Source organism: Mesorhizobium sp. SP-1A, from assembly GCF_032460275.1.
GTDB lineage: Bacteria > Pseudomonadota > Alphaproteobacteria > Rhizobiales > Rhizobiaceae > Mesorhizobium.
Map to the genome: position 1 here is coordinate 1 of NZ_JAVXZD010000006.1, position 113,912 is coordinate 113,912.

Sequence of the window (113,912 nt, forward strand, 5' to 3'; positions counted from 1 at the left end):
CGTGTCCGTAAGGCAGAAGATGCTCGTTCGGAATCCCGATCTTCGAACCGATCTCCTGGATCGGACGCTTCTTCGCTGCGCGCGCTATCTCAATGTCGCTCTTAACGTCGGCCATCAGGGGGTCCTCCCTTAAATGTGTTCGAGTTCCCAAAGGAACGAAGGTGGTTGAAGATCAGAAACGCGGCGGCGTCTTGCCGGCCGCGCGATAGGCGGAAGTTACGGTGTTGGCCATCAGCAGCGCGATCGTCATCGGTCCCACGCCGCCGGGCACGGGGGTGATGGCGCCGGCCTGCTCGGCAGCACCGGCATAATCGACGTCGCCGACCAGCTTCGACTTGCCGTTGGCGCCGCCGTCGAGGCGGTTGATGCCGACATCGATGACCGTCGCGCCGGGCTTGACCCAGTCGCCCTTGATCATTTCCGGCCGGCCGACGGCCGCAACCAGGATGTCCGCGGTGCGGCAGAGCGCCGGCAGGTCCTTGGTGCGGCTGTGAGCGACGGTGACGGTGGCGTTGGCGTTGAGCAGAAGGTTGAACATCGGCTTGCCGACGATGTTGGAGCGGCCGACCACCACGGCGTTGAGGCCCGACAGGTCACGGCCGCGCACGCGTTCGATCAGCAGCATCGAGCCGGCCGGCGTGCACGGCACGAAGGCGGTCTCCAGCTCGCCAGTGCCGAGCTTGCCGACATTGGTGAAGTGGAAGCCGTCCACGTCCTTGTCGGCGGATATGGTCTGGATGATGCGGCCCGCGTCGATATGGTCGGGCAGCGGCAGCTGCACCAGGATGCCGTGAATGGCCGGATCGGCGTTGAGCCTCTCGATCATTCCCACCAGGTCGCCCTCGGTGGTCTCGGCCGGCAGCGCATGCTCGACCGAATGAAAGCCGCATTCCTTGGCCTTCTTGCCTTTGGACGCGACATAGACCTGGCTTGCCGGATCCTTGCCGACGATGACCACCGCGATGCCGGGAACCACGCCCGTCTCGGCGGTCAGCTTCTCGGCCGCGGCGCGGACCTTCTCCACCACATCGGCCGCGACTGCCTTGCCATCGATTACCGTCGTCATGCTGTGCAATTCCTCCCAGGACGAGACCAGCCATTCCCGCGGGCTTATACCGCAGGTCAGCAGATGCGGAAGAGATTTCCGACCGGCCTTTCACTGATTTTTCCGACTGAATCTATAGCAGCCAATAGGCCCAAGAGTCAACCTTAATGCAAGAATCTTTCATGAAAAGAAATATCGGCAAAAACTTCTTTTCGCAGCAAATCCAAGTCTTTGCAGGAAAAAATGGGGGAGGCCGGCACGCGCCGGCCTCCTCGGTATGCGTCTGCGTCAGATCTGGAAGAACCAGTTGGCGAGCAGCACCACCGCCACGCCGGCAATGAGCGTCAGATACGGCAGTATGCCCGCCTTACGGACCTTCAGGTCCTCCTGGGTGATGCCCAGATCGTCCAGCATATGGGCGGGGAAACGTCCGCCGTCCTGCACATAGTGGCGGAAGCAGAATACCGGGATGATGAGGGCGGCGGCGATGAAGCCGGCCCACAGCGCCCACGGGTTCCACACCTTCGCGCCCGCCCCCATGAAGGTGGCGTTGACGTAGGACAGGATGCCGCCCGCGGCGATCAGGATGGTCGGCGCCTTCCAGGGCCGGTGGATGTGGCCGTTGTCGATGCGATGGATCCAGCCCGAATTCAGGTTCAGGAAGTTGAAGATGATGTAGCCGCAGTTCGACACCGACAGCACGAAGAAGAAGCTGGACGCGTCGGCAGCGGCAATGGCCAGCAGGAACACGTTGAAGATCAGGTCCGTCCACATGGCGCGGGTCGGCGCGCCATGCTCGTTGACATGGCTGAGGTAGCGCGGCAGCCAGCCGTCCACCGAACCCTGATAGAGGGTGCGCGAGGAACCGGCCATCGCCGTCATGATCGACAGCATCAGCGCCATGATCATCAGCATGACCATGATCGAGGTGACGAAGCCTGCGCCGCCGACCATGCGGGCCATGGCTTCTGCCACGCCCGAACCGTCGACGATCGGGGTGGCCAGCATGCCGTTGAGGCCCAGCACGCCCTGGAAGGTGAAGGGCACGATGGTGTAGAGCGCCAGACACAGCAGGCCGGAATAGAAGATGGCCCGCACCGTGTCGCGGCCGGGATTCTTGAACTCCGACGTGTAGCAGATGGCGGTCTCGAAGGCGTAGGCCGACCAGGCCGCGATGAACATGCCGCCCAGCACCAGCGTCCAGCCGGCGACGTTCCACGAGCCCGGCGCGGGTTCATAGGCGGTCGCCAGCGGCACCAGCGGCGAGTAATTGTCCCAGTGGATCTGGCCGGTGAGGATCGGCACGATGCCGACGATCAGCATCGGGATGATGACGACCAGGCCGATGAACTTCTGCACGCTGGCGGTGCCCAGGATGCCGCGGTGCTGGATGGCGAAGGTGACCAGCATCAGGATCACGCCGATGAAGAACACCGAATTGAGCGAGAAGCTGACCGGCCCGAGCGTGCCGTGGAACAGCGTCCAGTTGCGGATGGCCGGGGTGGCGGCGGCCGTTACGGCGGTGACGGCGTCAGCCGCGCTCGTGCCCGCATTGGCCGCCATGTAGGCCAGCACCTCCGGCGAGGATTCCGTGAAGCCGGGGATCGGCGCCAGCGCGTTCAGGATGTAGGCGGCCGCAATCGAGCAGCCGAGCGACAGCACCGGCGTCCAGGCCAGCCAGTTGCACCACACCGACAGCGGCGCGATGAACTTCGAGTAGCGCAGCCATGCCGTGGCGCCGTAGACCGAGGCGCCGCCCGACTTCGACGGGAACAGCCCGGCGATCTCGGCATAGGTGAAGGACTGGATCAGGCCGAGGATGATCGAGCAGGTCCAGATCAGGAAGGCGGGGGTGCCGGTGGTGCCGGCAATACCGCCGATCGAGAACAGGACGAGCGCGGGCACGCCGCTGGCCACCCAGAAGGCGCCGCGCCAGTCGATTGTCCGGTGAAGCCCGTCGCCGGCTTCGCTGGCCGTTATTGTCGTTGCTGTCATTTCAGTTCCCCTTCTAGTCCCCAACTTATGAGAAAGGTCCCGCGCCTTTTGGGCGCGGGACTGTTGGTTTGTCCGGTTCGGCGCGTCAGAGGACGAAGAACCAGTTGGATATCAGCACCACGGCCAATCCCGCGACCAGCACGAGGTAGGGCAGGATGCCCGCCTTCCTGCGAACCAGGTCGGCTTCCTGCATGCCGAGATCGTCGAGCATGTGTTCCGGGAACTTGCCGCCGTCCTGCACGTAGTGGCGGAAGCAGAACACCGGGATGATCAGGGCCACGGTGAACAGGCCGGCCCACAGCGCCACCGGGTTCCACACCTTGGCGCCGGCGCCCATGAATACGGCGTTGACGAAGGCGAAGATGGTGCCAAGCGACAGCAGCCAGGTCGGCGCCTTCCACGGGCGCTCGATGTGGCCGTTGTCCATGCGATGGATCCAGCCGGCGTTCAGGTTCAGGAAGTTGAAGATGATGTAGCCGCAATTGGCGACGGACATGATGAAGAAGAAGCTGGTCGCATCGGTTGAGGCGATGGCGAGCAGGCACAGGTTGAAGATCAGGTCCGTCCACATGGCGCGGGTGGGCGCGCCATGCTCGTTGACATGGCTGAGGTAGCGCGGCAGCCAGCCGTCGACCGAACCCTGGTAGAGGGTGCGCGAGGAACCGGCCATCGCCGTCATGATGGCGAGGATCAGCGCCAGCAGCATCAGCATGACCAGCAGCGTCTTGATGATCGCGCCGCCGCCGACCATCGTCGCCAGGGCGGCGGCGACGCCCGAACCGTCGACGATCGGGGTGGCCAGCATGCCGTTGAGCCCGAGCACGCCCTGGAAGGTGAAGGGCACGAGCGTATAGAGCACGATGCACAGCAGGCCCGAATAGAAGATCGCCTTGAAGGTATCGGTGGCGGGGTTCTTGAATTCGCGGGTGTAGCAGACCGCCGTCTCGAAGCCGTAGGTCGACCAGGCGGCGATGAACATGCCGCCCAGCGCAAGCGTCCAGCCGGAGATGTTCCACATGCCCGGAGCCGGCTCGTAGGCGACGGCCAGCGGCACCAGCGGCGAATAATTGTCCCAGTGGATCTGGCCGGTGAGGATCGGGACGATGCCGACGATCAGCAGCGGGATGATGACCAGCATGCCGACGACCTTCTGCACGACCGCCGTGCCGAGAATGCCGCGATGCTGGATGGAAAAGGTGACCAGCATCAGGATCACGCCTATGAAGAAGGTGGCGTTGAACGAGAAACCGACCGGGCCCAGCGTATGGCTGTAAAGCGTCCAGCTGCGGATGGCCGGCGTTGCGGCCGCGGTGACCGCGGCGACGGCGTCGGCCGGAGCGGTTCCGGCGTGCGCGGCGATATAGGCCAGCACTTCCGGCGAGGTCTCGCTGAAGGACGGGATCGGCGCCAGCGCGTTCAGGATATAGGCCGCGGCGATGGTGCAGCCGAGCGACAGCACCGGCGTCCAGGCGAACCAGTTGCACCACACCGACAGCGGCGCGATGAACTTCGAGTAGCGCAGCCACGCGGTGGCGCCATAGACCGAGGCGCCGCCCGACTTGTTGGGGAACAGGCCGGCGATCTCGGCATAGGTGAAGGACTGGATGAAGCCCATGAGGATGGACAGCGTCCAGATCAGGAAGGCGATGTTTCCGACCGTGCCGGCGATGCCGCCGATGGAAAACAGCACGAGCGGCGGCACGCCGCTGGCAACCCAGAAGGCACCTCGCCAGTCGATGGTTCGATGCAGCTGGCCGGCGGTATCCGCCCCGGCCGTGTTGACGTCCGATATAGCGCTCATTGGCTTTAGTTCCCCATTGGCTACAGCACTGCCGTCCGCCCACTCCGATCTTCACGGGCATGGGACGCAGGCAATTTTCCGCTTAGGCGTCTTTTTTTCCTCAAGGTGAAGCTTGTCCGAATCGAAAGCGCAGTCAAGTCACTTTGTCGCATCGTTTCAGGAAACATTGCTTCATTAGCGATTTGACTGGATGATCGGCCAGTCCGCTCATGCCTAGGCGGCCAATCCCTCCCTACCCGTTCGGGTAGTGGAGCGGATTTTCGGCCCTTTCGACAGATTCGGGAACATTCGGCGACTAATTTGACGCATCCACTGGAATGAAAAATTAATTCATGATATGAATTCATGTCAGGCTGCATCTTGAGGAGGAGCGGCCAGGCTGAGGAACATTCGACAAGAGGTTGGCACGAATTTCAGGCGGAGGAGCATGAACGCCGAATGGAAAGGCCCCCGCCAAGGCATCGGGATTGAGGCGACGCCCATGGCAGGAAACAGAAAGTTCAGGGTCCTGATCGCCGAGCGCAATCCGCTGGTGGTCGCCGCGCTTGGCGACATGATCGGTCGTGCCAGCGATTTCGAGCTCGTCGATAGCCTGCAGAGCGGCAAGGCCTTCCTGGAAGCCGCCGCACGCGCCGAACCCGGCTTCGACCTCGCCGTGCTGGGCTGGAAGCTTTCCGACATGGACGGCGGCGAGGTGCTGTCCGAAATGCAGCGCCGCGGGCTGCATGCCCGTGTGGTCATCTTCTCCAACGACCACGACATCGCCATTCTCAAGCAGTGCGTGAGGCTGGGCGTGCAGGGTTTCTGCTACCAGTTCGACGACCCGTCGATCCTGTTCGACACGCTGGTGGCGGTCGCCAACGGGCGCATCTGCATTCCCTATATCGACGTGTCGAAGATCAACGACACGCCGCTTTCGCGCCTGACCACGCGCGAGCGCGAGCTGCTCGAAGTGCTGGCCGACGGCTGGACCAACCTCCAGATCGCGGCGCGCACCGGCATCTCGGAGAATACGGTCAAATACCACCTGAAAAATCTCTACGACAAGCTGGATGTGCGCAACCGCGCCATGGCCGTCGCGCTCTACGCCGGCGAGAAGAGCCGCGCTCCGCGTCCCAACTCGCAATAGGTTCAGCCGCCCAGGCTTGGCTTGAGCCGGATTCCGTGTTCTAGCAGGTGAAAAGACCGCGCTGGTGCCGGCCCACAAGCGCCTTTTCAACGAATCTGAGCGCTCAATCCGCCGCGGCCCGAACTCGCAAGCCCGCTCGGGTAGACATGGCTAGAATCGCCCTGTTCCGCGTGGAGAAATCTCGACGAAGGTCAATCGGCCATCGACTTCGCTCCCTCGAGGCTGGCCGGTTCAGCCCCTGCCCGCGCTCCGACCGCTGGATGTCGATTTGGCTTCGCGGACATATCATGATGGCCGACCGACTTGGCCTATCGGGTAGGCTTGAACCAACCCTACCAGGCTCTTTTTTTCGTGCCCGACCAAGCGCGTTTGTCGCCTTGACGACCGTCGCAATTGGCGGCGGAGAAGCCTTTCATGCGCGGTGGACACCGAATCGTTTTTTCACTGACATTCAAAAAACAAGGTTCAACGGCCGCCACCGGAGCCGGGCTCCGATGCCACCGGGACGATGCCGACAGATGCATCGCGGGCAAATGCCGCTCCTTCGGGGAGCGGCATCGCAAGGGAAATGGCATGTCGGGCCGGTCAACCGGCCCGACCGGCTGTCACTCCGCCGCGGCGGGAGTCTTTTCGATCTGCAGGTACGATTCCAGCGAGTCGTCCAGCGCGTCCTTCCACGGAGTGTGGTGCAACGGCGCCATCGTGCCGGTGATGACCGACCGGTAGGCGTGGTTGCGGAACTCCATGATGCCCGCCTTCTTGTGCTTCTTCCACTCGAAGAAGGCCTGGTTGGCGCCGTCCACGTCGAAGCTCGGATAGTCCGTCTCCGAGATCAGTTCCTTGACGTAGTCGCCCTGGTACTTGATCGCCTCGTAGTCGTCCTTGCCGGCATCCTCGCGGGCAACGCGGTCCTCGACGTCAGCGACCAGTTCGGCCTTGCTCGCCGGCAGCTTGATGCGGCCAAGAATGACGTCGCGAGCCCACCAGGCCTGCGCGTCGAACATGTTGAAGGTGAACCACTGGTCCTGCATGCCGATGTAGAACATCGCCGGATTGTGGACATAGGCGACGCCCTTGTAGAGGTCGGCGGTGGCCAGGCGGTTCGCGGTCCTCAGGCGCAGGTCGTCCGGCAGGAACGGGAAGTGGTGCTTGTAGCCCGTGCACAGGATGATGGCGTCGATCTTCTTGGTCGAGCCGTCCTTGAAGGTTGCGGTGTTGCCCTCGACCTTCTCCAGCAGCGGCTTCTCTTCCCAATTATCGGGCCATTTGAAGCCCATCGGCTTGGTGCGGTAGCAGTTGGTGATCGACTTGGCGCCGTACTTCCAGCACTGCGAGCCGATGTCCTCGGCCGAATAGCTGGTGCCGATCAGCAGCACGTCCTTGCCGGCGAACTCGCGCGCGTCGCGGAAGTCATGGGCATGCAGGATGCGGCCGTTGAAACCGGCGAAACCGGGATATTCGGGAACGTTCGGGGTCGAGAAGTGGCCCGAGGCGACGATGACGTGGTCGAATTCCTCGGAATAGCAGTGGTCCTTCGGCAGGTCCTGCACGGTAACCGTGAACTTCTTCGTGTCGGGGTTCCAGTCCACCAGACGCACGACGGTCTCGAAGCGGATCCAGTCGCGCACGCCGGCCTTCTTCACGCGGCCTTCGATATAATCAAAGAGGACCGCGCGCGGCGGGTAGGAAGCGATCTGCCGGCCGAAGTGCTCCTCGAAGGGGTAGTCGGCGAATTCCAGACCCTCCTTGGGGCCGTTCGACCAGAGGTAGCGGTACATCGAACCATGGACCGGCTCGCCATACTGGTCGAGGCCCGTGCGCCAGGTGTAGTTCCACAGGCCGCCCCAGTTGGCCTGCTTCTCGAAGCAGACGATTTCCGGGATCTCGGCGCCCTTTTGCGCCGCAGACTGGAATGCTCTCAATTGTGCAAGCCCGGACGGTCCGGCGCCGATGACGGCCACTCGCTTAGCTGACATAGTCTCCTCCTAGGTGGTATAGACCAAAATTTCGGTATTGGTTCCTCTGGTCCAGCGTATGGTGCCCGCCGTTATACCAATCTGTCAACAAGTTTCCTGTAAGGAAGGGAAATTTCATTTCGTCCCCCACCTTCAGGATGAAGCTTTCAGCTTTTGATGGTACTCACGGCCATGCAGAATCCCAGCTTTGCCCATCAACTCGCGGTTTCCAGTGTGCTGCCCCGGCTGTCCGTCGGCATGCCGAACGCAGTGAATGTCGGCTTCCTGGCACCGCTCAGCGGCCAGGCCGAGTCGTGGGGTCTGCCCGGATTGCACGGCTGCCGAATCTGGGAGGACTGGCTGAACAAGACCGGCGGGCTGCTGATCAACGGGCGGCGCTATCCGATCAAAATCGTGGAATATGATTGCGACTATGATGCGGCGGAGGCCGAGCGGGGGGCGCGCCACCTGGTAGAGCAGCATGACGTCAAACTGCTGATGATGCTGGGCGGCGACACGATCTCGCAGATACGGGACTACCTGACAGATCGGAAAGTCCTGACCTCGACCCTGCTGCCCAGCGACCTGTCGCCGGACACGCCCTATCTGATCGCCCCCAGCGAGCTGCATCCGATCTACAACGTGACGGGGGTGGACTGGCTGGCCCGGACCAGGCCGGAGCTCCGCACCGTCGCGATCTGCAGCCAGTCCGATGCGCTCGGCCTGCCCTCGCTCGCCACCTACCGCGCGGCCTTCAAGGCAGCCGATGTCGGGATCGTCAAGGAAATCCGGTACGATCCCCACGCCACCGATGCCGCCGCCATCGTGCAACCCATGCTGGACTCGAACGCCGACATCCTATGCTGGTGCACCAGCTATACGCCGATGGTCCATGCCATGACCGAATATGCCCATGCGCGCGGCTTCAAGGGACAGATCATATCCTGCACGCTGGACTATTACGACCAGCTCGTCGCCCGCACATCCGCCGAATTCATGGAAGGGTTCGTCTTCCAGTTTCCGGACTTCGACGACGAGAAGCTGACGGGCAAGACGTTTTTCTTCAACCAGCCCAAGGGTTTCTTCGACGAATACAACCGCCGCTTTCCCGGCACCTGGACCGCGGTGAGCTGGGAATATGTCGCCATCCTCGACATCTGGCATGCCGCGGTCGAGAAATCCAACAGCGTCAATCCGCTGTCCGTGCTGGCGGCGATGAAGCAGCTTGGCCACGTCACCCATGCGTTTGGCCCGGCGCACTGGTGGGGCGAGAGCATGTTCGGGATCGACAACGCCCTTGTCGGGGACTGGCCGGTGGTGACGCTGAAGAACGGCAAGGCCAGGATCGCCGCGTTCGGCTCCATTCCCCGCTGGCTGAAACGCCACGGCGACCTTCTCAAGCGGGAGATGTCGGATCTGGGGCAGCTTTGGGAACAGCGCCTGCGCACGCGCGAGAACGGGACCGCCCTGCAGGCGCGCACGCCGGAATCAGTTCTGCAGAAATAGCTTCTGCTCCTCGACGAGGTGCAGCTTGATGAACTCGACGGCCCGCTCCACGTCGCGCGAGGCGATCGCGTTGAACAGCGCGTTGTAGCGCTGCTGGTATTCGAGGATGCGCTTCGGCGACAGGTGCCGGCGAAGCAGCGTGGTGCGGAAGCTGACCCGGCAGGCCTCGATCGCCAGATTATAGCAGGACGCCAGCAGGGGATTGTGCGTCCCCTCGGCGATCTTACGATAGATTTCCTCTTCGCATTTCACGAAGGCGGCGACGTCGGTGTGCACGCCCTCGATCTTCGACATGAGCTGTTCCAGGTCCCATATCTCGCGCGGGGTCATGTTGATGACGGCGAGGCGGATCATTTCGGGCTCGAGGATGCCGCGCACGACCAGGTGGTCCAGCGGGCTGGTTTCCAGCGCGACCGAGCTTTCCTCCCGCTCGGGCACCTCATCTTCCGAACGATAGGTGACGAAACTGCCGCTGCCGGGACGCCGCTTGATGACGTTGCGGGCCTCCAGCACATCCAGCGCCTCGCGCACGGTGTTGCGGGCGACCCCCATTTCCGACGCCAATGCCCGTTCGGACGGAAGACGCGCATTCAGCGGATATTCCTCCGACCGGATTTTCGCGAACAGCCGGTCCAGGACGATCTGCACCGTCGCTCCCACCGAATAGGTGGAGATGATCTGGGAGGTCAGGTGGTCGGTGCCAGCCTTCATGTTACGGCCTTGTATTCCCGTTTCGCCCCAGGTTGCTGCGCAGGACGAATCCTGCCGCGGCACGGCCTGGACTTGCAAGATGTGTCGGATTCAATTCGCTAACATGACCGGGCCGGCTGCGGCAATCGGTTGATGGGCAGAACCATTCGACATTCATGCCGACAGCCTGGGAAGCAGGCCCGACCCCGCTTATTTTACAGCCGCGCGTGAAAGGAAGCCTTGCCAGTTTCGCCAAAACGAGTATTCTCTCCAATTAAATATTTTTACACACAGGCAAAATTAGTCGAGGTGGTGATGACGCTTGCAGACTACCCCGCCGTGACTTCGGGCCCTCCCCGGCCCAGTCTGATCCTGCAGCCCGGCCTGCTGCTGCCCGGCCATGAACGCTATCAGGTGCCGGGTGCCGGCGCGATGCTGATAGACATCGAGCCGGGCGACCGCATCACCATCCGCAACCTGGAAGGCGGCCAGCCCTGCGAAGTGCTGGCTTTCGACAAGGAGGGTCGCTGCGATCCCGGCATATTGGGTGCCGGCGCCAATGGCGACGCCTCGGGGCTGAAGGCGCTGCTGGTCGACGGCGACGACAGCCTGCGCGCCCTGCGCCGCGGGCTCGATCGGCGCAAGGTCAATCTCGCCAAGGCCGAAGCCATCCGCTTCTTCGATTCGGCGACACAGGCCGGCGCGGAGGAAAGCTTCACTGTCGCTCGCGCCGGTTCGCTGGTCGTAGCCGCCCCCGGCGCGCCGATGACGGTGGACAGCCAGGACACCTCGACGCCGCTGGTCGTGATGGTCAAGCGCGCCACGCTGCGCCCGGCCGGCAAGTCCGACCTGCCCGAGCCGCTTGCCGATCCGATCCTCGATCTCAGGGTGAAATCGCGCACGGCGGAGGCCTATTTCGTCAAGGCCGGCGACTATCTCCAGATCATAGACGTGGACGGCCGCCAGTGCACCGACTTCCAGTGCTTTTCGGCGCGCAAGCTCGACAAGGGCCGCGACCTCGCTCTGGACGTCACCGCGACGCGCTCGCTGATGGGCCATGCCTATCCCATGCCGGGCCTGCACGCGAAATATTACGACCAGGATTTCGAGCCGCTGGTCGAGGTGATCCAGGACACGTGCGGCCGCCACGATGCCTTCGCGCTGGCCTGCTTCGCCAAATATTACGATGACATCGGCTATCCCGGCCATGCGAACTGCTCGGAGAACTTCAACGGCGCGCTGGCGCCGCATGGGGTGACGCCGCGCGGCGGCTGGATGGCGGCGAACTTCTTCTTCAACACCGGCATCGACGCCCATGGCGTGATGTATTCCGACGAGCCCTGGTCCCGTCCGGGCGACTACGTGCTGCTCAGGGCGCTGACCGACATCGTGTGCGTGTCCTCCGCCTGCCCCGACGACACCACGCCGGCCAATGGCTGGAACCTCACCGACATCCACGTCCGGACCTATTCCGGGCAGAACAAGTTCTCTCGAGCGGTAGCTAGACGAATGACCCCCGACGCCGAACCCCAGATGACCCGCGAGACCGGCTTCCATTCGAGTTTCGCCAAGCACACACGCAATTTCATCGAATACAAGGGCTTCTGGCTGCCCCAGGAATTCGCCAAGGGCGGCGCCATCGACGAATACTGGGCCTGCCGCGAGAAGGCGGTGGTGATGGACCTGTCGGCGCTGCGCAAGTTCGAGGTCACCGGCCCGGATTCCGAAGCGCTGATGCAGTATACGCTCACCCGCGACGTCAAGAAGCTTGGCGTCGGCCAGGTGGTCTATACCGCCATGTGCTACGAGCACGGCGGCATGGTTGACGACGGCACGCTGCTGCGCCTCGGCAAGGACAATTTCCGCTGGATCTGCGGCGACGACTATTCCGGCGTGTGGCTGCGCGAAGTGGCCGAAAAGCTCGGGCTGAAGGTGCTGATCCGCTCCTCCACCGACCAGATGCACAACATCGCCGTGCAGGGGCCGAACAGCCGCGACATCCTCAAGAAGATCGTGTGGACGCCGCCGCACCAGCCGGAACTGGCTGAGCTGGAGTGGTTCCGCTTCACCATCGGCCGCATCGGCGATTCGCAGGGCGTGCCCATCGTCGTTTCCCGTACCGGCTACACCGGCGAACTGGGCTATGAAGTGTGGTGCCATCCGCGCGACGCGGAGAAGGTGTTCGACGCGGTGTGGGAAGCCGGCCAGCCGCTCGGGCTGAAGCCGATGGGCTTCGCCGCGCTCGACATGGTGCGCATCGAGGCGGGCCTGATCTTCGCCGGCTACGAGTTCTCCGACCAGACCGACCCGTTCGAGGCCGGCATCGGCTTCACCGTGCCGCTGAAAACCAAGACCGACGACTTCATCGGCCGCGAGGCGCTCATCCGCCGCAAGGAGAACCCGATCAACAAGCTGGTCGGCCTCGACATCGATTCCGAAGTGGCCGTCGGCCATGGCGATTGCGTCCATATCGGCCGCGCCCAGATCGGCGTCGTCACCTCCTCGATGCGCTCGCCCATCCTGAAGAAGAACATCGCGCTGGCCCGCGTCGATGCCACTCACGCCAATATCGGCACCGAGGTGGAGGTCGGCAAGCTCGATGGTCAGCAGAAGCGCCTGCCGGCCCGCATCGTCGGCTTCGCCCACTACGATCCCAAGAAGGAGCGCCCGCGCTCGTAGGCGGTTGTGTGCGGGAAACCGCGTCGGCCTCGAACCAGAACCCCGCTCCGGCGGGGTTTTTCTTTGGCCGGCACCCGTCGTGCCGTCACATGCGCCGATTGCGACCGGCGCGGCGGTAGCGACACCGCGGATTTCGCCAAGAGCCCGCCTTCTCTACCGGATCGCGCGCATTGCCACGGCCGCCGGCACACCCTACCGCTTCTCCCGGCAGGCGATCGCGCGTAGCGGCTCCTCCGAACGGCTCCCTGCCCTGCCCCTCCTCCTGCGCAACGGAGAATTTCGCCGCCTGAGCAGTCCCGACCGGAAATTGCGACGGCGCCGGCTTCGACGGCAGCGGAAGCGTTCCCCTCGCCCTGGCGGGAAGAGGCGGACGCAAATGAGTCTGCAACGGCCCTCCCTCCTGCGGCTTGCGCCTTGCAGATTTCCATTGCATCCAATTAGTTTGTATACTATCTAATAGGATGCAAATTAAATTGCCGCCCCACTGGACCGAATTCGCACCGCTGCTCAACGCCTCCGCGCGCGGGTGGCGCAAGGCTTTCGACACTGCCATGGCCGACCATCAATTGTCGGATGCGACCGCACTGCCGCTGCTTGCGCTTATCCGGCAGGGCGACGGCATTCCGCAGGGCCTTCTGGCCGAGCGGGTCGGCGTGGAAGGCCCGACCATCGTGCGCATTGTGGACGGGCTGGAACGCGACGGCTTCGTCACCCGCGAGGCCGACGAATCCGACCGCCGCGTCAAGCTGGTCAGGCTGACGGCGGAAGGGCGCAAACGCGCCGAACTGGCCGACTGCATCGCCACGAAGCTGCGGGTCGGGCTGCTGGCGGACTTGCCGCCCGAGCAGGTCGAGGCGGCCATGGCGGTGCTGCACCGGATCGTCGAGCGGACGAAATAGCAGGCAATTCGCAGAGACGGAAATGAGCAGGCCGCAATTCACCAAACCGGGCTTCTGGGACGTCGTCTTCTCGCTGAAGACGTTCGCGGCGGCCATGCTGGCGCTGTTCATCGCCCTGCTCTTCGACCTGCCTAAGCCCTATTGGGCCGTGGGCGCGGTCTATATCGTCGCGCATCCGCTGTCGGGCGCGGTCACCTCCAAGGCGGTCTACCGTCTCGTCGGCACGGCCGCCGGCGGCGTCATGGCCGTGGTGCTGATACCCAACCTGATCGATTCGCCCGAACTTCTCACGCTCGCGATCTCGCTGTGGATGGCCGGCTGCCTGGTCATGAGCCTGCTCGACCGCACGCCGCGCAGCTACGCCTTCATGCTCGCCGGCTACACGGTGGCGATCACCGGCTTCTCCATCACCTCGGCGCCCGAAACCACCTTCGATTTCGCAGTCTCGCGGGTGCTGGAGATCGCCATCGGCATCATCTGCGCAGCGGTGGTCAACCGCCTCGTCTTCCCCCGCCACACCGGCCCGGTGCTGGCTGCTCGCATCGACGGCTGGATGGCGGACGGCGCGCGGCTGGCCAGGGACACGCTCGCCGGACGGCGCGACGAACAGGCGCTGGCGGCAGACCGAAGGCGGCTGGCGGCCGACGCCGTCGAGATGCGCAACATCACCACCCATGTCGCCTACGACACCTCCTCGCACGCCAGCCTGGTCGAACCGTTCCGGCTGCTCCAGCGCAGCATGGTGGCGCTGCTGCCCATCGTTTCCGGCATCGGCGACGTTGTCGCCGCGCTGCGGCGCGAGATTGGGCCGCAGTTGCGGCAGGAGTTGAACGAGCTGATCGAACGAGTCGAGAATTGGCTGGACAGCGGAGAACCCCTTTCGGACGAAGAGCGCATCCGTTTTCTCTCCCGCCTCGAGGCGCTGGAACAACAGGCGAAGCCCGGCGAAAGCTGGGAAACGCTGCTTCTGACCAATTTCGCCGCGCGGCTGCGCGACCTCATCCAGATCTGGGGCGACTGCATCGCACTCAGGCAGGACATCGCCTCCGGTTCGCACCATGCCTTGCGCTGGAAGCGTTTCGGCGCGCTCGGCGGCAGCCTGCCCATCCACCGCGACTACGGCATGGCCCTGCTCTCCGGACTGTCGGTCATGCTGGCCACCTGGGTCGGCGTCGGCCTGTGGATCGCCACCGAATGGCAGGACGGCGGCGGCGCAGCGCAGATGGCCGGCATCGTCGGCTGCATCTTCGCCACCATGGACGACCCCGCCCCGGCGATGAAGAAGTTCCTGGGAATGGCGGTGCTCGTCATCGTGATCGCCTTCGTCGTGCAGTTCGCGGTGATGCCGCTGATCGACGGCTTCGTCGCTCTGGTGCTGTTGCTCGGCCTCTATTTCGTTCCCGTCGGCCTGCTTCTGACCACGCCAGCCACAATGCTCATGGGCATGGTGCTGTGCGTCAACTTCCCCTACATGCTGATGCTCCAGTCGCATTCCAGTCTCGATTTCCAGGCGTTCATAAACGGCAATCTGGCCATGATTGTCGGCATGGCGATCTCCATCGGCACGACCGCCTTGGTGCGCTCGGTCGGCGCCGAATGGAGTGTGCGCCGCATCGTGCGCGCCGGTTGGGCAGATATCATCCTGGCGGCACGCGCCGCGACCGGCTCCGACAACACCAGGCTGCTGCACAGGATGCTGGACCGTTGCGGCCTCGTCGCGCCCCGGCTGGCGGCGATGCCCGCGACCGAGAATGCGGCTGGCATCGACATCCTCAAGGACCTGCGCAACGCGCTGAACACGGCCGATCTCCAGCAATGCCGGAGCGGCCTGGCGCGGCGCAGCCGCACGGCGGTTTCGCGCCTGCTGAACGAGGTCGCGGACCACTACCGGCACAAGATGCAGCATGTGGAACCGGACGGCGCGGCCCTGCTTTCGGCGATCGACAACGCGCTGGCCGCACTTGGCGAGAACAGGCAGGGACCAGCCGCCGGGCGCGCCCGCATGGCCGTCGTTGCCCTGCGCTACAACCTGTTCCCCGATGCATCGCCTTTCACCCCGCATAAAATGAGGTTGGCGGCATGAGACCCGAAATCGACATCTACGGCGTCTTCATCCCCACGCTCGGCGCGCTCGCCGTGCTCTGCTTCATGGTCAACGCCGTCGTCCGCCGGGTACTGGCGCGGGCCGGCTTCTATCGTTTCGTCTGGCACCGGCCGCTTTTCGATGCGGCCATGTATGTCTGCCTGCTCGGAACGAGCGTGTTTGTTCTTGATCGGATATTGCAATGAAAACCCTTATCGCCAATTCCGGCCGCCTGCTGCTCACCGCCGTCATGGTCGTTCTCGCCGTTGCACTCGGCTGGCACATGTGGGGCTACTACATGGATGCGCCGTGGACCCGCGACGGCAAGGTGCGTGCCGACGTCATCCGGCTGGCTCCGGACGTCTCGGGCATCGTCGGCGAGATGCTGGTTACCGACAACCAGGAGGTGAAGAAGGGCGACGTGCTGTTCCGCATAGACCAGGCCCGTTTCCAGCTGGCGCTGCGCGCGGCGGACTCGAACGTCGAAGGCGCCAGGGCGCGGCTCGAAATGGCTCAAAGCGACGCCGCGCGCGTCAAGCGGCTGGACGACGCCACCATCACCCAGCAGAAGCGCGAGCAGACCGCCACCGCGCTGGAAGAGGCGGACGCCGCCTACAGGCAAGCGCAGGTGGACCGCGACGTCGCCAGGCTGAACCTGGAAAGATCGACCGTGAAGGCCCCGGCGGACGGCATCGTCACCAACCTGACGCTGCGCGCCGGTAACTATGTCTCGGCCGGCAGCCCGGTAATGGCGCTCATCGACAGCGGCTCCTTCTACGTCGCCGGCTATTTCGAGGAGAACAAGCTGGAACGTATCCGCATCGGCGCACCGGCCAAGGTGCGGCTGATGGGCAATGGCGTCGAACTGAAAGGCCATGTGGCGAGCTTCGCCGGAGGCATCGAGGATCGCGAGCGCACGGATTCCGGCAGCCTGCTGGCCAATGTCACGCCCACCTTCAACTGGGTCAGGCTGGCGCAGCGCATTCCGGTGCGCATCGCCCTGGAAAACGTGCCGGACAGCGTGCATCTCGTCGCCGGCCGCACCGCAAGCGTCTATATCGGCGACTGACCCGCGGTACGCTGACGCTCGACCGGCACCGCGCTCTGGTATATTGCAGAACGGAATTGTTCCGACAAATTCCAAGGCCGCATTGCCATGGACAAGGAAGTCGAAACGCCGCCGGACCGCAGGAAGCCCGCATGAAAGTCTCCGAACGCCGCACCGTCACGCGCTCCGGCCTGGAGCTTACCGCGCTCGGCCTCGGCAGCGCGCCTTTCGGGGGCCTCTACCAGCCCACCAGTACCGCGGAAGCACTTGCCACACTCGAGGCAGCGTGGCGGGCAGGCATACGCTATTTCGATACCGCCCCCATGTACGGCCTCGGGCGCTCCGAACATCTTCTGGGCCATTTCCTGCGCGATCTGCCGGAGCAGGAATCCAGGCCGGCGATCAGCACCAAGGTCGGACGCCTGATGGCGCGGCCGCGGCCAGGACGCGACCTGCCGCCCGAGGCGCCGAAGAACCCGCTCGATCCAGGCTGGTGCAACGGGCTGAATTTCCGCGAGGTGTTCGACTATTCCTATGACGGCATCATGCGCAGCTTCGACGACAGCCAGCAGCGGCTCGGCCTGCCGGAGATCGACCTGCTCTATGTCCACGACATCGGACGCGTCACCCATGCCGACCGGCATGAACTGCACTGGAAAGCGCTCGTTTCCGGCGGTTTCAAGGCGCTGGCGGAACTGCGCGCGGCCGGGCTGATCAAGGGCTTCGGCCTCGGCGTCAACGAGGCGCAGGCGATCGAGGAGGCGATGCAGGAAGCCGATCTCGACTGCTGCCTGCTGGCGGGACGCTACACGCTGCTCGACCGTTCGGCCGAACGCCTGCTGGAGAAGACCCGCGCCAACAAGGTTTCGATCGTGATCGGCGGGGTGTTCAATTCCGGCATTCTCGCCGCCAACGGCGGCGGTCCGCGCAAGTTCGACTATGTCGACGCGCCCGAAGACATCGTGCGCAAGGTGGGCCGGCTGGCGGAAATCTGCGAACGTCACGACGTGCCGCTGGGCGCGGCGGCCGTACAGTTCCCGCTGCGCAATCCTGCCGTGTCCTCCGTGGTGGTAGGCGCAAAGAGCCCGGACCAGATCGCCGCCAACATCGACTGGTTCGAGCGCGACATTCCCGAAGCCCTGTGGGACGCCATCGAAGCGGCCGGGTAGCCACGTTGCGGCATCACGCCCCGTAGCTGAAATTCTCCAGCGTTTGCGGCTTCATCTCGATGGAGAAGCCGGGCGCGGTCGGCGGCATGTAAGCGGCGTCGCGAATGATGCAGGGATGGAGGAAGTGCTCGTGCAGGTGATCGACATATTCGATCACCCTGCCCTCCTTGGTGCCGGACACCGCGACATAATCAATCATCGACAGATGCTGCACATATTCGCACAGGCCGACGCCGCCGGCATGCGGCCACACCGGCAGCCCGAACTTTGCGGCCATCAGGAGCACCGCGAGCACCTCGTTCAACCCGCCCATGCGACAGGAATCGATCTGCACGACGTCGATGGCCCCGCCGGCGATGAACTGCTTGAACAGGATGCGGTTCTGGCACATCTCGCCGGTCGCCACCTTCATCGGCGTCACAGCCTTGCGGATCTTGGCATGGCCCGCCACGTCGTCCGGGCTGGTCGGCTCCTCGATGAAGAAGGGTTTGGCGAAAGCGAGCCTGCGCAGCCAGTCGATGGCCTGATCGACTTCCCACACCTGGTTGGCGTCGATCATCAGGTGGCGGTCGGGGCCGATGACCTCGCGCGCGATGGTGAGGCGGCGGATGTCGTCGTCGAGGTCGCGGCCGACCTTCATCTTGATATGGTCGAAGCCGGCCTCGATGGCCTCGCGGCACAGGCGGCGCAGCTTGTCGTCGTCATAGCCGAGCCAACCGGCCGAAGTGGTGTAGCAAGCATAGCCCTCGCGCTCGAGCGTAGCGATGCGCCCGGCCTTCCCGACTTCGGCCTTTTTCAGGATCGCCAGCGCCTCGACCGGCGTCAGCACGTCGGTTAGGTAGCGGAAATCGACGATCCTGACGATCTCTTCCGGGCTCATGTCGGCCACCAGCCGCCAGACCGGCTTGCCCGCCTGCCTGGCCCAAAGGTCCCATACGGCGTTGACCACCGCGCCGACGGCGAGATGCATGGCGCCCTTGTCCGGTCCGATCCAGCGCAACTGGCTGTCGCCGGTCAGGTGATGCCAGAAGCGGCCGGGGTCTTCCTTCACCCAGTCCAGTTCGAGGCCCACCACCAGATGCCGCAGCGCCACGATCGCCGCGCAGCAGATCTCGTTGCCGCGGCCGATGGTGAAGGTCAGGCCGTGCCCCTTCAACCCGTCCGTATCGGTGTCGAGTATGACATAGGCGGCGGAATAGTCGGGGTCCGGGTTCATGGCGTCCGAACCGTCGAGCTGTTGCGAGGTCGGGAAGCGCAGGTCGAAGACGCGCAGGCCGGTAATGCGGGTCATGGGCGGGTGTCCGGTTGCTTGGCGGTTTGACGGGCGCGTACACGCCGGGAGACGACTTGCCGGCCATGCAAACGAGCCGGCCGCTTCGCCGCCTGTTCGAACTTGTTGGAAGCGGCGGAAGTCACGCCACGATGCAGCCGTGAAGGCGCCCGGTCGATGCGCGCGAAGAAGCCAGGAGTTGCTGCCGCATGATCCGTTTCCTCCCGAACAGGCAGCCGCATTTCCGAAATTAGATACGAATAATGAGTTCATATGTAAACCGGGACGGCCCCCGCTTCGACATCGCGCTGCGCCCACTCCTGAAAGACATGGCAGCGAAACTGCCGATTTCGAAGAACGCTTTACCGCTCGCCGAAAACGCCGGATCGGGGCTCTTGCGGCGCCGCCTTTGCCTGCGCGTAAAGTCCTGTTGGCTTGTCGCCGCCATGGCGTCATCCTGCCGCACCTACCCCCCTCTTATTGAAGGGCCCGGCTTAGGTTAAACAAGCGGGCGAGATTCGCGTTTATGATAATAAATAACAATAGCTTAGCGGAGCTTTCCTCGCAGCGCGTCAACGGGCTGGGCAGGCTTTCGATACACTACAAGGACGGACGGTCCCGCATCTCGCGCCTCTACCAGGAGGGCGCGGCCAAGATACGCATGCCGCACGCCGCGCACGACCCTTTCGGGGCCGTGCTGATCAACACCTCGGGCGGTCTGACCGGCGGCGATCGGCTGCGCTGGGAAATCGAGACCGAGGCGGAGGCCGCCGCGGTCGTCACCACGCAGGCCTGCGAGCGCATCTACCGCTCGGCCGGCGGGGTGTCGCGGGTGTCGTCGGCGCTGAAGGCGGAAAGCGGCACGCGCCTTGCCTGGCTGCCGCAGGAGACGATCCTGTTCAACGGCGCGGCCCTGTCGCGCTCGATGGAGGTGGACATGGCGGCGGATGCCGAGGTGCTGGTCGCCGAAGCCACGGTTTTCGGCCGGCAGGCGATGGGCGAAGTGGCGAAGACGGCGCTTTTCCACGACCGCTGGCGCGTGCGCGTGGACGGCAGGCTGGCGCATGCCGAGGATTTCCGCCTCGGCCCGCAACTGGCCGCCCAGCTTGGCCGTCGCGCCGTGGCGAACGGGGCCCGCGCGGTCGCGACGGTTCTGTTGATGGCGCGCGACGCCGAAGGACGGCTGGCCGGCGCGCGTGATATTGTCGGCGAGGACGGCGGCGCCAGCGCCTGGCGGGCCGGCGGCTACGCGAAGCTGGTGGCGCGGCTCCATGCGCCCGACGGTTATGCGCTTCGCAAGCGGCTGATGCCCTTGCTGGCGCTGCTCAACGGGCAGGCGGGCCTGCCGAAAGTTTGGTCAATCTAGGTCTGGTTAGGTCGTGACATGAATCTGACGCCGCGGGAAAAGGACAAGCTGCTGATCGCGATGGCCGCCATGGTGGCGCGCCGCCGGCTGGAGCGCGGGGTGAAGCTCAACCATCCCGAAGCCATCGCACTCATTTCCGATTTCGTGGTCGAGGGCGCGCGCGACGGCCGCTCGGTCGCGGACCTGATGGAGGCCGGCGCGCATGTCGTCACTCGCGAGCAGGTGATGGAGGGCATCGCCGAGATGATCCACGACGTGCAGGTCGAGGCCATGTTCCCGGACGGCACCAAGCTGGTGACCGTGCACGAACCGATCCGCTGAGCCGGCCTTCGGCAGGTTCGCGCCTCGGCGAAATTTCCGCTTCGCGTCGAAAACGGCATCGAAGCGCAGGCAACTGACAGAAAGGTCAAGACGATGAGAAAGACGACGATCGTTGCGGCAGTGGGGCTGGCGCTGACGGCAAGCCCGGCCTTCGCCCACCTGAACCCGGCAGAGCACGGTTCCTTCGTCGCCGGCCTCAGTCATCCCATTACCGGCGTCGATCATGTTCTCGCCATGGTGGCGGTCGGCCTGTGGGCGGCGATGCTGGGCGGCCGCGCCCTGTTCGCGGTGCCGGCCGCCTTCGTCGGCGTCATGATCGTCGGCTTCCTCGCCGCGCTGTCCGGCCTGCCGGTGCCCTTCGTCGAGCCGGTCATACTCGCCTCGGTCGTGGCGCTTGGCCTGGTGGTCGCATTGGCGCTGCCGGTGCCGGCCGCGACCGGCGCTCTCGTCGCCGGCTTCTTCGCTTTCTTCCACGGCCATGCCCACGGCAGCGAGATCGGTGCGGCAGGCCTGCTCTCCTACGGCGCGGGCTTCGCGCTGGCCACGGCCCTGCTTCATGCGGCGGGCATCGGCCTCGGGCATGGCATTAGCCGCCTGTGGCAGGGGCGCGCGGGCCGCATCGCCATGCGTGTCGCCGGCGGCGCGACCGCGCTGGGCGGCCTGATGCTGATGGCGGGGTAAGCGGCCATGATCCCCGGAGAAGTCGTCACGCTTGACGGTGACATCGAGCTGAACCAGGGCCAGCCTGTGGTGACGCTCAAGGTCGCCAACACCGGCGACCGCCCCATCCAGGTCGGTAGCCACTACCATTTCCATGAGGTCAACGCGGCGCTGAGTTTCGACCGCGAGGCCGCGCGCGGCATGCGGCTCGACATCGCCGCCGGCACCGCCGTGCGTTTCGAGCCCGGACAGGAGCGCGACGTGAACCTCGTGCCCTTCGGCGGCAAGCGCGAGATCTACGGCTTCCGCCAGATGGTCATGGGCAAGCTCTGATATCGGGGCGGGGCCGCTCGCCCTGCCCTGCGACACGCATCATCCAGCTTCCACGGGAAGCGCCGACGGAGATTTTCATGCCAGCCAGGATCAGCCGCGCGACCTATGCGCAGATGTTCGGCCCCACCACCGGCGACAAGGTGCGGCTCGCCGACACGGAGCTTTTCATCGAGGTGGAGAAGGACCTCACCATCTATGGCGAGGAGGTGAAGTTCGGCGGCGGCAAGGTCATCCGCGACGGCATGGGTCAGAGCCAGCTTTCCCGTGCCGAAGGCGCGGTGGACACCGTCATCACCAATGCGCTCATCCTCGACCACACCGGCATCTACAAGGCCGACGTCGCCCTGCATGACGGGCGCATCGCCGGCATCGGCAAGGCCGGCAATCCCGACACGCAGCCGGGCGTGACCATCATTGTCGGGCCCGGCACCGAGGTCATCGCCGGCGAGGGCAAGATCCTCACCGCCGGCGGCATCGATACGCACATCCACTTCATCTCGCCGCAGCAGGTGGACGAGGCGCTGACCTCCGGCGTCACCTGCATGGTGGGCGGCGGCACCGGGCCGGCGCATGGCACGCTGGCCACCACCTGCACGCCGGGGCCTTGGCACATCGCCCGCACCATCCAGGCCTTTGACGGCCTTCCGATGAATATCGGCGTGTTCGGCAAGGGCAACGCCTCCCTGCCCGGCGCATTGGAGGAGATGGTGCGCGCCGGCGCCTGCGGCCTGAAGATCCACGAGGACTGGGGCTCGACGCCCGCTGCCATAGACAACTGCCTCGCCGTCGCCGACCGCTTCGACGTGCAGGTCGCGATCCACACCGATACGCTCAACGAAGGCGGCTTCGTGGAGGACACGCTGGCTGCCTTCAAGGGCCGCACCATCCATTCCTTCCACACGGAGGGCGCGGGCGGCGGCCACGCGCCCGACATCATCCGCGTGTGCCAGTATCCGAACGTGCTGCCGGCCTCGACCAATCCGACACGGCCCTACACGGTCAATACCATCGCCGAGCATCTCGACATGCTGATGGTGTGCCACCACCTGTCGCCCTCGATCCCCGAGGACATCGCCTTCGCCGAAAGCCGCATCCGCAAGGAGACCATCGCTGCGGAGGACATCCTGCACGACATGGGCGCCTTCTCCATCATTTCCTCAGACAGCCAGGCCATGGGCCGCGTCGGCGAGATGGTGATCCGCTGCTGGCAGACGGCCGACAAGATGAAGCGCCAGCGCGGCGCGTTGCCCGAGGACAGGCCCGGCAACGACAATTTCCGCGCCCGCCGCTACATGGCGAAATACACCATCAACCCCGCCATCGCCCACGGCATGGCGCATGAGATCGGCTCCGTGGAAGTAGGCAAGCGCGCCGATCTGGTGCTGTGGAACCCTGCCTTCTTCGGCGTCAAGCCGGACATGGTCCTGCTTGGCGGCTGGATCGCCACCGCGCCGATGGGCGATCCCAACGGCTCGATCCCGACGCCGCAGCCCATGCATTACCGACCGATGTTCGGCGCCTTCGGCAAGGCGCGCACCAATTCCTCCATCACCTTCGTCTCGCAGGCCGCGCTTGCTGCCGGGCTGCGTGAAAAGATCGGCGTGGACAAGCAGATGGTGGCCGTCGCCAACACGCGCGGCGGCATCGGCAAGCGCTCCATGATGCTGAACGACGCGATGCCGAAGATGGAAGTCGATCCCGAAACCTACGAGGTGCGGGCCGACGGCGAACTGCTCACCTGCGAACCGGCGGACGAACTGCCGATGGCGCAGCGCTATTTCCTGTTCTGAGGAGCGAAACGACCATGCTGCGCGCCACCGCCCTCATCCGCGCCCATGAGGCGCCCGCCGACATACCAACGGGACACGCCGTGCTGGAGCGTGACGAGCGTCACCTGCGCCGCAAGGCGATCACGCTGGAAGGCGGCGAGAAGGTGCTGGCCGATTTCGCCGAGCCGGTGGTGCTGGAACATGGCGACCGGTTGCTGCTGGAAGACGGCCGCCAGGTCGAGATCCGCGCCGCCAGCGAACCGCTCTACGAGATCGCCGGCCGCGACGCCCTGCACATCGCCGAACTCGCCTGGCATATCGGCAACCGGCATCTCGCCGCCCAGATCGACGCGGACCGCATCTTCATCCTGCGCGACCACGTCATCAAGGCAATGCTGGAGGGGCTCGGCGCGACGGTGAAGGAGGTTGAGGCGATCTTCAGCCCGCTGCGCGGCGCCTATTCCGGCGGGCACCATCACCACGGCCACGGCGATCATCACGACCACGCCGGCCATGCGCACAGCCATGACGACCACCATCACCACGGCTGAGGCCGATGGCTCGCTGCTGCGGCTGACGGCATGGCTGTCGCCGGTCTTCCCGGTCGGCTCCTTCAGCTACAGCAACGGGCTGGAGGGCGCCGCGCATGACGGGCTGGTCGGCAGCGCCGGCGATCTTCGCGACTGGCTCGAAGACCTCGTTTCCTGCGGCTCCGGCTGGAACGACGCGGTGCTGTTTGCCGAGAGCTGGCGGCGCGCGCGCGACGGCGGCGACCTGGCCGAACTGGCGGAGCTTGCCGAGGCGCTCGCCGGCAGCGCTGAGCGGCACATGGAAAGCACCTTGCAGGGCGCGGCCTTCCTCGACGCTGCCGGCCCATGGCCTGCCGAGGCGCTTTCGGCCCTGCCGCGCGCCTGTCCCTATTGCGTTGCCGTCGGTGCCGCCTGCGGCGCGCATGGCGTCGCGCTCGCCCCCGCGCTAGCGCTCTTCCTGCAAGCCCTGTGCCTGAACCTGATGCAGGCGGCGATCCGCCTTTCGGTCACCGGCCAGAACGGCGTGACCGCGCTGCTTGCAGCGCTGGAACCGTTGCTTGCGGCCACCGCCGCGCGCGCGGCCGCATCGACCCTTGACGATCTCGGCTCAGCGACCTTCATTGCCGACATCGCAGCCATGAAACACGAAACCCAGCATTCGAGGCTGTTCCGCTCATGACACAGAAAATCGGCCACTCCCCGGTTGTCCGCTCAAGCAACGGGCCCTTGCGCGTCGGAATCGGCGGCCCGGTCGGCTCGGGCAAGACGACGCTCACAGAAAAGCTCTGCAAGGCGCTGCGCGACCGCTATTCGGTCGCGGTCGTCACCAACGACATCTACACCCGCGAGGACGCGCTGATCCTCGCGCGTCATCAGGCGCTTTCGGAAGACCGCATCATCGGCGTGGAGACCGGCGGCTGCCCGCACACCGCCATCCGCGAGGATGCCTCGATCAACCTTCAGGCCATCGCCGAAATGAACCGGCGCTTCCCCGACCTCGACATCGTCTTCATCGAATCCGGCGGCGACAATCTCGCCGCGACCTTCTCGCCGGACCTGGCCGACCTCACCCTTTATGTGATCTCGGTCTGCCAAGGCGAGGAAATTCCACGCAAAGGCGGGCCCGGCATCACCCGCTCGGACTTTCTCGTCATCAACAAGAGCGACCTCGCGCCTTACGTCCATGTCGATCTCGAGGTGATGGAGGCGGACGCGGCGCGCATGCGCGGCAAGCGGCCATACGCCTTCACCGACCTGCATCGCGGCAAGGGATTGCAGGAGGTCATCGACTTCATCGTCGAGAACGGCGGCCTTGAAACCGGCGGGCACTTGGGCAAACTGGCCTCATGACGGCCTATGACGACGACGCCCTGCGCGCGGAAATGGTGGCCACCTGCCGGCGCATGAACGCGCTGGGCATCAATCAGGGTACCTCCGGCAACCTGTCCGTGCGCAATCCGCGCGGTTTCCTCGTCACGCCGACTTCCCTGCCCTATGAGCGCATGGAACCGAAAGACCTCGTGCAGATGTTCTTCGACGGCAGCTATGAGGGCGAGCGGCGGCCTTCGTCCGAGTGGCGCTTCCACCGCGATATCCTCGCCAGCCGGCAGGATGTCGATTGCGTGCTGCATTGCCATTCGGTCTACGCCACCACGCTTGCCGTCCATCACAGGCAGATCCCGGCCTTCCACTACATGATCGCGGTCGCGGGCGGCACCACGATCCGCTGCGCGCCCTACGCTACCTTCGGCACGCAGGCCCTGTCGGACGCGGCCATCGTGGCGCTGGAGGACAGGCTGGCGTGCCTGCTCGGCCAACACGGCCAGATTTCACTCGGCAGGACGTCGGCGGCAGCACTTGCGCTGGCCGTCGAGGTGGAGACGCTGTCGCGGCTTTACGTGCAGGCGCTGGCGCTCGGCGAACCGCCAGTGCTCTCCGACGAGGAGATGGGCCGCGTCATGCAGCAGATGAAGAAGATGAGCTACGGCCAGGCTCCGGACCCGGAGGGCGCCGCGGACGTGCCGCGCCGCAGGGACTAGGCGAGTGCCGACCTTGCGCCCGGAATTGTGTGAAAACAACGAATTATCGTGACTTTTGGAAGCGCTTTCTTCAGGCGTTAACGTTCCGGGAACAGCTTTTTCAGCCCCGGGTTCGAGGCTTCCGCCACGCCGCGCTCGGTGATCAGACCCGTTACCAGCCGTGCCGGGGTGACGTCGAAGGCGGGGTTGCCGGCCGGCGTAGCGTCCGGCGAAACGCGTACCTGCGCAATCTCGCCCGATGCGGTCCTGCCCCACACCAGCGACACCTCGTCGCCCGAGCGTTCCTCGATGGGAATCTCCTTCAGCCCGTCGCTCACCGTCCAGTCGATGGTCGGCGAAGGCAGGGCGACGTAGAACGGCACGCCGTTGTCCTTCGCCGCCAGGGCCTTGAGGTAGGTGCCGATCTTGTTGCAGACGTCGCCATTGGCCGTCGTGCGGTCGGTGCCGACGATCACCATGTCCACCTCGCCGCGCTGCATCAGATGCCCGCCGGCATTGTCCACGATTAGCGTGTGCGGCACGCCGTGCCCGGCCATTTCCCAGGCGGTGAGTTGCGCGCCCTGGTTGCGCGGGCGCGTCTCGTCCACATAGACGTGGACCGGAATACCTGCCTCCATGGCGAGATAGATCGGTGCGGTCGCTGTGCCGTAGTCCACCGTGGCCAGCCAGCCGGCATTGCAATGGGTGAGGATATTGACCGGCTTCCCCGGCTTCTTGCCGGCGGCGATCTCGCGGATGATGGCCAGCCCGTTCTCGCCGATGGCGCGATTGAGTTCCACGTCCTCGTCGGCGATCTCCGCCGCGCGGCTGTAGGCCGCCGACACCCGCCTGTCCTCGGCCAGCGGCTTCAGCAGGCGGCGCATTTCGTCGAGCGCCCAGCGCAGGTTGATGGCGGTCGGCCGCGTTGCGTGCAACTTTTCCCACGTGGCGTCGAGCGAAGCGTCGGAAGGATCGGCGGCCATGGCGATCGCCATGCCGTAGGCGGCAGTGACGCCGATCAGCGGCGCGCCGCGCACCCACATGTCGCGTATGGCCGTCGCGACATCCTCCACCATGCGAAGCGTGACGATGCGGAACTCGTGCGGCAGCCAGCGCTGGTCGATGATGTCGACCGAGCGGCCGTCCTCGTTCAGCCAGATGGTACGGTAATGACGGTCGCCGACATTCATGCGCGCGTCTCCTTTTCGATGAGCAAGGCGAGCCCGTTCACCTCGTCAACGCTATGGATGCGGCATCGGTTCACGACGAGATGGCGGCCGAAGCGCAGAGCCTTCGCCTCGCACCGTGCCCGCAGGGCCTCGTCCGCGATGGTCTCGAAATCGGCATTGTGGGCAAGCCCCAATATGCGGCGGTGGATCTCCACCCCGGCGAAGCCGAGCAGGTCCTGCCACAGCGAATGCAGCACGCCGTCCAGCGCCTGCTCGGCGCCGAGCGCATCGCCACGCTTCTCGAACAGGCTGTCGGCGTAGAGCATGCCTGTGCGTTCCGTGCGCCACAACCACGAGAACTCGGCCCGGAACACCGACCAGAGGTCGGAGACGGTACGCAGCAGATAGCCGCGCATCGACGCGCGCGAGCCCTCCTGCTCGTGGCCGGCCTGCGAGAAGAACGACATCCAGAAATTGGCGAGCAGCATGCCGACGTCGAAGGCCATCGGGCCATAGAAGGCGAATTCGGGGTCGATGACGCGGGTGTCGTCCTCCGTCACCATGATCGAGCCGGTGTGCAGGTCGCCATGCAGCAGCGTCTCGGCATTGGCTGCGAACAGGTGCTTGAGGCGCTGGGCTTCCACCTTCAGGTCGCGGTCGGCGCGCAACTCTGCCACCAGCGGGTCGAGCGCCGGGGTGTGGCGGTTCAGCTCCGCCTCGAAATAGGGATCGGTGAAGACGAGATTCTCGGTGATGTCGCACAGTTCGACATTGCCGGCGAACAGCGCAAGGTCCGCTTTGCGCTCGCGCGCGGTCATGTGCAGGTCGGAGCCGCGAAACAGCGTGCGTGCCGCGAACAGGCCGAGATCGTTGGCGATGCGCGGCAGTTCCCGGCCCTCGATCAGCGCCTTGCGCAGGATGACGTGCGGCGACAGATATTCCATGACGATGAGCGCCTGCGCCTCGTCGAAATGGTAGATCGCCGGCACCGAGCCCTTGCCGGCGCGCGCTTCCTGCCGCACCAGCGCATGATATTCGAAGAAGGAGCGCTTGAGCGGCAGCGGCCAGCTTTCGCCGACGAGACGAACATAGGGCAGCGCCTGCTTGACCACCGCCGCGCCCTTCGGCCCTTCGACGATGAAGACGAGGTTCAGATTGCCGTCGCCGACCTCGCGCACCTTCCATGCGGACCTGTCCGGTCCCAGCCGCTCGACCAGCGCCTCCAGACCGCCCAGACGCAGGGCCAGGGTTTCGGTGGTCAGGGCGTCGAAAGAAGCATGCTTCGCCATACGCGGCCTCTGTGCATCGGTTCCTCGTGCAGAGGTTAGTATGGCCGAAAACGATATGGCAATGTCGGCGCGGAAAAGCCTTTCGGCCGGCGCCGGGAATACGGCTATTTCCGTCGAAGCGGCGCGGATTTTACCGGCGCTTTCATGGAAATCTCAGCGCCAAGAGGCCATGCCGGGCAGGTTTTCCGTCGAGACCTGCGCGCGGCAATGCTCCTCGAAGCTCTCGGTCGCGCATGTCTTGCGCAGGCCCTTGAGCGTGGCGATGCCGAGCATCATCGGGGAATAGCTTCCCTCGAGGCGCACATAGACAAGTTCCTTGCCGTTGAGAGCCACCCGGTTGGCGGGGCGGGCCGTCATCAGCGAATAGCCGAACCCGCTGGCGACGAAGCTGCGCACGGTTTCGGGGTATTCGGACTTGGCGACGATGTTCGGGGCCAGTCCCTGCGTCATGAACAGCGACAGGAAATATTCCTTGCTGAGCGGCATATCGAGGAGGATGAAGGGCTTCTCGGCGAGCGCGGCGAGCGGAAGCGATCTGGCCGAAGCCAGCGGGTCACTGGCCGCGAGCACGATATGGGTCGGCAACTCGGCCAGCGGCTCGAAGGCGATGTCGTCGGTGAGATGGACGGAATAGGTCAACGCCAGATTGATCTCGGCCCGGCGCAGGCGGGCGATCAACGTCGCCTCGTCGTCTTCATAGACTTGCAGCCTGACCGCCGGGTGCAGTTCCAGGAACGTCTTGCAGAGCTCCGGGATGAGCATCGGCGCCAGGGTGCGGAAGAAACCGACATTCAGCGGGCCCGAGACGGACCGGGCCACTTCGTCGGCGATGCCGTGAAGCTCCTCGGCCTGCTGCAGCAGCGCCTTTGCGGCCTGCATGACGCGCTGGCCGGCAGGCGTCAGCGACAGGCCCTGCGCGTGATGGCGCACGAAGAGCTGGAGGCCGAACTCGACCTCCAATTGCGAGATCGCCGCCGAGATCGACGGCTGGGAGACGTTGATGCGTTCGGACGCCAGCGTGACGCCGCCCACCTCGCCCGCCGCGACGAAATAGGCGAGTTGCCGAAGCGTGAACCGCATCGAGAACGTGCGGGGATTCGGATCGCTCACGAGGCTCTGAGCCAGGTTGGAATTCAAGCTTCAGTTCCTCGCGGAGCTGGCACCAATCCTGACGCCCGCCCCGGGAACCGCCGGCGACGATGGCGGCTGGCGGGAAGGGAGTCAAGCCGGTGCCGAAATAGCTCACATGTCGCCCGGCACTCCGTAGGTCGGGGCGACGGACGGGTTGATGCCACGCGAGACATAAGCCTCCAGTTGTGGCTCCCAAAGCGCCCAGAGCCGGGCGAGCTCGCCGATCGGATCGGTCTCGTGCCAGTCGACGCGCAGGTCGGCGACCGGCCAGGCGACTTCGCGCACCAGAAGCATGCCGACCGAGTGGACGGGGCCCTCCTCGCCGCCGGCATCGACCGCCGCCTGCATCGCGCCGATCAGCCGCGACCCGAGGGATGCGCCCTCGTCGGCCAGGAACGCGGCGACCATCGCCTCCGGCACGGCGGGGCTCGACAACAGGTTGCCGGCGGCCACGACATTCGGCCTGATGACGGTGCGATGGGTGCCGAGCGTGTTGGCGCCGGAGAAGGCGGCGCCATTGCCGTTCCTGTCCACCAGCGCGAGTTGTCTGTAGTCGATATGCCCGGCTTCGGCCCGGATCCGCTCCAGCGCCTCGGTGGCGGACAGCCCCGAAGCCATGAGGTCGAGACCCTTCGGGCCAAGCGTCGGATCGGTCACGTTCTGGGTCGCCACCACGCCGACGCCTGCCCGCGCATGGGCGCAGCGCGCCGCGACGCATGGGCTGGAGGACGAGACCGCGATGCCGAACATGCCGGTCCTGGCACAGCGGGCGGAAATGGAGAAGGTCACGTCGTCGGCCTCCCGTTCAGGCGGCGTCGGGGATGACGGCCGTCACCTCGATTTCCACGACCCATTCGGGTCGCGCGAGGGCTGGAACCACGAGGCCGGTCGAGCACGGGAACACGCCCTTCAGCCACTTGCCCATTTCCTGGTAGACGGCCTCGCGATAGCGGATGTCGGTGACATAGACGACGATGCGGCAGATGTGGGACATCTGGCTGCCTGCTTCCTCGAGCAGCATCTTGATGTTTTCCATGGTCTTGGCGGTCTGCTTGCCGGCGTCGCCGACATGCAGGCATTCGCGGGTCTCGAGGTCCTGGGAGACCTGCCCGCGCAGGAACACCATGGTGCCGCGGGCGACCACGCCCTGCGACAGGTCGTTGTCGAGCTTCTGTTCCGGATAGGTGTCGCGGGTGTTGAAGGGGCGGATGCGCTTGTGGATCATCGTCGGCGTTCTTTCGGGAGAGTTGAGATCGCCCGTACCGGCCGAATGGGAACGGCCGATGCGGGCGACAGGGGGATTGCTACTTCGCTGCGGCCAGCTGCGGCTGCCGGCCATAGACGCGGTCGGAAAGTCCAGCCGCTTCCTTGGTGAAGCGCAGCGGTTCGTTCCAGTCGAAATTGTTGTAGACGGCTGCCAGATGGGCGAAGGGCGGGGCCTGCGCGAACAGTTGGAAGGTGACGCGGTGCCCGGCATAGTCGGAGTTCAGCAGGTCGCGGGCGAAGGCCAGCAGCTTGCGCCGATCCTCGGCATGCCAGTTGTCGTTCAGCGTATAGAACTTGTTCAGCCATTCGCCGGCTTCCGGATCCTGGAAACAGGCATAGTCGGGCGTGACGCAAATCTGGCCGCCGCACAGCTCGCGGGCGAGATGCATCATGTGGTGGAGCTGCGAGCAGGCGTGGACGCGGCCCGACATCAATAGCGACTGGTTGGGCATCAGAAGCCCCGCCGGGCTCGGCTCGGCATTGGCGATCGCGGCGGTCAGGTGCGCGTTGATGCCCTCGCGATAGCAGGCGAGCTGCGCCAGCTTCTCCTGCACCGCCTGCTGCTTCTCCAGCCCTGTCTGGCGCACGTTCCACAGCGCCGCGCCGATCATCAGGTCGGCGAGCTTGAGGTTGCGCTGCACGAAGGCGAAGGCCGAGTAGCGATGCAGCGTGGCGCGGATGAACTGCGCCGCCTTCGTGTACTGGTAGAACAGCACGTTCTCCCAAGGGATCAGCACGTTGTCGTAGATGACCAGCGTGTCGATCTCGTCCACCCGGTTGGACAGCGGGTAGTCTTCCGCCGGCGCGCGCCCGGCAAAGCCGGTGCGGGCGATGAAGCGCAGGTTCGGCGAGGAAAAGTCGCAGATGAAGCCGACCGCGTAGTCGGACAGCTTGTCGTCGCCCCAATTGGCGATGGTCGGCTTGGTGAAGGCCTGGTTGGCATAGGCCGCGGCCGTCTCGTATTTCGCGCCGCGAACGATGATGCCGGCGTCGGTTTCCTTCACGACATGCAGGAGCATGTCGGGGTCCTGGTCCTGCGGGCGCTTTGAGCGGTCGCCCTTCGGGTCGGTGTTGGCCGACACGTGGAACGGATCCTGCTTCAGCACCACATCGATATGGCGCTCGATATTTGCGGCGAAGCGCGGATCGACGTCGTTGAGCATGTCGCGACCGTCGAACAGCGACCACATCTCGCCCACAGTCTCGTCGCCGACGCGGGTGACGATGCCCCTCACCTCGTCCAGCACCGCATCCGTGGCGCGGCGCTTGTCGTGCCAGTCCTGCTGCGTGTGCGGCAGCTTGAGGCCGATGGCGAAACGCTCGCCTTTCTCCTCATAGGACATGACGTCCCGATGCACGGCCTCATGCGCCATGTCGTAAATCCGCGCGCGGATATCGACGATGGGCTTGAACATCGGATGGGCGGTCACGTCCTTGACGCGCTCGCCATTGATCCAGACACGCCGGCCGTCGCGGATCGAATCCCGATATTGATCACCGGTTCTGATCATTGAAAATGCCTTTCCTTCAGAATTCCTGTCACCTGTCCGCTCAGCCGTTCAACGGCAGGGCGGCGGGGTGGCAATATGTGCGCCGGCAATGCGCCAGAGGGGCGCTCTGGGTGGCGGTGACTTCCACCACGCGACCGACGAAGATGGTGTGGGTGCCGACGTCATGGCTGTCGTGCACCGCGCAGTCGAAGGTGCTCGCCGCATCCGGCAGGCGGGCCGAGCCCGTGGCCGCGGCCTGCCATTGCGCGCAGCGGAAGTCGAACGCCTCGCCCTCGCGGGGATGTCCGGCGAAGACGTCGGAGATGCTGTCCTGGTGCACGGCCAGCAGGTTGACGCAGAACACGCCGTTCTCCCTGATTGCCGCGCAAGCGGGGCTGCGCTGGTTGACGCAGACCAGCAGCATGGGCGGATCGGCCGAAACCGAAGCCATGGCGCTGACGGTGACGCCGAACATGCCGGCGGCGCCACCGGTGGTGACGACGTTGACGCTGGTGACGGCGCCGCTCATCGCCGAAACGAAGGCGGCACGGTCTGCTGCCGGCAGCGCGCGGCCGGACCTGATGGAGATTGCGCTGGACGATGCTTGAAGGACCGACATCTCTTTGTCTCGCGACCTGTTCGTGGACCTGATCGACGCAAGAATTCTCGCGGACAAATGCGCATCTGTATAATAGAACTTAGATATCTTTTGCTTCGGCATTCCCGATCCGCCCGGCAACGCCCGGGCACAGACCGCAAACAACAGCCGCAAAGCGAAAAGGCCGCGCGGCATTGCCGCCCTGCCTGCTCGTCCGAAGCTGCGGTGGGGTCAGGCGCGCGCCAGGAAATCGAGGAACAGCGGCGTTTCCTCCGCGCCCGCCGGGCCGTTCAAGGCGAGCCGCACCGGTCCTGCTTCGGAAATCGTGAGGCGTCCGAACGACAGCACGCGCGCGTCGTTCGCCCGGCGGAGCGCGACGACATAGCTGCCGCAGGCGGGTTGCAGGACCGCCTCGGGCCAGGAAATCTCTCCCTGCCCCGTTTTCGGCAGACGGTCGATCTCGACGCTCCAGGCCCTGCCCAGCAGCACATTGGCGGCTCCGATGTCGCCCTTGGCGAGGCGCTCGCGCACGCGCGTCGACGAGCAGGCGGCGCCGGCCTGCGTGAACTCACCGACACAGGTGAGCTCAAAGCCGTGCCGCTCGCCGAGACGGCGCAGCAATTCGACATCGCCCCGCCGCTCCCGGCCGAAACGGAAATTGGGGCCGACCACCACGCGCGAGACCGCCAAGCCTTGCGCCAGCACGGTCTCGACGAACTGCTCGGCTTCCTGGCCGGCAAAGGTTCGGTCGAAGCGGGGGCCGTAGATGAAGTCCACGCCGAGGCGGGCGAAGATTTCCTTCTTGGTGGCAAGCGTCGAGAGCCGGAACGGCGCGCATTGCGGCGCGAAGAACTGTTTGGGATGCGGCTCCACCGACATGACGCCGATCGGACGGCCAGAAAGCAGCGCGTGCTCCTTCGCGGCCGCAAGCAGCATCCTGTGTCCAAGATGGAAGCCGTCGAAATTGCCGAGAAGCATGACGCTTCCCTTGAGGTCTTCGGGCATTGCGCCTACATCAGCCACGCAGCGCAGCGCCGGTCTGGCAGCGGGAAAGCGCATGCCTGTCGAGCGCTCCGGCCGCATGTTCGCCAAAGGCCACTCCGTCCTGCGGACGCTATCCGGGTCGCCCGCGAGCGGCGATGCCAAACTTTCCCGAAGATCGACCATCTTGTTCATGACCGGAACGGTAACGCACGCTGCTGCTTCGGGAAAATTATTAAGTTGAAAGTATCGGCATCGGAAATCCCGAACCAGTTTCGTTGCCCCGAGCCGCTCTCTACAAACCGCTTGCCGGCGCGATCATTGCGACCAGACAGGCGCTGCCGCCGCCCAGAGCCAGTTCCGCCTGCTCCATGTCGCGCGCCACCAGCGTCTCGCCGGTGTCGGCGCGGGTTCCAGTCATGTCGCACGATCCCGCGACGACATGCACCACAACCAGTCCGTTCTGCGGTATTGGGAGGCTGTGTGTCCCGGTTTCACGCAACACCGTGACCTGCGAGGTCCAGCGGCCGCGCCGGGTCATGACGTTCATGACCTGTGAAGCGCCGGATGGAAGACGCGAGGTGGGCGCGAGGTTGCTGTCGAAGCTGACGGGCGACAGATGCTCCAGCACGACCTCTTTACCGTTGGAAAAGCACAGCACCAGCGGCTTCTCGCCAATCCGCGTGATCGTGCGGTCGATGCCGGGGAAAGGCGAGAAGCGGGACTCGTCCACGATCGGCGCGCGGCTGACCCGGATGTCGAAATCGTCATGAGATGCGCCTTCGGGCAGGAGCAGCACGTCTTCCGTGATGCCGTTGCCGTTCTTCCAGGGCGTACGGCGATAGTCCTGCGCCGAAAGCAGCTCGATCATGCGCGATATTCCTCACGGACCGGAAAGCTAGAGGTAAAGGCTCTTGGCCGCCTTGGACGACAGCAGTTCGCGCGCCGGTCCCTCCTGCGCGACGCGTCCCTTGACCAGCACATAGCCGCGGTCGGCGATGCTCAGGCCCATTTCGGCGTTCTGCTCGATCAGCAGGATGGTCGTGCCTTGCCGGTGCACTTCCTGCGTGATCTCGAAATATTCGCTGATGAGCTTGGGCGACAGGCCGAGCGACGGCTCGTCCATGACCACCAGCTTGGGCTCACCGATCAGCGCGCGCGCCAGCGCCACCATCGCCTGCTCCCCGCCCGACAAGGTGCCCGCCACCTGGCGCAGCCGCTCGCGGATACGCGGGAACAGCGCGCACATCTTGTCGAGCTGCGGTTCGAAATTCGGCCCGCGTCGGGAAACGGCGTCGTAGCCGAGGCGCAAATTCTCCTGCACGGTCAGGCTTGGGAAAAGCCGGCGGCCTTCCGGCACCAGGCCGACGCCGAGCGAGGCGAGGTTTTCGGTGCCCAGCCGGCCAATGTCCTGACCCATCACCTCCACCTTGCCGCGCTGGGCGCGCACCACGCCGCACACGGTCATGAAGGTGGTGGTCTTGCCGGCCCCGTTCGGCCCCAGAAGGCAGACCAGTTCGCCGGCACGCACGCTCATCACCACGTTGCGCAGCATCGGCACCGCGCCGTAGGCGGTGTCCACGTCCTTCAGCTCAAGCATCGACCATGGCCTTTCCGAGATAGGCTTCCTGGACGCGCCGGTCGCTCCTTACGGCGGCGAAGTCGCCTTCAGCGATCCTGCTGCCATAGTCGATGCACATGACATGGTCGGGAAAGGCGTCGACGACGCGCATGTCGTGCTCGATCAGGATCACCGACAGGTCCGGCTTTTCCGTGCGCAGGCGCTTGATATCGGCGACCAGCGCGTCGGTTTCAGTGTCGTCCATGCCGACGGAGGGCTCGTCCAGCAGGAGCAGCTTCGGCTCGGAAGCCAGCGCCCGCGCAATCTCTAGGCGCCGGCGGTCGGCCTGTGCCAGCGTGCCGGCCGGGCGGTAGCGCTGGGCGAAGAGGTCGCCCGAACCGGCCTTGAGCAGCGCTTCGGCCTTTTCCACGCAGGCCGCCATCTCGCGCTTCGACGCGCCGGGGCGGAACAGGGCCGTCAGCACGCCGGTCTTCGTGCGGGTGTGCATGCCGATGATGACGTTGTCGAGCACGCTGAGATCGGAAAACAGGCGCGAGGACTGGAAAGTGCGGGCGATGCCGCGTTCCACCACCTCGTAGGCCGGCTTTCCGGTGATGTCCGCGCCGTCGAAACTCACCCGGCCGGAGGTTGGCTTGTAGACGCCCGTCACCACGTTGAACAAGGTGGACTTGCCGGCGCCGTTCGGGCCGATGACGGCCAGCACCGAGCCCTTGTCGATGGAGAAGGAGACATCGTTCAGCGCGACCAGGCCGCCGAAGCGCATGGTCGCGTTTTCGACCGTGAGAAGCGCGCTCACCGGCTTTCTCCGTAGTTGCGCATGCGCTGCGGGAACAGGCCCTGCGGGCGGATCATCAGGAAGCCGATGATGACCACGCCGAAGAACAAAAGCCGGTAGTCCGAGAATGCGCGCAGCTTCTCCGGCAGGATGGTCAGCAGGAAAGCGCCGACGATGACGCCGAAGATGTTGTCCATGCCGCCGACGATGACCATGGTCATGATGGTGACGGACACCAGGAAGGTGAAATTGTCCGGCGAAATATAGGACACGTAGAAGGCGTAGATGGTGCCGGCAAAGGCGGCGAGGAAGGCATCGACCGCGAAGGCCAGCACCTTGAACCAGGCGACGTTGATGCCTTGCGCCCGCGCCGCGATCTCGTCGGCCCGGAGTGCGTTCCAGGCAAGCCCGATGCGCGAGCCGTGCAGGCGGTGCGCGGTGATGATGGCCACCACGACGAGCGCGGCGGACAGATAGTAGAAATTGGCCTGGCTGGGCAGCTTGTGGCCGAAGATCACCAGCGGCTGGGCGAAAGAATGGCCGAACAAAGTGGGCGCGGGAATGCCGACCAGCCCGTTGGGGCCGCCCGTCCAGTCGAAATTGTTGAGAAGCTGCTGCACCACCACGCCGAAGGCGATGGTGACGAGCGCGAGATAGGTGTCGCGCGTGCGCATCGACGGAATGCCGATGATGAAGCCGAACAGCGTCGCCGCCACCGCCGCGACCGGCAGCGTCAGCCAGAAGCTCATGCCGAAATTGATCGCCAGCAGCGCCGAGACATAGGCGCCGATGCCGTAGGACGCGCCGGTTGCGAAATTGGGGATGTTGGCGCTGCCGAGCTGGAAGTTCAGGGCCAGCGCCAGCACGGAATAGAGCAGCGCCACGATCAGCAGGTGCATGAGATAGGTGTTGGAGCCGAGGATGAACGGGAACAGCAGCACCACGGCCGCGCCCGTCGCCATCGCCACCAGCGGCACGCGCGCGAAGCTCGCCATGACGCGGTCGGCGATGGCGGGCTTTTTCTCCAGCACGAAGAAGCCGGCGCCGAGCAGGACCAACAGGCCGACGATCTGCCAGCCACCGTCCGCCTTCAGGATCAGATAAAGGAAGGCTGCGCCGCAAAGCTGCGCAAGAATGGTGATTGCTGCCGCGGCGCCCGGTCCTGGTGCGGCGGACGAGAGGTGGTCCCGCATCTAGACCTTCTCCATGACGGCGCGCCCGAGCAGGCCTTCCGGACGGAACAGCAGCACGGCGATGACAAGCAGGAAGACGAAAACCAGGCGATAGGAGGCCCCGTCCGGCACCAGCGTCTGCGCCAGCACCTCGATGCCGGCGATGATGAGGCCGCCGAGAATGGCACCCGGCATGGAGCCCAGGCCGCCGATGACCGCCGCCGAGAAGCCCAGCAGGCCGGCCATGACGCCGAAGTCGAAGCGCGTCACGCCGGCATAGCTGGCGAACAGCAGGCCTGCTATCGCGCCGATGGCGGAGGCGATGAAGAAGGTGGCGCGAAAGACGCGCGCGTCGCGAATGCCCATCATGCGGGCCACGACGCGATCCTCGGAAGCCGCCCGGATGCGCAGCCCGAGCGGCGTCAGCCGCAGGAAGACGAAAAGCAGCGCCACCAAAACGACCGTCAGCACCACCACCAGCACCGCGAACCAGCTGATCTGGACGCCGGCGGATTCGAAGGCGACGCCCGAGACCAGCCGCGGGAAAGCGTGCGGGTTGGAGCCCTGCGGGTAGAGATGGCGGATGAGCTCGCGGATGACGATGCCGAGCGCGACGGTGGCGACCAGCGCCATCATGGCCGGCGCGTCTCGGAAGCGGCGTATGACGACTTTGTCCAGCACGACGCCGATCAGTCCCACGGCCAGCACCGCCGCCAGCACGGCCAAGACCAGCCAGGCCGGGCTTGCGACGCCGATGGCGACGGCCAATGCCTGCGCCAGCGCCAACGCGATGAACGGGGCAGTCATGGCCACGTCGCCATGCGAGAAATGTATGACGTTGAGAACGCCGAATATCAGGCTGAAACCGATCGCCAACAGGGCATAGATGCACCCAAGGGTTATCCAGTTCACCAGTTGCTGGACAAGCAGCTCCACCATGCCATGCGTGCCTCTGATCGGGGCCGCAACGATTATCAGCGCGACCCATATGCGCACATAACGAATTTCCGATGTAACGGATTGCAAATTCCGAATTTCGCGCGCGGGCAGCCGTTAATAGATTTACAGGGCCGGCAATCAGGATCGGCGACCCGCGGCCGTCGCGGCAGAAATTCTAGAGGTGGAACCATGCAAACCAGGCGCACAGCGCTCATCCGCATATCTTCATTCCTGGCCGCGACAGCCTTGGCGGTCTCGCTCGGCGCCGCCCAGGCGCAGGCCGACAAGATCAAGCTCGGCTTCATCGGCCCGCTCTCGGGCGGCAACGCCCAGCAGGGCCTCGGCGCAAAGAACGGCTTCCTGCTCGCCATCGACGAGGCAAACGCCAACGGCTATCCGCATGAGGTGGAGGGCGTGGTGCTCGACGATGCCTCCGATCCGGCCGTCGGCGTCTCCGCCGCCCAGAAGCTCGTCAACGATCCCGAGGTGATCGCGGCGACCGGCCACTGGAACAGCTCCGTGGCGCTGGCGACCATGCCGGTCTTCAACCGTGCGCAGATGCCGTTCATCATCTGGGGCGCGGTCAGCCCCAAGATCACCGAACAGAACTTCCCGAACGTGACGCGCGTCACCCCCACGCTGGTCAACGAGAACAAGCCGCTGGCCGAAAGCATCGCCAAGGGCGGCAAGATCAAGAAGATCGCCATCATCTCCGACACGACCGACTATGGCGTGGCCAACACCAAATGGTTCGGCGACTTCTTCAAGGCCGATGGCGGCGAAATCGTCTTCTCCGACGCTTCCGCGGTCGGCACGACCGACTTCCGCGCCATGTTGACCAAGGCCAAGGCGGCAGCGCCGGACGCCGTCTATTTCGGCGGCGTCGTCACCGAGGCGGCGCTGGTGCGCAGCCAGATGGCGGACCTCGGCATGGGTTCGTTGCCGATGTACGCCATTTCCGGCATTTACGATCCGAAGTTCATCGAGATCGCCGGCAAGGCCGCCGAGGGCACCATCGTCAGCAGCCCGGCCGTGCAGAGCAACCCCAAGCTCGAAGCCTTCAACAAGGCCTATGACGCGAAGGGCTACGCCGATCCGGCCGGCGCCTATGCGAAATACGCCTACGAGGCCACGCAGATCCTGCTCGACGTCATCAAGGAGAAGGGCACGGAGGACAAGGACGCGCTGAGCCAGGCCATCCGCGGCATCCATCACGAAGGCATCCTCGGCACCGTGTCCTTCGACAAGGAAGGCCAGACCGAAATGCCGATCGAGGTCGACATGTTCACCGTGCGCGACGGCAAATGGGTGAAGATGTAAGCGCATCTCCATAGGGACTGCCTCGCCGGCAAGGCAGGCAGTCCCGTGAGTTCGGGCCGGGCCGGCTGAAAAGCGGTCCGGCCTTTTTTGTGCGCCCGCTGAATGCGCCTGCACGATGAAAAGGCGCGCGGGAGGCTTGCGCTCCTCGCGCTCTTTTTCCCTATTCCGCCGCGAGCGCCGTGACCTCGCGCCGGAACGGCAGCGCATCGCCGATATCGGGCATATCCAGTTCGCGGGCGAAGCGGTGGCCGGCATAGGTCGCCCAGGCGATGGGTCCCGGAGCCTCGGCGTCGCCGATCACCTTGATCGAGCGGATGCCGTTGTCGGCCCATTCCTCTTGGCGTGCCTTCAGTTCCTGCCACAGGCCGTCGTTCTGCTGACGGGAGGCGACCAGCACCACGGCGCCGGCCTCGATATCGCGCTCGGCGCCGGTGTAGACGCAGGCCGTGGCGACGCCGCCCGCCGCAATGCGCGTCACCGTGCGGTTGAGCACGATCTCGACGCCCAGTTCCGCCAGCCTGCGATGGATGGCGCCCTGCTCCAGCGTGTTGCGGGTCCAGTCCGACACATAAGCCGAGGGCGTCACCAACGTGACCCTTGCGCCCTGCCGCGCCATCAGCTCGGCCAGCACGCCGCCCATATAGTAGTGGTCGTCGTCGAACAGCACGACATTGCCGGTGGGCACCCTGCCGTCCATCAGATCGTCGGGCGTATAGACGGGCATCGCGGCGTCCATCGGCATGGGCACCACATGCGCGCGCGCCACGCCGTCGCGCCGCCAGGTCGAACCGGTGGCGATGGCGACGTTCTGGAAGCCGAAGGCGAGGATGTCGTCGGCCGAAAGCCGGCTGTCGAAATAGGTCTCGACATTCTGCATCCGGCCGATCTGGTACTGCCGGTAGTCGCGCACGCGCCCCCAGGCGGAGAGGCCCGGCAGCTTGCATTCGCGCGCCACGCGCCCGCCCAGCTCGGTGCCGGCTTCCGCCAGCGCCACCTGGTATCCGCGCGAGCCCAGCGCCCGCGCCGCCTCCAGCCCGGCCGGGCCGGCGCCGACGATGAGCACGCTTTCGCTGTCGCCCTTGGCCTGCATGCGTTCGGGATGCCAGCCCTTGCGCCATTCCTCCATGAAGGTGGGGTTCTGCGTGCAGCGCGAGATCGACATGGTCATGTCGCCGGTGATGCAGATGTTGCAGCCGATGCACTCGCGAATATCCTCGATGCGGCCTTCCTCGACCTTCTTCGGCAGGAAGGGATCTGCGATGGAGGGGCGGGCGCAGCCGATGAAATCGAGCGTGCCGGACTTCACCATGCGCACCATCACGTCGGGCGAAGTAAAGCGGCCGACGCCGACCACCGGCCTTGAGGTGAGCTTCCTGATGCCGGCGACGAGGCTTTCCTGTGCCGCCTCTTCCTTGAAGCGCGACGGACCGGAGCAATCCTCCCAGGCACCGTGGGCGAGGTCCCAAAGGTCCGGCAGGTCGCCATGCATCTCGATCATGTCGCGCACTTCGGAATTGGCGAAGCCGAGTTCGCCGATCATCTCGTCCAGCGACAGCCGCAGCGTCAGGCCGCAGGTATCGCCGATGGCATCGCGGCCCTCCTCGATCAGTTCGCGCATCAGGCGCGCGCGGTTCTCCAGCGAGCCGCCATATTCGTCCGTGCGCTGGTTGGTGGCGGTGGAGAGGAAATGCTGGATGATGCCGAAGCCGTGCGCGCCGTAGAGGCAGACGAGATCGAAGCCGGCCTGCTTGGCCCGCAGGAAGGCGTTGCGATGCCAGCGGCGTAGGTCGCGTATGTCCTGCTTGTCCATGGCGCGCGCCTGCACCGGGTCGTTGGTGAAGGTGCGGATCGGCAGCGCGGTCGGGCCGCGCGGCACCTCCTTGGTGTAGAGGTTGGGACCGTTGATGCCGGAATACGCGAGCTGGATGCCCGCCAGCGCGCCATATTCGTGCATGGCCTCGGCCATCTTCGCCAGCGCCGGGATGTCCTGGTCCTCCCACAGGCGCAGCTCGATGAAGGGCGTGATCTCGGAAGTATGGTGCATCTCCGTCTGCTCGGTGAAGATGACGCCCCAGCCGCCCTCCGACTTGGTGCGGCGCATCTCGGCGGCGGCGGATGGGTCGCGATAGCCGCCGCCATTGCAATGCGGCACCTGATAGAACCTGTTCTTCGCCGTGACCGGGCCGATCTTCACCGGTTCGAACAGAATGTCGTAGCGTGGATCGCGCATGAAACTCCCCTTCTGCGACCGCTCTTGCTATCGGGGCAAGGCGCGATCACGCCCATGCCGTCAGGCTGGTGCCGTCATCCCATTCATAGGATGGGTGTTACGGCGGAAAACTAGTGTTTTCTTCTGCATCGCTTAGGAGGGGCCTAATCGCAGCGGGATCGTATCCGCCGATGCAGGGCTGAACCAAATGCGAATTCAACGGCAAGGCCACGTGGTGCTAGTAAGCCCACAAAAGCAGTGAAGGCAGGCAAGATGGACAGCATCCGAATCCTCGAAAAGCTGATCGCGTTCCCGACCGTGAGCCGCGATTCCAATCTCGACCTCATCCGCTATGTCGCCGAAACGCTGGACGGAGCCGGCGTCACATGCGACCTCATCCGCAGCGAGGACGGGCACAAGGCGAACCTGTTCGCCACCATCGGTCCGGACGATCTGCCCGGCGTCATGCTTTCCGGCCATACCGACGTGGTGCCGGTGGACGGTCAGGACTGGACCCTGCCGCCATTCGAGATGACCGAGCGCGACGGCAGGCTTTACGGGCGCGGCGCGGCCGACATGAAGGGTTTTGTGGCCACCGCGCTGGCCGCCTGCCTGAAGGCGGCGAAGATGGAGTTGCGGACGCCGCTGCATCTGGCGCTTTCCTATGACGAGGAGATCGGCTGCATCGGCGTGCGCAGTCTGGTCGACATGCTGCGCTCGGCCCCGAACAAGCCGCTTTTGTGCATCGTCGGCGAGCCGACCGCCATGCAGGTCGCCACAGGCCACAAGGGCAAGCTCGCCGCGCGCGCCACCTGCCGCGGCCGCGAGGGCCATTCCGCGCTGGCGCCGCTGGCGCTCAACGCCATCCATCTGGGCTGCGACTTCGTCGCCGCGCTGCGCCGCGAGCAGGACCGGCTGGCGCGCGAGGGCGCGCGCGACGGCGACTACGACATTCCCTATACCACCGTGCATGCCGGCAAGATCAACGGCGGCGTGGCGCTCAACATCGTGCCGAACCTGTGCACGGTCGATTTCGAGATCCGCAACGTCGCCGCGGACGATCCCGACGCCATCCTCGGTCGCCTGCGCGACGAGGCGGATCGCATTGCGAAGGCCGCCGCCGCCATCGCGCCAGAAGCCTCCATCGACATCGCGGTGACCAACACCTATCCGGGGCTCGACACGCCGGCCAGTTCCGAGGCGGTCGCCTTCGTGAAGTCGTTGACAGGTGGCAACAGCACCATGAAGGTCGCCTTCGGTACGGAAGGCGGCCTGTTCAGCCGCGATCTCGGCACGCCGACGGTTGTGTGCGGGCCGGGCTCGATGGCGCAGGGCCACAAGCCTGACGAGTTCGTCAGCGTCGAGCAGATGCGCCGCTGCGACGACATGCTGGACAATCTGCTGGGACGGCTGGCGGGCGAGCGCCTGCAGGCAAAAATGTAGGCGAGCGCTAACCTGCCGCGCGTTCGGTGCCGAACACGCCCTGTTGCTCCACGAAATGGCGGCAATGATCGATGAAGGCCTGCACGGTCTGGGTGCGGTGGTCGGCATTGGGCAGGGCGACGCCCATGGTCAAGGGCCGCAGGTCGCCCGACAGGGGAACGAACACCAGCGGCTTGCCGTCCGGCGACATATTGTGCAGAGGGCGCATGTTGGCGATGCCGTAGCCGAAACCGTTGCCGACCATCGAGCGCATCACGGCGATGTCGCCCGTGCGCTCTGCGATGTTGGGACGCAGCCCCCTCTGCTGGAAAGCGGAGAGGAAGTATTCGCGGCTGAACGGCAGGTCGAGCAGCACCATCGGCTCATCCACCAGTTCCTCGGGCGTGATGCCCGATCGTCCGGCGAGGCTGTGCCCGGCGGGCAGCATCACATAGGCGGGCAGTTGCAGCAGCGGTTCGAAAGTCATGTCCTGCGACAGTTCGAGGTCGTAGGTCAGCGCCGCGTCGATCTCGCCACGCTGCAGCATCTCCAGCAATTGCCCCTGGTTGCGCTCGAACTGCCTGACCCGCACGTCGGGATAGGCGTCCTCGAACTTGCGCCGCAGCGCCGGCAGCACGATCTGCGCGAAAGTGAGCAGGCACCCGATCGCCAGCGGACCGCGCACCTTCTCGGTAATGTCGCCGGCGATGTCGTGCAGCGCGTCCGCGTCGTTGAGCAGGCGCGCGGCCTCCTTGAGGAACACGCGGCCGCCGGCCGTCAGCGACAGGCCGTGCGAATGCTTGCGCACGAAGAGCTGCACGCCGAATTCGGCCTCGAGCTGGGCGATGGAGGCCGAGATCGACGGCGGCGAGACATTGACCTGCTCGGCCGCCTTGGCGATGGAGCCGGCTTCGCCCACGGCAACGAAATATTCCAGTTGTCTGAGCGTGAAGCGTAGCGGCATGGGCGGCTATGTTGCCGGTTTGGACGCTTCGATCAAGCCTTCAGTATTTTATCCAAGTGGTCTTGAGCGCAGTGTATTTGTCGAAGGAGTGCAGCGACAGGTCGCGGCCGAAACCCGACTGCTTGAAACCGCCGAACGGTGTCATCGGGCTCAGCGCATCCACGGTGTTGACCGAAACCGTGCCCGCCCTGAGCCGCCCGGCGATGCGGTGCGCGCGCGAGAGGCTGTCCGTCCACAGCGAGGCCGCCAGCCCGTAGATGCTGTCGTTGGCGATGCGCACCGCCTCCTCCTCATCGTCGAAGGAGATTACCGACAGCACCGGCCCGAAGATCTCGTCACGCGCCAGCGGATCGTTTGGCGCAACATTGTCGAAGACGGTCGGCTGCACGAAACTGCCGCGCCCGTTGACCGTGACCTGGTCGCCCCCGATGGCCAGCCGGGCCGACTTCCTGCCTGCCTCGATGAAGCGCATGACGCGCGAGGTGTGGTTCGCATCGACCATCGCTCCCATCTTCGAAGCGGGGTCGAGCGGATCACCCGGCTGGGTGGCGGCGGCGCGCTGCACCAGCTTCTCCACCAGCGCATCCTTGACAGAGCGCTGCACCAGGAGGCGCGAATTCGCCGAACACACCTCGCCCTGGTTGAAGAAGATGCCGAAGGCGGCCATGTCGGCCGCCGCGTCGAGGTCGCGGCAATCGGCGAAAACGATGTTGGGGCTCTTGCCGCCGGTCTCGGGCCAGACCTGCTTCATGTTCGACTGGCCGGAATATTGCAGGAACATCTTGCCCACCGCCGTCGAACCGGTGAAGGCCAGGCAGTCCACGTCCATGTGCCGCCCCAGCGCCTGCCCGGCCGTCTCGCCAAGACCCGGAACGACATTGAGCACGCCGGCAGGCAGGCCGGCTTCCATGGCGAGTTCGGCAAGCCGCAGCGCCGAGAACGGCGACTGCTCGGCCGGCTTCAGCACCACCGAATTGCCGGCGGCCAGCGCGGGCGCACATTTCCAGGTCGCCATGTCGAGCGGGAAGTTCCACGGCACGACAGCGCCGATGACCCCGAGCGGCTCGCGTCGCACCAGCACCAGGTCGCCCTCGCCCGTCGGCGCCACCTCGTCATAGACCTTGTCGATCGCTTCCGCGTACCATTGGAAGATGGCCGCCGAACCGGGCACGTCGATGGTGGCAGCGTCGTTGACCAGCTTGCCCATGTCGAGCGATTCCAGCAGCGCCAGCTCGTGCAGGTTCTCGCGCAGCAGGGCGGCCAGTTTCAGCAGCACCTCCTTGCGGTGCGATGGCGCGGCGCGCGACCATGCGCCCGTCTCGAAGCTGCGCCGCGCCGCGGCCACGGCAAGGTCGATGTCCTCCCCGCCGCAGGACGCGACTTCGGCGAGCGTCTCGCCGGTCGCCGGGTTGACGCTCGCGAAGGTACGGCCGGAACGCGCGGCGACGAATTTGCCGTCGATGAAGGCCTTGTCGCGGAAGCGGACTTGCGATGCCTTGCCGATCCAGTCCTCGTGGCTGAGTTCGCTCATCGATGGCTCCTGGGGATTGGTCCTATTCGTCGCCCGGAACGCCGTAGCTCGGCGCCTCGGTCGGATTGATGGCGCGGGTCACATAGGCGTCGAGCTGGGACTTGTAGATGTCCCAGAGCTTCGCCAGCTCCTCGATGGGACAGGCTTCCGTCCAGTCGCAGCGCAGGTCCGCCACCGGCCACGCCACGTCGCGCACCAGCTTCATGCCGGCAGAACGCACCGGCCCGGCCTCGCCGCCGGCTGCCAGCGCTGCGCGCATGGCGTCGAGAAGACGGTCGCCAAGATGGCCTTCCGACGCCAGAAAAGCGTCCACCATGGCCTGCGGCACGCGCTTGTCGGCCAGGAGATTGCCGCCGCAGGCGACGTTTTCGCCGCGCGCCTCGGCCCAGACGCCGAGCGCCTTCGGCCCGGAATGGATGGCGCTGAGGCCGGCCGCATCGACCGCCAGCACCTGCCGGTATTCGGGGTAGGCCCCGGTGCGCTTCAATATGGCGACCGCCTCGGCGGCGGAAGCGCCGCGCGCCATCAGCTCCAGCCCGCGGGTTCCCAGCGTCGGGTCGGTGACGTTCTGGCTGGCGACGGCCCCGACGCCCGCCTGCGCATAGGCGCAGCGCGCCGCCACGGCCGGGGATGAGGAGGACACCGCGACCCCGAACATGCCGGTGCGGGCGCAGCGCGCGACGATGGAGAAGGTCATTGTGCCAGCACTTTCCGCGTCATAGTGAACCGCCTTTAGTTATTGATCTTACGTATCTTTGCCCCGAAACCGGTTCCCGCTTCCGGGAGACATGCGTTAGTCGGGGATGACGGCGGTGCCGTCGATCTCGACCAGCCAGCTCGGGCGGGCGAGCGCCGTCACCACCAGCCCGGTCGAGACGGGATGCACGCCCTTGATGTACTCGCCCATGGTCCGATAGACGGCCTCGCGGTGGCGCACGTCGGTGATGTAGACCACCACCTTCACCAGATGTTCCATCCTGCCGCCGCACTCCTCAAGGAGCTGCCTGATGTTCTGCATCACCTTGTGGGTCTGCTCGACCGGATCGTGGCTGCCGATGTCCTTGGCCGTATCGAGGTCCTGCGGGCACTGGCCGCGCAGGTAAACGGTCTTGCCGCCCTGCGTGACGACCGCCTGGCACAGGTCGTTGTCCAGCTTCTGCTCGGGATAGGTGTCCTTGGTGTTGAACTTGCGGATTCGGGTATGTGCCATGCTGATCTCCTGTTCGTCCGCTCTTTGCGGCTGTCTTTAGGCGTCCGCGGTCTCGGGCTTCGCGGCCGCATGATAGGCCATGTATTTGCGTTGGGTCGAAATGCGGTCCGCCAGGTGCTTGGCATCGTGCCAGACGCCCCAGATGAAACTGGACCCCCGGCGCGACAGCCACGGCAGTCCCAGGAAATAGATTCCCGGCTCGGCCGAGACGCCGCGCTGATGCTTCGGCCTGCCCTTCTCGTCGAAGGCATCGACCTTCAGCCAGCCATAGTCGGCGGAAAAGCCCGTCGCCCAGATGATCGAGGTGATCCCGGCCTCGGCCAGGTCCAGCTCGAGAATCGGGTTCGTCATGCATTGCGGATCGGGGCCGATCCTGCGGGCCTCCGGCTCCTCGGGAAGATCGAGCCCGTTGCGGGCGACATAGGCGTCGGCCTCGTCGAGCAGCGACATCAGGTTGGCGTCGCCGCGCGCGATGTTTTCGGAAAGGTCCGGCGCGAAGCTCATCGCCCCGTCCTTATAGGCCTCCGTGCGGCCGACCAGCGTCATGCCCTGGGCGGCGAGGCGGCGGAAGTCGATGGTCTCGCCGCCGCGCGCGCCGCTCACCGCAATGGTGACGTGCTCCGTGCCGGGTCCCGGCGTTTCGGCGTCCCACTTGCCGAGCACCCCCAGCCACCAGCAGAAATCGCGGCCGCGATAGGCGCGCGGCGGACGATCGTGCGGCCCGACCGAGAGATAGACGCGCTTTCCCGAGCGCAGCAGCTCGTCGGCGATCTGCACGCCGGAAGATCCCGCGCCCACCACCAGCACCGCGCCGGCGGGAAGCTGGCCGGGATTGCGGTAGGCGCTGGAATGGATCTGCATCAGCCCCGCATCCTCGGGAACCAGCTTCGGAACGATCGGGCGCTGGAACGGGCCGGTGGCGGCGACGACGCTGTTGGCCTCGATCACGCCCGCCGAAGTTTCGACGCGGAAGCCGGGACGGCCGACATTGCGGCGCACTTCCTTCACCTCCACGCCGCAACGGATCGGGGCGTCGATCATCTTCGCATAGGCGGCGAGATAATCCGCGACCTCCTCCTTGGGCGGGAAGCCATCCGGACCGGTCTGCGGGAATTCCATGCCCGGAAAACGGTCGTGCCAGGCCGGGCCGTTGGCGACGAGGGAATCCCACCGCGCCGTGCGCCAGCGTTCGGCGATGCGGTCACGCTCGAGCACCAGATGCGGCACGCCGCATTTGCTGAGATGCTCGCTCATGGCCACCCCGGCCTGGCCGCCGCCTACGACGAGCGTATCAATCTTCTCAACTGACATTTCAGCGTCCCTTTCTGGCGCCGCACATGGCGACGGAGATCCGGTCGCTGGTGTATCGAAGGGGCCGAACCGCGAAAATTACGATTTCTCGTGGCAGTGGTTAGCCTGTCCCTAAATGCCGGAGGGGTCGGGGACGCGTAATGAATCTCCGAACTCACGGGTAGCAATTTCCGAATTTCGTCTCCGCAAGGGCGCTCATATCTTGCGCTCGGTCGGCGCGGCTCCGGTTCGTCGCCGGCGGCGCAAGAGCTCGTCAGCAAGGTCTGGACGCAGCTTCTCCAGTAGCGCTGCGGGTCAGGCCCGGCAGGTCGGGCGCACCGCGCGCTGGGCCATCCAGAACGAAAGCTGCGAGATCAGGCCCGCGACGAGCAATACCGTCGCGGCCGAAAAGGCGGGGTTGGATCCCATGCCGCCGAGCGCGGTGCAGGCCGCGCCGATAACCATCTGGAGGAAGCCGTAGAGGCCGGAGGCCGAACCCGCGATCAACGGGTTGATGCCCAGCGCCTCCGACAGCGCTGTGGGCGAGGCGATGCCGGCGCCCCAGCAGAACAGCACCATGGGAATGACAATCGACGGCACGTTCAGCCAACCGGCGACGACGAACAGGAACAGCACCAGCGCGGCCGCGCAGCTCATGAGGTTGCCGGTCACCATCAGGCGGCCGGTCGGCACGCGACCCACGAGGCGGCTTGCCGTAAGGCTGCCCAGCCACACGCCGCCCATGTTGAAGGCCAGGTAGAGCCCGACCTCGTGGATCGGCCGGTGCAGCTCGTCCACGAAGATGAAGGGCGCGGCACCGATGAATGCATAAAGCGAGGTGGTGGCGCAGCCGCCGCCGATGGCGAAGCCGAGGAAACCGCGCGAGGTGAGCAGATGGCGATAGCTGCGCAGCACGTTGCGCATGTCGTGGTCCTTGCAGCCGGTGGTTTCCGGCAGGAGCCGCCAGATCAGCGCGAGATTGGCCGCTCCGAGCAGGGACAGCGCGGCGAAAATGGAGCGCCAGCCGAAGGCGGCCGAAAGCAGCGAGCCAAGCAGCGGCGCGAGACCCGGTCCGGCCATGACCATCAGGTTCATCAGCGAAAGATTGCGCGCGGCCTCCGCGCCCGCCGCCCGGTCGCGCACGATGGCCCGTCCCAGCACCAGGCCGGAGCAGCCGCCCAGCGCCTGGAGGAGGCGTGCCGCGACAAGCGTGCCGATGGTGGGCGCCAACAGGGAAGCGATGCTCGCCAGCGCATAGACGACCATGCCGACGATCAGCACCGGCCGGCGGCCGAAATGGTCCGACAGAGGGCCATAGACGAGCTGCCCGAGCGCCAGACCGAAGATGTAGAAACTGAGCGTGAGCTGCGTGGCCGCGGCGCTGGCGCCGAGATCGCGCGCGGCAAGCGGCAGGGCGGGAACGAAGATGTGCATCGCCAGCGTACCGCTCAGCGTGATCATCGCCAGCAGCCAGAGCGGCGCGTGCCCCTTCCTGCCGGCCGACCTCGACGCCGGCCCGGCTTCGATCGGAACGGATGTCATGAATTGCCGCCTTTATCGTTGAGCTGGGTCAGCATGGTGCAGACCTGCTCCAGGACCCGCCGGGCAGCCTCCACGTCGGGCTTCGTCAGGCCTTCCAGTATCTCCCGCTCGAGATCGCGCGACAGGGCCTCGACCCGGTTGCCGAGCGCTCGGCCCGCATCGGTGATGACGATCGCCTTTGCCCGGCGGTCGCCCTCGTCCTCCTCGCGTTCGATAAGGCCGGCGGCCTCAAGATTGCCGAGGACGCGGACGACCGACGAACTGTCCAGCGACAGCGCCGCGGCGATGTCCTTCTGGCGCATGGGCTCCTTCGCCCGCGCCAGATGCAGCAAAGGCAGCCACATCGCCTCGGTCAGGTCGTATTCCTGCAGGCGCGTGTCCACCACGCGCCGCCACAGCCTTGCCGTCAACCCGACGAGGCTGGCGAAACGCAGCGCCTGGAAATTGCTTTCCTGCTGGTCCTGCAAGGCGGCCTCCGACACCGGCGCACAGCCTCTTTGAAAGCTTTTGCGCTTCCGGGCCATGCAATAGTTTGCATGTCATGTATTTAGATGACATGCAAACTAATATCAAGCACCCGGTTTTTGGCGTCGACCGCCGCAACGGATCCGGCGCGAGCGGAAGCCTCCCGCCGCCACCGGCGGGAGGCTGGACTCTCCGAATTTCCAGGAGTCCCGAGGTTCAGCTGAGCGGGAAGCCGAGCTTCGACACCATGTTCAGCCACGGCCGGCGCCAGCCGCCCTTGGCGTCGGCGGTGTCCAGCGCATACATGGTGATTTCCGCGCCGAGCCAGCGGAACGGCTCGGGCGGCACCACGGTCGGCATCGATGTGGCGAATTCGAGCCGGCTTTCCGGCTTTGTCGAGCCGTCCAGTATGTCGAGCCCGATGCGCGCGCCGAAGCGCGAGGCCGATACGCCGAAGCCCGAATAGCCGCCTGCATAGACCGCCTTGCCGCCATGGTAGCGCTGGAAATGCACCGCCATGCGCGTGGTGAGGTCGATCGGCCCGCTCCAGGCATGGCTGAAGCGCAGGCCCGCGAGTTGCGGAAAGGTGGAGAAGAAGGCGCCGGCCAGCGGCTCGTAGGTGTCCAGTTCGCGGTCCACCGCCGGCGATATCTCGCCGCCATAGGCGTAGGCGAGGCGTCCGCCGAAGATGATGCGGTTGTCCTTGGTGAGGCGCATGTAGTTCATCTGCGTGCGCGTGTCGTAGACGCCCTGGCGGTTCTGCCAGCCGACCGACTGCATCTGCTGGTCGGAAAGCGGCTCTGTCGCCAGAACCCGGTCGCGCACCGCCACCACGCGGCGCTTGATGCGCCGATCGCCTTCCGCGAAGGCGTTGGTGGCCAGAAGCACCTTCGGCGCCTTCACCTTCACACCGGTCGAGGTCTCGGCCGTGAGCGTCGCGCCATTGTCGGTCAGCCGGATCAGCCGGGTGTTTTCGTAGAGGCGTACGCCGAGTTCCATGGCCGTGCGCTTCAGGCCCCAGGCGAGCAGCGCCGGATGCACCGTGCCGCTGATGTTCTTCGACCAGATGCCGCCGAAATAGCGCGGCGAATTGATCTGCGCGCGCACTTCCACCGTGTCGAGCAGAGTGGAATCGTGGCCGTGCTTCAGGTGCAACTGGTGCTCGCCGGACAGCGCCGGCACATGGTCGGGATCGACCGCCACGGTCAGTTCCCCGCCCCATTCGGCATGGCAGTCGATGCCGTGCCGGGTGATGGTGTCGAGGAAGCCGTGCATGTTCTCGTGCCCCAGGCGTTCCAGTTCGTGGATGTCCTTCGGGAAGATGCGCGCGGCATTGGACAGCCCGTGCATGACCGAGGTCGAGACGACGCCGCCGGGACGGCCGGACGCGCCATGCGCCACGGTGCCGCCTTCGATCAGCACGACGTCGAGATCGGGGCGCTGCTGCTTGGCCTGGATGCCGGCCCACAGGCCGGTGAAACCGCCGCCGACGATCAGCAGGTCGCAATCCGTGGATGTTTCGAGCGGGGGCGTCGTTTCAGGTGCGTCGGGCCTGTCGAGCCAGAAGGGCTTCATCGCTACGCCGGACAGCGCGCTACGTGCCATTGAAGTCAAGATTTGCTCCGGGTTGGGGATGGCTCCGGGCTGGAGCGGAAGACGGTCCGGCGCTCCCCGAAGGCGCCGGACCGAAGCGGGCTCAGGCTCGCCGCGTGTGGAGGACGTAGATCTTGCGCATGGTCTCGAGCACCTCGAAGCGGCCTTCGAAACCTGCGGTCAGCACGTAGGATTCGCCGGGACCGAAGGTCTCGACCTTGCCGTCCGGTCCGGTGACGGCCAGCTTGCCGGAGACGACCGTGCAATATTCGGTGCTGTCGGGATAGGACAGGATCTCGGCATAGGGTGTCGATTCCCAGGTGCCGATGACCAGCGAACCGTCGGCCGTTTCGAAATGCACCTCGCCCTGCTCGTTGGCGGCGCCCGACAGAACCGCTTCCGGCGGCACCACGGAGCACTTTTCGAGGCCGGCGGCGCCAGCGCCGTCGCGGCCGATGCGGATGATGGAAGTCATGGTCTTTTCCTGTTCTTTCTGGTTCGCGTTTACGCCCAAAGGGGCGGTCGGGTTGTCCCGTCCGCCCCCAAGGGCACTGCTTTGACAGCCGCCGCCGGAGCATCGGCCCCGGCGCGGAGCCTCTTCCGGGTCAGGGCTTGTGATAGACCTCATTCCCGGCGAGATAGGTTGCCTCCACCTTGCGTTCGCGGATGGAGCGGTCGAGCGGGTCGGCCAGCGTGCCGTCGATGACGACGAAGTCCGCCCATTTGCCGACGCTGATCGAGCCGATCTGGTCGCCCCAGGGCGTCATGTCGGCGCCGGCCTGCGTATAGGCGTGCAGCGCCTGGTCGAAGCTCACCGCCTGCTCCGGATGCCACGGGCCGTTGCCAAGGCCGAACGGGCTCTCGCGGAACACGGCGTCGTTGATCTGGGTCAGCGGGCTGAGCGGCGAGGTCGGCCAGTCGGAGCCGAACACCAGCGGCACGCCGGCATCCAGCATGGAGTGCCAGACATAGGCGCGCGGCTCACGTCCCTCGCCGATGCGCTCGGTGATGTACTTGCCGATGGTGCCGGTGGCGTGGTTCGGCTGCATGGAGGCGACGACGCCGAGGTCCTTGAAGCGCTTGATGTCGGCGGTCTCGACCACCTCGATATGCTCGATCCGGTTCGGCTGCGCGCGCGGCGCCGAGCCCTGCGTGAAGGCGTCGAGCACCATGCTGACGCTGCCGTCGCCGATGGCGTGCACGGCGGTGGGGAAGCCGTTCTCGTTCGAGGCGCGGATGGCTGCGGCCAATTGCTCCGTGGTCTCGAAGGGCTTGCCCTTCCAGCCGTGCTGGTCGGAATAATCCTGGTGCAGATAGGCGGTGCGGGTGGAAAGCACGCCGTCCATCACCGACTTGGTGTAGCCGAGCGTCAGCAGCGGACCCTTCTTCTCCGTCTCGCCGGAGTCGGCCATGACCTTGGCGACTTCGTCGCGGTCCTTCACGGCGCCGGCGATGACCTTCGGATCCCCCTCGAAGAAGCCGTACCAGACGCGCAGCGGCAGCTTCTTTTCCGCGGCGATGGCGGCGTAGTCGTGCACGGCGGCGAGATCGCCCATGTCGTTGACGCCGGTGATGCCGAGGCTGTTGGCGAACTTCATCGTTTCGATCAGGCCGTCGCGGCGCTCGGCCTCGGTGAGCGTGGGACGATGCTTCTCGACCAGGTCCTTTGCGCTCTCGAGCAGGATGCCGCTCGGCTCGCCCTTGTCGTTGAGCAGGACCTGGCCGCCTTCCGACACCTCGGACTTGGCGGTGATGCCGCCCACTTCCAACGCCTTGGAGTTCACCCAGACGGAATGGAAATCGATGTCGCGCAGGATCACGACGCGATCCGGCACCACGGCGTCGATGTCTTCCTTGGTCGGCAGCTTGCCTTCGCCGAGCGTGTAGTCCCAGCCGCCGCCGGAAAGCCATGCGCCCTTGGGCAGGCGCGCGTCGGCTTCCTTGATCTTCTCCAGCCAGGTTTTCTTGTCGGGGATGTAGGAAAGATCGACACCGGTGACCATGTCCATGCCGAACGCCAGATGCGTGTGGCCGTCGATGAATCCCGGCGTGATCGTCTTGCCGCCGGCATCGATCACCTTGGTGTCGGCGTCGGCCAGAGCCTTGATCTCGTCGTCGGTGCCGATGGCGGTGAACTTGCCGTCCTCGACGGCGAAAGCCTGCGCCTTCGACTTCGCCGGATCGACCGTGCGGATGTCCCCGTTGACGACGATCAGGTCGGCCGCGGCCAATGCCGGCTGCGCGGCGAACGCCATGATCGCCAGAACCGATGTCGCGCCCATCGCGCGGATGCCTGCTGGCAACTTCATCAAAACCCCTCCTCGTGCGGCGAAATGCCAAATGCGGGCCGGCGGCCGCAACGCCGGCATCCCCCGATGATGACGCAGGAGGCGCCAATGGCGGAATACTCCATCGGGCTAGGTTTTCGGCGCGGTTTGGGCTAGTGTGAACCGATAGCCGGCTTCCACGGGAGGCCGCCACTCCGGCCGGGCACGACGCCATGCGCCGCCAGGGACGACAGACCGGAAATGCAGGCCGAAACGGCGCCCAATGCCCCGCACCTCAACGCGATGGCGGTCTCGCTGATCGCAAGCATCGGCCGCACCGATTTCCAGTTCGAGATGGCGCGCGCGCTGCGCCAGTGCCTGGCCATCGACGCGGGGCTGATCCTGCTCTACCGCAAGGGCAGCGCGCCGCGCATCCTCTACAACGACTGGGTGACGCGGCGCGGGCTTTCCGACATCCGGCGTTATCTCGGCGGACCGTACCGGCACGATCCCTTCTACCAGCTCGCAGCGGACAACCAGAATGACGGGCTCTACCGGCTGAAGGAAATCGCGCCCGCGCGCTTCGACGACAGCGCCTATTATCGCGACTATTACCGCCATTCCGGCCTGCTGGACGAATTCAACTTCATGTTCTCGCTGGACAGCGACCGCAAGGTGGCGATCTCGCTCGGGCGCGGCCGGTCGCTCGGCGATTTCAGCGCCGACGACGAGGCGCTGCTGGCGAGCGCGGCGCCGCTGCTGCAATCGGCCGTGGTGCGCCACTGGCGCGATCTGAGGCCCGAGACCCTGGAACCGTCGTCCGGCTATCTCAACCACGCGCTGGGGCAGGCCCTGGCGCGCTTCGGCAGCTCCGTGCTGACCGAGCGCGAATGCGAGGTGGCGAACCTCATCCTGCGCGGCTATTCGCTGAAGGGGGCGGCGGAACGGCTGGGCATCTCGCCGGCCACGGTAAAGCTGCACCGGCGCAATCTCTACGCCAAGCTCGACATCAATTCGCAGACGGCGCTATTCGCGCTGTTCATCGAATCCGTGTCGGCTGCCGGCAGCGTCTACGAGGACCCGCTGGAAAGCTACCTCAAGCGGCCCTCGGCAAATGCCGGTTGACCGCTGTCAACCGGCAAAACGCCGTCAGGCGGCGAGGGCGGCCCCGTCCTTCTTGCCGCGCGTCAGGAAGGTTGCGATCAGCAGCCCCGTCACCACGATGCCGAGCACGATGGTGGAGATGGCGTTGATCTCGGGCGTGACGCCGAACTTCACCTGCGAATAGATCTTCATCGGCAGCGTGGTCGCGCCCGGCCCGGTGGTGAAGGACGAGATCACCAAATCGTCCAGCGACAGGGTGAAGGAAAGCAGCCAGGCCGAGACGACGGCCGGCAGCACGTTGGGCAGCCCCACCTTGATGAAGGCGAGGACCGGCGGGCAGCCGAGGTCGCGCGCGGCCTCTTCCAGCGAGCGGTCCAGTTCCATCAGGCGCGATTGCAGGATCACCGAGGCGAAGCACATGGTGAAGGTGATGTGCGCGATGGTGATGGTGACGGGGCCGCGGTCGATGCCCAGCGTCACGAACATCAGGAGCATGGAAACGCCCATGACCACCTCGGGCATCACCATCGGCGCCGCGATCATGCCGCTGAACAGGTTGCGGCCCTTGAACCAGCCGAGCCGCACCAGGATCAGCGCCGAGAGCAGGCCAAGGAAGGTGGCGACGGTGGCCGAGATGGCGGCGACGGTGAAGGAAATGCGGGCGCCGTCGAGGATGGATTCGTTCGCCAGCACCGATGCGTACCAGTGGGTCGAAAAGCCGCCCCAGACCGTGACCAGCCGCGACGCGTTGAAGGAATAGATCACCAGCACGACGATGGGGATGTAGAGGAACGCCATGCCCAGGGCGACGGACACGGTGTTGAACCAGGAGAATCTGCGCATGACCGTTTCTCCTACATCTTGGCGCGCGCCAGGCGCGACTGCACGGCGATGATGGGGATGACAAGAATGGCAAGCAGGACCACGGTGATCGCCGAGGCGATCGGCCAGTCGCGGTTGTTGAAGAATTCCAGCCAGATGGTGCGGCCGATCATCTGCGTATCCGCGCCGCCGAGCAGGTCGGGGATGACGAACTCGCCGATGGCCGGGATCAGCACCAGCGCGCAGCCCGCCGCCACGCCCGACAGGCTGAGCGGGAAAGTGACGCGCCAGAAGGCGGAAAAGGGCGAGCAGCCAAGGTCGCGCGCGGCCTCCACCAGCGTCTCGTCCGCGCCGCTCAGCGCCGAATAGATCGGCAGCACCATGAACGGCAGGTAGGTATAGACGATGCCGATATAGATGGCCGTCTCGGTGTTCATGATGGCGAGCGGCGAGGAGACGAGGCCGAGCTTCAGAAGCAGCCAGTTCAGCAGCCCGTCGTTGCGCAGGATGCCGATCCAGGAATAGACGCGGATCAGCAGCGAGCTCCAGAACGGCACGATCACCAGGAACACCAGGATCGGCCGCCAGCGGTCGCTGGCGCGGGAGATGCCGTAGGCCAGCGGATAGGCCACCAGAAGGGTGATGAAGGTGGAGATGGCGGCGATCTTCACGCTGGTGAGATAGGCGCGCAAATAGATGTCGTCGCGCAGCAGGAAGGCGTAGTTCTCGAAATTCAGCTGGAAAGCCAGCACGAAACCGTCTCGGCTGAACAGCGGCGTATAGGGCGGCATGCCCAGCCGCACCTCGGAGAGGCTGATGGCCATGACCAGCACGAAGGGCGCGAGGAAGAAGACCAGCAGCCATAGGAAGGGCGGCGCGATCAGCAGCGACCGGCCGGCGGAGGACGACGACTTCATGCCCGCCTCCTTCATTGCGTCAGCAGCCGCGCGGCGCGCGCATCCCAATGCGCCACGACCGGGTCGCCCACCGCGAAATCGTCGCCGAGGCCGCGATTGATGCGCAGCGCCTCCAGGGTCGCGCCGCTCTTCAGCCGCACCTGGTAGCGGCGCTCGACGCCGACATAGCTGACCTCCTCGATGGTGCCGGACAGGCCCTCGCCGGACGGCTTCAGCTCGATGCGCTCCGGCCGCACCGACAGCCAGACGCGGTCGCCCTCGCGCACGCCCTCGGCGGTCTGGCCGAGCAAGCGGCCGCCCGCCTCGTCGCTGTCCAGCGCGATGGCCTCGCCGTCACGGCTGCCCGCCACGCCCTCGTAGATGTTGGTCTCGCCGAGGAACTTGGCCACGTAGCGCGAGGAAGGCGCCTCGTAGACCGTCTCGGGCGAGCCCACCTGTAGCACCTTGCCCTGCTGCATGATGGCAATGCGCGAGGAAACGGTCATGGCCTCGTGCTGGTCGTGGGTGACGATGATGAAGGTGAGGCCGAGTTCCTTCTGCAGCCGCACCAGCTCGTGCTGGGTCTGGATGCGCAGGTTCTTGTCCAGCGCGCCGAGCGGCTCGTCCAGCAACAGAACCTTCGGCCGCTTGACCAGCGCGCGGGCCAGCGCCACGCGCTGCCGCTGGCCGCCCGAAAGCTGCGCGGGCTTGCGGTCGAGCAGCGGCTCCAGGTGCAGCTTCTGCGCCGCCTCGGCGATGCGCTTGCCCATCTCGGCGCGGTCCATGCGGTCCTGCACCAGGCCGAAGGCGATGTTCTTGCGCACCGTCAGGTGCGGGAACAGCGCGTAGGACTGGAACATCATGTTGGTGGGACGCCGGTGCGCCGGGATCTGCGTCACGTCCGCGCCGTCGAGCAGGATGTTGCCCCGGTCGGGCGTCTCGAAGCCTGCGAGCATGCGCAGCAGCGTGGACTTGCCGCAGCCGGAGGGGCCGAGCAGCGAGAAGAACTCGCCCTGCCCTATCGCCAGCGAGATGTCGTTGATCGCCGTGAAGGAGCCGAAGGACTTCACGACATTCTCTATCGAGATGAAGGTCGGATTGGACACGGATCTGTTTCCTTGAAGGGGCCGGCGGCCTGCCGCCGACCTGCCTGCGCGCGCCTCATGCGCCGCCGGCCGTCTCGTTCTAGCCTACGCAAAGTGCCCGGACGTCGCCGTCCGGGCACAGGCAGGTGTGTGGATCGCTAGTTGCCGCCGGCCCGGAACGTGGTCCAGACGCGGGTGCGTTCGCGCGTCTGGCGCGGCGGCAGCGACTTGTCGACGAACAGCTTTCCGCGCACTTCCTGGGGCGGATAGATGTTCGGGTTGTTGCGGATCGACTCGTCCACCAGTTGCGTCGCCGCGGCGTTGGCGTTGGCGTAGTAGACGTAATTGGAGATGTCCGCGACGGTCTTGGGCTCGAGGATGTAGTTGATGAAGGCGAGCGCCTTGTCCGGATGCGGCGCGTCGGCCGGAATCGCCATCGTGTCGAAGGAGATGATCGTGCCTTCCTTCGGGATCTTGTATTCGACCGTCACACCGGACTTGGCCTGCTCGGCGCGGGCGGCGGCGATGCCGGCGTCGCCGCTCCACATCAGCGCGAGGCAGAGCTGGCCCGACGCCATGTCGGACACGAGCTGTCCGCTCTGCATGTGACGGATGAAGGGCCGCAGCTTCAGCAGCAGCTCCTGCGCCTTTTCGAGGTCTTCGGCCTTGGTGGAATAGGGATCGAGGCCGAGATAGTTGAGCGCGATCGGGATCACCTCGTTCGGCGCATCGACCATGCCGATGCCGCAATCCTGGAATTTCTGCGCGATCTCGGGCTTGAAGAAGATGTCGAGGCTGTTGGTCGGCGCATCCGGCAGCCGCTTGGAAACCAGGTCCGGATTGTAGGCGATGCCGGTCGTCAGCCACATATAGGGCACGAGGTACTTGTTGCCGGGATCCTGCTCGGCGAGCAGCTTGAGCAGGTCCTTATCGAGATTGCCGTAGTTGCCGAGGCTGGCCGGGTCGATCGGCTTCAGCGCGCCGGCCTGGATCAGGCGCTCGCCCACCGTCGAGCTCGGATAGACCACGTCGAAGCCGCTGGCGCCGGTGAGCATCCGCGTCTCCAGCACGTCGAGCGAATCGAACAGGTCGAGCCGCGTGTCGATGCCGCTCTTGGCGATGAAGTTGGAGATGGTGTCCTCGGCGAAATAATCCGAGAAATTATAGATGTGCAGGGCGTCGTCCGCCTGCGCCGGCGCGGCGAGAAACACGCCGCCCAGGGCAATCATTTGCGCGAAGCGCTTCAACATGGGTCAATCCTCCCCCGTGCCGCAAGTTTGAAATGGTCGTCACGCGAGATTGTCATGCGCTCACTTTCGATTCTATCTTGAGCGTTCGAACATTGCTTTGAACGGCTTCAAACTGGCCGGACAAACCGCCCTCGAGGGAACATGCTGAACCAGCTTTCGGCGTCGGACATGCGTGCGCTCAACGTCTTCGCCTGCGTGGCGGAGGCCGGCAGCTTCGTGGGCGCGCAGGAGATCCTCAACATCAGCCAGTCGACCATCAGCGTGCAGCTTTCGACGCTGGAAGCGCGCCTCGGCTACCGGCTGTGCGAGCGCGGGCGCGGCGGCTTTCGCCTCACCGAACGCGGCCACGCGGTGCTGGACGCCTTCAGGACGCTGCGCGCCTCCATCGACGGTTTCCGGTTCCGGGTGAACGATCTCGCCGAAAACGCGGTCGGCACTTTGCGCCTCGGAATATTGGACAACGTCATCAGCGAGCCGACCTTCCGCATCGTCGATGCCCTGCGGCTGTTCCTGTCGCGGGCACCGGACGCCAAGATCGAGATCGTGCAGGGCGCGCAGCAGGGACTGCGCGACGCCATACTGGACGATCAACTCGACCTTGCCATAGGCTGCTTCGACACGCAGAACCTGGCGATCCGAGACATGGCCCTGCATCTTGAGCGTCAATACGCCTATTGCGGCTCCGGACACCCTCTGTTCGACCTGCCGCCACAAGCGATCACGCAACGCCAGATCGAGGAAAGCGACTGGGTGCAGCGCGGCTATTTCCTCGGCCGCGGCGACCGCTACGGTTTCGACGTGGTGCGCTCGACCGCCATCGCCGCCAGCATCGAAGCCGTGGCCATGCTTATATTGGCGGGCAGGCATGTCGGCTTCCTGCCCAACCACTACGCGCAGCCCTACGAGACCGCAGGCCGCATGCGGCGCCTGTCGCCCGACACGTTGGTGGTGGACCGTCCCTTCTCCATCATCTCGCGCTTCGAGCGCCACGACACGCCGGTGATGGCGGTGTTCCGCGAATGTCTGGACGAGGTGGCCTCGCAGGACGCACAGGCCGCTGCCGCAGCCTCGTAGGACGAGCCAGCTCATTCTTTGGCCTGCGATAAAGTAAGCTTGCAAAACTTTTCAATTTTTCAACGCAAGCGAAGTTGTATCCTCGCCGCCAAAGCACTTTTCAGGGAGAGCGAAATGGACGAACGGCAATTCAACCAGCCCATGGGCGGCAACGAGATGCCCCGCTTCGGCGGACCGGGCACGATGATGCGCCTGCCGCAGGCGGCGACGGCCGAGGGGCTGGATGCCTGCTTCGTCGGCATTCCGATGGATATCGGCGCATCGAACCGCTCCGGCACGCGCTACGGCCCGCGCCAGGTGCGCGCGGAATCGGTGATGATCCGCCCCTACAACATGGCTACCCGCGCCGCGCCTTTCGAGAGCCTTCAGATCGCGGATGTCGGCGACATCGCCATCAACACCTTCAACCTGCCCGCCACCATCGGCCTGATCCGCGAAGGCATCGCCCGCATCCTGAAGCATGGTTGCATCCCGCTGACCATCGGCGGCGACCACACGCTGACTTATCCGGTGCTGCAGGCCGTGGCCGAGAAGCACGGCCCGGTGGCGCTGATCCACGTCGATGCCCACGCCGACATCAACGACACCATGTTCGGCGAGAAGATCGCGCACGGCACGCCCTTCCGCCGGGCCTATGAGGCCGGCTGCCTGAAGCCGGACCTCGTCTTCCAGATCGGCCTGCGCGGCACCGGCTACACGGCCGAGGATTTCGACTGGTCGCGCGACAAGGGCTTCACCGTCGTGCCGGCCGAGGAGTGCTGGCACAAGTCGCTGGCGCCGCTGATCGCCGACATCAAGAAGCGCATCGGCGACCACAAGGTCTATCTCTCCTTCGACATCGACAGCCTCGATCCCGCCTATGCGCCGGGCACCGGCACGCCCGAGATCGGCGGCCTGACCGTCGTCCAGGCGATCGAACTGATCCGCGGCTGCCGCGGCCTCAACCTCGTCGGATGCGACCTTGTCGAGGTGAGCCCGCCCTTCGACACCACCGGCACCACCGCGATCACGGCCGCGAACCTGCTCTACGAGATGCTGTGCGTGCTTCCCGGCGTGAAGTACAAGGATGCCTGATTGGGGGAAGCCTGACCGGGAAAAGCCTCATCGGCAGACCGACCCGGGGCGGCCGCCAAGGCCAGGTTCGCAAACTCTCCCGCGCCTTCCCATGTCCGGCCCGACATGCGGAAGGCGCAGCTTCGTTCAAGGACAATGAAATGACGGAACATCCCCTGCTCTACCGTCGCGAGAGCCTTTACATCGGCGGGCGCTGGCTGCGCGCCGACACCGCCCCGCTCGTCGTGGCCAACCCCTCGACCGGCGGCACGCTGGGCGAGATCGCGCCCGGCCGCGCCAGCCATGTCGAGGCCGCCGCGCAGCTGCCGCCAGCGCCTTCCCGGCCTGGTCGCGGCTTTCCTCGCGCAAGCGGGCCGAACATCTGGCGGCCTTCGCCGCCGGGCTCGGCGCACGCCGCGAGACGCTGATCGAATTGCAGATGGCCAACAACGGCAAGCCGCGTTTCGAGGCCGAACTGGACATTTCCGACGCCATCGCCACCTTCGAATATTACGCCGAGCAAGCCACCGGCCTCGACGCGCGCCAGGGCGCGGATGTGCCGGTTCCGGACGACGGCTTCCGCGCCAGACTGCGGCAGGAGCCGATCGGCCCGGTCGGCCTCATCGTGCCGTGGAACTTCCCGCTGGTGACCAGCGCCTGGAAGCTGGCGCCGGCGCTGGCGGCCGGCTGCACGGTGGTATTGAAAACCTCCGAGTTCACGCCTTTTGCCGAACTCGTCTATGCCGACATCGCCGCAGAGAGCGGCCTGCCGGCCGGCGTGCTCAACATCGTCACCGGCGCGGCCGAGGCGGGCGAGGCGCTGGTCGCCAACCGTCTCTTGCGCAAGGTCTCGTTCACCGGCTCCAACCGGGTCGGCGCGCTGGTCATGCGTTCGCTGTCGGAGCGCACCGCACCCGTGTCGCTGGAACTCGGCGGCAAGTCGCCGATCCTGGTGTTCGCCGACGCCGATCTCGATGCCGCCGTGGACTTCATAGTCGGCGGCATGTTCACCAACGCCGGCCAGATGTGCTCGGCCACCTCGCGCCTGCTGGCCGACAAGGCGATCCTGCCGGCGCTGGTCGAAAAGCTCACCGCGCGCGTTTCCGCGCTGAAGGTCGGCTCGCCCTTCGAGGACGGCACCGAGATGGGGCCGCTGACCACCCGCCCGCAGTTCGAGCGCGTGCAACAGGTGCTGAACGATGCCGGGAAGGACGGGCTGATGCCGTTGACGGGCGGCAGGACGCGCGACGGCGGCGGCTTCTTCATCGAGCCGACCGTCTATCTCGACGTGCCGGACGACCACGCCATCTGGCGGCGCGAGATTTTCGGCCCGGTGCTGGCGGTGCGCGGCTTCAGCGACGAGGACGACGCGGTTCGGTTGGCCAACGACACCGACTACGGACTGGTGGCGACGCTGGTCTCGCCGGACAAAGAGCGCACAGATCGGGTCGCGGCGGCGCTGGAAGCCGGCATGGTGTGGGTGAATTCGCAGCAGGTCATCTTCCCGCAGACGAGTTGGGGCGGCTTCAAGGCCAGCGGCATCGGCCGCGAACTCGGCCCCTGGGGACTGTCTGCCTTCACCGGCGTCAAGCACATCGTCGAGGCGGTCTGACCGGCCGCCTGTCAACATGGGCGCGGGCCGCAGCCTGTGCCCATGCCTTCTCTATTCTTCGTCGTCGTCCGGACTGCCCGCCATGGCGACGGGCACGTCGCCGGCCAGCAGCTTGTCCTTGGAAAGCAGGCCGGCGTCTTCCAGCGCCTCGAAATCGGGCAGGTCGCGCAGCGTGTCGAGCCCGAAATGGGCGAGGAACGCGCGGGTCGTGACATAGGTATAGGGCGCGCCGGGTGTGGGGCTGCGCGGACCCGAGGCGATGAAATCGTTCGAGCGCAGTGCCGCGATCAGGTCGCGGCTGATCTCCCTGCCGAAGAACGTCGACAGCTCGCCACGCGTGATCGGCTGGAAATAGGCGATCGTCATCAGCACCAGCGCCTCCGACTTGGTCAGCGGCCGCCCCCCTTCCGGGACAGCGGAGCCCAGGGCGGTGCGGATGGCATCGGAGAAGTTTCCGAGCGTGCGGTGCTGGAAGCCACCCGCCACCGCGACCAGTTCATAGGGCCGCCCGACAAGCTCGGCGCGGATGTCTTCGATGATCAGGTCGAGATCGCAGTTCCTTCCGACGACCTTGGCAAGCACCTTGCGCGACACAGGCTCGGCCGAGGCGAAGATCACCGCCTCGACGCGTCCCATCCATTCGCGCCAGCGCAGTTCCGGCGGCAGGTGCTCCAGTTCGGTGTCGAGCAGAGGCGGCCGCGTCGTTTCGCGCGCGCGTCCCCGCCGTTCATGCCTTTCGATCGTTTCCGCCGTCCGGTCGTTCATCGGCTACAGCCCGTACAGCCGGAAAGCCGTGCGCCCGGAAAGCTCGCGCACTGCGCCCAACCCTTCCAGCCGCTGGAACAGCCGCCGAGAAGCGAAGCGCGACAGTTTCTTCGTCGCGAAGGTGCCCGGGACCGTGTCGTCTTCCAGCAGCAGGCGAATGGCATCGGGCGCGCCCTTGGCGCGAAGCCTGGGCTCGACCTCCGCAAGCCGGGCGGCGCGTCGCGACATCTCCCCGGCGAGCCGCAGGGCGTCGGCGGCGCCTTGCGCCAGCGCGACGTAGAAAGCAGCACGAAAACCGTCCGCGCCGGGCCGCAGTCTCGTCCTCTTCCGGCGCATTCCGTCGCTTTGAGCAGCTTCCTCGACCCGGAAGGCGGGCGCGAAGGCCTGCGCCATGAACAGCGGCACGGCGCGTGGCCAGCGCATGGCCTTCGCCAGCGCCAAATCGGCCAGCCACCAGGCCAGCAGCTCCGCATCGGGGCGTAGTTCCATGGCCTCCCCGGCAAGGGTCGCGGCGACAAAGGGCGCCGGCTGCCGCTCCTCCGAATCCCGTCGCCTCGAGACAAGGCCGGCTATCGCCTCCAGCCCGCTGTCGTGGGCGAGCCCCAGCAGTTCGGCCACCTGGGCAAGCGCCGATGTGTCCGCATCCGGCGCGCGGGACGCCAGCAGACGCCAGGCCGAAAGCAGCGAACCGCCGGGCCCAAGCGCCTCGATTGCCTCGCCTTCGGAAACGCCGGCCGGCCGCAGCACCCAGGCATCGCGCAGGGCCGCCTCGTTCTCGGTGCGGCCGGCAAGCCGGCAGGCAGCGACCGCGCAGCCGAGCGCAAGCCGCTGGCGCCAGGCTCCTGTCCAAACAGGCTGCGAGCGCACCAGCCTGTCGAGCGAATTCAGCGCGGCACCTGCCAGGAACGCGGCTTCGGGCTCCTGCGGCACCTGCTCCTGCGGAAGCGCCCACCAAGGCACGATCAGCGGTTCCGGCTCGACAGGAATGGCCACGATGCGCGCCGCCCTGCCCCGCTTGGCGCCGGCGGCAGGAAGATCAGAACGGGCGACGGCGGATGGAATCATGCGCCGTCACCATAGCGCATCCAGTGCACTTATGCGGAAGCGATGATCGCAAAAGCGCACAGCATTTGTGACGGGTGGCAGAACTGCCGCCACGCCATGCGTTCCGGTGCATGCCGCCGGTCGGCGGTCACGGCTCCTTGATGGCCGTGTCGAGGCCGCGCAGCAGCGGGTAGAGGAAGTAGGAGATGACCTTGCGGTGGCCGACCTTGATCTCGACCGAGACGGTCATGCCCGGCAGGAACCGCACGGGCTCGGCGAGGCCGCGCAGATTGGTGTCCGCCAGCGTCACGCGCGCCCGGAACACGGGCGGGGCGGAACTCTCCTTCCCGTCCTTCTCCCCGGCCGGATAGGCGTCCCGGCTGATGGTACGGATCGAGCCCGAACCTGTGCCGTATTTCTGGAACGGGAAGGCATCGAACTTGATGCGTACCGGCTCGTCGGCGGAAACGCGGCCGATGTCACGAGCGTCGACGGACACCTCCGCTTCCAGCGGCACGTTGAGCGGCACCAGCGTGACGATCGGCTCGGCCTCGCGCACCACGGAACCGATGGATCGCTGGGCAAGGTCCAGCACCACCGCGTCGGCCGGCGCGGTCAGCGTCACCATGTTGCGGCGCAGCTCCATCTTCTTCAGCTCTTCCGAAGCCGTGTCGCGCTGGCCGCGCAGTTCCACGAGCTGCTCCATCGTGGCGCGGCGGAAGTCCTCGATAAAGGCCTGCCGGTCCGCCTTCAGCTTGTCCAGCGTATGCTGCGAGGTGCTCGTATTGCCGCGCAACTGTGCGATGCCGGAATCGACGGTCAAGCGATCGTTGCGCGAGGACAAAAGGTTGAGCAGCGAGCCGGTCTGCCGGTCATAGAGCGTCTGCCGGGCGTTCTCGATCTCGGCCAGCGTGTCGCGGCGGGCGGCGAGGATTGCCTCCTGGTCGCGGTTGGAACTGATGGCGGCGGCCTGCGCGGCGATCTGCTGGTCGAAGTTCTGCAATTGCGCCATCTGGAAGGCGCGGCGCTGGCCGAACAGGTTTATCTGAAGCACCTCGTCGGGCGAGGTCCCGGCGGTCAGCGTATAATCCGTGCCGTCGATCTCGGCCTCGAGGCGCTTCACCTGGGCGTCGAGCGCGGCGAATTTCAGCCGCTGCTGGTCCACGTCGGCCTGCGTGAAGGTGGCGTCCAGCGTCGCCAGCTTCTGGCCGGCATGCACGACATCGCCGGTGCTCACGTCCAGCGAGCGGATGATGGAAGTCTCCAGCGGCTGCACGACGATGGTCGGCGCCGTGGTGATGAGCTTGCCCGGCGCCACCACGATCTCGTCTATGGAGGAGACCGAAGCCCAGGTGACGGCAGACAGGATGAGCGCCGTCACGCCATAGAGGGTGAGCCGCGCCACCTTCGACGGCGCGCGCTCCTCAAGTTCCACCGCATCGGGCTGGAATTCGGAAATAACCAGGCTGGACCTCGGCGCGATCTCGTGGGCCGGCCGGGCGGCGGGAACGGGGAGTTGGGCATCGCCGCCTTCTTCTTCGTCGCTCATGCTGCCTGCCTCGTCTGCTGGTTCCACAGATGGCGGTAAGCCATGCAGCGCGACATGAGCTGGTCGTGGCGGCCCAGATCGCTGATCTTGCCGCGTTCGATCACCAGAATCGCATCGGCGTCGGCCAGCGTCGAAAGCCGGTGCGACACGATGATGACCGTGCGGCCCTCGGCGATGCGCCTGAGATTGTCGCGGATGATGGCCTCGCTGTCGGGGTCCAGCGCGCTGGTCGCCTCGTCGAAGATCAAGAGGTGCGGATCGGTGACGAGCGCGCGCGCGATGGCGAGCCTCTGCTTCTGGCCGCCGGAAAGGTTCTCCGCATTCTCCTCCAGCATGGTCTCGAAGCCGCGCGGCAGCCGCTCGATGAATTCGTCAGCGCCGGCCAGCCGCGCCGCCTGCGCGATCTCCTCCAGCGTCGCATCCGGCTTGGCGGCGGCAATGTTCTCGCGCACCGTCCCGCGGAACAGGAAATTGTCCTGGAGCACCACGCCGATGGAGCGGCGCAGATGCACGAGGTCGATCTCGCGGCTGTCATAGCCGTCGATGCGCACCAGCCCCTGCTGGACCGGATAGAGGCCCTGGATGAGGCGGGTGATCGTGGTCTTGCCCGAACCGCTCTTGCCGACGATGCCGAAGACGGAGCCGGCCGGAACGGAGAAGGTGACGTCGTCCAGCGCGGGCGCGGCGTCCGGCGCGTAGTGGAAGGAGACGTTCTCGAACTCGATGCTGCCTTCCAGCGGCGGGCGCAGGCCGTGGCCGCGTCCGAACTGCTCGGGCTTGCGGTTCATGACCTCACCCAGCATGCGCACCGAAAGAGCGATGTCCTGATATTCGTGCACCATGGTGACGATCTGGACCAGCGGTCCGGAAACGCGGCCGGCGAGCATGTTGAAGGCCACCAGCGCGCCGATGGTCATGGCGCCGTTGAACACGTCGAGTGCGCCCAGCCCGATGATGGCGACGCTGAGCAATTTCTCCACCAGCCCGGTGACGGCCTGGGCCGCGGTCGAGATCTTCTCGACGCGGAAGCGCAGGGAAACGGCGGCGGCGGCGGAATCATCCCACACACGGCGCTGGCGCGGCTCCAGCGCCAGCGACTTCACCGTGCGCATGCCGTGAACGGTTTCGACCAGCAGCGCCTGGCGCTCGCCCTCGGCCTTGTAGAGCGCATGGAGACGGCGGCGGAACGGGCCGACCAGCAGCATGACGATCACGCCGACCAGAAGGGCAAAACTCAGCACCACCAGCGTCAGCTTCACGCTGTAAAGCAGCAGCACCGGTATGAAGACGAACAAGGAGATGCCGTCCAGGAGCGTGAGGAACAGCCGGCCGGTCAGGAATTCGCGGATGCGGCTCGCCTGCTGCATGTGCTTGACCAGCACGCCGGCCGACATCTGCTCGAACAGCGAGATCGGCAGGTTGAGCAGATGCGCGAAGGTGCGCGTGGCCACCCTTATGTCGATGCGGTTGGTGGCGTAGAGCAGCAGGTAGCGCCTGAGATAGGTGAAGGCGGCATCGAACAGCAGGGCGACACCGATGCCGATGGTCAGCACCGTGAGCGTCGAATAGCTTTCGTGCACCAGCACCTTGTCGATGACGAGCTGGAAGAAGATGGGCGTGGCCAGTCCCAGCGCGTAGAGCACGAAGGCGGCCACCGCGACGTCGCGGAAGAAAGCGCGCTGGCGCACCAGTTCGGGGATGAACCAGCGGAAGCCGAAAGGCTGGTCGGCGTCCGAAAGCGCATAGCCGCGCTTCAGGAACATCACCCCGCCGCTCCATTGGCGGTTGAACTGCTCGCGCGAAAGCAGCAGCGGCTCGGGCCGCGCGGCCAGCGGGTCGAACACCCTGACGAGCGGTTCGCCCTCCGCGCCTGCCCCGTCGCCGCCGGCCCCATCCCCACGGGCCATGCCGCCGACGATGACCCAGTTGCCGTTCTCGAGTTCGGCGATCAGCGGATAGGCGTCGCGCAGTTTGATGAGGTCATGCCAGCCGAGACGCGTGCGTTTGGCCCTGAGACCGGCATCCTTGGCAATGCGCAGCATCAGGCGTGACGATGGCGCTTCCGACCCGACCGCATAGTCGTGCTGCAATCGTTCGGGCGACAGGTCGATGCCGTGATGCCGCGCGATCGCCGCCAGGCATTGCAGGCTCGTGTGCGGCTGCGTGACCATGTCTGCCCCCTGCCCCGATGGACGCCGTCAGTTGAAATTCGGCGATGCGTTCGGTCCCGACGCCGAGGCCTGGGTCGAAGCCTGCACCGGGGGCGCCTTTCCATCCGAGCTTCTGGAAATATCGCCGATGCGGCGCACGGCACCCGCCTCGACCAGCCCGGCAAGCGCCTTCTGCATCAGGTCGACCGCGTTGGCGAAGCCGTCCAGCGGCATGATGATGCGCTGGCGCAGCTCAGTCTTCGGCGTGTTCTTCTCGTCGCGCTCCGTGGCCGAAAGGCTGACCATGTCGATGCGCACGATCGATCCGGTCACCGTGATCTCGCCGATGCCGTCGGCATAGAGTTCGTCTCTCATCGTCTTCTCCTTGGTGAAACGGGAAAGCTCAGGCCGCATGCGGGTAGACCCACGGCGGGAACGGATCGTTCAGCGCCAGCTTCTGGTGCGGCCCTGCCTGTTCGCAAACCTCGGCCACGCATTCGTCGAGCGCCGCCTTCAGCGCCTGACGGTCCAGCCCGGTGCCAATGAAGACCAGTTCCTGGCGACGATCGCCCCAGACCGGGCTCCAATGCCTGGCGAGATGGCTGCGGAACTGCGGATGCGCAGGCCATTTGTCCTTGGACACGGAAGCCCACCAGAAGCCGCGCGGTCCCGCGTGAATCTGGGCGCCGGCGATAGACAGATGCCCGACCCATTGCGGCCGCGTCGCCAGCCAGAAATGGCCCTTGGCGCGGATCAGGCCCGGCCATCTGCGGTCGAGGAATTTGTGGAAGCGCTCGGGGTCGAAGGGACGCCGCTCGCGATAGACGAAGCTCGATATGCCGTACTCCTCGGTCTCCGGCACATGCGCGGCGGGATTGTAGAGTTCCTTGAACCAGAGCGGATGGGTGGCCGCCTTCGCTTCGTCGAACAGGCCGGTGTCGAGGATGGCGGAAAGCGGCAGCCTGCCGAAATCCGTCTCCACCACGCGCGCGTCGGGATTGAGCGAGCCGACGATGGCGCGCAGTTCGGCGCGAGCCGCTTCGTCCACCTCCGAGATCTTGTTGAGCACCACCACGTCGCAGAACTCGATCTGCTCGACCAGAAGATCGATGACGCTGCGTTGGTCCTCGCCGTCGCGCACCTCGCCGCGGTCGCTGAGCAGGTCCCGGCTGGAATAGTCGGCCAAAAGGTTCAAGGCGTCGACCACGGTGACCATGGTGTCGAGCCGGGAAAGGTCGCTCAGCGCCAACCCGGACTCGTCGCGGAAGGAGAAGGTGGCGGCGATCGGCAGCGGCTCGGCTATGCCGGTGCCCTCGATCAACAGGTAGTCGAAGCGCCGCTCGGCCGCGAGGCGCCGCACCTCGGCCAGCAGATCCTCCCGCAGCGTGCAGCAGATGCAGCCGTTGCTGAGTTCGACCAGCGCCTCTTGCGTGCGCGAGAGATCCCCTCCGCCCTCTCGCACCAGGTCGGCGTCGATATTGACCTCGCTCATATCGTTGACGATCACCGCCACGCGCAGGCCTTCGCGGTTGGCGAGCACATGGTTGAGCAGCGTGGTCTTGCCTGCGCCGAGAAAGCCGGTCAGCACCGTTACCGGGAGAAGGTCCGAGTTGCCCCGAGTCCCCGCCGTCGCCGCCCCGACCTTTTGCTTGAGCATAACCTTCTCCGAAAACCGGTTTCCACTTTTCGGGGTCATGCTCTAGGCCGCCAGTTGCGGCTTGAAGAGCACGTCAACGTAGTAGTTGGTCTTGTTGTAGCTGTTGGTCGGGAATAGGCCGCTGTCGCCATAGGCATAGACGCCGTTGCCGCCGGCCAGGGCGTCGGAAAGTCCCGTCAGGTGACCGTTCGTAACGGAAGAGCCGAAGAAATTGCTCGTCGCCGAATAGTTGCCATTGGAGCTGTAGGACACGACATAGGTCGTTCCCGCCTGGATCTGGACCGGCTGGGCGAGCGTCACCGTCTGCCAGCCGCTCGCGGTCTCGTTGGCAAAGGTGGCGCTGGCCAGCAGCGAGCCGGTAGCCGTCCACAGATGCGCATTGTGCGTGCCGGTGTTCTGGGCGCCCTTGTAGAAGCGGACGCCGGTGACGGTGCCAGCGACGTCGGCCTGGAATTTCATGCCGAGCTCGACCTTGTTGGGATCTGCCACATAGGTGCGGGCCGGCGTGTCGCTGGCCGAGAACAGGCTGACTGCCGGATTCGGATCGTTGACGGTGAGCGAGGCCTGGGCGCTGGCCGTGCCGCCGCGCCCGTCCGATATTGTGTAGGAAAAGGACGCAGCGCCGGAATAGCCGGTGGTCGGCGTGAAGGTGACGGTGTTGTTCTGGCTGTCGAACGAAACCGTGCCGTTGACCGGGCTGCCGACGCCGGTGATGGTCAGCGGGTCGCCGTCAGGGTCGCTGTCGTTGGCCAGCAGCGCGGAAGCCTGGAGCACGAGCGGCGAGCCGGAATTGGTCTGGAACCCGGAATCGTTGGCCGCCACGGGTGCGTTGTTGGCGCTGGAGCGTTCGTAGAGCACATCCACCCAGTAGTTGGCCGCGTTGTAGCTCTGGTTCGGGAACAGCGAGGACGAGCCATAGGCGTAGACGCCGTTGCCGCCGCTCGAACCGCTGGCCGGCGCGGTCAGCGAGCCGCTGGTATGCGCGGTGGTGAAATAGTTCGCATCGGCGGCGTAGTGGCCGTTCGAATGGTAGGAGGCGACATAGGTTGTGCTGGCGCTGATGCTGATCGGGTTGGCGAAACTCACCGTCTGCCAGCCGCTGGCGGTCTCGTTGGTGAAGGTGGCGCTGGCCAGCAGCGTGCCCGTCGAGGTCCACAGCGAACCGACATGGGTGCCGGTGTCCTGCGCGCTCTTGTAGTAGCGCAGGCCGGTGATGGTGCCATTCGCCGAAGCGACGAACTTGACGCCGAGTTCGACGGAGCCGGGGTCGCCATCGGCCGCGACCGCCGGAGTGTCTCTGGGCGAGAACAGGCTCTCTGCGGTCGCAGAGCCGCCGACGGAAAGGCTGACCGTAGCGCTCGACACGCCGCCGCGTCCGTCGGAGATGGTGTAGGAAAAGCTGGCGCCGCCGGTGTAGCCCGCTGTCGGCGTGAAGGTGACGGCGTTGTTCTGGGCATCGAAGGCGACCGTGCCGTTGACGGCGCTGCCGACGCCCGTGATGGCCAGCGGGTCGCCGTCAGGATCGCTGTCGTTGGCCAGCAGCGCCGAGGCGGAAATCGTGAGCGGCGTACCGTAGAGCGTGGAGAAGCCGTTGTCGTTCGCCGCCACCGGCACATGGTTCACGCCGCCCGTGCCCTGGTTGTAAACCACATCCACCCAGTAATTGGTGGCCTGGTAGCTGCCCGTCGGGAAGCCGTTGCCGTAGACGAACACGCCGTTGCCGTTGCCCTGGGCGCTGGAAAGCGCGCTCAGCGGCCCGTTCACATAGGCGGACCCGAAATAGTTCGAATTGGCCACATAGGCGCCGCCGCTGTGATAGGACGCGACATAGGTAGTGCCGGCGGTGATGCTGACCGGACTGGAGAAGGTCACCGTCTGCCAGCCACTGGCGGTCTCGCCGGTGAAGGTGGCCGTCGCCAGCAAGGTGCCGGTCGAGGTCCACAACGAGCCCGTGTGCACGCCCGTCATGCCGTCCGCCTTGTAGAAGCGGATGCCGGTGATGGTGCCGTTGGTCGAGGCCACGAACTTCACGCCCAGTTCGAGCGCGGCGTTGTCGTTCTGCACCGAGCCGGTCGGCATGTCGGTGTCCTTGAACAGCGTAAGGCCGATGCCGGGCTGGTTGACCGTCAGGCTGACAGTGGCCGACGACGTTCCGCCGCGCCCGTCCGAGACGGTGTAGGTGAAGCTGGCGTCGCCGCTGTAGCCGGTGCTCGGCGTGAAACGCACGGTTTTGGTCTGGCTGTCGATGGTCGCCAGCCCGTGGACGGCGTTCGACACCGAAATGATGGTGAGGGCATCGCCGTTCGGGTCCGTGTCGTTCGCCGTCAGTGTGGCGAAGGTCAGCGCGAGAGTGGCATCCCGGGCGGTCGTGAAGCCCGAATCGTCGGCCGCGACCGGCGGCTTGTTGGGATCGGGCGTGAAGACCACGTCGACCCAGTAGTTGCCATTGTAGTGCAGGTTGGGGAAGACGTTGGTGTCGCCATAGGCAAACACGGCTCCGTTCGTCGACACCGACAGCAGATTGTTCGTATAGGCCTGATCGAAATAATTGTCCGTGACGGAATAGTAGCCGTTGGTGTGATAGGAGGCGATGTAGGCCGTGCCGCCGGTGATGCGCACCGGGCTCGCGAAATCCACGGTCTGCCAGCCGGACAATGTCTCGCCGACCGAGACGCCGCTTGCCAGCAGCGTTCCGTTCGACGTCCACAGATCGACCGAGTGGTCGCCGGCGTTGTAGAAGCCCTTGTAGAAGCGGATGCCGCTCACATAGCCGGAAGTCGTCGCCTGGAACTGCATGCCGAGCGCCACCGGCTGGCGTTCCACCACCGTTTCCTGGGCGGGCTTGCTGGCGAAGGTCCAAAGGCTCGATGTCGAAGGCAGGCTCACTGTCACCTGCTTGCCGGCGGAAGGGGTTTCGAGGTTCAGGCTGTCGTCCACCGCGCGCGACTTGATGACATAGGTGGCGCTGGCCTGCGCGATCCAGTTGTAGCTCCAGTTCTCGCGGCCGGTGGCCTTGTGCCAGGTCTGGCCGCCGTCGGTGGAAACCTCGATGCCGGCGATCAGGCCGCCGCCGAGATCCTGCGCCGTGCCGGTGATGGTGACGCGCTGGCCCTCCACGAAGCTGGCGCCCATCACGGGCGAGGTGATGGTGGAAACCGGCGCCATATGGTCGGTGGACTGGGTGGCGAGCACCAGGCTCGCCTGCAGCGTGGTCGGCTGAATGCCCATGTCGGCGAACATGTTGACCATCGCCTGCTGGACGTTCGGATCGACCGGCGTGGCTTCCGCCTTGTGATTGTCGTCGAGACCCCATGACCAGTAGACGGTGCCGGCGCCGAAGACGAGCGCGCCGCTTGCGGCGCGGTACATGGTCAGGCTGTGGGTTGCCGTGCCCGGACCGACGGTGGAGCCGTAGTCATAGAGATAGGTATCGACTGAAACCGTGGAGAGCGAAAGGTTGACCAGCCCGGCCGGCCGGAAGCCGTTGTCGACGTCGGAATCCCATTCGTAGCCGAGCAGGTTCGGAACCAGCGTCGCCGTTTGCCCCTGTTGCAGGTTGGCGACGTCCGTGTTGCGCCAGAAGCGGAGCTTCGACATGTCGTAGGGAATGCTGATCGTGTCCTGCCGGTAGCTGTCCACCTGGAACATGGTTCCGGTCAGCGCATTCTCCGGCTTCTGGCCCGGATCGGCGAAGCGCGGGTCGCGCCAGGTGCCGGTGCCCGTGCTGCTCGGATCGATGTCGGCATTGGCCCAAGTCTCCTTGTAGCAGACCATGGTGCGATAGGGTGTGCCGCTGCCGTCGATGCTGGTTTCCCAGCGCACCTTCCAATAGACCTCGTTACCGCTCCAGAAGGCGAGGTTGACGCCGGCGTCGCGCGCGGCCTCGACATTGGTGCGCTGCTCGCCCGACCAGTATTCGTCATGGCCGACCGACAGGAAGGCGTCGTGGTTGAGCAGCAGGTTGCCTGAGCGGGCGGTATCCACGCCGGAAATGTAGGAGATGTCGTAGCCGTTCTGCTCCAGCCAGCGGATGGCGGAATATTCGGCGCCGAACACGAAATCCCACGGACCTCCGACCGGGCTGGTCGAGGTGATGTAGGGGCGGTTGTAGCTCACCGCATAGGCACGTCCGATGGCCTTCAGTCCGCAATGACAGTTCGGCGGCATATAGGCCATCATGTCGTCCGGATTGAGCGGGACCTCGCCATAGTAGAGGCTGGCGCCGCCCCAGGCGTTGTAGGCCTGCCAGGTCGTGTCCGAGGTCTGGAAGACGATGTTGCTTTTCGAGGAATCGTCGCGCACGACGAATGGAATGAGATTTTCGCCGGCGGTTCCGTCCTCGCGCACCAGCTTGGCGATATAGACGCCCGAGACCGCGTCCGTGGGCACCTGCCAGCTTGCCGACACGCCCCAGTTGCCGCAATCGATGAGGCCCAGCGAATAGTCCACGATCGGGTGAGGCTGCACCTGCGCGCTGGCGAGGTTCTGCTCGATCGAGCCCACCTTGCGCGCGCCGGCGCCTCCATAATAGCCGAGCCGGTAGATATCGATGCGGTAGTGGGTGGAATCGGTGGCGATCTTGAAGTTCACCGCCTGGCCGAGATTGACGCTCATCTCGGCCGCGAAGCCCTGGATGTTGGTGTCGCCGTCGCCGGAAAGCCCCCATTCGCTTTCGGGATTGCCCTGCTTCATGTTCTCCAGGGCGATCTTGTTGAGCGTGGTTGCCTGCCCGGTGGTCGGCGCAGCGACATTCGCGTTGACGCCGGTGCCCGGATCGACGGCGGATTGACGCGCCGGGGAGACGGTTCCACCCCCGGCTTCGTCCGTCGGTGCGGCGCTGGTGGCAGAGGCCGGCTCACCGCCGCCGACGAGGGCAGGCTGGCCACCGCCCACGAGTGCGGGCTGGCCGCCACCCGCGGTGCTCGATCCCGGGGCGGGCTCGGAAACGGCGTCGAACCCGGTCGAGAACGACTGCACGCGAGACAGGAATGAGGCCGGGTCGGTCTGAACGACGGCACCGGAGGAGCTGTCGGCGGGCACCGAAAGCGAAGTCGCAACGGGAGTAGTGCTGCCGGGAGACGCTTGCGCTTGCGTGCCGTCGCCGGACGGGGACGAGGAAGATGACGAGGACAGGGCAGCCGCTGCGGCGGGCTGCACCAACGGCGAGGACGATCCGGTGCTCGACGCGGACTTCTCCTCATCGACGCCCGCGTCGTCCTGGATGTCTGCCAGCCCGGCGCCCGTCGATCCGAACAGGCCCGAGCCCAGGGCCACCAGCCGCGCGCCGGACGAACCCAACGCCGAAGCGGCGTTGCCTGCCATACCACTCACGAAAGAGGGCGAGGACGGGGCATAGGCGATGCCTGCGGCACCCCCGAAGATGCTCAGGAACGGATTGCTCTTCTTCGTTTGAGAAGCCATCTCGCCTTGCCCCCGCAAAGTTCATCGTACTTCAAACAAGGCCGACAGCTTGCGCCCATTTGCGCGGGCACGGAGTATAGTCATTCGAGTAGCACGCACGCCTTTTCGGTTAGGGGTAGCCCTTTACCCTGCACCTATGGCGTGCATTGACGCGACGGACCAGCCGCGAAGTGCTCCACCAAGCGTAGAAGGCCGCGAAGACGCGTTCCTTCGGGCTGCCCGGGCACCGATGCCGGCAGCCGACATGGCACGGCCGCCGGGCTGGCAAGCACCGGCGGCCGTCGACGAGCGCCCGGGACACTTATCGCGCCGGCGTCACTCCTTGCGATGGGATGTCATCAGCGCTTCCGGCTGATGCGCCTTGCCGAGCAGGCCCGACATGGCGAGCACCGTCAGCAGGTAGGGCAGCGACAGCAGCAATTGCGGCGGCAGGCCGACATGGAACAGCTGCAGCGACAATTGCAGCGCGTCCGCCGCGCCGAACACCAGCGCCGCCAGTGCCGCCTTGTACGGGTCCCAGCGGCCGAAGATGACGATGGCGAGCGCGATGAAGCCCTGCCCCGCCACGATGGTCTCGCGGAACAGGCCGACCTGCGCCAGGATGAGATAGGCTCCCGCGGCACCGGCAGCCGCGCCGGAGACGAGAACGCCGACATAGCGCATGCGCGACACGCTGATGCCCGCCGTGCTGGCCGCACGCGGGTTCTCGCCCACCGCGCGAAGGCGCAGGCCGAGCTTGGTGCGGTAGAGCACGAAGCCGGCGACCGGGACCAGCAGCATCACCGCATAGAGCAGCGCGGTGTGGTTGAACAGGATCGGGCCGAGCAGCGGAATGCCGGACAGGAACGGCAGCGCGACCGGCTCGAACATGGCGATCTTCTGCGGGCCGGTGACCCCGCCCATGGCGAGCCGGTAGAAATAGCTCGCCAATCCCAGCGCCAATATGTTGAAGATGATGCCGACCACGACCTGGTTGGCCTGGACGGTGACATACATCCAGGCAAGGAACAGGCTGACGACCACGCCGGCCAGGATCGCCGCCAGCAGCCCGATTATCGGACTGCCGGTGGCCAGCGCGGCCAGGTAGCTGGCGATGGCGCCGATCAGCATCGTGCCCTCGATGCCGACATTGAGGACGCCGGAGCGCTCGGCGAAGATCTCGCCCAGCGCCGACAGCAGCAAGGGGCCCGCGAGCCGGACGGCCGCGGCGAGCCAGGCGACAAGGAAGGTGGAGGAGACGAGGTCGGTTTCCATCTCATTCCGCTCCGGTTTCCGCCGCCGCGACCCGTCGCGTCTTGCACCGGGGCCATGGCAGCACCAGCGCAAAATGGCGCAGCATATCGCTTGCCAAAATGAACAGCACGATCAGGCTTTGCACGATGAAGATCACCGAGGCGGGCAGCCCGGCCTGCCGCTGCATGGCGTCTGCGCCCACCGACATGCCTGCATAGAGCAGCGCGGCGATGACCGCTCCGGCCGGGTGGAGCTTGCCGAGCAGCGCCGTGACGATGCCGATGAAGCCGGTGCCCTCCGAGAGCCCGTCGACCAGCCGGTGATGCACGCCGAGCACCTCCACCATGCCGGCCAGGGAGGCGAGCCCGCCGGCCAGGAAGGCCGCGATGAGTTGCCGGCTGCCGACATTGATGCCGCCATAGCGCGCCGCCTTGGAGTTGAGGCCGGTGACGACGAGCTCATAGCCGACGCGGCTGCGCAGGAGCAGCAGCCACACCGCCACCGCCGCGAACACGGCGATCAGTATGCCGGCGTGGGCGCGCGTGCCGTCGAGGATCATGGGCAGCCAGGTTTCCTGCGGCAGGCGTGGGCTGGCCGGCAGCTCGCCCTTGGCCCGCAGCGGGCCCGACACAAGATACTGCACAAGGAAGATCGCGATATAATTCATCATCAGCGAGGTGATGACTTCGTTGCCGCCGAACCGGCTCTTGAAGAAGCCGACGATGCCGGCCCACACCGCGCCGGTCAGCAACGCCACCAGGACGGCCAGCGGCAGGAAGACGGCGAAAGGCAGAGGCCCGAACAGGCCGCCCTCGACCGTCTGCAACGCAACCCACGTCGCGGTGGCTGCACCCATCAGCAGGCAGCCCTCGAAGCCGAGATAGGCAAATCCCGTGCGCCACGCGCAGATCGTGCCGAGCCCGATCAGGATCAGCGGCGCGGCCTTCACCAGCGTGAAGCCGAAACCGCGCCATGTGGCGAAGCCCGCCTCGAACAGCGCGCCATAGGCATGCAGCGGATTGGTCCCGAACGGCAGGAACAGCAGGCCGCCGATCACCAGCGCCAGCAGGACGGAAAGGCCGGTCGTCACCAGCACGGCGCAAAGCGAGTCCGCGGGAACCAACCGGCGCTCGATGAATCTGCTCATGACACGACCTCCAGCCGGGATCTGCGCGGCGCCGCGCCGGCCATCATCATGCCGATCGAGGCCAGCGACGCTTCCGCGGCGTCGATCACGCCCATGATGCGGCCCTCGTAGATGACGGCAATGCGGTCGGCGAGATTGAGGATTTCCTCCAGTTCCGCCGAAATCAGCAGGATCGCCTTGCCGGCGTCGCGCTGGGCGATGATCTCGCGCCATACGGATTCGATGGCGCCCACGTCCAGCCCGCGCGTCGGCTGCTCGATCACGATCGCGGCGGGATCGCGCATCACCTCGCGGCCGAGGATGACCTTCTGGAGGTTGCCGCCGGAGAGCTTGCCAGCCGTGTAGGCGGGATTGCGCGGGCGGATGTCGAAGCGCTCGATCAGTTCCGAGGCGAAGCCCGAGATGCGGTCCTCCTCCATCAGCCCCGCCCGGCCGGCGAAGGCCCGCTGGCGGCCGAGTATGGCGTTGCGCGCGATCGACAGGTCGGTCAGCGCCCCGACGTGGCGGCGGTCGGCCGGAACATAGGCGAGGCCTTGGCGATGATGCTCCGCCGGCGAGGCTCTGGTCAGGTCGGCATCGCCTAGCAGCACGCGTCCCCGGGCCACGGGCCGCAGGTTCATGATCGCCTCGGCAAGCTCCGACTGGCCGTTGCCGTCCACGCCGGCAAGGCCCAGGATCTCGCCTTCCCGCACGGTGAGATCGACGCCGTTGACCGCGCCGTGCCCGCGCCCGTCGGCGACGTGCAGCCCCTCGATGCGCAGCACGTCACTGCCTGCCGGGCGAGCCGACTTGCTGGCGCGCAGCGACACTTCGCGGCCGACCATCAGCCGCGCCAGTTCGTCCTGCGAGCTTTCGGCGGTCTTCACCGAGGCAACGACGCGCCCGTCCCGCATGATCGTCACGCGGTCGCTGATGGCCATGATCTCCTTCAGCTTGTGGGTGACGATGACGATGGAGCGGCCCTGCGCCGCCAGTTCGCGCAGCACGCAAAACAGCGCTTCCGTCTCCTGCGGCGTCAGCACCGCCGTCGGCTCGTCAAGGATGAGCAGGCGCGCATCGCGATAGAGCAGCTTGAGGATCTCGACGCGCTGCTGCACGCCGACCGGCAGGTGCTCGACCAGCTCGAAAGGATCGACCTGCAGGCCGTGCTGTCGCGACAATTCGGCAAGCCGGGCTGCGGCCGCCTTCAGATCGACCAGCGGTCCCTTGGCGCCTCCCTTGGTGCCGTCGAGGCCCATGACGACGTTCTCGACCACCGAGAAGCGCCGCACCAGCATGAATTCCTGATGGATCATGCCGATGCCGAGATCGATGGCGTCGCGCGTGTTGCGAATGGCGACGGGGCGCCCTTCGACCTCGATCTCGCCCGAATCCATGGCGTACTGGCCATAGATGATCTGCATCAGCGTGCTCTTGCCGGCACCGTTCTCGCCCAGCAGCGCATGGATTTCGCCACGCCCCACGTCGAAATCGACATGGTCGTTCGCCACCACGGACGGGAACCGCTTGACGATCCGCCGAGCGGTCAGGAATGGCGCCATTTCATCCTCCCTGCAACGGTGCCTTATTCCCCCAGTGGCTGCGGACAGCCGGCGAAAGCCCGGCTAGCATGCCGCCAGCCGGACCTCCAGCGCTATGGGACCAGCGTGGCGACGTCGATGCGACCTTCGCCGAGATCCTCCCAGATGGCCTGGAACTTCTTCCAGTTTTCGTCGGATACGAGCTTGGGATTGTGATCGCCCATGGCTCCGGCCCTGGGCACCCACATCTCCGTCACCTTGGGCTTCCACTCGGTGCCGCCCTCGAACGTGCCGGCCGCAACCGTTCCGGCCACTTCCTTGACCATCCAGGCCAGGTTCATGACGAAGCTGGTGGCCATCTTGTCGGGCGCCAGTTCGGTCTGGTCCGAATAGCAGCCGATGACGGCCGCGCCGCCCGCGACCGCGCCCTGTATGGCGCCGAGGCCGGTGACGTTGGCGCCATGCCAGATGACGTCGGCGCCGTTGGCGACCATCGTCTCGGCCGCCTCCTTGCCGCGCGCGGCGTTCTCGTAGTCGCCGGTGACGACGCCGAGGCCCTTCACCCCGGCGACGGTCTTTTCGGCGCCGGCGATGAAACACTTCATCATGCGCTGCTGGGTGGGGTTGTCGCCGCCGCCGACGAAGCCCACCGACTTGCCGCCCTCCGAGGCCAGCGCCGCCAGCGCCCCGGCGCCATAGGCGGCCGGGAAATAGGCAAGGTCGATGTAGCGCACGTTGGCCGGCACGTCGCCGTCCGGCTTGAAGGTCGAGGCGAAGAACTTCTGGTCGGGATAGTCGGGCGCGATCTCGATGAAGGCGCTGCCGAATTCGAAGCCGTGGCCGATGATGAGGTTGTAGCCGTCGTCGGCGTAGCCCTGCACCACCTGCGGGATCTTGGCCTGGGTGACGTTCTCGGCATAGGCGACCTCGAAGCCTCCGCCCTCGCCCAGCGCCCTCAGCCCCTCATAGGCAGGCTGGGCCCATCCCCCGTCGGTGATGGGCCCAGTCATGATCAGTGCGACGCGAACCGGTTCGGCGGCCATCGTCCTTCTTGCGAAGCCCGCCGTACCCAAGGACGCGGCGGATGCCGCCAAAGCGGTATGCTTCAGAAAATTCCTGCGTGTCAGCATGTTCGTACCCCTCTTTTCTTGGTTGTTGTTGCGGATTGCAGGCTCCCAAGCCGCCGTTCCGGTGCAGTTCCGGGCCGAAACCTGCGTGGTCCGGCCCGAAATTGCTTCATTCGGCTGCTATCCGGCGCGCCGTGCCAGCAGGTCTTCCTTGAGCCTCTTCAGGAAGGGGATGTCGTCGAGCTGGTCCTGCTGCACCACGTCCCAGGCCACGCCGGTCGGCTGCGGATAGGGCGAGCGGGTCTCGATGACCTCCTTCTCGGTGACGATCCAGTTCAGCGCCGAGTCATGCTTGAGCATGATGATGCGGTCGTCGTGGACCACCTGCGTGGAATGCACGGTGGTGACGATCGGCGTATCCGGCGTGACCTTGCCCAGTTCGCGGAAGATACCCAGCTCCAGGTCGGCGAACCCGCCGCCCTTGCCGGTGCGGCCGCCGTTGCGAGTGACGCCGACGCAGCCGACGATGACCACGTCCAGCGGCATCATGTCCTCGAACGCCACCGGCTCGCCGTGCTCGACCGCGCCCTGCGATGTGGCGGCCAGTTCGAACTGCACATTGTTTTTGGCCAACTTCTCCGGATCGAGCAGCACGAAGGGGAAGCCTTCCACCAGCTCCGGCACCGGCGTGTAGAGCAACTTGCCATCGTAAAGCGCGCGCAGGCGCGCCGGGATCTGGGGCGGATCGGGATTGCATTTCACCACCTTGGCCTTCTTCCAGAACGACAGTTCCGAAAGCCGCTTGGCCGCCTCGTCGGCGCCCACGAAATTGGGAATGCGGCTCCAGACCGGGCCGACATTGTGGTTGCCGCTTTCCAGCGCGCCCCAAACCTCCTCGCGCAATACGTCCTTGTCGCTGTTTCGGCCGGCCCATCGGCCGAGCTTCTCCGCTTCGCTCGCCTGCATGTGAATCTCCTGTTCCATCGCGTTCAATGCCGCGTCGGCGGCTTGATGTGTCTCTGCAGCGACGGGGAAAGAGTGACAGCCACGTCCGCATATCGAAAGTGGCATGTCCCGAAAGAAGTCTATATCGATTCGCTTATACTGCGGCTGCCGGCCGGCTGCCCAGCATGCGCGACACGCCGATGATCTGGCTGCGCAGCCAGCTGTTTTCCGGCGCCGCGTGGGCGCATTCGTGCCAAAGCAGATAGAACCGCATCTTGCCGAACTCGCCGGGCGCATCGACGGTGCGGATGGGCAGGAAGGCGGAATAATGCTGGGCGAAATGCCGGCTGCTGGTGAAAATCAGGTCCGAGGACAGCAGCACATAGGGAACGAGGTTGAACTCCGGCACCATGACGCGGATGTCGCGTTTCAGCCCGAGTTCGGCGAGCCGCCCGTCGATCGGCCCCGGATCGGCCGAGGACATCGGCACCGGCGCCAGATGTTCCGCCTCGAGATATGTCTCCATCGCGATCGCGGTCTCGGACGCCAGCGGATGCTGACCGCCCATCAGGCAGACGATGTCGTCGGCCATCAGGTGAACGGTCTTCAGGTTCTGCGGCGGGCTCGGCCAGTTGCCAATCACGGCATCCAGTTCACCCTTCTCCAGCGCGGCCGCGTAGTCGTAGCCCTGTTCGATCGAGCGGATCATCAGGCGCACGCCGGGCGCTGCCGAACGCACCTGCGCGATCAGCCGGGGCAGGAAGAACGCCTCCATGCAGTCGGCCGAGGCGATGTGGAAAGTGCCGGTCGCCTCCGCCGGATCAAAGGCCTTGGCCCGGCTGACGACCTGCTCGATGCCGGCAAGCGCGGTGCGGATCGGCTCGACCATGCTGCGGGCCCGGTCGGTCGGCACCAGCTTGGAGCCGCTGCGCACCAGAAGCGGATCGTCCACCAGCTCGCGCAGGCGCTTGAGCACGAGGCTGACATAGGGCTGCGACTGGTTGAGGATCTCGGCGGCGCGGGTGACGCTGCGCTCCTCGATCAGCGTCAGCAAAATGCGCAATTGCCGCGTATCGATCTGCTTGTCTTCGGACTTCAGCACGCCGGTTCCCTGTACGAAAGCCGGCAACATGTCACCGGCCCCGGTCCAAGGCAATGTGAAGTTCGGGCCTCGCCGCGCTTCGGCGCGGCGTGGAAGCTCAGGCCCTGCCGGCCTGTTGCGCGTGCCCGGCTCCGCCATCGGTGGGCGCAACCGTGCGCGGCTTGGCGCCGGCGGCTTCCTCGCACAGCTCTATGTGCCTGGCCAGCGCCTGGTTCGACAGCGCGGCGCTGATGGTGGTGATATCGCGGCCCTGGAACCTGGGCATCTGCTGGACCTCCTTGAGCCTTTCCAGAAGTGCGAGTCGGGTCATGATATCCCTCCTTTGACGGGGTTGTTGTCTGTTTGGGCGGAGCCTTGGCCTGCGCGGCGCAAGGCGGGCCGGATCTGGATCTGTTCGGAATGCTGATCGTTGCTGGCGTTACCTGTCGGATTCAAGGCGGCCCTCAGGCCGCCTTCTTCTTCTTGACCGCGTCGAAGGGGATTTCGATGTCCACGGCGAGAGTGGAGACCTGGGCACCGCGTTCCATCTTGACACTGACCTTTTCGTCGTCGACCTGCATGTGCTTGGAGATCACGCGCATGATCTCGTCGCGCAGCTTGCTGACGAGTTCGGAATCGCCCGAGGAAGCGCGCTCATGCGCCAGAAGCACCTGCAGGCGCTCGCGCGCGGCGGGAGCCGACTGCGGGCGGGAAAAGAGCTGGAAGAACTTCATGCCGCTTTCCTTCCGAAGATCTTGCCGAAGAAGCCGCGCTTCTCGCCCGGAACGGCGACCGGCAGTTCCTCGCCCTTGAGCCGTCGCGCCGCGTCGAAATAAGCCATCGCCGGCGCGCTGCGGCCGTCCGCGAGCGTAACCGGGGCGCCGACGTTGGAGGCGCGCAGTACGTCCATGCTTTCGGGGATGATGCCGAGCAACGGGATCGACAGGATTTCGAGGACGTCGTCCACCTTCAGCATGTCGCCGCGCTGGGCGCGGGCCGGATCGTAGCGGGTCAGCAGCAGGTGCTTTTCCATGCGCTCGCCGCTCTCGGCCTTCGCGGTCTTGGAGTCCAGCAGGCCGATGATGCGGTCGGAATCGCGCACAGAGGAGACTTCCGGGTTGGTCACGACGATGGCCACGTCGGCATGGCGCATGGCAAGCGTGGCGCCGCGCTCGATGCCGGCCGGGCTGTCGCAGATGACCCAGTCGAAGGCTTTTTTCAGCGCGGTGATGACCTTCTCTACGCCTTCGGGCGTGAGGTTGTCCTTGTCGCGCGTCTGCGAGGCGGGCAGTAGATAGAGCGTCTCCACCCGCTTGTCGCGGATCAGCGCCTGCGTCAGCTTGGCTTCGCCCTGGATGACGTTGACGAGGTCGTAGACCACGCGCCTTTCCGCGCCCATGACCAGGTCGAGATTGCGCAGGCCGACGTCGAAATCCACGACCGCCACCTTCTCGCCGCCTTGCGCGAGGGCGGCGCCCAGCGCGGCGGAAGAAGTGGTCTTGCCGACGCCGCCCTTGCCCGATGTGACTACGACTACCTTGCCCATTGACCTCTCCTGTTTATAGCCACGCCTTCGGCTCAGCCGAGCATCGCCGCCTTGATCGCTTCGCCTTCGAGCCACACCTGGACCGCCCTGCCGCGCAGATCGGGCTCCATGTCCTCGGCGGTCTTGTAGAAGCCGTCGATGGCGATCAGCTCGGCCTCCAGCCTGCGGCAGAAGATGCGCGCGGAAGCGTTGCCGGTCGTTCCGGCCATGGCCCGTCCCCGCAGCGTGCCGTAGACGTGGATCGATCCGCCGGCGACGATTTCCGCACCGGAAGCCACCGAGCCGACGATGGTCACGTCGCCTTCGGGGAAGAACAGCGACTGGCCCGAGCGCACCGGCTGGGTGACGACGAGCGAGGGTATGGTCTTGGCCGGCTGCGGATCGGCCGACACGGCGCTATGGACGACCTCGGTCCGATCGTCCTCGTCCGCCTCGGGCGCTTCGAAATCCGACGCCGGCCGCCCGTCGGCCATGGCAGGCGGCAGGTCGGCGCCGAGAAGCGAGGGACGCGCGCCTTCGATGCCCATGATGCGCACGTTGCGCCGTCCGAGCTGGTCGACAAGTTCGCGAAGCTGCGAGCGGTCGATATCCAGTCCATCGATGTCGAGCACCACCGGTCGCCGCAGGAAGAAACCGGCGGAACGGGCGGCGAGATCGTCGAGCCGCACCAGCCAGTCCTCGAAGGGGAGTTCCGGGGTCAAGGCAAGCGCAAGGAAGGATCGACCCTTGAGGCGGATCGGCCGGGGCTGGGTTAACACGTCGTTCATCTTGGTAAATTTTCGGTTGCTTCTGTGTATCGAGAAAATGGTTAACAAAAGGTAAATTTTTTGCGGCGCGCCGACGAGAAAGCACGCACCGGCAATCGGCTCAATTTCAAGAAATTGTATTTATATCAATCAGTTAAATGAAAATACAACGAGTGCGTGCCGGAAACGCGCGGCTTCGATGTGTCCCGAAATGGTCCAGGCGCCCTGCTGGATTCGCGGCGCGAATCTCGCCCGGCCGATCGGATCCGATGCTGTTGCCTCGATTCGCCAGATTCGCGGTACAGAGGCGGGAGCGGCCCCGTTCAGACAGAACCGCCGCACGACCCATTTATCTGTTTTGACGCGTTTGCGGCCGCAAAGCGTTTCGCGCCAAGATCGCTAAACGCCCAGCGCGATTTCGCGGCCGGCGGCCTGCAGAATGCCCCAGACATGGTCGGCGAAGGAACGCCAGACCTCGATGCGGAAGCTGTCCTGCGCCTCACGCAGCAGCACGATCTGTGCCTTGTCGAAAATGGTGCGGCAGCCCGTGCCGACGGGCATCGCCTCGATGTCGAAAGCGATGGCCGAGCGCAAGGCAGGCAGTGCCGCGGCGCCCTCCACCACGATGCCGACTTCGCGATGGCCGACATCGACGAGACTGTGAACAGCCGTCGCATAAAGCCCGGCAAAAGCATGCTCCACCGCCTCCTGCTCGGCCAGAGGCGCGGTGAGATACCATTCGTCCGGACCGAGGCAGACGGCGAGCCTGCCCCCCGAGACAGCGACGTCGCCGATTCGCCCGGGCAGAGCGAGGCCAAAAGATTTCGACGCTTCGGCAAGATGCGCCGGATCAAGCCGCAGGCTGAAGCGAGCGCAGTCGGCAGCGGCGCGGATGGCGAGCGGACCGGCCTCGCGCATGGCGATTTCCCGACCCTTCAGCGGATGATGTTCATGCAGCATGGTAGATTCCTATGCGCTCAGACGCTTGTTGTCGGGATCGTAGAACACCGTGCCAGTGATGCTGGCGGCCAGCGTGCGCCCGGGCATCGGGATATGTACAGTCTCGCCCTCGCGGGCCCGCCCGCCCTCGACCACGGCAAGCGCGATCGAGCGGCCGAGCGTCGCGCTCCAGTAGGACGAGGTGACGTGGCCGACCATCTTCATCGGCAAGGTCTGGTTGGGGTCGAGCACGATCTGGGCGCCCTCCTCCAGCACGGTCTTCGGGTCTGAAGTCAGCAGGCCCACGAGTTGCTTGCGGTCTTCCTTCAGCATGTCCGGCCGGGTCAGCGAGCGCTTGCCGACGAAGTCGGGCTTGGCCTTGCCGATGGCCCAGCCGAGAGCGGCATCGTCCGGCGTCAGCGTGCCGTCGGTATCCTGACCGACGATGATGTAGCCCTTCTCCGCGCGCAGCACGTGCATGGTTTCCGTGCCGTAGGGCGTGATGCCGAACTGCTGCCCGGCCTCATGGAGCTTTTCCCACACCGCGCGGCCATAGCGCGCCGGCACGTTGACCTCATAGCCGCGCTCGCCGGTGAAGCTCATGCGGAACAGCCGCGTCGGCACGCCGCAGATGCGCCCTTCGGCAACCGACATATGCGGGAACGCCTCTTCCGAGAGGTCGATGCCCTCCACCAGCGGTTCCAGCAGCTTGCGTGCATTCGGCCCCTGCAGGGCAATCACCGCCCACTGCTCGGTGGTTGAGGTGAGCCACACCTTGAGGTCCGGCCATTCGGTCTGGAGATAGTCCTCCATAATGGCCAGCACCCGCGCAGCACCCCCGGTCGTGGTGGTGACGTGGAAACGGTCGCTGGTCATGCGGCCGATCACGCCGTCGTCGCGGATGAAACCGTCCTCGCCCAGCAGCACGCCATAGCGGCAGCGGCCGGGCGCCAGCTTGGACCATGCGTTTGTGTACATGCGGTTGAGGAACTCGGCCGCATCCGGCCCGACGATCTCGATCTTGCCCAAGGTCGAGGCATCGAACATGCCGAGCGATTCCCGCACCGCCTTGCATTCGCGCGCGACAGCCGCGTGCATGTCCTCGCCCGGCTTCGGGAAATACCAGGCGCGCCGCCACAGCGACACGGGCTCGTAGACGGCTCCGTTTTCCTCGGCCCATGCATCGATCGGCGTCTTGCGCGTCACCTCGAACAATTCGCCGCGATTGTATCCGGCGAAGGCGCCGAAGGTCGTCGGCGTGTAGGGCGGGCGGAAGGTGGTGAGCCCCACCGCCGGCGCCGGGCGCTTCACTGCATCGGAGGCGATGGCGAGACCATTGATGTTGGAGGTCTTGCCCTGATCGGTCGCCATGCCGGTGGTGGTGTAGCGCTTGATGTGCTCGATGGACTTGAAGCCTTCGCGCACGGCGAGCCGGATGTCCTTGGCGGTGACGTCGTTCTGGAAATCGACGAAGGCCTTGGCCTTGGAAGCGTTACGGTCGGTCGGCAGTTCGCGGTTGCTGACCCCTGTCAGCGGCACTTCGCCGTCGACTTTGTAGACTGCTGCCTTTGCCTTGAAGCCCGCATCAGCGGCAGCGCCAGCACCCGCCGCGGCCCCCTCGCCAAGGGCCGTCGCAAGGCCGAAGCCGCCATTGCCGGCGCCGGCGCAGCGGCTTTCCTCCGTGCGCTCGCCCGGCAGGAACATCTGGCCGTCCTCGTTCCAGTCGAGCTTGCCCCTGGTGTGCGAGAACAGGTGCACGCTCGGCGTCCAGCCGCCGCTCATCAGGAGCGCGTCGCAGGCAATCGTGCGGGCCGGACCGACCACGCCGCCACGGCTGACCGGGTTGACGCGCAGCGAGGCAATACGCAGCCGGCCGCTGGTGCCGGTAACGGTCCAGCCGCTCAGCACCTCGATCCCCAGAGCCGCAGCGCGCTGCTTCAGGTGGCTGGCGACCTCGGGCCGGATATCGACGATGGCCGCGACTTTCGCGCCGGCCTCGGCGAGATCGAAGGCGGCGAGCCAGGCGCTGTCATGCGAAGTCACCACCGCAGGGCGGTTCCCGACCTTGACGCCGTAGCGGTTGAGATAGCTGCGCGCGGCACCGGCCAGCATCACGCCGGGGCGGTCGTTGCCGTCGAACACGAGCGGTTTTTCGATCGCCCCTTGCGCCAACACGACCTGTCTTGCACGCACCTTCCACAAGCGCTCGCGCGGCGCGCCCTGCGGCGGGCTGGCGAGGTGGTCGGTCAGCCGCTGGCAGAGGCCGAGGAGGTTCTGGTGATAGTAGCCGATGGCCGTGGTACGGGTCAGAACGGTGACGTTCGCCATCGCAGCCAGTTCGGCGGTGGCCGCCTTCAGCCAGTCCCTGCCGGAGCGACCGTCGATGCCGGCGTCCGTTTCCGACAGCAGCGAGCCGCCAAGTTCGGCCTGCTCGTCGCAGACAATGACCTTGGCGCCGCTGCGACCGGCTTCCAGGGCAGCGGCAAGGCCCGCAGGTCCGGCGCCGACGACGAGCACGTCGCAATGCGCGAAACGGCTGGCATAGGTGTCCGGATCGGGCACCGCCGGCGACTTGCCGAGACCGGCGGCGCCACGGATGAAAGGCTCGTAGACCTTGTTCCAAAAGCTCTTCGGCCACATGAAGGTCTTGTAGTAGAAGCCGGCCGAGAACAGCATGTAGAGCGTGTCGTTGATCGCGCCGATGTCGCGCTTTAGCGACGGCCAGTGGTTCTGGCTGGTGGTGTTCAAGCCGTCGAAGACCTCGAGCACCGTCGCCCGCGTGTTGGGCTCGAAGCGGCCGGGGCCACGGCTGGTGCCGACCAGCGCGTTCGGCTCCTCCGACCCGGCCGACAGAATGCCGCGCGGACGATGATACTTGAACGAGCGGCCGACCAGATGCACGCCGTTGGCGAGCAGCGCGGAGGCCAGCGTGTCGCCCTGATAGCCGCCATAACTGTCGCCGTTGAAGGTGAAACGCACCGGCTTGTTGTGGCCGATGCGGCCTTTGCCGGGAATGCGGTAGCTGGTCATGACCGTGCTTCCTCGAGTTCGGTCTCGCTCGGGCGGGGCAGCCCGGCCTTGTAGGTCATCGCGAATTTGTCGCTGACGGTGTCGCGCACGGCATTGAAGAACCGGCCGCAGCCATGCTGGTGCCGCCAGCGCTCGAAATGGGTGCCGCGCGGGTTGGAGCGGATGAACAGAAAATCCTTCCACTCGTCGTCCGTCAGCTTCGACGGGTCGGCGGGGCGTGCGATATGCGCCTCGCCGGCATAGGTGAATTCGAGTTCCGGACGCTCGGCCTCGCAATAGGGGCAGCGGATGAGCAGCATCTTTCGGTCTCCCTCAGAGCATGATCCCGAAAAGTGGGAACCGGTTTTCGGACAAGATCATGCTCAAACAGAATCAGTGCGCGACGGCGGCGGCCGCCGCCTCGTCGATCAGCCGGCCGGTGGTGAAGCGCTCCAGCGTGAAGGGCGCGTTGATCGGATGCGGCTCGTCGCGGGCGATGGTGTGGGCAAAGACATGGGCTGAACCCGGCGTCGCCTTGAAGCCGCCCGTGCCCCAGCCGCAATTGACGTAGAGACCCGGCACCGGCGTCTTGCCGATGATCGGCGAGCGGTCGGGCGTGACATCGACGATGCCGCCCCATTTGCGCAGCATGCGCATGCGGGTGAAGATCGGGAACACCTCGCAGATCGCCGCCACCGTGTGCTCGATCAACGGCAGGCCGCCGCGCTGGCTGTAGGAAACATACTGGTCGGTGCCCGAGCCGATCACCAGCTCGCCCTTGTCGGACTGCGAGATATAGGCATGCACCGTGTTGGACATGACCACGCAGGGGAACACCGGCTTGACCGGCTCCGACACCAGCGCCTGCAACGGGTAGCTTTCCAGCGGCAGCCGCACGCCTGCCGTGTCCATCACGACGGAAGTGTTGCCGGCCGCAGACACCGCGACCTTCTTGGCCTTGATGAAGCCCTTTGCCGTCTCGACGCCCATCACCTTGCCCGACGCATCGCGGCGGATCGCCGTCACCGGGCAGTTCTGGATGATGTCGACGCCGCGGGCGGCGGCTCCGCGCGCATAGCCCCAGGCCACCGCATCGTGGCGGGCGACGCCGCCGCGCCGCTGCAGGGCCGCGCCCATCACGGGATAGCGGGCGTTGGCCGCAATGTTGAGCGGCGGACAGTATTCCTTGGCCTGCTCGGGCGTCAGCCACTCGTTGTCGATGCCGTTCAGCCGGTTCGAATGGATGTGGCGCTTGAAGCTCTGCACGTCGTGCACATTATGCGCCAGCATCATCACCCCGCGCTGCGAGAACATGACGTTGTAGTTCAGCTCCTGGCTCAAGCCCTCCCACAGCTTCATCGCATGCTCGTAGAGCATGGCGCTTTCGTCATAGAGGTAATTGGAGCGGATGATGGTGGTGTTGCGGCCGGTGTTACCGCCGCCGAGCCAGCCCTTGTCGATGATGGCGACATTGGTGATGCCGTGCTGGCTGGCGAGATAGTAGGCCGCGCCCAGTCCATGCCCTCCGGCGCCGACGATGACGACGTCATATTCGGCCTTGGGCTCGGCATCGGGCCATTGCGGCTGCCAGTTCTTGTTGCCGGTCAAGGCATTGGTGAGCAGCGACGAAAACGAAAAGCGGGTCACGCATTTGCCTCCCACAAAACCAGCGTGACGGGATTGTGCGTCGCGGCGCTCGTCTTGGACAGAATGGATGCGTCGATGTAATGTTATCTCTGCGACACATCTTTTCGGGAACCAGCGACATGGCCGACGTTCTGAAATCTGCGCGGACAGCCGTCCAGAAACCCAGGCTGAACGTCGGCTTCGTCCTGGCGCGGCGCTTCACCCTGTGCGCCTTCGCCAATTTCGTGGACGTGCTGCGGCTCTCGGCCGACGAAGGCGACCGTAGTCGCCCCATCTCCTGCGGCTGGCGCGTGCTGTCGGCGACGATGGAGCCGATCACCTCCAGTTCGGGCGTATCGGTGCAGCCGGAGGAGCGGTTGGGTGACCCCGCGCGATTCGACTACATCGTGGTGGTCGGCGGCCTGATCGGCGAAATCGAGAACCTGCATCCGGACTACGTGCGCTTCCTGCATCGCGCCGCCGCGCTCGGCGTGCCGCTGGTCGGCGTCTGCACCGGCGCGTTCATCCTGCACCGCGCCGGGCTGATGAACGGCTATCGCTGCTGCGTGAGCTGGTTCCATCGTGACGACTTCCTGGAACGTTTCGAGGGGATGGAGCCGGTGGCGGACCAGATCTTCGTCGTCGATCGCGACCGCCTGACCTGTTCGGGCGGTGTGAGTTCGGCGCATCTGGCCGCCTTCCTGGTGGACCGGCATGTCGGTCAGGCGCGGGCGCAGAAGAGCCTGCACATCATGATCATCGACGAGGCCGAGACGGCGGAGACCCCGCAGCCGGGCATTCCGCTGGACCTGCGCAGCGAAGACACGCTGGTGAAGCGCGCGCTCCTCACCATGCAGCAGCACATCGACACGCCGCTCGCCATCGAGGAGGTCGCCGGGCGCATAGGCACCAACCGGCGCCGACTGGAACGGCGCTTTCAGACGCGGGTGGGCCATACGCCCACGGAGGCCTACAAGCTGATCCGGCTGCGGCACGCGGAATATCTGCTGGACCATTCCGACAAGCCGGTCGCGACGATCGCCGTGGAGAGCGGCTATTGCGATTCCTCGCACTTCATCCGCGCCTTCCGCGAAAGCCGCGGCATGACGCCCGTGGCCTACCGCGCCAAAGGCCGGCCGATCGCTGAACGCCAGGCCTCCGGCTGACTGCCGGACGGCATGCCGCCTGCCTGCGGCACGATTACAAACCCTAATTGGCTGATATCGACTTCTAATTTCCAGCGCCTGGACCGGTTTCCTATAGTCCGTATCGAAACCCAGGCACCCGGCCCGATGCGGAGGAAATCATGAACGTCTATGCCAAAGGCATGCCCAACGAATTGTTGCGGCTGCAGAACATGCACAATGGCGAGAAGGCCGTCCCGACCTTCAGCCCCGCCGAGATGAGCCGCCGCCAGGACGGGTTGCGGAAGATCCTGGCCGAGCTGAAGCTCGACGGCGCCATCCTCACGTCCTACCACAACATCTGCTATTTCTCGGATTTCCTGTACTGCTATTTCGGGCGCCGTTACGCTTTCGTGGTCACGGCCGACAAGGCCGTATCGGTTTCGGCCGGCATCGACGCGGGTCAGCCCTGGCGCCGCACCTTCGGCGACAACATCACCTACACCGACTGGCAGCGCGACAACTATTTCCATGCGTTGCAACAGCAATTGCCGGGCGCAAAGCGCCTCGGCATCGAGTTCGACCATGTCAATCTCGACCTGCGCAGGCTCCTGCAGGACGCTTTCCCGGAGGTGGAGTTCGTCGACATCGGCGCCCCCACCATGTGGCTGCGCACCATCAAGTCGGCCGAGGAGATCGCGTTGATCAAGGAAGGCGCACGCACTGCCGATCTCGGCGGCGAAGCGATCCGCGACGCCATCCGCGAGAATGTCCCCGAATACGAGGTCGCCCTGGCCGGCACACAGGCCATGGTGCGGCACATCGCCAGGACGTTTCCGCATGCCGAACTGATGGATACCTGGGTGTGGTTCCAGTCCGGCATCAATACGGATGGCGCCCACAATCCCGTGACCTCACGCAAGGTGCAGAAGGGCGACATTCTTTCGCTGAACTGCTTCCCGATGATCTCCGGTTACTACACCGCGCTGGAACGCACGCTTTTCCTCGACCATGCCAGCGACGAGCACCTGCGCATCTGGGAGATCAACTGCAAGGTGCACCGCCGTGGCCTCGAACTGCTCAGGCCAGGCGCGCGCTGCGGCGACGTGGCGACCGAACTGAACGACATCTACCGGAGCCACAATTTGCTGGGCTACCGCTCGTTCGGCTACGGACATTCCTTCGGCGTGCTGTCGCACTATTACGGCCGCGAGGCCGGCGTGGAACTGCGCGAGGACATCAACACCGTGCTCCAGCCCGGCATGGTGGTCTCGATGGAGCCGATGGTCACGCTGCCGGAAGGCATGCCGGGGGCCGGCGGCTATCGCGAGCACGACATCCTGGTCATCACCGAAGCCGGCGCGGAGAACATCACAAAATTCCCCTTCGGCCCGGAACACAACATCATCAAGGCCTGAAGGCCGACCTGACTTGCCGGCGGGCCTTGGCGAAAGCCGGGGCCCGCTTGCATTTGTCCGGCAATGGGTGATCTTATCAGCGCGGATGCGCTCATGTTCCAGAGGATGCCGATGCGCAGCATTCCCACCGACCTTCTTCGCGCCTTCGTCACCATCATCGATCTGCGCGGCTATACGCGGGCCGGCGAGCAGCTCGGCCGCACGCAGCCGGCCATCAGCCTGCAGATGAAGAAGCTGCAGGACCTTCTCGGCGTCTCGCTGTTCGCCAAGGAGGGCGGCGCGCAACTGACCGAGCGAGGCGAACTGGTCGCGGGCTATGCGCGCCAGATCCTGGCTCTCAACGACGAGATGATGCTTAAGCTGTCCAGCCGCGAAAGCACGGGCAAGCTGAGGCTCGGCATACCGAACGACTATGCCGATCATTTCCTGCCCAAGTTGATGGCAAGCTTTGCACGCAACGGTGCGGACATTACCTTCGACGTCGTCTGCGACATCTCGCACAACCTCCTGGAAGGCCTGCGCAAGGGCCAGTACGACATCGTCGTGGCGATGACCCCCGACGGTCCCTCGGAAGGCGCCTTCATGACCTGGAAGGAACCGCTGGCCTGGGTCGGCGCCGCGGAGCAGGCGAGCAGGCCCGCAGATGCGGGCAAGCAGTTGCGGATCGTGTGCTATCCGGAAGGCTGCCTCTACCGCCGCAACATGCTGACGGCGCTGCAGCGCGACGGGCGCAACTTCGAGATCGTCTATACGAGCCCGAGCCTGTCCGGACTGGAAGCGGCTGTCGGGGCCGGGTTCGGCATGACGGTGCTCGCGCGTCGCATCATCCCGGCCGCGTTGCGCATCGTCGAGCCGTCGAGCCACCTGCCCCGGCTGGCCGATGTGGTGGTCGGCATTTATGTCGGCCCGGATCGCAAGCGCTCGGCGGTCGCGCGCAGCTTTGCGGCGCTCTTTGCCGACATGTTCGTGGCCGGCCAGGGCGATAGCGCCAAGGCCGGCTAGGCGGCGCGGCCAATTCTCTGCGTGGTTCGGAATTCCCGATTGGCGGAACCGGTCCGGTTCGCGCCCATCATCTCACGCGTCGCCGCGTCAACAAGGCCAGCGCCGCAAACAGCGTGATCGACAGCGCGAGCAGCAGCGTGGCGGCCGCCATGATGGTCGGATTGATCTGGTCGCGTATGCCGGAGAACATCTGCACCGGCAATGTCCGCTGTTCGGCCGCTGTCATGAACAGGGCCACCACGACTTCGTCGAACGAGGTCGCGAAGGCGAAGATCGCTCCCGACACGACACCGGGCATGATGTTCGGCAACGTCACCCGGAAGAACGCCGACGACGGAGGCGCGCCGAGGCTCAATGCGGCGCGCGTCAGGTTGGTGTCGTAGGTGGACAGCGTCGCCGTCACGGTGATGACCACGAAGGGCGTGGCCAGCGCGGTATGCGCCAGCACCAGCCCGGTTCTCGTGTTGGTCAGTCCGAGCTGGCCGAAGAAGAGGTAGCTGCCGACCGCCACGATGACGATGGGCACGATCATCGGCGAGATCAGCAAGGCCATGATGAGGCGCCTTGCCGGAAAGTCGGGCCGCGATATGCCGAGCGCGGCGAGCGTGCCGAGCGTGGTCGCCAAGATCGTCGTCGCAACGGCCGCGACGGCGCTGTTGAAGATGGCGGTCATCCAGCGCGCGTTGCCGAAGAAGTCCTCGTACCAGCGCAGTGAATATTCCCGCACAGGCAAGGTGAAGAACGGGTCCTTCGAAAACGACAGCGGCACGATGATGAACAGCGGCGCAATCAGGAACAGCAGCACGGCGACCGCGAACGCCACCACGAGGATCCGCAGCAACCGTTCGGTGGGCGTCGCGTAGGAAGGCAGCCACATGGCGTCACCCCAGCTTGATCTTGTCCGCGCCGACCAGACGCAGGAACAGGAGATAGATTGCGAGCGTCACCACAAGCAGGACCACCCCGAGCCCGGCGGCCAGGCCCCAGTTGAGGTCGCGGTTGATGTAGACGGAGATGAAATTGGACACCATCTGGTCGCGCGGGCCGCCGACGAGCGCCGGGGTTATGTAGTAGCCGAGCGACAGGATGAAGGTCATCAGACATCCGGCGACGACGCCAGGCAGCGTCTGCGGGGCATAGACTCGCCAGAACGCCGAGGACGGCCCCGCGCCGAGCGAGCGGGCGGCCCTGAGCTGCGTGGAGGGGATCGAGCGCATGACGCTGTAGATCGGCAGGATGGTGAACGGCAGCTGGATATGGGTCATCGCCGTCACCGTGCCGAACCGCGTGAAGATGAGCTGGAGCTTTTCGCTGGTCAGGTGCAAGCCCATCAAAATGTCGTTGATGACGCCGTCCGACTGCAGCAGCACCACCCATGCGGTGGTGCGCACCAGCAGCGAGGTCCACAGCGGCAGGAGCACCATGAGCATCATGACGCCTGCGACCGCCTTCGGCGCGATGGTCAGCACATAGGCCACGGGATAGCCCAGAAGCAGCGTGAACAGCGTGACCAGCCCGGCCACGAACAGCGTGCGCCCAAGCACGTCGAGGAAGATCGCCTGGTCGCCGCGGACTCGCTCGATGGAGCCGTCCGGCGCCTGCCTGAGGTCGAGCGCGGTCAGGAGATAGTAGGGCGTCAGAGGGGCGCCGTTGCGCTTGATGACGGCCCAGGTCTCCGGCGAGGCCCATTCCTTACCAAGTTCGATGAACTTCTCCCTGTAGGGGCCGGCGTCCTGCTTCTCCACCATCCTGGCAGCCGCCAGCACGCGGCTGCGCATGCCGGAAATCTCGTAATTGAGGCGCTTGCCGAGCAGGGCGGCGGTGCTGTTGTCCCTGGCGGCCTTCAGATCCTGCGCCAGGGCGGCATATACGGGTTCGTCCGGCACTGACTTGCCGTCCCAGTCCTGGAGCGCCGCCAGCGTGTGCGGCAGCACGTCCCGCGTCTCGGGGTTCCCGACCGCGGTCACCAGCAGGTAGAGGATCGGGGCGACGAAGGCCACCGCAAGGAAGATGATCAACGGCAGCGCGAGCGACAGCGCCGAACGCCGCGCGGGACGCGCGGCCCTGCGCACCGCCAGGAAGACGTTGATGCGATCGATGTCCACGGCGCTCATCGGTTCAGGCCTCCAGCAGGCGGCAATCCGAAACACTGCATTCGAGCCTCACATCGTCGCCGGGCCCGAAGGGCCCTGCCCGGCGCGCGGGAATGCGCGCGGTGAGGAGTTGGCCGCCGAAAGCCTCCAGCGACAGCCGCATGTGGTCGCCGAGGAAGAAGACATCCCGGACCTTGCCCGTCATGCGATTGCGGCCCGCATCCGCGCTCTCGCCGGCAAGCGAGATGTTTTCGGGACGCACCGACACGCTGAGTTCGGTGCCCGCTCCGGAGGCCGGAGCGCCGGCGGCTTTCATCGTCGATCCGTCGGCCATGCGCACGAGGGCGAAGTCGCCCTCCCGTCCAAGCAAGGTGCAGGGCAAGGTGTTGTTCTCGCCGATGAAGGACGCGACGAACCGGTTCGCCGGTTCGTTGTAAAGCGTTTCGGGATCGGCCAGCTGCTGGATGCGCCCGTCGTGAAACACGGCGATGCGGTCCGACATGGTCAGGGCCTCGGATTGATCGTGCGTGACATAGACCATGGTGATGCCGAGCGCGGTCTGCAGTTGCTTGATCTCGACCTGCATGCGCTCGCGCAATTGCTTGTCGAGCGCGCCGAGCGGCTCGTCCATCAACACCAGAGACGGCTCGAAGACCAGCGCCCGCGCCAGGGCGACGCGCTGCTGCTGGCCGCCCGAAAGCTGTGCCGGGCGGCGGTCGCCCAGCGCGTCGAGGCTGACGCGGCCGAGCGCCTCGCGGACTTTTGCGGCCGCCGCGGCTCCGGTGACGCCGCGATAGCGCAGCGGGAAGGCGACGTTCTCCGCCACGGTCATGTGGGGAAACAGGGCGTAGTTCTGGAACACAAAGCCGATGTTGCGGTTCTCCGGCGGCAGGCGCTCGACCGATCTGCCGTCCAGCAGGATGCGGCCGAGTGTCGGGCGCTCGAAGCCGCCGAGCATCATCAAGGTGGTGGTCTTGCCGGAGCCCGAAGGCCCCAGCATGGTCAGGAACTCGCCGCGGGATACGCTCAGGTTGAGGTCCTTCACGACGAAGTTGATGCCGTCGTAGGATTTCTTCACATCCTCGAAGCGAACGAGGGCATCGACTGGTCTGTCCGTCACGAGCGACATGGGCTGGGAAAAGTTCATCGATGCTCTCCTTATGCTCGCCTCATTGAGCGAGCCAGGTCGTGAACCGCTTGCGGATCTCGTCTCCGTTGTCTGCCCAGAAGGCGTTATCCAGCGTCAGCGCCACGGTAAGGTTGGCAGGGCTGGTGGGAAGGTTCTTGGCATCCTCGGGAGCCACGAACTCGGCGGAAGACTTCCGCACCGGGCCATACGGAATATATTTGGTGATGCCGGCCAGCACCTTGGGCTCCACCGCATACTTCACGAAGGCGAGCGAGGCAGCGGGGTTCTTGGCGCCTTTCGGGATCACCCAGTAGTTGGAATCGAGGATCTGGTTGTCCCAGACAATGCGGAAGTCCTTGCCTTCCTTGTTGGCGTTGTAGATGCGGCCGTTCCAGGCGGTGGTCATGACGACTTCGCCGGAAGCGAGCAGCTGCGGCGCCTGCGCGCCGGCTTCCCACCACACGATCGAGTCCTTGATCGTGTCGAGCTTGGCGAAGGCGCGGTCGACGCCTTCCGGCGTGGACAGCGTCGCATAGACCTTGTCGGCGGGCACGCCGTCGGCAAGCAGGGCAAACTCCAGGTTGGTCGCGGGGTTCTTCCACAGGCCGCGCTTGCCCGGGAATTTCTTCGTGTCGAAGAGGTCCCGGATCGTGGTCGGGCCGTTTGGCAGCTTGGCGCCGTCATAGGCCAGGGTGGTGGCATAGACGATGGTGCCCACGCCGCAGTCGGAGGTCGTGCCTGCGATCCAGTCGTCCTTCGGGCCGATCGCCGACCAGTCGATCTTTTCGAAGATGCCCTCGTCGCAACCCTGCAGCAGCGTCGGCGCATCGACGTCGACGACATCCACCGTGGTGTTGCCGGATTCGATCATCGCCTTGATCTTGGCGATCTCGCCGCCATACTCCTGCTCGTCGATCTTGATGCCGGAGCTGGTGGTATAGGTCTCGAACACCGCCTTGCGCTGCGCCTCCTGATAGGCACCGCCAAAGCTCATGACGGAAAGCGAATCCTGCGCCAGCGCCGGCCTTGCGCATAACGGCGCGAAGGCCGCCAGCGACAGGGCAAGCATGCGGCCTGCTAAGCGATGTCCCATTTCCATCCCTCCCATTTGTCTGGAAACATTGGCCGGCTTGGTTCCGGCAAGCCTCAGCCTTCCCTGACGGTAATTTGGAGGTGCCACGGCGGCAAATAAGTACATCGCATGGCTCCATGAGGAACCGTTATCGGCGTGCCCCAAGGAAGCCTGGAGAACCGCGGCGCTGGAAAGCGACGGCGCATCGTGCCAACCTGCGCGGCATCGAAGCGACCAGGCAGCGAACACGCGCATGACCCCCGGAGCGACAGTTTGAGCAGCACAGCCGGCATTCACCATGTCACGCTCATCACGCGTCACGTGCAGGCCAATGTCGATTTCTATGTCGGCTTCCTCGGCCTGCGCCTGGTCAAGCGCACCGGCGGCTATGAGGACGCTTTGCAGCTTCACCTTTTCTACGGCGACCGTCTCGGCTCGCCGGGCTCGCTCGTCACCTTCCTCGTCTGGGAAGACGGCGCGCCGGGACGGGTCGGCACTGGCCAGGTGGCGGAGATCGCCTTTGCGGTGCCGCCCGACAGCCTGGGCGAATGGATGACGCGCGCGCTGCGCGCTGGCGTGCCTTTCGAAGGTCCGGCGCGCGAGTTCGGCGAGCCGGTGCTGCGGCTCAAGGACCCGGACGGGATCATCGTCAAGCTGGTTGGCGCCGATCTTGCGGCCGCCCACCCCTGGGGCGACGAGGCGCTGGCGCCGCGCCGGCTGCGGGCGGTGACGATCCTGACCGAGACGCCGGAGGAGACGACGGCTTTCGTCGGCCGCTTCGGCTACCGTCCGGGGCCGCGCATCGAAAACACCACCCGCATGGTCTCCGACACCGACGCCGTCGATATACGCGACGTTTCGGGCTATGTGCCGGGCATACCGGGCACCGGCACCGCCGACCACGTGGCGTTCCGTGCCCCCGACGTGGCCGGCGTCCGCGTCGAGGAGCTTGCTCTGTCGCGCCTCAACTCGTCCGCCACCAATGTGCACGACCGGAAATATTTCACCTCGCTCTATGTGCGCGAGCCGGGAGGGACGCTGTTCGAACTTGCCACCGACGGGCCGGGCTTCACCGTGGACGAAGACGCGAAGCATCTCGGCGAAAAGCTGCTGGTGCCCCCGGGTGACAAGGAAAGGGCGCAGGACATCGCGGTGATGCTGCCGCAGTTTTCTATGCCCGGCGAGCCGCGCATGGCGCCCCGCGACCTGCCCTTCGTGCATCGCTTCCATGTGCCGGATGATCCCGACGACAACACGATCGTGCTGCTTCACGGCAGCGGCGGCAACGAGGCGGATCTGATGCCGCTGGCTCGGCGCATCGCGCCGCGCGCAACTCTGCTCGGCGTGCGCGGGCGCAGCCACGAGGAAGGGAACGCCCGCTGGTTCCGCCGGTTCACGGCGACGCGTTTCGATCAGGCCGACATCCGCGCCGAGGCCGAGGCCTTCGCGGCCTTCGTCGAGGGTGCGGTCGCCGCCTACCGGCTCGACGCGGCCCGCCTCACCTTCCTCGGTCACTCGAACGGCGCGAATTTCGCCGCCGCGGTCGTGGCGCTTTATCCCGAAGTCATCCGCCGGGCGATGCTGCTGCGGGCCATTCCGGTGCTGGAGGAGCTTCCGCCAGCCGGGCTGGAGGGTGCAAAAGTGCTGATGCTGGCGGGATCACGCGATCCGTTCGGCAAGAACGCGCCGGGACTGGCGGAGTGGTTCAGGGCGTGCGGCGCGGAGCTGGACCTGCGCACCGTCGATGCCGGCCACGACCTCGTCCCGGCGGACGAGGCGCTGGCAAGGCAATGGTTCACGCAGGAAAGCGGAGAAGGACATGGCTGAGATCGAGATTTCCAAGGAGGACGGCGAACGCCACGGCCGCTACGTGGCCCGCATCGACGGCGTCGAGGGCGAAGCGGAGCTCACCTTCACCAAGCGCGGTCCGGACCTCATCAGCGCCGACCACACGGGCGCGCCGGAATCGATGCGCGGTACGGGCGCCGCCGCCGCGCTCGTGTCGTTCATGATCGAGGACGCCCGCAGCAACGGGTTCAGGATCATGCCGATCTGCCCCTATGTGCGGGCGCAGTACCGCAAACACCCCGACTGGCAGGACGTGATGACGGTCAAGCCGGACGATCCGGCGGCCGGCCGCTGACCTTCACAGGAACAGCCTGACGAGCAGCGGCACGACCAGCGAGGTCGCGATGGCGTTCAGCGCCATGGCGATGCCGGCAAAGAGGCCGGCGGTCCGGTCCACGTCGAAGGCCCGCGCCGTGCCGATGCCGTGCGAAGTCAGCCCCACCGCGAAACCGCGCGCGGCGTAGTTTTTGATGCGCATGGCGTTCATGAACGGCGTGACGACCAGCGCGCCGACGATGCCCGTCAGCACTACCAGAACGGCGGTCAGCGACGGGTTTCCGCCCAGCGAGGACGAGATCGCCATGGCCACGCCGGCGGTGGCCGATTTGGGCAGGAACGAGATCAGCACGTCGCGCGGCAGCCCCGCCCAGCTACCCATCAGCATGATGGAGAGTGCGGCCGACAGGGAGCCGACGATGAGCGCGGCGACCATCGGAACGAGCGCCTGCCGCACCTGCCGCCACTGGCGAAACAGCGGCACGGCGATGGCCACGGTGGCCGGGCCGAGCAGGAAATGAATGAATTGCGCGCCCTCGAAGAACTTCTGGTAGGGCACGCCGAACAGTTGCAGCGTGCAGGACAGCACAACGATGGAGATCAGCACCGGATTGGCCAGCGGGTGGCGGTTCAGCCGCACGGAGATCGACACGGCGAAGATCCATGCGAACAGCGTCAGGGTGAGCCACAAGAGTGGCGAGGTGGACAGATAGACCCAAAGTTCCGCGGGGTGCTTCATGGGACTATCTGCGCCCCACCAGCCGCTGCATGATGATGAAGGTCCACACCGTTATGGCCAGCGTGAGGACGGCGGAGATCACCAGGATGGCCAGCAAGATGGCCGCCTGGCTCTGCAACTCGCCCCATAGAGCCACGATGCCGACGCCGGCGGGCACGAACAGCAGGCCGAGATTTGCCAGGAAGCCGTCCGCCGCCGCCTCTGCCTCGGCGAACAGACCGAAACCCGCCACCTTGCAGAGCTGCATCGCGACGAAGAGCAGCACCAGCCCCACCACCGGCCCGGGCAGCGGGATGCCGGAAACGAAAACGATGCTTTCTCCGATGAGTTGGAACAGCAGCAGAAGGGCTATGCCTTTGATCATCGATAGTCCTTCCCTGGTCTTTCCCGGCTGCGCCGGGTCTAAACGTCCGGGCAAGCTATGATGGACCGGCATCGCGGTCCAGCCGTTCGTAAGGTCCTCGTTTCACGGCAGACCCTCGCCGGGAACATGGAAGCAAGCGGCGGCGGCACGAACACCGCTAGCTGTCCCGGTCCGATCCGATAGCCGCAGGCTCAGGCGGCCTTGTCGGTCCGCAGGTCGAACGCCATTTGAGCGCGGACGATCTCGGCCTCGTTGTCGATCGCCCATTGGCCCAGCCGCTCGACCGGCTCCCGCAGCGAATGGCCGAGCCGGGTCAGCTCGTAGTCGACCCGCGGCGGCTTGCTGGGAAGCACCGTGCGCCTGACAAGTCCGTCGCGCTCCATGCCCTTCAGCGTGAGGGTGAGCATGCGCTGCGAGATGGTGCCCACGTCGCGCTTGATCTCGTTGAAGCGCCTTGGGCCGCCGCGCAGGGCCATGACGATCAGCACGCTCCACTTGTCGCCGATGCGGGCCAGGATCTGGCGCACGGGCCGGCAGGTCTCCAGCAGATTGACGGGTTCAGGTAACACCGGTGTGCCTCCTTGCGCCTCGAAATTCAGTTCCGATATGAGGCCTGGTTACGAAAATATACCGACTATCACGAACGCCGGCAAGCAATTGCCGGCGAAGGAGAGACGATCATGGAACTTGGCATCTACAGCTTCGGCGACGTGCAGAAGGACAAGACCGGCGCGCTCGGCTCGACGGCCGACGCCACGCGCAACCTGCTGGAAGCCATCCGGCTGGCCGATCAAGTCGGGCTGGATTATTTCGGCATCGGCGAACATCACACCCGCGAGATGCCGGCTTCCGCAGCGACCGTGATCCTCGGCGCGGCCGCCGCGACGACCAGAAACATCAAGCTCGGCAGCGCGGTCACGGTGCTCAGCACCGACGATCCGGTGCGTGTCTACCAGCAGTTCGCCACGCTCGACGCGCTGTCCAACGGACGCGCCGAAATCACCGCGGGCCGTGGCTCCTCGACGGAATCTTTTCCGCTGTTCGGCCACAGCCTGAACGACTACGACGAACTTTATGCCGAAAAGCTCGACCTGCTCCTGAAGATAAACGAGAGCGAGACCGTTACCTGGCAAGGCAAGTTCCGTCCGGCGCTGGACGAAGCGCTGGTGGTGCCGCGCCCCGACAGCGGCTCGCTGCCGATCTGGCTGGCGACCGGCGGCAACCCGCACTCCTCGGTGCGTGCCGGCCTGCTCGGCCTGCCGATCTCCTATGCCATCATCGGCGGGCAGGCCAACCGCTTCGCGCCGCTGGCCGAGCTCTATCGCCGCGCCGCGAACCAGGCGGGCATTGCGCCGGAGAAGATCAAGGTCTCGGTCGCCAGTCCCGGCTTCGTCGGCGAGGACGCCGCCAGGGCCAAGGACTTCTTCTGGACGCACTGGCACGCGGTGATGGAACAGCTCGGCAGGATCCGCGGCTTCGCGCCGCCGCCGCGCTACCACTACGACAAGGAAGCGAGCGGTGACGGCGCCCTGTTCGCCGGCAGCCCGGAAGAGATCGCCGAACGCATCGTGAAGCTGCACGGAAGCCTCGGCCATATGCGCCAGTTCTTCCAGACCGATGTCGGCCAGATGCCGCATCGGGAGTTCCTGCGGTCGATCGAACTGCTCGGAACCAAGGTGAAGCCGCTGGTCGACGCCGAACTCGGCGCCGGCCGGACGGTCACGGAGGAAGCCCATGCCAGTGCGTAAGATCGGAATATTGGGCGCTGGCCGCGTCGGCACCGCGCTGGCGCGGCTGGCTCTCGCCGCCGGCTACGAGGTCGGCGTCGCCACGGCCCGTCCGCCGGAAGAGATCGCGCTGCTTCTGGAAATCATGGCTCCGGGCGCCAAGCCGGAAACGGCGGAAGCGCTGGCGGCGTCCAGCGACATCGTCATCCTGGCCCTGCCGCTGTCGAAATACCGCAGCCTGCGGCCGGACCTCTTCGCCGGCAGGATCGTGGTGGACGCCATGAACTATTGGGCGCCCACCGACGGGATCATCCCCGAGTTCGAGGGTGATGCTTCCAGCAGCGAGATCGTCCAGCGCCATCTGCCGGAAGCGCTTGTGGTGCGCAGCTTCAACCATATGGGCTACCATGAGATCGAGCAGGAAGCCCGACCGCAGGGCGATCCCGACCGGCGCGCTCTGGCGATAGCCGGCGACGATGCCGGGGCCCGCGAGACCGTGGCCGGCTTCGTCGACCGGCTGGGTTACGACCCGGTCGATGCGGGGCCGCTCGCGGCCAGCCGCAATTTCGGGGTCGGCACGCCCGTTTTCGGCGCAGGCTTCGGACGCGCGGACATGGCGAGATTGCTGGCGCAGACGCCGGCGGGCGGGCGCCTGCCGGCATTTGCCCAATAGCGAAACGAAACGGTCAGGTCCGAGTTGGCCCGCCGCCCTGCGGCGGGTCATTGCTTCTCCAGGGCCGCATACTCCCCGGCAAGGAAATCCAGCAGCAGCCGTACCGACGGCAGCAGCCCGCGCCGCGACGGAAACGCCGCGTGGATGATGCCGGCGCGTGGCGTCCATTGCGGCAGGATATCCACCAGTTCGCCCGCATCGATGTCGCCACGCACCACCATGGTCGGGAACTGGCCGACGCCGATGCCGGCCAGGACCGCCTGCCGCAGCGCCACCATGTCCTCAGTGATGAGCCGCGGCGCGTGCGGCACGACGGCCGTCGCCCCATCCGGCCCTTCCAGCCGCCATTGATGGCCGCCGGACGGCGCTCCCCATGCGAGGCTCGGCATGGCGGCAAGGTCGGCCGGCACCGCCGGGCGCGACAGGCAGGCGGCGAGCAGGCCTGGACTTGCGACCAGCCTTTGGGTGCTTTCCGCCAGCTTGCGGATCACCAGATCGCTGTCGTCCAGCGGCGGGAAACGCACGCGGATGGCGATATCGAACCCCTCCTTGATGACATCGACGCGCCGGTTGGTGCTTTCCAGATGGACCTGCACCTGCGGATATCTCGCCATGAAGCGCGCGATCATCCCGCCGAGCTGGAAATAGATGACGGAGGACGGGCAGCAGACCCGCACCAGGCCGCGCGGTTCGGCGCGCATGCGCTCTATCACGTCCTGCGCGGCCTCCGCCTCCACCACCATGGCCAGGCAATGGCGATAGAATTCCTGGCCGATTTCCGTCACCGTGAACTGCCGGGTGGACCGCTGGACAAGGCGCACGCCGAGGCTCTCCTCGAGCAGGCCGATGCGGCGACTGAGCCGTGAGCGCGGAATGCCGAGCTTGCGGGCGGCGGCTGCAAAGCCGTTTTCCTCCACCACCACGACGAAGAAACGGAGATCGTTGAGGTCCTGCATCGCGGCGGATTGTCCTGTTTATAGGACAGACTAGCACGATTTTGCCGTCTACAGCCAGTTTTGGTGCGGAACTATCTTCTCCTCAACGGTTCGCCTGCAAGGGCAACCCGCAAGGAGAAGAACGATGAGAAAAGTTCTAGGCATCTACAGCAGCCCCGCCCAGCATTGGGTGGGCGATGGCTTCCCGGTGCGCTCGATGCTGTCCTATTCGACGCTCGGCGAACATGTCAGCCCCTTCCTGCATCTCGACCATGCAGGCCCGAAGACCTTCGAGCCGGCAACCCGGCCTCGCGGCGTCGGCGCGCATCCGCATCGCGGCTTCGAGACGGTGACCATCGTCTACGAGGGCGAGGTCGAGCATCGCGACTCCACCGGCGCCGGCGGCATCATAGGCCCGGGCGACGTGCAGTGGATGACGGCGGCCGCAGGCATCCTGCACGAGGAATTCCACTCGCACGCCTTCACCCGCAGCGGCGGCACGCTGGACATGGTGCAGCTCTGGGTCAACCTGCCGGCAAGGGACAAGAACCATGCGCCCGGCTACCAGACATTGCTCGACGGCGACATACCCTCGGTCGATCTGGTCGACGGCGCAGGCCGCCTGCGCGTCATCGCCGGCGACTATCACGGCCATAAGGGCCCGGCCCGCACCTTCTCGCCTATCGACCTGTGGGATGTGAGGCTGAACCGGGGCGGTAGCGCCGAGTTCGAACCCGCACAGGGCCATACGGCCGGTCTCGTCGTGCTGCGCGGCTCGGTGCTGGTCAACGGTGCCTCCGCGGCTCACGAAGGCCAGTTCGTCCTGCTCGACCGCGAGGGCGGCGCCTTCACCGTCGATGCGGAAACCGACGCGACGGTGCTGCTTTTGAGCGGTGAGCCGCTCGGCGAGCCGGTGGCCATGCATGGACCTTTCGTCATGAACACGACGGAAGAATTGCAGCAGGCGTTCGCGGACTTCAGGGCCGGCAGGTTCGGCGCGATTCCGGCCTGACCGCCCACAGTTTCCACCCCGCAGGACCCACCGGGGCAACCGGGCCGGAGAGAGTTCCGGCCCACCCTCGGCCTGTGCCTTCAACCACGTACATCGTCAGCAAAGGAGAACTGAAATGAGCACGACCAATATCGCCAATTTCAACGGCCAGCGTCCCGTCATCGATGTCGACGACGCCGTGATGCTGCTGATCGACCACCAGAGCGGCCTGTTCCAGACCGTCGCCGACATGCCGATGCCGGTTCTGCGCAACCATGCGGCCGCGCTCGCCAAGATGGCGACGCTCGCCAAGATCCCGGTGATCACCACCGCCTCGGTGCCGCAGGGCCCCAACGGGCCGCTGATCCCGGAAATCCACGAGAATGCCCCGCATGCCCAGTATGTGGCGCGCAAGGGCGAGATCAACGCCTGGGACAATCCCGACTTCGTCGCCGCCGTCAAGGCGACCGGACGCAAGACCCTGATCATCGCCGGCACCATCACCAGCGTGTGCATGGCCTTCCCGGCAATCAGCGCGGCCTATGACGGCTACAAGGTGTTCGCCGTGGTCGACGCTTCCGGCACCTATTCCAAGATGGCGCAGGAAATCACCCTCGCCCGGGTCGTCCAGGCAGGCGTGGTACCGATGGACACGGCCGCCGTGGCTTCCGAACTGCAGCGCACCTGGAACCGTCCGGACGCGCAGGAATGGGCGAATGTCTACACCAAGATCTTCCCGCCCTACCAACTGCTGATCGAAAGCTACCTCAAGGCCCAGCAGGTCCAGAAGGACCATGAGCAGCTCGATTCCGCCCGCGGCTGAATCAGCGTCCAATCCGATGCAATCAAATGTGGCGGGCGGTCCCGGATCGTCCGCCGCATTGCTCATCGCGATCCGGCCAGACTGTCCCGGCCCGTACAACGGATCGCCCAGCCTATGACGCGGTGTTGAAGTCCTTGCTCTCCGGCAAAGTCTGGCCGCCGTCCACCACGATCGTCGTACCGGTGATGTAGGCTGCCTCGTCCGAGGCCAGGAACAGAACCGCGTTTGCGACGTCGCGCGGCGTCCCGAGCCGCCCCATCGGGATCGACTCCTCCATGGCCGCTATATATTCGGCCGACCTGCCTGCGCTCAGCCCGTCCGTCATGATGTTGCCGGGCTCGACGCCGTTCACCGTGATGCCCGACCCGGCGAGTTCCACCGCCGCTGCCTTGATGAAACCGTTGATGGCCGACTTGGTGGCCGCGTAGGCGCTGTGCCCCGGATTGACCACCCGCACCCCGGTAATCGATGAGGTGAACACCAGACGCCCGTAGTTTCGGGCGCGCATCAAGGGTATGCAGGCGCGCGCCGCCATGAAGGTCCCGGTCATGTTGACGGAAAAGACGCGCTCCCACCGCTCACGCGACGTGTCCTCGATCATAGCCAGCGGGTAGATCCCGGCGTTCTGCGCGAGGATGTCGACGCGGCCGGCTTCCTTGACGGCAAAGGCGAACAGCGCCTCGACATCTTCCTCCCGCGATATGTCGGCGCGGCAGAAGCGCGCCCGGGACGGGCCCAACCTGTCGGCAAGAGCCTGTCCTTTTTCCGGGTTCATGTCGCCGATGATGACAAACGCGCCCTCCTGCGCGAACCGTTCGGCGATCCCTTCGCCGATGCCTTGCGCAGCGCCGATCACCACGGCCACCCGGTCTTGCAGCCTTTTTCCCATGTCTTCCCTTTTTGGATCATCGAAGCGGCCCGGATCGGTCCGGCATCAATCATCGTCGGCGTCCGGGCCCAGCACCTTGCGCAGCACGTTCTCGCGCAGCTCGATATATTCTGGAAGCGATCGGATCGCCCGCGCCTTGAGCTCGTGGGTCGCGTACATTTTCGAGAACGGCACGTCGACGCGCTCGATGATATGGCCGGGGGACGCTCCCATCACGGCGATCGAGGTCGCACAGAAGGCCGCCTCTTCCACGTCATGCGTGATGAAGAGCACCGTCTTGCCGGTTTCGTGCCATATGCGCACGATCTCCCTTTGCATGCGGTCGCGGGTCAAGGCGTCGAGCGCGCCGAAGGGCTCGTCCACCAGCAGGATCTTGGTGTCGTTGGCCAGCGCCCGCGCGAGCGACACGCGCTGCTGCATGCCGCCCGACAATTCGTAGGGTTTCCTGTCCTTGGCATGGGAAAGCCCGACCAGGTCCAGATAGTGGTCCACCAGGCGCTCGCATTCGCCCTTCGGAACGCCGCGCGAGCGCGGACCGAGTTCCACGTTTCCGCGCACGCTGAGCCAGGGAAACAGCGTGGCCTGCTGCAACACGACGGTGCGGTCGGCGCCCGGGGCGGTGATCGGCTTGCCGTTCAGAAGAACCTTGCCGGCCGAGGGCCTGGTGAAGCCGGCGATCACATGCATCAGCGTGCTCTTGCCGCAGCCCGAAGGCCCCACCACGGCGACGAATTCCCCTTCCTTGATCTGCAGGTCGATGCCGGCCAGCGCAACGACGTCGCCGAAACGCACGTCGATGCCTTGCAGATCGAGCAGAACGGGAGCGACCGAGGCCTTTGGAGCCTGTGCGGAGGTGAACGATCCGTGCATGCTCATGCCCTGCCGGCCCATGGCACGACCCAGCTTTCGATGGACGAGGCCAGTTTGTCGAGGACCATGGCGATGACCCCCACGATGAGAATCCCCATGAAGACATACTCCGTGCGCAGGTACTGGCTGGAATTCAGGATGACGAAGCCCAGCCCGCGCGTGGCCGCCACGATCTCGGCCGCCACCAGCGAGCCGAAGGTGACGCCGATGGTCAGCCTGGCCGCCGTGAAGAGAGCCGGGAGCGTGGAGGGAAAGATCACCGACCAGAACACCTGGCGCTCGGTCAGGCCGAGCGAACGGGCCACACGCAAATGGTTTTGCTGGACATTGCGAACCGCCGCGGAAGCCGAAACCACCATGACCGGAAACCCCGTGAGGAACAAAAGCACGATCTTGGACGATTCGCCGATGCCGAGCCACAACACCAGCAGCATGTAGTAGCCGAGGGGAGGAAGCGGCCGGAAGAACTCCACGAAGGGATCGATGATCGCATAAAGCAGTTCGTAACGGCCCATCAGCAGCCCGACCGGGACGCCGAGCAGCACGGCAAGCGCGAAGCCGGCGAACACCCGGTAGAGGCTGAAGGCCGTATGGTCCACGATCGTATAACCGCGGTAGCCTTCTTCCTGGGCGTTCACCAGCGCGCCCCACACGGTCGACGGAGACGGAAGGAAGGTGGGCGACACCGCACCGTGTTTGGCGGCATACGCCCAGACGCCGACGAAGGCCAGCACGGACAATCCGCTGACGCACCAGATGAAGAAACGAGGGATGAAAGTCTGTGTGCCTTGCTTGCCCATTCGCTCTTTTCCTCTGCTTGCGGGAATTGAGGATATGCCGATGATACTTCGACAGAACCCGGCCAATATCCTGTCACCATCGGCGGGGCTCTGTCAGGACCCTTCATTGAGCCGGCGGCACCTTCGCTTTTTCGAGGAAACTCGCATCGGTGCGCTGGGTCAGTTGCTCCTCGGTCGGCGCCGCGGTGATCAGCTTGTTGGCCTTGAGGAATTCGCCGATACGCACGGACGAAGCGATGATACCCTTGGCGCCGTTGCCGAACCATTGGTCGGAAAGCTGGTCTTCACGCGTCGGGAACGCCGTGGCCGGAGGCAGCGCCGCCTGCTTGAATTGGTCGGGCGTCAGTTCATATTCCTTCATCATGGCGTCGTACGCGCCCGGTTTGTTTCCGTTGACCCAGTCCACCGCGCGCAGGTTCTGCTCGACCCACGCCTTGACGAGATCGGGATGCTCGGCCGCGAACTTGTCGGACACCAGCGCCACGTCGCCGGCGAAATAGCCCTTCTTGGCCATGTCGCCGTCGTTGAGGATAAGCGTGCCCTTCTGGTCCAGGAGTTGGCCCAGTATGGGCGCCCAGATATAGGCCGCGTCGATCTGTTGCGTCGTCCAGGCCGCGACGATCGGCTGCGGCTGGAGATTGACCAGGATTACGTCGTCTGCCGAAAGACCGTTTTCCTTGAGCGCGCCCTGCAGCATGTAGTCGGCGCCCGAACCGAACGGCACGCCGACGCGCTTGCCCTTGAGATCGGCCACGGACTTGATGCCGGACCCTTCGCGAACGGCCAGTCCCGACATGGTGCCGGGGACGTCATAGAGCATGAAGAGCTTGTAGGGGATGCCCTGCGCCACGCCCGATACGAAAGCGGGAAGTCCCACGAGGCCGATATCGATGGCTCCTGCGGCAAAGGCGGTGTTCACGTCGGCGCCGGAGCTGAAGTTCTTCCATTCCACCGGCATCTTGGCCGCGTCTTCGAACCATTTTTGCTGCTTCATCGCCCCTTGGGGAATAGCGACCAAAGGCTGATAAGCGATGGTGACCTGATCTGCCGCCGACACCGGCGAGATGCTGGAAATGCCAAGGAAGGCAACCGCCGCGGCGGCCAGAAATCTGGTAAGACCTGTGAGCCTCATTGTACGAACCTTTCTTTTTTTGTTCCCCTGATCTCAACTCACAATTCGCTAAGGTTGCGATACGCTCCTCTCCTGTCTCGATGGCGGCCGGCTTTCACGTCACGCTGCGACGGACTTGAACCCTTCGAACGGGTTGTCGCTGCTCAGGTCGATCTTGAAGTCCTTCTTGGCGTCGAAGCGGCCAAGCCCATAGTGGCTGACATCGACGTGAGGCGCCTTGCCAAGCGCGAGCGCAGCCAGCGTTTCGCCGACGCCCGGGCCTCGCTGCACCCCGTAGCCGGTCAGGCCGCAGCCCACCCACAGTCCGTCGATATCGGGATAGGCCCCGATATAGGGGTGATTGTCGGGCGTCCCGTCCAGCAGGCCGGCCCAGTGGCCGACGATGCCGCGGATGTCATAGTCCTTGTAGCGATGGCGCAGTTGCGCCACCACCTGGCGCTGCTGCGTGGCGGTTTCCTCGCGGAAAGCCTGGCTGTTCTCGCGAAGCTCGACGGTCGTGGCGTTCAGCACGCGTTCGGCCGTGTCCGCCGAGGATTCATATTCACCCGCGGTGTTGGCCGCCATGATGGTGCCGGGGTTGCGCGGGATCGCGATAACGCCCTGTATGCCGTCGAGCAGCGAGGGCACCTCGTTCCAGCGATCCGTGCGCCCCACGGTGACGACGGTATTGTGGGTGACCGAATGCTTGAGGGCCAGATCGAGACCGGACGACTGCAGGACGCGGCGCGACCAGACGCCGGAGGCGACGATCACCCGGTTGCTTTCCAAGACGTCGCCATTCAGCAGTTCGACGCCGCGCACCGTTCCGTCCTCGATGACGATACGTTGCGAACCGCAGCCTTCCCATATGCTGCCGCCGGCCCGCCTGATGGCGCCGGCCAGTGCCCAGATCATCGCAGGCGGATAGACGACCCCGTCTTCCGGCGTGAACAGGCCGGCACCGACATCGGAAACGTTCATGCCGGGGAAGCGCTTCTGCAATTCCTGCGGAGACAGTTCGACTGTGGTTATGCCGCATTCGCGAAGGTGCCTGCCGTAGCTGACGACGGCATCGGCGTCATTCCTGCCCACGACGGTGAGGCGGCCGACCGAAAAGAGCTGGAAGACGCCGCCGCTGCGTTCCGATATCTGCGAGATCATGCGCTTGCTGCGCACGATGAGGTCGGAGTCCGTCGCGAACCAGCGCTGGGTATGGACGGAGCCCGTCCCCAATCCAGAGCCGCCGGACGCCAGAACCTGGCGTTCCAATATCTGCACCCGCTTCAATCCGGCCTCGAGGAGGCAGAGCGCCGTGCTCAACCCGACAACGCCACCACCGATTACGATCGCGTCACACTTCACAGGCCATCTCCGCTCTGGTCGTCGCGGCCCGACGGCCGCTATGGGAGAAGCTTATCGAAAGCGTCGGAGCGGACAATTTCGCAGTCTTTTGCAGGTTGAAGCACATCTGCTCAATGCGGGAGCTCAAGACCGCGCATGTCGCCCGGTTTCGCCGGCAGGGACGGTGACGATAACCGGCCTCCCTTTCAGCGGGTGCCGATGCGCAGGCCGAAAAGTCGCGGCAGCATGGAAATGCCGCGCGCGGCGACGCTGCCCCGCGCGCCGCGATCTTCCGCATCCTCACACGAAATGATCGCGCGGCGGATCGCATGGCCGCCGAGGAAACGGAACGGCTCCGGCGGCAGGCGCGGAAGCTCGCGCGTGCAAAGCGGCAGGCTTGACCACATGTCCCGTTCGCCGAGCACTAGAGACGCCAGGCACTGGCCGGCAATGTAGGTCGGATTGACGCCGTGGCCCGAGAATCCGCAGGCATAATGGATGCGGGTGCCGGGGAAGGTCTTGAAGAACGGAAACCTGTCGGACGAAATGTCGATGGGCCCGCCCCAGGCCTTGGCTACGGGCGTATCGGCAAGAGCCGGCAGCAACCGCTTCATGCCCGCTTCGACCCGCATGACCGTCGGCTTGTCTTCGCGCAATTGCGTGGCTGTCGAACTGCCATTGTAGCTGAGCGGACCGCCTCCGGTTCCGACGAGAACGCGGCCATCCTGCGTCTTGCGGAAATAGTGCACGAACATGCGCAGGTCGGAGACGCCGGTGTCGCTTTCCCAGCCCATCCGCTCGAGCTTCTCCGGCATCGGCTCGGTCATCAGCGCAAAGCTGGAGAATACTGTGACATAAGGCTTGATATGGACGTTGGTCGCGAGCCCGGCATTGGTTGCAAGAACCACCTCGCGGGCGACGATCTGGCCCGCGGCGGTACGCACCCTGTTGGGCGAACCCTTGTCCAGGCCGGTCATGGGGGTGTTCTCATAGAGCTGCACGCCCGCATCGACGACGGCCCGGCGCAGGGCTCGTGCCAGCCGGCCGGGATGGACCGTCCCGCCTTCCGACAGGAACACTGCGCTGCGAAACAGCGGCGGCCTGAAACCCTGCGGCAGTTCGCCCGGTGCCAGCAGCCGCGCCATGTCCGGCACGCCGAGACGACACGCCGCCTCCGCCATCGATTTTGCCCTGGCATCCTGCGCCGGGGTGGTCGAGACGCGCAGTTGCCCGCCGTCGCGCAACCAGACGTCGCGGTCCGCCGTCCGGGCGAACGCCCGCAGGCCATCCTGCGCCATCGCTCCGGCGCGGGCGACGGCAAGCGCGCCGTCCGCACCGAGAAGATCGGTCAGGCCGGCGAGCGCGGACCAGTAGCCATGCATGAGCCCGCCGTTCTTGCCGCTGGCACCGGAACCGCATAGCGACGCCTCTATGAGCGCGACGGCAAGCCCCGGCCTGCGCCGCTTCAGCGCCAGCGCCGTCCACATGCCGGTGAAGCCGCCGCCGACGATCGCAACGTCGGCCGCGATTTCGCCCACCAGGCGAGGCGCATCCGGCTGTCCGCGCTCCTGCTTCAGCGCATCGGCAAACCACCATGACGGATCGGACGGGGCAACGCTGGGCCGGGCTGAGGAATCGTTCATCGGAAGCTTACGATACAGCAGGCAAAGCATTGGACAATTTCGCATTTCTCTGCTACTTGACGCACAAGTGCTCAAGGCCTTCAAGGCCTTGGGTGCAGATCGTTCAATCCGGTTGGGATAAGCCTCGGTGCGGGAATCTTCTGAGCGGACGACGGTTTGGGCGCAGGGCACGAACGCCGGACCGAGGTCGCGGCCGATCGCCGAAAATCTCCGCTATCTCTGTTCCTTCTAC

General features: G+C 65.6%; 102 protein-coding genes (1 of these 102 running past the window's edge). 33 read left to right on the forward strand and 69 right to left on the reverse strand.

The genetic code is table 11. The features are described from left to right. Positions 1-172 precede the first annotated feature (172 nt). From QU595_RS23465 to QU595_RS23475, 3 genes are all read right to left on the reverse strand, one after another. Positions 173-1,066: a bifunctional methylenetetrahydrofolate dehydrogenase/methenyltetrahydrofolate cyclohydrolase gene (locus tag QU595_RS23465; protein WP_315926510.1), complete on the reverse strand. Its 894-nt coding sequence runs from the start codon at positions 1,064-1,066 to the stop codon at positions 173-175. Between the two features lie 267 nt (positions 1,067-1,333). Continuing rightward, entirely contained in the window at positions 1,334-3,040 is a 1,707-nt protein-coding gene (locus QU595_RS23470; protein WP_315926512.1) for an APC family permease, read from the reverse strand. Between the two features lie 85 nt (positions 3,041-3,125). Then, positions 3,126-4,841, reverse strand: coding sequence for an APC family permease (locus QU595_RS23475; RefSeq protein WP_315926514.1), 1,716 nt, complete (start codon positions 4,839-4,841; stop codon positions 3,126-3,128). A gap of 481 nt (positions 4,842-5,322) precedes the next feature. On the opposite strand from QU595_RS23475, the gene QU595_RS23480 reads away from it, so the two are divergent. Beyond that, complete coding sequence (locus tag QU595_RS23480) at positions 5,323-5,970, forward strand: response regulator transcription factor (protein ID WP_315926516.1); 648 nt, start codon at positions 5,323-5,325, stop codon at positions 5,968-5,970. A 605-nt stretch (positions 5,971-6,575) separates the two neighbouring features. Here the strand turns inward: QU595_RS23480 and QU595_RS23485 are convergent. Continuing rightward, positions 6,576-7,946, reverse strand: coding sequence for an NAD(P)/FAD-dependent oxidoreductase (locus QU595_RS23485; RefSeq protein WP_315926518.1), 1,371 nt, complete (start codon positions 7,944-7,946; stop codon positions 6,576-6,578). Positions 7,947-8,117: 171 nt separating this feature from the next. Here QU595_RS23485 and QU595_RS23490 point away from each other — a divergent pair, with 171 nt between their 5' ends. Next, the gene (locus tag QU595_RS23490) at positions 8,118-9,431 is read left to right on the forward strand and encodes an ABC transporter substrate-binding protein (RefSeq protein ID WP_315926520.1); all 1,314 of its coding nucleotides are present in this window, start codon (positions 8,118-8,120) and stop codon (positions 9,429-9,431) included. On the opposite strand, the gene QU595_RS23495 is transcribed toward QU595_RS23490, so the two are convergent. Further along, a complete protein-coding gene (locus QU595_RS23495; protein ID WP_315926522.1) occupies positions 9,414-10,142 on the reverse strand; it encodes a FadR/GntR family transcriptional regulator in 729 nt (242 codons plus the stop codon). The two genes, QU595_RS23490 and QU595_RS23495, sit on opposite strands and share 18 nt — an antisense overlap. Before the next feature lie 294 nt (positions 10,143-10,436). Between QU595_RS23495 and QU595_RS23500 the strand changes: the two genes are divergently transcribed. The 6 genes from QU595_RS23500 (at position 10,437) to QU595_RS23525 (ending at position 17,999) form a co-directional block, all read left to right on the forward strand. After that, on the forward strand, positions 10,437-12,800 hold the full coding sequence (locus QU595_RS23500) for a DUF1989 domain-containing protein (protein WP_315926524.1): 2,364 nt from the start codon (positions 10,437-10,439) through the stop codon (positions 12,798-12,800). A gap of 473 nt (positions 12,801-13,273) precedes the next feature. Further along, the gene (locus tag QU595_RS23505; protein WP_315926526.1) at positions 13,274-13,699 is read left to right on the forward strand and encodes a MarR family transcriptional regulator; all 426 of its coding nucleotides are present in this window, start codon (positions 13,274-13,276) and stop codon (positions 13,697-13,699) included. 22 nt (positions 13,700-13,721) lie between these two features. Beyond that, on the forward strand, positions 13,722-15,782 hold the full coding sequence (locus QU595_RS23510; protein WP_315926528.1) for an FUSC family protein: 2,061 nt from the start codon (positions 13,722-13,724) through the stop codon (positions 15,780-15,782). Next, positions 15,779-15,988, forward strand: coding sequence for a DUF1656 domain-containing protein (locus QU595_RS23515; RefSeq protein WP_315926530.1), 210 nt, complete (start codon positions 15,779-15,781; stop codon positions 15,986-15,988). Before QU595_RS23510 ends, QU595_RS23515 begins: the two co-directional genes overlap by 4 nt. Next, on the forward strand, positions 15,985-16,851 hold the full coding sequence (locus QU595_RS23520; protein ID WP_315926532.1) for an HlyD family secretion protein: 867 nt from the start codon (positions 15,985-15,987) through the stop codon (positions 16,849-16,851). Before QU595_RS23515 ends, QU595_RS23520 begins: the two co-directional genes overlap by 4 nt. Positions 16,852-16,982: 131 nt before the next feature. Continuing rightward, positions 16,983-17,999, forward strand: a complete 1,017-nt coding sequence (locus QU595_RS23525; protein ID WP_315926534.1) for an aldo/keto reductase — start codon at positions 16,983-16,985, stop codon at positions 17,997-17,999. Between the two features lie 13 nt (positions 18,000-18,012). Here QU595_RS23525 and QU595_RS23530 read toward each other — a convergent pair whose 3' ends face one another. Continuing rightward, positions 18,013-19,290: an L-fuconate dehydratase gene (locus QU595_RS23530; protein ID WP_315926536.1), complete on the reverse strand. Its 1,278-nt coding sequence runs from the start codon at positions 19,288-19,290 to the stop codon at positions 18,013-18,015. 505 nt (positions 19,291-19,795) lie between these two features. Here QU595_RS23530 and QU595_RS23535 point away from each other — a divergent pair. The 9 genes from QU595_RS23535 to QU595_RS23575 all read left to right on the forward strand — a co-directional run bounded on the left by QU595_RS23535 (position 19,796) and on the right by QU595_RS23575 (position 26,287). Beyond that, positions 19,796-20,635 (forward strand): urease accessory protein UreD, encoded by an 840-nt coding sequence (locus QU595_RS23535; RefSeq protein ID WP_315926538.1) that lies wholly within the window; start codon positions 19,796-19,798, stop codon positions 20,633-20,635. Between the two features lie 18 nt (positions 20,636-20,653). After that, entirely contained in the window at positions 20,654-20,956 is a 303-nt protein-coding gene (locus tag QU595_RS23540) for an urease subunit gamma (RefSeq protein WP_315926540.1), read from the forward strand. Between the two features lie 93 nt (positions 20,957-21,049). Further along, on the forward strand, positions 21,050-21,637 hold the full coding sequence (locus QU595_RS23545) for a HupE/UreJ family protein (protein ID WP_315926543.1): 588 nt from the start codon (positions 21,050-21,052) through the stop codon (positions 21,635-21,637). 6 nt (positions 21,638-21,643) lie between these two features. Then, complete coding sequence (locus QU595_RS23550) at positions 21,644-21,949, forward strand: urease subunit beta (protein WP_315926545.1); 306 nt, start codon at positions 21,644-21,646, stop codon at positions 21,947-21,949. Between the two features lie 77 nt (positions 21,950-22,026). Beyond that, positions 22,027-23,739, forward strand: coding sequence for an urease subunit alpha (gene ureC / locus QU595_RS23555; protein WP_315926547.1), 1,713 nt, complete (start codon positions 22,027-22,029; stop codon positions 23,737-23,739). A 14-nt stretch (positions 23,740-23,753) separates the two neighbouring features. After that, positions 23,754-24,269 carry an urease accessory protein UreE gene (gene ureE / locus QU595_RS23560; RefSeq protein WP_315926549.1) on the forward strand — a complete coding sequence of 172 codons (516 nt, stop codon included), beginning with the start codon at positions 23,754-23,756 and terminating at the stop codon, positions 24,267-24,269. Then, entirely contained in the window at positions 24,232-24,927 is a 696-nt protein-coding gene (locus QU595_RS23565) for an urease accessory protein UreF (RefSeq protein WP_410000559.1), read from the forward strand. The genes ureE and QU595_RS23565 overlap by 38 nt, the downstream gene beginning before the upstream one ends. Continuing rightward, a complete protein-coding gene (gene ureG / locus QU595_RS23570) occupies positions 24,924-25,598 on the forward strand; it encodes an urease accessory protein UreG (protein ID WP_315926553.1) in 675 nt (224 codons plus the stop codon). Before QU595_RS23565 ends, ureG begins: the two co-directional genes overlap by 4 nt. Beyond that, positions 25,595-26,287 carry a class II aldolase/adducin family protein gene (locus tag QU595_RS23575; protein ID WP_315926555.1) on the forward strand — a complete coding sequence of 231 codons (693 nt, stop codon included), beginning with the start codon at positions 25,595-25,597 and terminating at the stop codon, positions 26,285-26,287. Before ureG ends, QU595_RS23575 begins: the two co-directional genes overlap by 4 nt. Positions 26,288-26,364: 77 nt before the next feature. Here QU595_RS23575 and mtnA read toward each other — a convergent pair whose 3' ends face one another. The 13 genes from mtnA to QU595_RS23640 all read right to left on the reverse strand — a co-directional run bounded on the left by mtnA (position 26,365) and on the right by QU595_RS23640 (position 38,715). Continuing rightward, the gene (mtnA, locus tag QU595_RS23580; RefSeq protein WP_315926557.1) at positions 26,365-27,456 is read right to left on the reverse strand and encodes an S-methyl-5-thioribose-1-phosphate isomerase; all 1,092 of its coding nucleotides are present in this window, start codon (positions 27,454-27,456) and stop codon (positions 26,365-26,367) included. Further along, positions 27,453-28,724, reverse strand: coding sequence for an S-methyl-5-thioribose kinase (gene mtnK, locus QU595_RS23585; RefSeq protein WP_315926559.1), 1,272 nt, complete (start codon positions 28,722-28,724; stop codon positions 27,453-27,455). Before mtnK ends, mtnA begins: the two co-directional genes overlap by 4 nt. A gap of 153 nt (positions 28,725-28,877) precedes the next feature. After that, entirely contained in the window at positions 28,878-29,861 is a 984-nt protein-coding gene (locus QU595_RS23590; RefSeq protein ID WP_315926561.1) for a LysR family transcriptional regulator, read from the reverse strand. A 105-nt stretch (positions 29,862-29,966) separates the two neighbouring features. Further along, entirely contained in the window at positions 29,967-30,644 is a 678-nt protein-coding gene (locus QU595_RS23595; RefSeq protein WP_315926564.1) for a DUF1028 domain-containing protein, read from the reverse strand. A gap of 16 nt (positions 30,645-30,660) precedes the next feature. Beyond that, on the reverse strand, positions 30,661-31,080 hold the full coding sequence (locus tag QU595_RS23600) for a RidA family protein (RefSeq protein ID WP_315926566.1): 420 nt from the start codon (positions 31,078-31,080) through the stop codon (positions 30,661-30,663). A 79-nt stretch (positions 31,081-31,159) separates the two neighbouring features. After that, positions 31,160-32,632, reverse strand: a complete 1,473-nt coding sequence (locus tag QU595_RS23605; protein WP_315926568.1) for a 4-hydroxyphenylacetate 3-hydroxylase family protein — start codon at positions 32,630-32,632, stop codon at positions 31,160-31,162. A gap of 40 nt (positions 32,633-32,672) precedes the next feature. Beyond that, positions 32,673-33,230 (reverse strand): flavin reductase family protein, encoded by a 558-nt coding sequence (locus QU595_RS23610; RefSeq protein WP_315926570.1) that lies wholly within the window; start codon positions 33,228-33,230, stop codon positions 32,673-32,675. A gap of 210 nt (positions 33,231-33,440) precedes the next feature. Further along, positions 33,441-34,292, reverse strand: coding sequence for a hypothetical protein (locus tag QU595_RS23615; RefSeq protein ID WP_315926901.1), 852 nt, complete (start codon positions 34,290-34,292; stop codon positions 33,441-33,443). 193 nt (positions 34,293-34,485) lie between these two features. Then, the gene (locus QU595_RS23620; RefSeq protein ID WP_315926572.1) at positions 34,486-35,061 is read right to left on the reverse strand and encodes a HutD family protein; all 576 of its coding nucleotides are present in this window, start codon (positions 35,059-35,061) and stop codon (positions 34,486-34,488) included. 27 nt (positions 35,062-35,088) lie between these two features. Next, on the reverse strand, positions 35,089-35,790 hold the full coding sequence (locus QU595_RS23625; protein ID WP_315926574.1) for an ABC transporter ATP-binding protein: 702 nt from the start codon (positions 35,788-35,790) through the stop codon (positions 35,089-35,091). Then, the gene (locus QU595_RS23630; protein ID WP_315926576.1) at positions 35,783-36,568 is read right to left on the reverse strand and encodes an ABC transporter ATP-binding protein; all 786 of its coding nucleotides are present in this window, start codon (positions 36,566-36,568) and stop codon (positions 35,783-35,785) included. Before QU595_RS23630 ends, QU595_RS23625 begins: the two co-directional genes overlap by 8 nt. Continuing rightward, positions 36,565-37,740 (reverse strand): branched-chain amino acid ABC transporter permease, encoded by a 1,176-nt coding sequence (locus QU595_RS23635; protein WP_315926578.1) that lies wholly within the window; start codon positions 37,738-37,740, stop codon positions 36,565-36,567. The genes QU595_RS23630 and QU595_RS23635 overlap by 4 nt, the downstream gene beginning before the upstream one ends. Beyond that, positions 37,741-38,715 carry a branched-chain amino acid ABC transporter permease gene (locus tag QU595_RS23640; protein ID WP_315926580.1) on the reverse strand — a complete coding sequence of 325 codons (975 nt, stop codon included), beginning with the start codon at positions 38,713-38,715 and terminating at the stop codon, positions 37,741-37,743. Between the two features lie 132 nt (positions 38,716-38,847). Here QU595_RS23640 and QU595_RS23645 point away from each other — a divergent pair, with 132 nt between their 5' ends. Then, positions 38,848-39,978, forward strand: coding sequence for a branched-chain amino acid ABC transporter substrate-binding protein (locus QU595_RS23645; protein WP_315926582.1), 1,131 nt, complete (start codon positions 38,848-38,850; stop codon positions 39,976-39,978). A gap of 160 nt (positions 39,979-40,138) precedes the next feature. Here QU595_RS23645 and QU595_RS23650 read toward each other — a convergent pair whose 3' ends face one another. Then, a complete protein-coding gene (locus tag QU595_RS23650; RefSeq protein ID WP_315926584.1) occupies positions 40,139-42,208 on the reverse strand; it encodes an NAD(P)-binding protein in 2,070 nt (689 codons plus the stop codon). Between the two features lie 252 nt (positions 42,209-42,460). Here QU595_RS23650 and argE point away from each other — a divergent pair, with 252 nt between their 5' ends. Continuing rightward, positions 42,461-43,630, forward strand: a complete 1,170-nt coding sequence (gene argE, locus QU595_RS23655; protein ID WP_315926586.1) for an acetylornithine deacetylase — start codon at positions 42,461-42,463, stop codon at positions 43,628-43,630. Between the two features lie 7 nt (positions 43,631-43,637). Here the strand turns inward: argE and QU595_RS23660 are convergent, their stop codons facing one another. The 10 genes from QU595_RS23660 to QU595_RS23705 form a co-directional block, all read right to left on the reverse strand. Further along, positions 43,638-44,573 carry a LysR family transcriptional regulator gene (locus QU595_RS23660; protein ID WP_315926588.1) on the reverse strand — a complete coding sequence of 312 codons (936 nt, stop codon included), beginning with the start codon at positions 44,571-44,573 and terminating at the stop codon, positions 43,638-43,640. A gap of 40 nt (positions 44,574-44,613) precedes the next feature. Then, complete coding sequence (locus QU595_RS23665) at positions 44,614-46,104, reverse strand: aldehyde dehydrogenase (protein WP_315926590.1); 1,491 nt, start codon at positions 46,102-46,104, stop codon at positions 44,614-44,616. A gap of 22 nt (positions 46,105-46,126) precedes the next feature. Then, on the reverse strand, positions 46,127-46,801 hold the full coding sequence (locus tag QU595_RS23670) for a DUF1028 domain-containing protein (protein ID WP_315926592.1): 675 nt from the start codon (positions 46,799-46,801) through the stop codon (positions 46,127-46,129). 96 nt (positions 46,802-46,897) lie between these two features. Continuing rightward, positions 46,898-47,314, reverse strand: a complete 417-nt coding sequence (locus QU595_RS23675) for a RidA family protein (RefSeq protein WP_315926594.1) — start codon at positions 47,312-47,314, stop codon at positions 46,898-46,900. A 36-nt stretch (positions 47,315-47,350) separates the two neighbouring features. Further along, positions 47,351-48,625, reverse strand: a complete 1,275-nt coding sequence (locus QU595_RS23680; RefSeq protein ID WP_315926596.1) for an NAD(P)/FAD-dependent oxidoreductase — start codon at positions 48,623-48,625, stop codon at positions 47,351-47,353. A 294-nt stretch (positions 48,626-48,919) separates the two neighbouring features. Next, the gene (locus QU595_RS23685; protein ID WP_315926598.1) at positions 48,920-50,146 is read right to left on the reverse strand and encodes a multidrug effflux MFS transporter; all 1,227 of its coding nucleotides are present in this window, start codon (positions 50,144-50,146) and stop codon (positions 48,920-48,922) included. Continuing rightward, positions 50,143-50,613: a MarR family winged helix-turn-helix transcriptional regulator gene (locus QU595_RS23690; protein WP_315926600.1), complete on the reverse strand. Its 471-nt coding sequence runs from the start codon at positions 50,611-50,613 to the stop codon at positions 50,143-50,145. The genes QU595_RS23685 and QU595_RS23690 overlap by 4 nt, the downstream gene beginning before the upstream one ends. Before the next feature lie 214 nt (positions 50,614-50,827). Then, positions 50,828-52,216 carry an FAD-dependent oxidoreductase gene (locus QU595_RS23695; RefSeq protein WP_315926903.1) on the reverse strand — a complete coding sequence of 463 codons (1,389 nt, stop codon included), beginning with the start codon at positions 52,214-52,216 and terminating at the stop codon, positions 50,828-50,830. A 91-nt stretch (positions 52,217-52,307) separates the two neighbouring features. Continuing rightward, positions 52,308-52,679, reverse strand: coding sequence for a cupin domain-containing protein (locus QU595_RS23700; RefSeq protein ID WP_315926602.1), 372 nt, complete (start codon positions 52,677-52,679; stop codon positions 52,308-52,310). 130 nt (positions 52,680-52,809) lie between these two features. After that, positions 52,810-54,513, reverse strand: a complete 1,704-nt coding sequence (locus QU595_RS23705) for an amidohydrolase (protein ID WP_315926604.1) — start codon at positions 54,511-54,513, stop codon at positions 52,810-52,812. A 219-nt stretch (positions 54,514-54,732) separates the two neighbouring features. On the opposite strand from QU595_RS23705, the gene QU595_RS23710 reads away from it, so the two are divergent. After that, a complete protein-coding gene (locus QU595_RS23710) occupies positions 54,733-55,596 on the forward strand; it encodes a helix-turn-helix transcriptional regulator (protein WP_315926605.1) in 864 nt (287 codons plus the stop codon). Between the two features lie 24 nt (positions 55,597-55,620). Here QU595_RS23710 and QU595_RS23715 read toward each other — a convergent pair whose 3' ends face one another. From QU595_RS23715 to QU595_RS23730, 4 genes are all read right to left on the reverse strand, one after another. Then, positions 55,621-56,418, reverse strand: a complete 798-nt coding sequence (locus QU595_RS23715; RefSeq protein WP_315926607.1) for an ABC transporter permease — start codon at positions 56,416-56,418, stop codon at positions 55,621-55,623. 11 nt (positions 56,419-56,429) lie between these two features. Next, entirely contained in the window at positions 56,430-57,314 is an 885-nt protein-coding gene (locus QU595_RS23720; protein ID WP_315926609.1) for an ABC transporter permease subunit, read from the reverse strand. An 11-nt stretch (positions 57,315-57,325) separates the two neighbouring features. Further along, positions 57,326-58,399: an ABC transporter ATP-binding protein gene (locus tag QU595_RS23725; RefSeq protein ID WP_315926611.1), complete on the reverse strand. Its 1,074-nt coding sequence runs from the start codon at positions 58,397-58,399 to the stop codon at positions 57,326-57,328. Positions 58,400-58,536: 137 nt separating this feature from the next. Continuing rightward, the gene (locus tag QU595_RS23730; protein ID WP_315926613.1) at positions 58,537-59,628 is read right to left on the reverse strand and encodes an extracellular solute-binding protein; all 1,092 of its coding nucleotides are present in this window, start codon (positions 59,626-59,628) and stop codon (positions 58,537-58,539) included. A gap of 141 nt (positions 59,629-59,769) precedes the next feature. Here QU595_RS23730 and QU595_RS23735 point away from each other — a divergent pair, with 141 nt between their 5' ends. From QU595_RS23735 to QU595_RS23745, 3 genes are all read left to right on the forward strand, one after another. Next, complete coding sequence (locus tag QU595_RS23735) at positions 59,770-60,702, forward strand: LysR family transcriptional regulator (RefSeq protein ID WP_315926615.1); 933 nt, start codon at positions 59,770-59,772, stop codon at positions 60,700-60,702. A 114-nt stretch (positions 60,703-60,816) separates the two neighbouring features. After that, positions 60,817-61,776, forward strand: a complete 960-nt coding sequence (gene speB / locus QU595_RS23740) for an agmatinase (RefSeq protein ID WP_315926617.1) — start codon at positions 60,817-60,819, stop codon at positions 61,774-61,776. A 193-nt stretch (positions 61,777-61,969) separates the two neighbouring features. After that, on the forward strand, positions 61,970-63,367 hold the full coding sequence (locus QU595_RS23745) for an aldehyde dehydrogenase family protein (RefSeq protein WP_315926905.1): 1,398 nt from the start codon (positions 61,970-61,972) through the stop codon (positions 63,365-63,367). Positions 63,368-63,418: 51 nt separating this feature from the next. Here the strand turns inward: QU595_RS23745 and QU595_RS23750 are convergent, their stop codons facing one another. From QU595_RS23750 to QU595_RS23850, 21 genes are all read right to left on the reverse strand, one after another. Then, positions 63,419-64,132: an SMC-Scp complex subunit ScpB gene (locus tag QU595_RS23750; RefSeq protein WP_315926619.1), complete on the reverse strand. Its 714-nt coding sequence runs from the start codon at positions 64,130-64,132 to the stop codon at positions 63,419-63,421. A 3-nt stretch (positions 64,133-64,135) separates the two neighbouring features. Continuing rightward, positions 64,136-65,197, reverse strand: coding sequence for a DUF1403 family protein (locus QU595_RS23755; protein WP_315926621.1), 1,062 nt, complete (start codon positions 65,195-65,197; stop codon positions 64,136-64,138). 127 nt (positions 65,198-65,324) lie between these two features. Further along, on the reverse strand, positions 65,325-66,725 hold the full coding sequence (locus QU595_RS23760; RefSeq protein ID WP_315926623.1) for an HlyD family type I secretion periplasmic adaptor subunit: 1,401 nt from the start codon (positions 66,723-66,725) through the stop codon (positions 65,325-65,327). Then, positions 66,722-68,896: a peptidase domain-containing ABC transporter gene (locus QU595_RS23765; protein WP_315926625.1), complete on the reverse strand. Its 2,175-nt coding sequence runs from the start codon at positions 68,894-68,896 to the stop codon at positions 66,722-66,724. Before QU595_RS23765 ends, QU595_RS23760 begins: the two co-directional genes overlap by 4 nt. 27 nt (positions 68,897-68,923) lie before the next feature. Further along, entirely contained in the window at positions 68,924-69,250 is a 327-nt protein-coding gene (locus QU595_RS23770) for a hypothetical protein (protein WP_315926627.1), read from the reverse strand. 28 nt (positions 69,251-69,278) lie between these two features. Beyond that, positions 69,279-70,532: a GTP-binding protein gene (locus tag QU595_RS23775; RefSeq protein ID WP_315926629.1), complete on the reverse strand. Its 1,254-nt coding sequence runs from the start codon at positions 70,530-70,532 to the stop codon at positions 69,279-69,281. Positions 70,533-70,574: 42 nt separating this feature from the next. Then, positions 70,575-75,953, reverse strand: coding sequence for a DUF4082 domain-containing protein (locus tag QU595_RS23780; protein WP_315926631.1), 5,379 nt, complete (start codon positions 75,951-75,953; stop codon positions 70,575-70,577). A gap of 315 nt (positions 75,954-76,268) precedes the next feature. Continuing rightward, on the reverse strand, positions 76,269-77,207 hold the full coding sequence (locus QU595_RS23785; protein WP_315926633.1) for an ABC transporter permease: 939 nt from the start codon (positions 77,205-77,207) through the stop codon (positions 76,269-76,271). Between the two features lies 1 nt (position 77,208). After that, positions 77,209-78,333 (reverse strand): ABC transporter permease, encoded by a 1,125-nt coding sequence (locus tag QU595_RS23790; RefSeq protein WP_315926635.1) that lies wholly within the window; start codon positions 78,331-78,333, stop codon positions 77,209-77,211. Further along, the gene (locus QU595_RS23795; protein ID WP_315926637.1) at positions 78,330-79,874 is read right to left on the reverse strand and encodes an ABC transporter ATP-binding protein; all 1,545 of its coding nucleotides are present in this window, start codon (positions 79,872-79,874) and stop codon (positions 78,330-78,332) included. The genes QU595_RS23790 and QU595_RS23795 overlap by 4 nt, the downstream gene beginning before the upstream one ends. Before the next feature lie 92 nt (positions 79,875-79,966). Beyond that, the gene (locus QU595_RS23800) at positions 79,967-80,896 is read right to left on the reverse strand and encodes a BMP family protein (protein WP_315926639.1); all 930 of its coding nucleotides are present in this window, start codon (positions 80,894-80,896) and stop codon (positions 79,967-79,969) included. 204 nt (positions 80,897-81,100) lie between these two features. Beyond that, complete coding sequence (locus QU595_RS23805) at positions 81,101-81,886, reverse strand: 5-formyltetrahydrofolate cyclo-ligase (protein WP_315926641.1); 786 nt, start codon at positions 81,884-81,886, stop codon at positions 81,101-81,103. A gap of 133 nt (positions 81,887-82,019) precedes the next feature. Then, on the reverse strand, positions 82,020-82,997 hold the full coding sequence (locus tag QU595_RS23810) for a LysR family transcriptional regulator (RefSeq protein ID WP_315926643.1): 978 nt from the start codon (positions 82,995-82,997) through the stop codon (positions 82,020-82,022). 67 nt (positions 82,998-83,064) lie between these two features. After that, positions 83,065-83,277: a hypothetical protein gene (locus tag QU595_RS23815; RefSeq protein WP_315926645.1), complete on the reverse strand. Its 213-nt coding sequence runs from the start codon at positions 83,275-83,277 to the stop codon at positions 83,065-83,067. A gap of 133 nt (positions 83,278-83,410) precedes the next feature. Further along, complete coding sequence (minE, locus tag QU595_RS23820) at positions 83,411-83,680, reverse strand: cell division topological specificity factor MinE (RefSeq protein WP_315926647.1); 270 nt, start codon at positions 83,678-83,680, stop codon at positions 83,411-83,413. Next, positions 83,677-84,492 (reverse strand): septum site-determining protein MinD, encoded by an 816-nt coding sequence (gene minD, locus QU595_RS23825; protein ID WP_315926649.1) that lies wholly within the window; start codon positions 84,490-84,492, stop codon positions 83,677-83,679. The genes minE and minD overlap by 4 nt, the downstream gene beginning before the upstream one ends. A 32-nt stretch (positions 84,493-84,524) precedes the next feature. After that, a complete protein-coding gene (gene minC / locus QU595_RS23830; RefSeq protein ID WP_315926651.1) occupies positions 84,525-85,259 on the reverse strand; it encodes a septum site-determining protein MinC in 735 nt (244 codons plus the stop codon). 378 nt (positions 85,260-85,637) lie between these two features. Then, positions 85,638-86,198, reverse strand: coding sequence for a sarcosine oxidase subunit gamma (locus tag QU595_RS23835; protein ID WP_315926653.1), 561 nt, complete (start codon positions 86,196-86,198; stop codon positions 85,638-85,640). 9 nt (positions 86,199-86,207) lie between these two features. Next, the gene (locus tag QU595_RS23840) at positions 86,208-89,207 is read right to left on the reverse strand and encodes a sarcosine oxidase subunit alpha (RefSeq protein WP_315926655.1); all 3,000 of its coding nucleotides are present in this window, start codon (positions 89,205-89,207) and stop codon (positions 86,208-86,210) included. Beyond that, a complete protein-coding gene (locus QU595_RS23845; RefSeq protein ID WP_315926657.1) occupies positions 89,204-89,506 on the reverse strand; it encodes a sarcosine oxidase subunit delta in 303 nt (100 codons plus the stop codon). Before QU595_RS23845 ends, QU595_RS23840 begins: the two co-directional genes overlap by 4 nt. A gap of 73 nt (positions 89,507-89,579) precedes the next feature. Further along, complete coding sequence (locus QU595_RS23850; protein WP_315926659.1) at positions 89,580-90,833, reverse strand: sarcosine oxidase subunit beta family protein; 1,254 nt, start codon at positions 90,831-90,833, stop codon at positions 89,580-89,582. 119 nt (positions 90,834-90,952) lie between these two features. On the opposite strand from QU595_RS23850, the gene QU595_RS23855 reads away from it, so the two are divergent. The 3 genes from QU595_RS23855 to QU595_RS23865 all read left to right on the forward strand — a co-directional run bounded on the left by QU595_RS23855 (position 90,953) and on the right by QU595_RS23865 (position 94,356). Next, entirely contained in the window at positions 90,953-91,978 is a 1,026-nt protein-coding gene (locus QU595_RS23855) for a GlxA family transcriptional regulator (RefSeq protein ID WP_315926661.1), read from the forward strand. 161 nt (positions 91,979-92,139) lie between these two features. Further along, positions 92,140-93,354 (forward strand): M24 family metallopeptidase, encoded by a 1,215-nt coding sequence (locus tag QU595_RS23860; protein WP_315926907.1) that lies wholly within the window; start codon positions 92,140-92,142, stop codon positions 93,352-93,354. A gap of 93 nt (positions 93,355-93,447) precedes the next feature. Beyond that, complete coding sequence (locus QU595_RS23865; RefSeq protein ID WP_315926663.1) at positions 93,448-94,356, forward strand: LysR family transcriptional regulator; 909 nt, start codon at positions 93,448-93,450, stop codon at positions 94,354-94,356. 67 nt (positions 94,357-94,423) lie between these two features. On the opposite strand, the gene QU595_RS23870 is transcribed toward QU595_RS23865, so the two are convergent. Genes QU595_RS23870 through QU595_RS23885 form a run of 4 tightly spaced genes read right to left on the reverse strand, consistent with a single transcriptional unit; the run spans position 94,424 to position 98,647 of the window. Continuing rightward, on the reverse strand, positions 94,424-95,233 hold the full coding sequence (locus QU595_RS23870) for an ABC transporter permease (protein WP_315926665.1): 810 nt from the start codon (positions 95,231-95,233) through the stop codon (positions 94,424-94,426). Between the two features lie 4 nt (positions 95,234-95,237). Continuing rightward, a complete protein-coding gene (locus tag QU595_RS23875; protein ID WP_315926667.1) occupies positions 95,238-96,470 on the reverse strand; it encodes an ABC transporter permease in 1,233 nt (410 codons plus the stop codon). A 4-nt stretch (positions 96,471-96,474) separates the two neighbouring features. After that, the gene (locus tag QU595_RS23880) at positions 96,475-97,596 is read right to left on the reverse strand and encodes an ABC transporter ATP-binding protein (protein WP_315926669.1); all 1,122 of its coding nucleotides are present in this window, start codon (positions 97,594-97,596) and stop codon (positions 96,475-96,477) included. A gap of 22 nt (positions 97,597-97,618) precedes the next feature. Then, entirely contained in the window at positions 97,619-98,647 is a 1,029-nt protein-coding gene (locus tag QU595_RS23885) for an ABC transporter substrate-binding protein (RefSeq protein ID WP_410000562.1), read from the reverse strand. A gap of 276 nt (positions 98,648-98,923) precedes the next feature. Between QU595_RS23885 and QU595_RS23890 the strand changes: the two genes are divergently transcribed. After that, the gene (locus QU595_RS23890; RefSeq protein WP_315926674.1) at positions 98,924-100,477 is read left to right on the forward strand and encodes a VOC family protein; all 1,554 of its coding nucleotides are present in this window, start codon (positions 98,924-98,926) and stop codon (positions 100,475-100,477) included. Next, positions 100,470-100,793, forward strand: a complete 324-nt coding sequence (locus QU595_RS23895; protein WP_315926676.1) for a GNAT family N-acetyltransferase — start codon at positions 100,470-100,472, stop codon at positions 100,791-100,793. The genes QU595_RS23890 and QU595_RS23895 overlap by 8 nt, the downstream gene beginning before the upstream one ends. A gap of 3 nt (positions 100,794-100,796) precedes the next feature. Here the strand turns inward: QU595_RS23895 and QU595_RS23900 are convergent, their stop codons facing one another. The 3 genes from QU595_RS23900 to QU595_RS23910 form a co-directional block, all read right to left on the reverse strand. Then, the gene (locus QU595_RS23900) at positions 100,797-101,513 is read right to left on the reverse strand and encodes an LrgB family protein (protein ID WP_315926679.1); all 717 of its coding nucleotides are present in this window, start codon (positions 101,511-101,513) and stop codon (positions 100,797-100,799) included. Positions 101,514-101,517: 4 nt separating this feature from the next. Next, positions 101,518-101,877 carry a CidA/LrgA family protein gene (locus QU595_RS23905; protein ID WP_315926681.1) on the reverse strand — a complete coding sequence of 120 codons (360 nt, stop codon included), beginning with the start codon at positions 101,875-101,877 and terminating at the stop codon, positions 101,518-101,520. Positions 101,878-102,068: 191 nt separating this feature from the next. After that, complete coding sequence (locus QU595_RS23910; protein ID WP_315926683.1) at positions 102,069-102,446, reverse strand: helix-turn-helix domain-containing protein; 378 nt, start codon at positions 102,444-102,446, stop codon at positions 102,069-102,071. Between the two features lie 111 nt (positions 102,447-102,557). Between QU595_RS23910 and QU595_RS23915 the strand changes: the two genes are divergently transcribed. Both QU595_RS23915 and QU595_RS23920 read left to right on the forward strand, forming a co-directional pair. Next, positions 102,558-103,625 carry an LLM class flavin-dependent oxidoreductase gene (locus tag QU595_RS23915; RefSeq protein ID WP_315926685.1) on the forward strand — a complete coding sequence of 356 codons (1,068 nt, stop codon included), beginning with the start codon at positions 102,558-102,560 and terminating at the stop codon, positions 103,623-103,625. Further along, complete coding sequence (locus tag QU595_RS23920) at positions 103,612-104,277, forward strand: NADPH-dependent F420 reductase (RefSeq protein WP_315926687.1); 666 nt, start codon at positions 103,612-103,614, stop codon at positions 104,275-104,277. The genes QU595_RS23915 and QU595_RS23920 overlap by 14 nt, the downstream gene beginning before the upstream one ends. Positions 104,278-104,324: 47 nt before the next feature. Here QU595_RS23920 and QU595_RS23925 read toward each other — a convergent pair whose 3' ends face one another. Continuing rightward, positions 104,325-105,233 carry a LysR family transcriptional regulator gene (locus QU595_RS23925; RefSeq protein ID WP_315926689.1) on the reverse strand — a complete coding sequence of 303 codons (909 nt, stop codon included), beginning with the start codon at positions 105,231-105,233 and terminating at the stop codon, positions 104,325-104,327. Between the two features lie 124 nt (positions 105,234-105,357). Between QU595_RS23925 and QU595_RS23930 the strand changes: the two genes are divergently transcribed. Together QU595_RS23930 and QU595_RS23935 are read left to right on the forward strand one after the other, a co-directional pair. Continuing rightward, entirely contained in the window at positions 105,358-106,224 is an 867-nt protein-coding gene (locus QU595_RS23930) for a pirin family protein (RefSeq protein WP_315926691.1), read from the forward strand. A gap of 115 nt (positions 106,225-106,339) precedes the next feature. Next, entirely contained in the window at positions 106,340-107,026 is a 687-nt protein-coding gene (locus QU595_RS23935; protein WP_315926693.1) for a hydrolase, read from the forward strand. A gap of 112 nt (positions 107,027-107,138) precedes the next feature. Here the strand turns inward: QU595_RS23935 and QU595_RS23940 are convergent, their stop codons facing one another. The 6 genes from QU595_RS23940 to QU595_RS23965 form a co-directional block, all read right to left on the reverse strand. Next, entirely contained in the window at positions 107,139-107,915 is a 777-nt protein-coding gene (locus QU595_RS23940) for an SDR family NAD(P)-dependent oxidoreductase (RefSeq protein WP_315926695.1), read from the reverse strand. Positions 107,916-107,960: 45 nt separating this feature from the next. Further along, entirely contained in the window at positions 107,961-108,791 is an 831-nt protein-coding gene (locus QU595_RS23945) for an ABC transporter ATP-binding protein (protein ID WP_315926697.1), read from the reverse strand. Then, positions 108,788-109,585, reverse strand: coding sequence for an ABC transporter permease (locus QU595_RS23950; RefSeq protein ID WP_315926699.1), 798 nt, complete (start codon positions 109,583-109,585; stop codon positions 108,788-108,790). The genes QU595_RS23945 and QU595_RS23950 overlap by 4 nt, the downstream gene beginning before the upstream one ends. A 103-nt stretch (positions 109,586-109,688) precedes the next feature. Continuing rightward, positions 109,689-110,717 carry an aliphatic sulfonate ABC transporter substrate-binding protein gene (locus QU595_RS23955; protein WP_315926701.1) on the reverse strand — a complete coding sequence of 343 codons (1,029 nt, stop codon included), beginning with the start codon at positions 110,715-110,717 and terminating at the stop codon, positions 109,689-109,691. A gap of 99 nt (positions 110,718-110,816) precedes the next feature. Further along, positions 110,817-112,058, reverse strand: a complete 1,242-nt coding sequence (locus QU595_RS23960; RefSeq protein ID WP_315926703.1) for an FAD-binding oxidoreductase — start codon at positions 112,056-112,058, stop codon at positions 110,817-110,819. 185 nt (positions 112,059-112,243) lie between these two features. Continuing rightward, a complete protein-coding gene (locus QU595_RS23965) occupies positions 112,244-113,680 on the reverse strand; it encodes an FAD-dependent oxidoreductase (RefSeq protein WP_315926705.1) in 1,437 nt (478 codons plus the stop codon). Between the two features lie 127 nt (positions 113,681-113,807). On the opposite strand from QU595_RS23965, the gene QU595_RS23970 reads away from it, so the two are divergent. Further along, positions 113,808-113,912 carry the beginning of a helix-turn-helix transcriptional regulator gene (locus tag QU595_RS23970; protein WP_315926707.1) on the forward strand. The gene runs 777 nt beyond the window's last position, so the window shows 105 of its 882 coding nt (coding positions 1-105); its start codon is at positions 113,808-113,810; the stop codon falls past the right edge of the window.

Excerpts from the sequence above, each read along its gene's own strand:
- QU595_RS23665 (WP_315926590.1), bottom strand. The coding sequence starts at position 46,104 with ATGAGCGAACTCAGCCACGAGGACTGGATCGGCAAGGCATCGCAAGTC.
- QU595_RS23515 (WP_315926530.1), top strand. The coding sequence starts at position 15,779 with ATGAGACCCGAAATCGACATCTACGGCGTCTTCATCCCCACGCTCGGC.
- QU595_RS23705 (WP_315926604.1), bottom strand. The coding sequence starts at position 54,513 with ATGAAGTTGCCAGCAGGCATCCGCGCGATGGGCGCGACATCGGTTCTG.
- QU595_RS23920 (WP_315926687.1), top strand. The coding sequence starts at position 103,612 with ATGCCAGTGCGTAAGATCGGAATATTGGGCGCTGGCCGCGTCGGCACC.
- QU595_RS23950 (WP_315926699.1), bottom strand. The coding sequence starts at position 109,585 with ATGGGCAAGCAAGGCACACAGACTTTCATCCCTCGTTTCTTCATCTGG.
- QU595_RS23615 (WP_315926901.1), bottom strand. The coding sequence starts at position 34,292 with ATGCGGCCGGAGCGCTCGACAGGCATGCGCTTTCCCGCTGCCAGACCG.
- QU595_RS23880 (WP_315926669.1), bottom strand. The coding sequence starts at position 97,596 with ATGAACTTTTCCCAGCCCATGTCGCTCGTGACGGACAGACCAGTCGAT.
- QU595_RS23645 (WP_315926582.1), top strand. The coding sequence starts at position 38,848 with ATGCAAACCAGGCGCACAGCGCTCATCCGCATATCTTCATTCCTGGCC.
- QU595_RS23465 (WP_315926510.1), bottom strand. The coding sequence starts at position 1,066 with ATGACGACGGTAATCGATGGCAAGGCAGTCGCGGCCGATGTGGTGGAG.
- QU595_RS23930 (WP_315926691.1), top strand. The coding sequence starts at position 105,358 with ATGAGAAAAGTTCTAGGCATCTACAGCAGCCCCGCCCAGCATTGGGTG.
- QU595_RS23915 (WP_315926685.1), top strand. The coding sequence starts at position 102,558 with ATGGAACTTGGCATCTACAGCTTCGGCGACGTGCAGAAGGACAAGACC.
- QU595_RS23715 (WP_315926607.1), bottom strand. The coding sequence starts at position 56,418 with ATGCGCAGATTCTCCTGGTTCAACACCGTGTCCGTCGCCCTGGGCATG.
- QU595_RS23720 (WP_315926609.1), bottom strand. The coding sequence starts at position 57,314 with ATGAAGTCGTCGTCCTCCGCCGGCCGGTCGCTGCTGATCGCGCCGCCC.
- speB (WP_315926617.1), top strand. The coding sequence starts at position 60,817 with ATGGACGAACGGCAATTCAACCAGCCCATGGGCGGCAACGAGATGCCC.
- QU595_RS23675 (WP_315926594.1), bottom strand. The coding sequence starts at position 47,314 with ATGGCACATACCCGAATCCGCAAGTTCAACACCAAGGACACCTATCCC.
- QU595_RS23680 (WP_315926596.1), bottom strand. The coding sequence starts at position 48,625 with ATGTCAGTTGAGAAGATTGATACGCTCGTCGTAGGCGGCGGCCAGGCC.
- QU595_RS23670 (WP_315926592.1), bottom strand. The coding sequence starts at position 46,801 with ATGACCTTCTCCATCGTCGCGCGCTGCGCCCGCACCGGCATGTTCGGG.
- QU595_RS23470 (WP_315926512.1), bottom strand. The coding sequence starts at position 3,040 with ATGACAGCAACGACAATAACGGCCAGCGAAGCCGGCGACGGGCTTCAC.
- QU595_RS23835 (WP_315926653.1), bottom strand. The coding sequence starts at position 86,198 with ATGCTGCATGAACATCATCCGCTGAAGGGTCGGGAAATCGCCATGCGC.
- QU595_RS23810 (WP_315926643.1), bottom strand. The coding sequence starts at position 82,997 with ATGTTGCCGGCTTTCGTACAGGGAACCGGCGTGCTGAAGTCCGAAGAC.
- QU595_RS23905 (WP_315926681.1), bottom strand. The coding sequence starts at position 101,877 with ATGATCAAAGGCATAGCCCTTCTGCTGCTGTTCCAACTCATCGGAGAA.
- QU595_RS23500 (WP_315926524.1), top strand. The coding sequence starts at position 10,437 with ATGACGCTTGCAGACTACCCCGCCGTGACTTCGGGCCCTCCCCGGCCC.
- QU595_RS23775 (WP_315926629.1), bottom strand. The coding sequence starts at position 70,532 with ATGCTCAAGCAAAAGGTCGGGGCGGCGACGGCGGGGACTCGGGGCAAC.
- QU595_RS23490 (WP_315926520.1), top strand. The coding sequence starts at position 8,118 with ATGCAGAATCCCAGCTTTGCCCATCAACTCGCGGTTTCCAGTGTGCTG.
- QU595_RS23945 (WP_315926697.1), bottom strand. The coding sequence starts at position 108,791 with ATGAGCATGCACGGATCGTTCACCTCCGCACAGGCTCCAAAGGCCTCG.
- QU595_RS23940 (WP_315926695.1), bottom strand. The coding sequence starts at position 107,915 with ATGGGAAAAAGGCTGCAAGACCGGGTGGCCGTGGTGATCGGCGCTGCG.
- QU595_RS23510 (WP_315926528.1), top strand. The coding sequence starts at position 13,722 with ATGAGCAGGCCGCAATTCACCAAACCGGGCTTCTGGGACGTCGTCTTC.
- QU595_RS23475 (WP_315926514.1), bottom strand. The coding sequence starts at position 4,841 with ATGAGCGCTATATCGGACGTCAACACGGCCGGGGCGGATACCGCCGGC.
- QU595_RS23485 (WP_315926518.1), bottom strand. The coding sequence starts at position 7,946 with ATGTCAGCTAAGCGAGTGGCCGTCATCGGCGCCGGACCGTCCGGGCTT.
- QU595_RS23695 (WP_315926903.1), bottom strand. The coding sequence starts at position 52,216 with ATGGCACGTAGCGCGCTGTCCGGCGTAGCGATGAAGCCCTTCTGGCTC.
- QU595_RS23785 (WP_315926633.1), bottom strand. The coding sequence starts at position 77,207 with ATGGAAACCGACCTCGTCTCCTCCACCTTCCTTGTCGCCTGGCTCGCC.
- QU595_RS23535 (WP_315926538.1), top strand. The coding sequence starts at position 19,796 with ATGATAATAAATAACAATAGCTTAGCGGAGCTTTCCTCGCAGCGCGTC.
- QU595_RS23895 (WP_315926676.1), top strand. The coding sequence starts at position 100,470 with ATGGCTGAGATCGAGATTTCCAAGGAGGACGGCGAACGCCACGGCCGC.
- QU595_RS23605 (WP_315926568.1), bottom strand. The coding sequence starts at position 32,632 with ATGATCAGAACCGGTGATCAATATCGGGATTCGATCCGCGACGGCCGG.
- QU595_RS23800 (WP_315926639.1), bottom strand. The coding sequence starts at position 80,896 with ATGGCCGCCGAACCGGTTCGCGTCGCACTGATCATGACTGGGCCCATC.
- QU595_RS23545 (WP_315926543.1), top strand. The coding sequence starts at position 21,050 with ATGAGAAAGACGACGATCGTTGCGGCAGTGGGGCTGGCGCTGACGGCA.
- QU595_RS23795 (WP_315926637.1), bottom strand. The coding sequence starts at position 79,874 with ATGGCGCCATTCCTGACCGCTCGGCGGATCGTCAAGCGGTTCCCGTCC.
- QU595_RS23870 (WP_315926665.1), bottom strand. The coding sequence starts at position 95,233 with ATGTGGCTGCCTTCCTACGCGACGCCCACCGAACGGTTGCTGCGGATC.
- ureE (WP_315926549.1), top strand. The coding sequence starts at position 23,754 with ATGCTGCGCGCCACCGCCCTCATCCGCGCCCATGAGGCGCCCGCCGAC.
- QU595_RS23770 (WP_315926627.1), bottom strand. The coding sequence starts at position 69,250 with ATGAGAGACGAACTCTATGCCGACGGCATCGGCGAGATCACGGTGACC.
- QU595_RS23730 (WP_315926613.1), bottom strand. The coding sequence starts at position 59,628 with ATGTTGAAGCGCTTCGCGCAAATGATTGCCCTGGGCGGCGTGTTTCTC.
- ureC (WP_315926547.1), top strand. The coding sequence starts at position 22,027 with ATGCCAGCCAGGATCAGCCGCGCGACCTATGCGCAGATGTTCGGCCCC.
- QU595_RS23660 (WP_315926588.1), bottom strand. The coding sequence starts at position 44,573 with ATGCCGCTACGCTTCACGCTCAGACAACTGGAATATTTCGTTGCCGTG.
- minD (WP_315926649.1), bottom strand. The coding sequence starts at position 84,492 with ATGGGCAAGGTAGTCGTAGTCACATCGGGCAAGGGCGGCGTCGGCAAG.
- QU595_RS23625 (WP_315926574.1), bottom strand. The coding sequence starts at position 35,790 with ATGCTTGAGCTGAAGGACGTGGACACCGCCTACGGCGCGGTGCCGATG.
- QU595_RS23765 (WP_315926625.1), bottom strand. The coding sequence starts at position 68,896 with ATGGTCACGCAGCCGCACACGAGCCTGCAATGCCTGGCGGCGATCGCG.
- QU595_RS23530 (WP_315926536.1), bottom strand. The coding sequence starts at position 19,290 with ATGACCCGCATTACCGGCCTGCGCGTCTTCGACCTGCGCTTCCCGACC.
- QU595_RS23480 (WP_315926516.1), top strand. The coding sequence starts at position 5,323 with ATGGCAGGAAACAGAAAGTTCAGGGTCCTGATCGCCGAGCGCAATCCG.
- QU595_RS23860 (WP_315926907.1), top strand. The coding sequence starts at position 92,140 with ATGCCCAACGAATTGTTGCGGCTGCAGAACATGCACAATGGCGAGAAG.
- QU595_RS23525 (WP_315926534.1), top strand. The coding sequence starts at position 16,983 with ATGAAAGTCTCCGAACGCCGCACCGTCACGCGCTCCGGCCTGGAGCTT.
- QU595_RS23710 (WP_315926605.1), top strand. The coding sequence starts at position 54,733 with ATGCAGGCCGAAACGGCGCCCAATGCCCCGCACCTCAACGCGATGGCG.
- QU595_RS23935 (WP_315926693.1), top strand. The coding sequence starts at position 106,340 with ATGAGCACGACCAATATCGCCAATTTCAACGGCCAGCGTCCCGTCATC.
- QU595_RS23635 (WP_315926578.1), bottom strand. The coding sequence starts at position 37,740 with ATGCGGGACCACCTCTCGTCCGCCGCACCAGGACCGGGCGCCGCGGCA.
- QU595_RS23840 (WP_315926655.1), bottom strand. The coding sequence starts at position 89,207 with ATGACCAGCTACCGCATTCCCGGCAAAGGCCGCATCGGCCACAACAAG.
- QU595_RS23790 (WP_315926635.1), bottom strand. The coding sequence starts at position 78,333 with ATGAGCAGATTCATCGAGCGCCGGTTGGTTCCCGCGGACTCGCTTTGC.
- QU595_RS23600 (WP_315926566.1), bottom strand. The coding sequence starts at position 31,080 with ATGATCCACAAGCGCATCCGCCCCTTCAACACCCGCGACACCTATCCG.
- QU595_RS23955 (WP_315926701.1), bottom strand. The coding sequence starts at position 110,717 with ATGAGGCTCACAGGTCTTACCAGATTTCTGGCCGCCGCGGCGGTTGCC.
- mtnK (WP_315926559.1), bottom strand. The coding sequence starts at position 28,724 with ATGGCGAAGCATGCTTCTTTCGACGCCCTGACCACCGAAACCCTGGCC.
- QU595_RS23650 (WP_315926584.1), bottom strand. The coding sequence starts at position 42,208 with ATGCGCGATCCACGCTACGACATTCTGTTCGAACCGGTGAAGATCGGC.
- QU595_RS23755 (WP_315926621.1), bottom strand. The coding sequence starts at position 65,197 with ATGATTCCATCCGCCGTCGCCCGTTCTGATCTTCCTGCCGCCGGCGCC.
- QU595_RS23550 (WP_315926545.1), top strand. The coding sequence starts at position 21,644 with ATGATCCCCGGAGAAGTCGTCACGCTTGACGGTGACATCGAGCTGAAC.
- QU595_RS23855 (WP_315926661.1), top strand. The coding sequence starts at position 90,953 with ATGGCCGACGTTCTGAAATCTGCGCGGACAGCCGTCCAGAAACCCAGG.
- QU595_RS23875 (WP_315926667.1), bottom strand. The coding sequence starts at position 96,470 with ATGAGCGCCGTGGACATCGATCGCATCAACGTCTTCCTGGCGGTGCGC.
- minE (WP_315926647.1), bottom strand. The coding sequence starts at position 83,680 with ATGAAGTTCTTCCAGCTCTTTTCCCGCCCGCAGTCGGCTCCCGCCGCG.
- QU595_RS23540 (WP_315926540.1), top strand. The coding sequence starts at position 20,654 with ATGAATCTGACGCCGCGGGAAAAGGACAAGCTGCTGATCGCGATGGCC.
- QU595_RS23520 (WP_315926532.1), top strand. The coding sequence starts at position 15,985 with ATGAAAACCCTTATCGCCAATTCCGGCCGCCTGCTGCTCACCGCCGTC.
- QU595_RS23805 (WP_315926641.1), bottom strand. The coding sequence starts at position 81,886 with ATGCAGGCGAGCGAAGCGGAGAAGCTCGGCCGATGGGCCGGCCGAAAC.
- QU595_RS23495 (WP_315926522.1), bottom strand. The coding sequence starts at position 10,142 with ATGAAGGCTGGCACCGACCACCTGACCTCCCAGATCATCTCCACCTAT.
- QU595_RS23900 (WP_315926679.1), bottom strand. The coding sequence starts at position 101,513 with ATGAAGCACCCCGCGGAACTTTGGGTCTATCTGTCCACCTCGCCACTC.
- QU595_RS23845 (WP_315926657.1), bottom strand. The coding sequence starts at position 89,506 with ATGCTGCTCATCCGCTGCCCCTATTGCGAGGCCGAGCGTCCGGAACTC.
- QU595_RS23760 (WP_315926623.1), bottom strand. The coding sequence starts at position 66,725 with ATGAGCGACGAAGAAGAAGGCGGCGATGCCCAACTCCCCGTTCCCGCC.
- QU595_RS23735 (WP_315926615.1), top strand. The coding sequence starts at position 59,770 with ATGCTGAACCAGCTTTCGGCGTCGGACATGCGTGCGCTCAACGTCTTC.
- QU595_RS23610 (WP_315926570.1), bottom strand. The coding sequence starts at position 33,230 with ATGTCGGTCCTTCAAGCATCGTCCAGCGCAATCTCCATCAGGTCCGGC.
- QU595_RS23865 (WP_315926663.1), top strand. The coding sequence starts at position 93,448 with ATGTTCCAGAGGATGCCGATGCGCAGCATTCCCACCGACCTTCTTCGC.
- QU595_RS23620 (WP_315926572.1), bottom strand. The coding sequence starts at position 35,061 with ATGATCGAGCTGCTTTCGGCGCAGGACTATCGCCGTACGCCCTGGAAG.
- argE (WP_315926586.1), top strand. The coding sequence starts at position 42,461 with ATGGACAGCATCCGAATCCTCGAAAAGCTGATCGCGTTCCCGACCGTG.
- QU595_RS23575 (WP_315926555.1), top strand. The coding sequence starts at position 25,595 with ATGACGGCCTATGACGACGACGCCCTGCGCGCGGAAATGGTGGCCACC.
- QU595_RS23925 (WP_315926689.1), bottom strand. The coding sequence starts at position 105,233 with ATGCAGGACCTCAACGATCTCCGTTTCTTCGTCGTGGTGGTGGAGGAA.
- QU595_RS23750 (WP_315926619.1), bottom strand. The coding sequence starts at position 64,132 with ATGAACGACCGGACGGCGGAAACGATCGAAAGGCATGAACGGCGGGGA.
- QU595_RS23565 (WP_410000559.1), top strand. The coding sequence starts at position 24,232 with ATGCGCACAGCCATGACGACCACCATCACCACGGCTGAGGCCGATGGC.
- QU595_RS23685 (WP_315926598.1), bottom strand. The coding sequence starts at position 50,146 with ATGACATCCGTTCCGATCGAAGCCGGGCCGGCGTCGAGGTCGGCCGGC.
- ureG (WP_315926553.1), top strand. The coding sequence starts at position 24,924 with ATGACACAGAAAATCGGCCACTCCCCGGTTGTCCGCTCAAGCAACGGG.
- QU595_RS23700 (WP_315926602.1), bottom strand. The coding sequence starts at position 52,679 with ATGACTTCCATCATCCGCATCGGCCGCGACGGCGCTGGCGCCGCCGGC.
- mtnA (WP_315926557.1), bottom strand. The coding sequence starts at position 27,456 with ATGAATGTCGGCGACCGTCATTACCGTACCATCTGGCTGAACGAGGAC.
- QU595_RS23780 (WP_315926631.1), bottom strand. The coding sequence starts at position 75,953 with ATGGCTTCTCAAACGAAGAAGAGCAATCCGTTCCTGAGCATCTTCGGG.
- QU595_RS23965 (WP_315926705.1), bottom strand. The coding sequence starts at position 113,680 with ATGAACGATTCCTCAGCCCGGCCCAGCGTTGCCCCGTCCGATCCGTCA.
- QU595_RS23885 (WP_410000562.1), bottom strand. The coding sequence starts at position 98,647 with ATGCTTGCCCTGTCGCTGGCGGCCTTCGCGCCGTTATGCGCAAGGCCG.
- QU595_RS23815 (WP_315926645.1), bottom strand. The coding sequence starts at position 83,277 with ATGACCCGACTCGCACTTCTGGAAAGGCTCAAGGAGGTCCAGCAGATG.
- minC (WP_315926651.1), bottom strand. The coding sequence starts at position 85,259 with ATGAACGACGTGTTAACCCAGCCCCGGCCGATCCGCCTCAAGGGTCGA.